We start from the raw sequence: 115,343 nt of genomic DNA on the forward strand, positions 1-115,343 counted from the left end.
CGGGTGAAACGGAACCTTAGACAGCTCCACCTCACCCGGAGGTCCTCGCCTATTTCAGGACTTCCGCAGCGTTACCAACGTCCGTGGCCAGTACATCTAGGCAGCCTGACGGTCGAAGATGATCCCGACGGCACCGTCGACGCCGCCGACCTCGCCGGTTCGGCCGCTCCGGGCGACGCCAAGCTCGGCCCGTCAGCCAACGAAGCCGCGAGGCCCTGACACAGTCCGTAACGTCCGGCCGCACCGTCGTGTGTCAGCGTGTTGTATCACCGCGGTCCGTTTATGGGCCGACGCGACGGGCAGACGCCCTGTATGGAGCCCATTGGAGACCCTGACGAGACGACCGGCGATTTCGCCGAGGAACACGAGTCGACCGAGGTCGAACAGGAGGAAGGGGACGACGGCGAGCCGGAGAGCCCGGGTCGCTTCACCGGCGGCCTGGACCACGAGGGGCCGCCGTGAATCCAGACCGAGGCCGCCCGGTCCCCGATGATGATCGGGAGCCGGGCGGCCTCGGTCGTCGCCACCGAGGTGGCTCAGCCGGTGAACCGGGCGACGAAGCCCTTCTTCACCTCACTCGCCCGCTGCTGCTCACCAGCCAGCGAGGTGACCACGATCAGCGCGCCGGTCAGCGCCGGGACGATCCACTGAAGCACGGACAGTTGTTTCTGCGCCTTGGACACGTCATCGGGTGTGCTGGCGGCGGGCTCGGTGCCGGCCAGCACCGGCACCGCGGGCTGCGCGGCGACCCTGCGGCCGAGCAACCGGCTGTACCCCGTAACGGCCAGCGCCGCCACGGTCAGGGCGGTCTTGGTCAACGCGGTCGATCCGGCGCCACGCTGGACGGCCAACCGGGACCGGTTGCCGACGAGTTCACCGACGCTGCCGGCCAGGTGCGCGCCGATCGCGGCGGCGTTGACGGGTGTCCACTTGTTCCAGCCGCTGTTGGCCACGCGACCGGAGCCGTTCGCGGTGTCCGCCTCCGCGGCAGCCGGATTCAGGGCGACGGCGTTGGCCAAGGTGCCGCCGAACCAGGCGGCCAGACCGACGTCGTGCAGGGAACGGGAGAGAGTATCTTTCGCCAAAGGGTCCTCCGAACTCGAGTTGCTGTCCACGCCCGGCTACCCCATCGCCGGGCGCCTACACGGATCGGTCCGGCATCCGAATCGGGCGGCAATCTGCTGTACGGTCCCGCCGTGCCCTTGGCCGTAGAAGGCCGATGATCGTCGCAAACCCGCCCGGAAAGCACCCAAACAATCGGCGTCCGTTCTCAGACCGTTTCCGCCGGCAGGCGGCCCGGACATGTCGAAGGATGTCGGCGAGGGGCACACTCCTGTGTCAGGGCGTTCCCCGGTGCATGACACGTCGGCGCAGGTCGCGTCCCGTGGCGACGGCCACGGCCGTGAGCACCAGCAGGACCACCGCACCGACCGGGAGCAGCACGGTCAACCGCGGCCGGCCGGGCAGTGGGAGATCCGGCGGGTACGGGCCGGCGAGCGGCAGGGCCCAGCCGGTGACCAGCCAAGCGATGGCCGCGACCAGCAGTCCGATCACTACGGCGACAGCGACGAGTGCCGGGTACGTCCAGAGCATCGCCTGTCCGGCCGGACCGGGACGCAGCCCCTGGGTCCGCAGCGCGGAGAGGTCCTCGCCCCGGCGGTGGCGGTCCACCGCTGCCGCCAGCACCAGTGCGCCCGCTCCCAGCAGTACGGCCAGAGCGCCGGCCAGCACGTGGAACCCGAGCGCCAGCGCCGGCCCCTGCTGTTCGAGACGGCGGCGTACCTGATCGGAGCGGACGTCGGCGATGACGGTGAGCCCCTGTGCCGAGACCCGGTCCAGGATGTCCGGCGGTGCCGCCGCGTTGAGCCAGATCTGTGGCGCGTTGCCGAGGCCGGCGTTCAGGGTTATCCGGTCCGCGTACTCGAGGTCGACCACGACGGCCCGGCGGCCCAGCTGGGGCACGACCGGCAGGGTCTCGGCGTTGGTCGTCAGCATGGGCTTGGCGTCCAGGCCGCTGATGACGTCGTCGGCGAGGCGGCCACCGGCCACGGCGATCGGGATCTGGGCCGGGGTGCTGGCCGGCTTGATCCAGACGAACGGGGAGTCGCCGACCGATTCGGCGAAGGTGAGCCGCAGGCCGTCCGGCGCCTGCGCCAGCCGCACCTCCGGGCCCGCCCGCCAGCCGTTCGGGTCGGCCAGCTGGGCCACCGGCAACGCTTCCCGGTCCGGGACGGTGGCGCGCAGCCCCTGGAGCACCACCTCCGCGGTGATGGGGAACGAGCCGGTCCGGGCGAACCCGATACCGTCGATCCGGCATCCTTCCTGGCAGACCGCGATCCTCTGCTTGTACGTGGCCGACCGGTTCTGCAACTCGCCGAGCTCGATCACCGCGTCACCGATCCCGTTCAGCGACGAGACCGACACCTGCAGCCGCAGGCCTTTCGTGCCCGGTACCAGGCCGGACGCCGACACGTCGACGGCGATGTCCGGGCCGGGGAACTCCGGTGGAGCCGGCAACTCCGGGCGCAACCGGCCGGCGACCTCGGCCGGGCCGGGTCCGTCGCTCGGCCACGCCGCGACAGCCGCCAGCCGGGTGGAGTCCACGGCCAGGCCGGGAGCCTCGTCGGCGGAGCCGCCCGGGGGCAGTCGGGTGACCGCCATGGCGAAGTCACCGTCCGGGTCGATCCGGCGCACCGCGGCCAGCAACTGCTGGGGTTGTGCCGTCTGCACGGTGAGGACCCGGTCCGCACCGGTGCCGAGGGTCGCCTCGACGGCGCGGCCGGCGGCGGCGGTGTCCACCGCGCAGGTCGCGTACCCGGCCACGGCCACGGTGGCCACCAGCAGTGCGAAGAGCCGGGCGGCGCCGGGTCGCCGGGCGAGCTGCAGACCGGCCAGGGCGACACCGACACGCCCGCGGTGCAGGGCGCGGACCGCGTACCGGCTGATCAGAGGGAGCAGGGCGCGGGCGGCGAGCAGACCGAGGGCGAGCATCAGGATGGCGGGTGCGAACAGGCCGACCCCGGTCAGCGAACCCTTGGAGAGTACGAGCTGGACCGAGGCGACGATGGCGAGGAGTACGGCGAGCGCCTCCGCCGCGATCGTCCACCGGCCGTTGGCGGTGGAGGGGTTTCGGCGCAGCAGTCCGGCGACCGAGCCGACGAACTGGCGGCGCTGGGCCACCATCACGGACAGCAGCGCTGCCCCCGCGGCCAGTGGGGCGAAGCGCAGGGAGCTCCAGCCGGAGGGGACGCCGCCGTCCGGGAAGACGATCGCCGCGACCGCGTCGACCAGCAGCTGCCCGATCAGGCAGCCGCACAGGGCGCCGGCCAGGACCGCGATGAGGCTCTCGCCGGCCGCCAGCCACCACCGCGTCCACCATCGCGAGCCACGCAGCGCGACGACCGCCAACTCGCTCTGCCGCCCCTCGAGGCCGTAGCCGACGGTGAGGAAGATGGTGAAGCAGGCAAGCAGGATCAGTGGCACGGCCAGCACCGGCACGAGCAGCCGGGTCGACGACTGTCCGATGTCGATACGGTCCAGCAGTGCCGTCATGCCGGTGTCGATCTGCACCGCCAGGCCGACGTCGGCGGTGGTCTGACCCAGCCTCTGCAGGTCGGCTCGGAGCTGGCCGAGACGGTCGGGGTGCAACGCGGCCGGGCCGGCCCGGCCGTCCATCGCCAGCGTGATCCGGCCGTGGTCCATCGTCTGCTGCGTCACCGCGGCGGTGAAGATCGGTTCGCCCGGGCCAGTCTCCGGGGTCGCGGTGAAGTAGGGGCGGGCACCCCAGAAGCTGGCGCTGGGCTCGGTCACCCGGTACGTGCCGGCGATCAGAAGACGCCGCGGTTTCCCGTCCGGTAGCCAGTCCTTCTTCCGCGGATCCGGGCTCGGCACGGCCGAGCGCAGCTCGATCGAGTCGCCTGCCTCGAGGTTCAGCCGCTGCGCCGTGTGCTCCCCGAGCAGTACGTCGCCCTCGGCGGCCAGGCAGCGGCCGGTCAGGATCCGCAGGTGGGCGCAGACGTCCTGGCGGTAGACGAAGCGCCCGGCGTTCGCCGGGTTCGGGTCGATGCCGATGACCCAGTACTCCGCCGAGTAGACGTAGGTGAAGCCGGGGAGGGCGACCAGCGCCGTGGCCACGTCGCCGAACTGCAACCCCTCCTGCTCCGCCTGGCTCGGGTCCGGGGCGTCATCCTCGGTGGCGACGCGCTCGTCCTTCACCACGCTCGCCATCAAGCCGAGCTCGTTCGGTGCGGCGGTGGCAATCTGCCCGACGGCGACCGCACGGTCGACCGCGATCAGATAGGCCGGCGCGGCGACCGCGGAGGTGACCGCCAGCAGGCCGAGCAGCGCCAGGGTGACGGCCTGTCCGCGGCGGTGCCTGAGCATGACGAAGACCAGCGAGATCATCGACCGTCCTCTTTCGGATCGGCTCCGCGACCGGCCGCGGTGCCGGCCGGCACGCCGCCGGCATGCCGGTCAGGCGGCGGCGCCGCGGACGGCGCCGAGCCGGGTGCTCGCAGGCTGCGAAGGAGAGGCAGCACCGACAGCCACCCGGTCACGCCGAGCATGACGAGGGCGACCAGCGCGGAGAGCGCGAGCACAGCGCCGCTGAGCGTGGCCGGCGGCGGCAGCACCGCCCAGCCGTCGGTGAACGGTGGCACGACGATCCGGGTGAGCGGCCCGACCAGCGAGGCGGCGAACACACCGACCGACAGACCGGCCAGCAGGAGAGCGGCCGTCCCGGCATAACCGGTGGTGACCGCGGCCGGGGCGGGTAGTCCCTGCAGGCGCAGCGCGTCGAGCTGCCCGCGCAGCATGGGCCGGTCGACGGCGACAGCGACGGCTGTCGTGGCCGCCGCGAGCAGCAGCGCCGCCACGCCGGCCAGCAACCCGAACCGCGCGACGGCCGCCGGTCCCTGGTGGCCGAGGACGACGGATCGTTCCGCGGCGCTGTCGTCCGTGATCACGATGAGCCCGGCCGCCATCAGGTCGGCCACCAGGCCCGGGCGGGCGCCCGCGGAGAGCCAGACCTGGAACTCCCCGGGCGGCTCGCTCTCCCCCGAGACGCGGCGGGTGGCGTCCAGGTCGACGAGGATCCCGGTCGTTCCCAGCCTGGGCAGGGCCCGCGCGGTGCCCGCGACCCGCGCCGGGACCCGGCCGAACGAGTTCAGCAGCGGATCGGTGAGCCGCCACTCGGCCGGAGCCTCGCCGGCCAGCACCACCGGCAGCGGCATCGCGGTGTCGGACGCCCAGACCTCGGTGCCACTCACCGGCACTCCCAGCTCGTTGCGGTCGGCGGACAGCCGCAGGCCGTCTCCGGTCGCGGCGATGTCGATGGCGACGCCCCCGACGGCGGGCCGCCACCAGCCGATGTCGCCGAACCGGACGGAGTCCAGGACCTCTGCCGCCGGGCCGTCCTGCCGCAGGCTCCGCAACGTCACCACGGTGTCCGGCGGGAGCGGGCTCGACTTGCTTGTCCAGCCCGGCGCGGTCAGCCCCCAGCGGACCAGGCGACAGCCGGGCGCGGCGGCGCATCCGGGCGCCGGTGCCGAGACCGTACCCTCCCCCGCGCCCAGGACACCGAAGTCGACCTGCACCGGCAGGCCGGTGCCCTCGTGCTGGAGCAGCAGCTCGACAGTGACCGGGGCGGCGCCCTCGCGCCGCGTCCGGAGGGTCAACCGGTCGCCGGTGACCACCGGCAGCGGCTTCACGCCGCCGGCCGCCGCTGCGTCCGGGAGCAGGCCGGCCGGCCCGAACTCGGGGCGCCACTCGGCGACCGCGGCGAGCCGCGTGGTGTCCACGGCCAGCACCGGCGGGATGGTCGTGGTGTCGGCGACCACAGCCATCGCCTCCCGGCCGCCCGGATCGGCCCGCCGGACCGCCGCGAGCAGGGCAGTACGGTTCGGCGCCTCCACCTTGAGCACCCGGGCGGCGCCCAGCTCCGCGGCGCTGCGTTCGGCCCGGACGGTACGGTCGGCGGCCAGCCCACCGGCCGCCGTGGCGAAGCTGGCGACCGCCACCACGATCAGGGCGAACACCCGGTCGGCGCCGCGTTGCCGGGAGACCTGGACGGCGGTGAGGCCGAGCCGGAGCCGCCCGCCACGCAACGCCGCGCCGCCGGCCCGGTCGGCGACGCGTACGAGCAGACGCGCGGCCAGCAGTGCCACGGCCAGCGCGGCGAGCGCGGGCGCGGCGGCCTTGAGGCCGTCCTCCTCCCCGCCGGAGCGGGCCTGGTAGACCGCGGCGGCAGCGACGGCGGCCAGCACCGTGTCCACCAGGGTGGAGCGCCAGTCGGCGCGTCCCGTCGCCGAGCGTTGCAGCAGCACCGCGACCGGCTGCCGAAGCACCAGCGCCTCGCCGAGGATCAGCACGAGCAGGCCGCCGAGCAGTACGGCGGCGACGGCGGCTCCGACGAGCAGCAGCGTGGCGCCCCGGTCGCCCGGGGGCACCGGCCCGGCCAGGGCACCGGCGAGCAGAAGCCCGGCGGGCGCACCGACCAGCACACCGAGCAGCAGCGGCACCAGGTGTTGTCCCCAGGCCAGCCGCAGGATTCCGCCCCGGCTCAAGCCGCGCAGTTTGAGCAGTGCCACATCGGTACGCCGGTCCCGGCCGGTGCAGCGCCCGGCGATCCCGATCGCGAACCAGGTGAGGATCAGCGTCTGCAGGCCCGCGGTCAGAACGCCGCGGCGCACCGTGTCCCGGTCCCCGGCGATGCGTTCCAGCACCGTTTCGACGCCGGTGATCATCCGCAGCCGGTCCAGGCTCAGCCGAGCCTCGGCATCGGCCAGCGCGACACCGAGGCGCTGCGCGCCGTCACCGCGGATCAGGTCAGGCGGGACCTGGACGTCATAGGTGAGCGTCGGCTCCGGGAACTGGTCGGAACCGAACGTCTCGACCGGCGTGAAGACCGGATCCAGTCCGGGGACCTCGGCCCGGAACAGCGGATTGCCCCAGTACGGGTCCGCGGGATCGCGCATCGAGTAACGGGCGACGACGATGAACTGGAACGGGGTGCTCGACCGGTCCAGCAGGGTCAGCTTGTCACCGGTCTCCAGCCCCAGGTTCTGGGCGGTGGCGTTGCTGACCGCGATCTGGAGGGGGGCGGACGGACAGGGCCCGTCGAGGCGGACGTGCTGACAGAGGTCGTCCCGGTAGGCGACCGCCATGTTCGCGTCTCCGCCGGGCCGGGTGACACTCACCCGCAGCCGGATCCCGCGCACCGGCTGGTCCAGGGACCTGGGCAGCCCACCGGCGGCGATGTCGGCGAACCGGCGGAGCGCGTCGGCCGCGTCACCTTGGGTATTGGTCTCGGTCTGGATCGAGATGTTGCGCTGGGCCGCCGATGCGGCGCTCAGCTGCGCCTCGGCGGCGCGGGTCGCGGACGCGTAGGCATACCAGGGACCGGCGGCGGCGACGGCGGCGGCCAGCGCGGTCAGCACAAAGATCGCCAGCACCTGCGCGGTTCGCGCCCGCACCGCGTCGAAAACGAGCGCGAACAAACTCCACCCTCCCCCGATCAACGGGCAGGCTACGCGATGGCCACAGCACATGGGGGCATTGTGGATCTGCGGCGAGCCTGGATGAACCATGACTTGGCCGGACGATCTGGTCACTACGTCCTGTCTCGTTCGGTGATCGCCGTTCTAACGGTCGTTTCAGGTTCGCTCGGTATGAAATGGGCATCGCCGGGCGACGCGGGTCTCGGCCCCGCCGGCACCGCCGGACGCGCCGCGCTCTACGGCGGCACGGTCGGCGCCGTCCGCTCGCCGGACGGCGACCGGACCGTACATCCGACCGTGAAAGGCGGAACCATTCATGATCTCTGTGCTCGTGGTGGACGCCCAGCCGCTGCAGCGCTTCGGGTTCCGCATGCTGCTGGAGAGCACGCCCGACACCGAGATCGTCGGCGAGGCCGAGAACGGCGCCGAGGCCGTCCGGCGCATCACCGAGCTGCGTCCCGACGTGGTGCTGATGGACATCCGCATGCCGGGCGTCGACGGAATCGAGGCCACCCGGCGCATCGTCGCAGCCGGTGGACGTTCGCGGATCCTGGTGCTGACGACGTTCGACGTGGAACGGTACGCGTTCGCCGCGCTGCGGGCCGGGGCCAGCGGTTTCCTGCTCAAGGACATCCGCCCGGAGGAGTTGCTCGCCGGTATCCGGGCCGTCGCCGCCGGGGACGCGGTGATCGCGCCGGCGCTGACCCGGCGGCTGCTCGACGCGTTCGCCGACCGGCTCGACGATGACCTTTGCGGCCCCGTGCGAAAGGATCCCCGGCTGAACTTCCTGACCGGCCGTGAGCGTGAGGTCCTGGTCGCCATCGGCCATGGCCTCACCAACGGCGAGATCGCGCAGCGGTTCACGCTGTCGGAGTCGACGGTGAAGACCCACGTCGGGCGGGTCCTCGCCAAGATCGGCGCGCGGGACCGGATCCAGGCCGTCATCCTCGCCTACGACCTGAGACTCACCCGGCCGGCTTAGCCACCTTTCGTAGTCGGGTCTGGCAGTCTGCGCTGGGGACAGGCCGGTCCAGAAGCTCTGCGGTCAGGGCGCGTGCCCGGTCAGCGGAATGTGGGTCACGGATTCGCGCGGTGGTCAGCCGGCTCAGAACGGCTCGCCCGCCCGGCGAGCCGCTCACCCGCGGGGCCCCGCGACGGTCGGCGCACACACAACGCCAGCGTGCGATCCGGTAGTCGCCAGGACGACAATCAACGACCACACATCGCCGGCGTGTGATTCCACCGCCGCTGCCACAGCGTCACGAGCACACCGACAACGCCACCGTGCGACCCCGACGACACGGCAACCCCGAAGCGACGACAACAGCACACCGAACCACTCTCCGCAGCATCCGCCGAAACCGCCGGTAAGGCACCCCGGCCACACCCCCATCGGAGGCTGCCAGCAAAGTGACCAGACAACGTCCGGAGCCGTATCTCACGCACCCTTCGGCAACGCGATTCCGTGACTGAAGTACGGCTGACCGGTTCTGACCCCGCCCCTGAAGCTGTTTCCGGCTCGCCGGGCTCAGGGAGCTCACACACGTCCGGCACTTGCTCAGGACTTGCGGCGGGAGACCGTCATGATGCCCGTACACATCTCGTCGCTGGTGCCGTCGCCCCACACCACGTAGCGAGGCGGCAGCTTCTTCAGCTGCGGCACCTGTCTGCGCAGCCCCGCGTCGTGCGTACACGTCACCCGCAGGGTGTCCCCCGGACCGACATCCACGGGCGACGGCAGCTTCATGAGCCGCTGGTTGTCGAAGTCGAACTGCGGCACGTCCAGGACGACCTCGGCATTCGGCGTGCCCGGGTTGAGCTCGACCTTCAAGGCCCGCCCCAGCATGTGCATGTGACCGAAACCGGCGAACAGCGTCATCGGCGCCTCCACCTCGTGGTCGCAGGTCTGGGTGTCACCGGGCTTCGGCACGCCGCGGCCGCACTCCTCCACCTGCCGGTCCGCCATTTCGCCGACCTCCGGCCCGAACCGCTTCGTCACGTCGGCGATCGAGGCCGCCCGGTCACAGAGCGGACCCGACTCGTCGGCGGCGCAGGGCAGATCGGTCGGAGCGTCGACCGACCACGTCTCGAGTTCCCGGGTCTGCGGCGTGCCGTCCGTCAGCCGCAGCCGCACCGCCGAGCGGTCCGAACCGGTCGGCTTGCCGTCGGTCGCGAGCAGGTTGTAATGGATCTGAAGGACGAGCAGGCTGCCCGGCTCCAGCTTGTAACCCGCGTCCTGGTCGAGCAGCGTCTCCGTGGCGCCCGGCGCCCAGGTGTCCACCCACGCCGCGTCGCCCTCTTCGACCTCGGCGCCGGGCACGCCGGTCCCGCCGAAACACTGCCACCCGAGACCGGGGGCCTTCGCGTCCTGCCTGCGCACCGCGGCAGCGCCGCCGGGCGGCACCGCGTACACGATGGCGTGGTGCGCGATGGCGACGTTCTCCGGTGCGAATTGGGTCCCGGTCAGGAACGCCGTCCTGGTCAGGCCCGGATCGATCACCTGGCACCGGTATTCGTCCGAGCCGCCGCCCGCCGGCGGCGCGGGCGTGTAGGCCTCGGCCATCCTCAGGTCGGCGAACCGCTCGCCGGCGCGCAGCGGCTGTGGTGGAGCCGACGGCCTGCCCGCGTGCGCGCTGTGCGGGCCGGTCGCGGCGGGCGCCGCACTGTTGTCGGTGTCCGACCCGCAGGCGGCGGCAGTGAACGCCGTCACCAGCACCATGGCGCCCGCCCCTAGTTTCCACCGTGGGCTGTCAGGTTTCGTCATGCCTCGAAAGCTAGGTCCGATTCCGTCCCGTCTCGTCGTACTGCGGTCGTCATTCTCGTGAGGGGTGCGGTACCGCGGTACCACTCTCCGGAGCGCCGTTCGGCACCCGCACCAAACCGTGGCCGGGAGCCGGGCTCGCAACTCCACGTGTACGCGGCTGGGCGCGCCGGCTGCAGAACACCCGGGCTGAGCACCGTCTTAACGGTCGTCTCAGATTCGCTCGGTACGAAGTCGGCCTCAGATCAGCGACGTAACCCGTACGCAGGAGGCAATTGATGGAATTCGACGCAGCGCCGTCCAGGCAAGCGCCGCCCGGTCGGCTGGCAGGCCGATGGGTGCCGTGGCTGGTGATCGGCCTATGGGTGGCGCTGGCGGCGGTCATGGTGCCGCTGAGCGGAAAGTTGAGCTCGGTCACCACCGACCGAGCCGTGGACACCCTGCCGGCCAGTGCCGAGTCCACCAAGGTGGCGGTCCTGGAGGACAGTCTCCCCGGCGGCGAGGACAACACCTTCGTCTTCGTGTACCACCGCGCCGGCGGCATGACCGGTGCCGACCGCACGGCGGTCGGGCGCCACTACGACACCCTCGCCAAGCGGTACCCGCCGAGGGCGGTGGCCGCCGAGGACGACGACGGTCCGCCGACGAGACTCTCCACCGACGGCGAGGCGATGATGTTCACCCTCGACGTGAGCACGACCTACGGCGGACCGGAGGCCATCGTCGGCCCGTTGCGTGACGCCGCGAAAGACCGTCCCGCCGGTCTGGAACTCGAGGTGACCGGCCCGGCCGCGGTCGACGGCGACATGGACGCCGTCTTCGACGGCATCGACCTGCAGGTCTTCCTCACCACCGTCATCGTCGTCACCGTCCTGCTCATCCTCACCTACCGCAGCCCGGTGCTGTGGTTCATCCCGCTCGTGGTCGTCGGCGCGGCCGCACTGACGGCGATGGCGACCGTCTACCTGCTCGTCAAGGGCTTCGGCATCGTGGTCAACGACCAGAACTCGGCGCTGCTGACGATCCTGGTGTTCGGCGTCGGCACGGACTACGCGCTGCTGCTCATCGCTCGATATCGGGAGACCCTGCACCACCACGAGAACGTCCGGGTCGCGATGGTCCACGCGCTCCGCGGCGCGGCGCCGGCGATCGTCGCGTCCGCGGCCACCGTCGCCGCCGGCCTGCTCTGCCTGCTGGTCGCGGACCTGAACAGCACCAGCGGGCTGGGTCCCATCGGTGCGGCCGGCATCCTGTGCGCGCTGCTGGCCATGCTGACCCTGTTCCCGGCGGTGCTCGTGGTGCTCGGCAGGCGGATCTTCTGGCCGGCCATCCCCCGGTTCAGTACGGCCGCGGCGGAGAAGCCGGGGCTGTGGGGACGGCTCGGCACCGCCATCAGCCGCCGCCGGTGGGTGGCGACGCTCGGCTCGCTCGGAGTCCTCGGCGTGCTCGCCATCGGTCTGACGGGTAACACCGGCGCCCTGCGGGAGCAGGACCAGTTCCTGTCCGCGCCGGAATCGGTCACCGGCTTCACCGTTCTCCGCCAGCACTTCCCGGAGCTCGGCGGACAGCCGATGACGGTCTTCACGCGGCCGGCGTACCAGGAGCGGGTGCTCGACATCGTCAAGGGCACCCCGGGTGTGGCCGTTGCCATCCCGGGTCAGACCGTCGGTGGCTGGACCGACATCTCCGTGTTCCCGACGGACGCGCCGGACACCGTAGCGGAGTACGAAACGATCAAGCGGGTACGCACCGCCGTGCACGCGGTGACCGGGGCGCAGGCGATCGTCGGCGGGCCGAGCGCGGAGAACCTCGACACCGAGGTCACCACCGGCCGCGACGAGAAGCTGGTGATCCCGCTGGTGCTCGTCGTCGTCCTGATCGTCCTCGGGCTGCTGCTGCGCGCGATCGTGGCCCCGCTGGTCCTGATGGCCACCGTGATCGTCTCCTTCGCCGCGGCCTTCGGCGGCAGCGTGTTCATCTTCGACACGATCCTCGGGTTCAAGGGCATCGACTATGCGGTCCCGCTGCTGGCATTCCTGTTCCTGGTGGCGCTCGGCGTCGACTACAACATCTTCCTGGCCAGCCGGGCGCGGGAGGAGACCGTGCGTCTCGGCACCGGACGGGGCATGCTCAAGGCCCTCTCCGCCACCGGCGGCGTCATCACCTCGGCCGGCGTGGTCCTGGCCGCCACGTTCGCGGTCCTCACCACACTTCCGCTGGTGATGCTGATCGAGGTCGGGTTCCTGGTCGCCTTCGGCGTGCTGCTCGACGCCCTGCTGGTGCGGTCGGTCCTGGTGCCCGCCCTCACCCTGCTGATCGGCCGGCGGATCTGGTGGCCGAGCCGGCTGTCCCGCCCGGACGCGGAGCCGCCGAACCGGCGACAGCCGCTCGCCGACGACGAGGAGCTCGCCCTGCAGCGGTGAGCGGGTCAGCGCATCGCGGTGTCCTCCCCTGCGGGGAGCCTCGCAGGGGTCGACACCGCGGCCGGGAGTTCGACCCGGAGCAGAGCGCCACCGCGTGCGGAGCGGGCGACGGTGGCCCGGCCGCCGTGGGCATGAACGACCCGCTGCACGATCGACAGCCCGAGACCGGATCCCGGCAACGCCCGGGCGCTGTCGGCACGGTAGAACCGGTCGAACACCCGCGGTACGTCGGCGGCGTCGATGCCCGGCCCGGCGTCGTCGACCTCGAGCACCACCGACGCGCCCTCGGCACCGAGCCGGACCTGGACCGGCTGGTCCGCGGGGGACCACTTGCCGGCGTTGTCGACGAGGTTGAGGACCGCTCGCTGGAGGGCGGCGGGACGCCCGCTCACCCACACGGAGGTCACGTCGAGCGCGACCTCGAGGTCGGGCACGCGGGAACGCGCCTGGGTCGCGGCGGCCACCACCACGTCGGCGAGGTCCACCAGCTCGGTGCTCTCGTCGCTTGTGTCACCGCGCGCCAGGTCGGTCAGTTCGGCGGCGAGGGTGCTCAACTCGGCCACCTGGGCGCCGAGATCGTTGAGCAGCCGGGTCCGGCTCTCCGCCGAGAGGGCGGTGTCGAGAGTGCCGCGCCGGTCGAGGCGTACCAGCAGCTCGATGTTGAGGCGCAGGCTGGTGAGCGGGGTCTTGAGTTCGTGGGCGGCGTCCTCGGCGAGCAGCCGCTGGGCCCGCCGGGAATCCCGGAGCGCGGCGAGCATGTCGTTGATCGCCTGGATCAGCCGCCGGATCTCCCCACCACCCTCGTCCGGGATGTCGGCGTCGAGATCCTGAGTGTTCGCGACACGTACCGCGGCGGCGGTCAGCCGGTCCATCGGCGCCAGTCCGGTCCGTGCCACGGTCCGCCCGACAAGGGCGCCGCCGAGCACGCAGAGCAGCCCGATCAGCAGCATGCCGAACCCGAACCGGTTGATCGGGCTGTCGTCGGCGAGATGGGCCACCTGCACCGCGCCGTCGCCCGCCCGCAGCGTGTAGATGCGGTAGCCGTCGTCGTCGCTGTCCTTCGACTCCATCAGGTCGGCTGACGCGCCACGCGCCACGCGTCCGGCGTGCTCACTGACCGGGGGCAGCTCGGGTTGGCCGGCCGGCGTCCGGGTCGAGGCGTCGGGCAGGATGATTCGCAAAAGCCGGCCGGATCCCGGGTACGGCGGAAGCTGAACCCGCGCCAGACCGGCGCGCTCCGCGTTCGCCGCCAGGACGCGGGAGTCGGCGCGCAGCTGATTCTCGGCGGTGTTCCGCAGCTCCCGGTCCAGTAGCTCGCTGGCCACCTGGAAGGCCGCGAACACGCTGACCGCGATGGCCGTCGCCGCGATCACCGTCATCCGGGTCCGCAGGGACCGCCGGCGCCACCATCGGGTCAAGCGGCGCGGGTCCCGGAGGGCGTGCCCGCTCACGGAGGAGTCTCCCGCAACGTGTATCCCAGGCCGCGCAGCGTGTAGATCAATCGCGGCTCGCCCTCGGCCTCCATCTTGCGGCGCAGGTAGCTCACGTACACCTGGAGGTTGTTGGCGGTGGTGCTCATGTCGAAACCCCAGATCGCCTCGAACAGCGCGTCACGCGTCAAGACCCGGGTCGCGTTGCGCAGGAGAACCTGCAGGAGGGAGAACTCGGTCCGGGTCAGGCGCAGCGGCCGCCCGCCACGCCACGCCTCGAACCTGTCGGGATCGAGCCGGACGTCGGCGTACGACAGGATCTGCGACTCCCCGTCGGGGCTCGTGCGCCGGCGCAGCAGGGCCCGGACCCGGGCCAGCAACTCCTCGGTGGCGAACGGCTTGGGCAGATAGTCGTCGGCGCCCGCGTCCAGCCCCGTGACCCGGTCGGAGACCTGATCACGGGCGGTCAGCATCAGCACCGGCAGATCCCGGCCCGCGGCCCGCAAACGCCGGCAGGTCTCCAACCCGCCGAGGCGGGGCATCATCACGTCGAGGATCAGCAGATCCAGCGTGTCACCGCCCACCCCATCGACCCCGTCGAGCACGGCGAGACCGTTGGCGACGGTGCTGGTGTCGTAACCCTCGACCTGAAGCACTCGCTCGAGCGACTCACGGATGGCCGCGTCATCATCCGCGATCAGGATCCGCACGGCGGCCCGCCCCCTTCCCGTCGATGCTTTTGCCGCTCATTCTCCCCGCCGAACCTGAAGCCAGGATTAGAGTCGTCGCCTCTGGTCCAGCAGCGGGGGCGTTGACCGCCGTCCAGCGCACCGACACTTCAGGGTTCTCATGGACCGCCCGGCACCCGCCGGCGGATCCCGGCGAGGACGTCCTCGTCGGCGATCGGCTCCGCGTGGGCGAAACCGACACGCCGCAACGCTCCTAGGCGCGCCTCCCTTCCGATCATCGCCACCTCCGCGGCGGAGCAGCCGTCGGTCATCGACGCGTAATACTCGTACCGGTCGGCCAGTACCTCCGTGCGCAGGTACATCGCGAACAGCTCGGTGCGGCCCGCGTGGTCGGGCAGTGGCACCTCGATGTGCAGGCCGAGGCGGCCGGGTCGCAGGATGGCCGGGTCGATGGCGTCCGGGTTGTTGGTCGCCCCGATTATCGAGACCTGGCCGAGGTCGACGAGCCCGTCCATCTCGGCGAGCAACTGGTTCACCACCCGGTCGGCGGCTCCCGAGTCGGCTGTACCCCCGCGCCGGCGGGCCACCGCCTCGATCTCGTCGAAGAAGACCACGCACGGCGCCACCGAGCGGGCCCGCTCGAAGAGGTCACGGACGGCCTGCTCGGACTCACCGAACCACTTGGTGAGCAACTCCGGGCCGCGGACCGCGATGACCCGCGCTCCGCACTCGTGGGCCACGGCCCGGGCCAGCAGTGTCTTGCCGGTTCCGGGCGGGCCGTACAGCAGGACCCCGCGCTCCATCCGGAGCCCCGCTTCCGCGAAGACCTGCGGCCGGGACAGTGGCAGGATCAGCCGCTCGGTCAGCTCGGTGGCTATCGAGCCGAGCCCGGCGATGTCCGCGAACGTGGTGGCCGGGACCTCGGAGACCACGCTGCCGATCGCCGACGGCGACACCAGGGTCAGCGCCTCCTCCCAGTCGTCCGGCTGGATCTGCAGGGCTGCCCGGGCGACCGGCCGCTCGGACTCCAGTTCCTCGGCGGGGAAGACCCGGCGCAGCGCGACCCGCCCGGCCTCGTCGCAGAGGGCCGCCAGGTCCGCACCGACGAAACCGGCGGTACGACGAGCCAGCCCGGTGATCAGCTCAGTGCGCTCCGGCTCCCCGCAGGAGAGCGCCAGATACCGGGTGTGCACGGTCAGCACGGCCCGCCGTTCCTCCTCGCTCGGCGCGGCCACCGGGACTTGATGCCCGATCCGGCCGAGTCGTCGGATGCCCGGATCGATGTGGTCCCGGCGGGTGGTCGTCGCGATCACCACCGGCCGGTTCGGCGCGTCGAGCAGCTGCAGCAACACGCTGAGCAGCGGTGACTGCGGGCCGGGAGCCGACCGGTCACCGGCGATCCAGTCGATGTCGTCGAGGATGACCAGGTGTGCCGGGCCGGTCTCGGCCGCGAACGCCGACCGCAGCGCGGCCTCCGCCTCGGGCGGTTGCTGCGCGGCCAGCGCCGGACCGCTCAGCAGGGTGACCCGGGCACCGCTGTTGGCGGCGACCGCACGGGCGAGCAGCGTCTTGCCGGTGCCGGGCGGACCGTAGATCAGCACGCCGGAGGGCGCGTTGACCCCGATGGCGGTCAGATCGGCGGGCCGGCGCAGCGGCAGTTCGACCTCGCGGCGCAGCAGGGCGATGACGTGCTCATGGCCGCCGATGTCGCCGTAGCCCGGGGCGTGCGGGGCCGACCCGGCCGGGCGGCGCACCGAGATCGCCAGGCCGTCACCGATCGACGCCACATCGACCGGTACGCCACCGGCCCGTACCGCCAGAACCACGAATTCCCCGCTGCTTTCGGTGCCCAGCGGGTGATAGACGAACCGCAGCCCGGGATGGAGCAGGTAGTGCCCGTTGCGGAGGAACTCGGTGAGCCCGGCCCGCTCGTCCAGGCTGGGCCCGGTCCAGCTGGCGAGCTCCAGCTCGACGGAATCGGCCACCGCCACCTGGGCCGTGTCGATCCGGTCCACCTCGACCCGGTCGCCGTCCGCGATGCCCAGGGCGGCGTACTGCCAACGGTCCAGCATCACCCGGTCCGGCTGGGTGAGCCGGTTGTTGAGGTCCCACGCGGCCCGGCAGAAGATCGCGGCGTTCCGCGACTCGATCCGCAGCGGGCTGCCCGCCGCCAGGCCGGGGATGCTCGCGAAACAGCTGCCGTAGATGGTGTCGGTCCCGGCACTCTGCACAGTGGCGGCGGTCATGCTGATTCCTCCGATTCCTCCGTGGCGATCTGGGGGCTGGGGAAGACGGTGTGCACACCGGAGGCGCTGACCAGCTCCCAGCGTCCGCCGTTGCCCTCCTCGACGACGGCGGCGGCGAGCCGGGCCGAGCCTTCCCAGCTGAGGGTGTCGGGGTCGGCCGGGGAAGCCTCGGCGACCGGACGACGACCGGTCATCCGCGGGCCTTCCACTGCCGCCTCGTCCTCGTCCGGGGCGGCCCACCACCCGATCCGGTCGAGGTCGGGGTCCGGCAGGTACGGGTCGATCACCACCGCCACCGCCGCCGGATCCAGCTGGGTCCAGGTGGCGAAGGTGGTCACGTCGGTCCCGGAGAGGAAGAGCCCGTGTCGCGGGTGGGTGTGTACCCAGCCGACGATCTTCTCGACCGGCCGCATCTCGTCGCCGTCGAAGGTGCTCGTCGCGTTCCGCAGGTACTCGATCGAGGAGACGTCGAACGCGCAGTGACCGGCCGCGTGGGCAAGTTGGGGCGGGAAGACCGCGAGCGCCACGTGGATCTTGGCACCGCCGCGGCGGCCGAGCAGCACCCCGCCCCGCTCCACCGGCTCCGGCTGACGGAGGAACTCGATCAGGATCCGCGCCAGTCCGGGAGCGAATTTGACGTGGTAGCGCTCAACGACGGTGGACATGGGACCTCCCGCGGGCCGGCTCCGCGATGTCGCCGAGCAGGATCACCGGCGCGGCGGTACCCGCGTCGTCGTACGCCGCGGCGAGTGCCGCCCGCAGCCGCGCCGCGGCCCCGGGATGGATCATCCCGGGTGCGGTGCTCATCGGCTGGATCTGCCGGCCGTCGCCGTCGAACACGCCGATCGCCTCGGGCAGCGCGTCCCGGCTGATGTCGATGACGATCGGGGTGAAGTCGGGGTCGAGACCACGCCACATCTGCGACGTGGCCACATCGGTGCCGGACAGGAACACTCCCAGCCGGGGGTGGGTGTGCACCCAGGTCACCTTGATCGTTCCGCGGACGACGCCGATGTCCGGACCGACCGTGTTGATCGCCTGGCGTACCCGGTCCACCTCGGCGGCCGGGAACTCGCAGGCCACGGCATTGGCGCGGCGCTGCGGCGGGAAGACGGCGCCGAGCACCAGCATGGTCGTCCCGGCTCGCGCGATCAGCGCGACACCGCCCTGTTCGTGAGACTCGGGGTCGAGGTTCCTGCGGGCGTCCGCCCAGAAACCGGCTTCCAGCGCCACCGCGAGACCGCTGCGCTCGAGCCGGTGTTCCCAGCCCGTGCTCAGCAGAGCCGGCGGCCTGCGCCGCAGGCGTTCCTTCACCCTGCCCCAGCGTCGCCGGCGCGGCCGTGACCCGGCGCGGTTCATGAGCCACCCGGCCACCGGGCTCGCGACGAGCGGTGGCACCAGCACCCAGGCGCCGGCCGGGTGCCGGGCCATGGTGAGACTCATCGACATGATGATCAGCAGGGTGGAGCCGAGCAGGACCAGCAGGTACGCCAGCCGCAACCCGGCCGGGTCCACCTGGGTCCAGGTCGCCGTCAGCGCCGGCAGACCGATGACGACGACGGCCACGGCGGCGGCCAGGCCCCAGGCTGCGGCCTGCTGGGTGCCCCGGTCGCCGCGGTAGCCGGCGACCAGGAACGTTGCGGCGAGTGCGAGGAAGTAGACGGACCAGACGAGGATGCCGACCGCTCGCGGCCAGGCGTGGCTATCGGGCTGGACTGACATGGTTCTCCGTATTGAGGAGTTGCTTGGCGTACTCCAGGGCGTTGCCGAGCGTCCGGTGTGACGGCGGCGCCTGCAGCCACCCCGACGAGAAGGTGTGCCAGCACAGGCTGGGCAGTCCGCCGCCGGCCCACGGACAGTGGCTCTGAGTGCCCGGCCAGATGTTGACGTGCCGGATGTCACGGTCGGCCGGGGAGCGCACCCAGGTGGGCGGGATGTCCCCGGCCAGGTTCGTGACGTCGAGGATGAGCAGGTACGAGCACCGGTCCAGCCGGTCCGGGCCACGTCCGCCCCGGATGCCGGTGAGGGTCAGGCGTACCGCCCTCACCGGTCCGGGCGGCTCTGCCGGGGCCCGGCCGTACCGCTGCGGCGGCGGGGTGACGCCACGGGCGATCACCCCGATGTCGGGAAACCCGCCCGCGGCGAGCCGCTGCACCGCCGCATCGGTGACTCCCATCTCATCGGGCCCGGCTGTTCGGATTGGCGTCCGCGAGAACCTGGCGGACCGCTTCCAGCAGGTTCGCCAGTCGCCGATGCGGGGCGGGGGTGTTGCGCCACGCGACGCCGGTGCTGCCCCAGCAGAGGGTCGGCAGCCGGCCGCCGGTGAACGGGCAGACCGCGCTGGGCGGGAAGACGTTCATGTGCCGGATCTGCCGGTTCTCGGGCAGCGCGATCCAGATCTCGGGCAGCTCGGTCGCCAGGCCGCGGACCGAGGCCAGGATCCGGTAGTTGACCGGAGCTCGGTCGTGCTTCGTCCCTCCGGAGATGCCGCCGATGGTCACCGCGATGGCGGTGATCTCGTTGCCCGCCGTCGCGAGCGGAACCAGGCTGGGGAACATGCCGGTGGCCCGGCGGAAGTCGTCGCTGCCTTGCAGGATGGTCATCTCGGCTCCTCGGCGGTCGTGTCCAGGAACAGGTGAGCGGGGCATTCGGCGGCATCCCGGCCCGCGGCGCGGTAACCGGTCAGGTCACCCTCGGCGCCGTCGAATGCGTGGAAACGCGCGACGGCCGCGGCGTTGCCGGTCAGCTCGGCGATCAGCGTCGCCGCCTGCACTCCGCCGACGATCGCTGCGCTGGTCACGATCGACGGGACCGGCGCCGGGCCGGTGGTGTCGGTGCACGACTGCCGCTTCGGATCCCGGGCGACCGCCCGGCCCAGCCAGCAGACCAGGCAGCGGCCGGAGTCACCGGGATCGCACACGTGCACCCGGCCGACGAAGCCGTCCACCGCACCGTTCACCAGCGGAATGCCGAGCCGTTCGGTGAGGTGGTTGAGCACCCAGCGGGTGCGCTGGTTGTCGGGACAGGAGAGCACCGCGTCGGCAGCCCTCAGCGCCGCGCCGAGCTCGTCGATCCGGGCACGCTGCGCGGCCACCGCCGGGTCGTCGCCGAGCATCACCTCGTCGCCGAGCAGCTGGTCCCGGCTGTGCACGTCGATCACCGTCTGGATCCCGCGCAGCTCGGCCGACGGATTGATCTCGGCCAGCCGTTCGACGGCCCGATGAGCCTTGGGCCGCCCGATGTCCGCGCCGGTGTAGAGCACCTGGCGGTTGAGGTTGTGCCGTTCGACCTCACCGTCCATGTCGACGACGCACAGGTCGAGCCCGTCGGCCGGGGTAGCGGCCAGGACCGCCCCGGCCCAGCCGCCGAGCGCACCGGCACCGCACATCACCACCCGGGACGCGGGCATCCGGTCCGGCACGGCGGCGCCGGACGCGGCGAACGGCGTCCATGTCAGCGGGCGCACCGGTGCACCGATCCGCCGGATCGGCCGGACGGTGGTGGCGGTGCCGGCCGGCGCCGGGCGGCGCGGCAGGCTGACCACCACGTTGTCGTCGTCGACGACCGTGGTGATCCGGGTCTCCACCGGCTCGCCGTCGTGCAGGATCCGGAAGTCCGGAGCGGCCAGGACACCACTCAGGACGGGCGCTTCCAGACGAGTGGCCCGCGCGTCGCGTCCGATACCGGGATGACGCAGCCAGAGCCGCTCCTCGATCCAGCCCGACAGCACGGCGGGGCCGGTGATCAGCGCACCCAGCCGGTTGAGGACGGCCTGCGCCAGCAGTCCGCCGCAGACACAGGCCAGCGCCGGAGTCAGCGCGTTGGCCGGCGCCGGTTCACCCGCCGCGGGAACTGGCCCGGGCCCGATCTCGACGGTGCTCGCACCGACTCGGCCCCAGATGTCGGCATTCCCGCTCGGCTCCCCCGCCGCGGGCACGGCCACGGTCAGGACACCGGGCGGTACGGCGTGATCCACCGAGATGTTCACCGCCGGGTCGATGTCGCCGACCCGGCGCACGAGGGCCGCACCGAGCGGCTCGTCCAGGTCCTCAGGCCGCAGGAGGAACTGTCCCGCCAGGTCGTCGTGCGTCGCCTTCCGGTCGGTCACCCGCAGGTGCAGGCGGCCGTGCCGGGTGGCCGTGCCGAGCATCGCCAGGCACTGCAGGAGGTACGTGACAGCCGGCCCGGTGCCGGTCACGGCTATCTCCGCATCGGCGAGCACGTCCTGGACGACGAGCCCCTGCTGCCGCATGTACCGCTCCACGCCGATCAGCCGCCGACGACGTCGTCGCCCTGGAGCCCGACCGAGAGGGTACGGCCGGCGAACTCGGTGGCGTCGCGGTTGTCGACGACCTGGCCGTCCTTGTCCCGGACGCTGAACCGGTTGCCGGCCGCGATGAGCCCACTGGCCTCCACCGCCTGCTGCACGGTCTGCCCGGGCTGGACCTCGACCTGCTGGTAGCTGTCGGTCAGGGCGTTGCGGAAGTTCACTGTGGTCATGGAGTCTCTCCGTCCTCACGGCCCGATCCTTTTCGGGTCGCCCTGTACTGACGGACAGGCCGCCAGGTGACCGCTTCCGGGTCCAGCCCGTGATGACGCAGCTCCCGCTCCAGCCGCGGAAGGGTGCCCCGCAGCGGCACCCCGACGATCCAGACCCCGTCGCCGTCGGCCATCACCTGCAGCGCGGGTCGTTCCGGCTCCAGGTCGAGGTAGGGCGCGTAGCGGCGGCGCCCGAGATCGGACTGGACGACCATGCGCTGGTTCGCCGAGCCGCGCCAGGCGAGCCGGGTCGGGCGAGCGGCCTCGTACCGGCCGGTGATCAGGACGTCCGCGTACGAGGCGGCCTCCCGCTGCCGATCGTCGAGTTCCTCCGGTGAGTAACCGGTGAACATCAGGATGTCCGGCTCGATCGGCGTCTCGCCGCGGGAGCGGTGCACGGCGTCGAGCAGCGCGACGAGCGGTTCGGGCTGGGTCAGCGGCTCGCCACCGCTGACGGTCAGCCCGGTGGCACCGCGGCGGGCGGCGTCGCGCCACCGTGCGGCCAACTCGTCCACGGGGACCGCGTGGCCGCCGGCCGGGTCCCAGGTGTCCAGGGACATGCAGCCCGGGCAGGCCAGCGGGCAACCCTGCAGCCAGATGCCCAGGCGGGTGCCGGGTCCCAGCGCGGTGACCGGGAAGTGGCTGCGGCTGACCCGCAGCACCGGGCCGGTCACGGCCGGGTCCGCAGGCCCCGGCGATGTTGGACGGCCTCGGTGAAGACCGGATCGCCGACGGTACGCGCGAGCGCCGCGAAGTACGCCTCCTCGGCCGCGGCGTACGCCTCGCGGATCGCGCGCTCCTGCGAGCCGTCCGGCTGCTCCACCCAGGCCGGATTCAGCCGGGTCGCGATCGTGCGCATGATCAGCTCGAACCTGTCACGGCGGGTACGGCTGCGGACGTACGCCTCCTGGAAGGGATGTCGCCTGGCCAGCCCGAGCATGAACGCCATCGCACCGACCACCAGCATCAGCGCCACGAACATCAGGACGACGGTGAGCGGGGTGACGTGCGCTTGCCCGGGCCGGCCCGCGCCGTCCTGCAGCACCTGGCCGCGGACCAGGCCGAACACGACGATCACGACGAGCCAGCTGGCGACGAGGACCGCGGCCGCGTACCAGCCGCGCCGCTCGCCACCGGTGGCGCCTCGGCTGCGCAGCAGGGTCCCGGAGAGGAACGGTCCGAGGACGACCACGGCGGAGGTGAGCACGGTCATCCAGCGGATCAGGCCGTTCCGGTCCGGGGTGCTGCCGAGAACCTCGACGAAGACGGCGTACTGCACGATCGCCTGGGCTGCCGTCAGCACCACCAGGATCAGCAGGCGCCAGGACAGGCGCAGCGGTGTGCTCTCGCCCTCCCAGGGCGTACGGTCGCCGTCGTCCGGCTGCTCGACCGGGTCGAGAACGTCGTCGTGGTCGGCGAGGGCCCGGGCCTCGGCGAGCGCGTCCCGGACCGCCAGCCCGGACATCCGGGTCCGGGCGTCGTCCATCTGGTTCTGGAACTCGTCACGCCGCTCACGGGCTTGCGCGATCCGGTCGTGGGTCTCGTTCTGGGCGGCGCGGAGCGACTCGATCGCCGCCTCGCGACGGTCGCGCAGCTGGCGTACGTACACGGGATCGTGTTTCTCCGCCCGTTCCTCGCCGGGGCCGCCGAACGACCACGCGCTGTACATCGACGCCTGCGCGTCCCGAACCCCGCGGGCGTCGGCCTCGGCGATCAGTTCGTCCGCCGGCAGCCCCGGGTCGACCTTGGGTGGCGGCAGCGGGGCGAGCCGCGTCACGTCGACCCCGCGGGCGATCGCCCACAGCGACCACCACCGCGCAAGCATGCGCTGGAGCAGGGACATCAGTCGCCCCTCCGGGAGTGGACGGTCACGGTGCCCTCGGCGTGCAGCGCGAACCGGACCCGGGTGTTGGACCGCAGCGGCGTGCGTTCGGAGGCCGGGAGTTCGCTGCCGTCGAGGAAGGTGCCGTTCGGGGTGGGTACCGGCTCGATCCAGGCGCGGCCGTCGGGGTCGGCGCCGACGACGGCATGACGCCGGGAGACGTTGGGGTACGCACGGAACAGGCCGACGTACCGGCCGGAGCGGCCGAGCTCGGCGCGCGTACCCCGGGCGACCTCGACCTGACCGTCCGCGAACCGGATGACCAGTGCCGGCGGGGTCAGGGGTCGGCGGCACGCCGGCTCGAGGCACTCCACGTTGCTGGGATGCGGCACCTCGGTGCCGCAGTTCCAGCAGCTCAGCGCAGTGTCTTCCGGCTCCGGCTCCGGCTCCGCCAGATCCGGCTCGGGCGGGCGGCCGGCATCAGCGCGCGCCGCCACGTACGGTTCCAGGGCGAGGATGTGTATTGGACACACCGCCTCGGTGTCGTCGTAGAGGGGCTCCAGGCCGCACCGCGGGCACACCTGGCTCACCGCGACCACCCCGGCGGCACCACGTTCGCCCGCACCGACGGTGCCGCGGCGTCGCTGCCCGGGTGCACCGCCGTGATCTCCACCGAGGAGCCGGGCGGCGCGTCCAGCTCGAACAGCGTACGGGCGAGTGGGTTGATCAGATTACTCTCGAGCCGGTTGCCGATGCCCCGGCCGCCGTTGGCGAGATCGGCGGTGCACGACGTGCGCAGCTGCGCAGTGGCCTCCGCGGTGAGGCTCAGCGACAGCTGCAGCTCCCGCTCGACCGCGCGGATGATGTTGGACAACTGCAGGGCGAAGATCCGGGCGGCCGCTTCCGGGCTGATGAAGTCGAAGACGACGATGTTGTCGCCGAGCCGGTTGAGCAGCTCGGGACGGCCCAGCGTGACTGTGAAGTGCTCGCGCACGGCCTCCTTCACGGTCGCCTCGAGATCCGGGTACGCCATGCCCGGATGGACCCGCTGCCGCCGCTCCCCGGTCACCGGGTCGGTGGTGACGATGCCGAGGTTCGACGTGAAGATCAGCACGCACTCGGAGAAGTGCGTGGTGATGCCCTGCCCGTCGGTGAGCCGGCCGTCCTCGAGGATCTGCAGGAACTTGTCCAGGACCGGCTTGCCGGCCTTCTCGATCTCGTCGAAGAGCACCACCTGGAACGGATTGCGCCGGACCGCGCCGGTGAGCTCGCCGCCCGCCTCGAAGCCGACGTAACCCGGCGGCGCACCGGTCAGCCGTTCCGCCGCGTGGTCGGCCTGGAACTCGCTCATGTCGAAACGCAGGTACGCGTCGACGTCACCGAACAACAGCTCGGCGATCTGCTTGGCCATCTCGGTCTTGCCGACACCGGTCGGCCCGGCGAAGAACAGCACGCCCTTGGGCCGCGACACCGTGCTCGTCGCCTGGGCGCCGGAGAGACCCAGCGCGGCGCGCTTGAGGATGTCGAGGGTCTTGCCGGTGGCCCGGTCCTGGCCGACGATCCGCCGGGCGATCACCCTCTCGCCCTCGGTGATGTGCTTCTTGACGCTGTCATGGCGCCACGGGTTGTCGGTGACGCCGAGTTTGTACGCCCGGACCGCGTCGGCCAATCGTTCCGCCGGGATGTCGCGGTCCCGGGCAAGCCGGACCACCTCGACCATCGCCCGCAGGGTCAGACCCTCGGTCAGCTTGGCGAACTCGGCCGGGATCCCGTCCGCGCCGGTGGCCGTGCCCGTCGGCAACGACGGGGTGATCACCTCGGCGAGACGCTCCCGATCACCCAGGGTCGGCATGCCGACGGCGATGGTCCGGATCGGGTCGACACCCGCGGTCAACCAGGCCGGCAGATCGCGTTCCCCGTCGACGAGCCAGATCACCGGGTTGAACCGCTCGCCCGGCACCGGCCCGGCCTCGAACGGCACCGCGGTGAACGCCAGTTTCTGGCAGTAGAGGAAGAAGTCGCGCTCATCCGGGTCGAGCTGGCCGGGCACCCGGGTGATCCGGGCCGCGTAGTCGATGACGAACGCGGCCCGGGCCGGTGGTTTCACCGTGGTGGCCCGTCGCGCCGGCGACGGCTGACGGGGATCCGGCCCGGTCTCCGCCCGCACGGCCGTGTCGGCGGTGCTCTCCAGGGGCGGCTGCTCCGGGGCGCCGACGACCTTCGCGAGGTGGGACCGCAGCCGGCTCAGTCCGGGACGACGGCCGATGACCCGGTGGCCCAGCAGCCGCTGAGCGGCCTCCGTGGCGGCCGGCTGATCCGGGTGGACGGTGACGCCGTCGACCGGGTCGTAGCAGATGAGACTCGAGTAACCGCGCGGAGCGAGTGCGGCCCACAGCAGCGACAGCATCGGCACCGGACGGGCCTTCGCCCCGGGCGGCTGCACCAGGAACAGGTCGCGCAGGTTGCCGTGCAGCACGAACTGCGAATGCACGGCGAGCGTACCGGCCATCTCCTCGGCGAACGCCGGGAATCCGGGCAGGATCGGTGCGGTCATCAGGCCTGCCTCCGGCGCTGGGTCTGGATACGAGTGGTGTCCGGAGCGGACCGGGCCCGCCGTTGCGGGCGGTGGTTCCGATCCACCGCCACCTCGGCGTGCAGGCGGTCACCCACCTCGGAGAGCGCGTCGTTGAATTCGTCGCAGCGGGCGCGGTCCCCGGCTTCCGCCTGATCGCCGTCGACGTCGTTCTCCCGGACGACCCGGCCGTTCAGCACACCGTCCTGATCGACCCAGACCTCGGCGGAATGCTCGTACCAGTCCTCGCGGGTCAGCCGGAGTCCCCCGGGTGCGGTGTCGACCGTGTACCCCTGCTGAGCCAGGCACTGGCTGACGGTCTCGCGCAGGTAGCTCGCCCGCACCACGGTCTCCGCCCAGCGGACCGCACCGGCGGCCTCGGTCAGCAGGTCCGGGGTGAGCTCCGCGTCGCCGGCGATCACCGCGCCGAGCCGGGCCGCGGTGCCGCTGTACGGCCCCGGCGGAGGGGTGGTGGCCACGATCGGGTCCTCCAGGGCGGCGCTCATCGTGGCGGCGAGCCGGCGGCCGGCCGCCCGGTCGTTGGCGGCGGCGACGTCGAGCCGGAGCTGACGGTCGTACATCCGGGCCTCACGGGGCTCGGCTCGCTCGGCGAGCACCGCCACGCGCAGCACGGCGATCCGGTCCTCCTCGTTGGCGTCCGGGTCGAGGGTGCGCAGGACGGCACTCACGTCCAGCGCCGCCGGACGCGGCAGCACCGGCGCGGTGTGCCTGCTGCGCAGCGTCTCCTGGAGCCGCTCGAGCGCGACCGCGGTGTCCGGCAGCCGGGTCACCGAGGCCGGCAGCAGCTCGGCGAGCCGTTCACCTTCCTTGGCGGCGCACCCCGCGGTGAGCGCCTCGTCGGCGAAGCGCAGCAGGCCGTCCGCCTGGGTGAGCCACGCGACGACCTCCTGCTCGGTACGGCCTGCCAGATCCAGTGGTGCCGGCAGCGTGACCGTGACCCCGGCCCGCCCGGCCCGTACGGACAGCATCCGGATCCGCGCGTTCCGCTCCACCGCCTCGGCCACGACCTGCGGCCAGCGCAGCGCCGCGATCGCCGCCTGCTCCTGCCGGGTGGCTTCCGCCTCGAACCCGTCACCGACCCGGCCCAGCGCGTTCAGCGCCGCCTCGGCGGCGCGGTTCGCGGCCCAGACGGTCAGGGCCGCGGCCGCGGCCGCCGTGAGCACCACCGCGGCTCCCGCAGCGAGCACCACTGCCACCGGCAGCATCACAATCCCACCAGAACTCATCGTCCCTCCTCACCGGAGACTGACGGACAGGGTCAGGCAGTACGGTTCGCGAGCAGCTCACTCGCCCCACGGTCGGCTTCGCCCCGCTCCCGTTCCTGATCGGAGCGCCAGCGCATGTACCGCGGAACGGCCCAGCCGATGATCCCCGCGGCGGCCGCCAGTGGGCTGACCACCGGCTGGTGGGCGGCCAACGCGACCGCCACCGCCACCAGCGCGAACACCGCCATGGCGAGTCCCCGGCCGGCGAGGGAGCGGGCCGCCCGGCCGAGTGCGGTGAACGCGGTGCCGAGCGTCGAGTAGGCCGGATGGAACCGGCCACCGATCTCCCACGCCAGCACCGCCTCCACGGTGAGCGCTGCCACGGCGGCGAAGGCGGTGGCCACCCAGGCGTCCAGGACAGCGGCGTCGGAGGCGATGCCGGTCAGGTCGCTGATGCCGGTCACCAGCGCGCACACGCTGACCATCAGGAAGACACCGGCCACCGCCCAGGAGAGCGCGACGGGCCGGTTCTGCCGCCGCGACCACTCCCGGAAGCGGCGGTTACGGCTCAGCCACGCCCGGCGCTGAGCCGCGACCATCTCCTGTTCGGCACGGGTCTCGGCGTGTTCGCGCAGGAGCAGAGCCAGCCACATGCCCTCCGGGTCCTGGGCGAGCCGGGTGAACCAGGACAGCCGGAAACGGCGGGCTTCGGACCGTACGGTTCTGCGCAGCTCCGCCACCGCCACGTCGTCCGCGGTCACCGCCGACAGGCTCAGCGCCCGGCGCCGCGCGGTCAACCGGGCCCGGACCGCCCGGTCGGTGCTCTCCAGCACCGCGCGCGCACCCGGATCGTCGATGCCGGCGGCCATCCGCGACCAGCGGGCGACTCGCTGCTGCCACTCGCGGTCCACCCGGTCGAGTCCGTCGCCGCCGGCCAGGCCCGGTGCCGCGGGGGCGGTGGCCAGCAGGGGCAGCAGCCGGTGCCGCCACAGGTCACGCACGATCCCCGGCAGGTTGCCGTCGTTCTCGACAGCGCCACGGGCCAGTTCGGGCAAGGTTCCCCGGGCGATGTTCACCCCGCGATGGATCGGCGGCAGCGTCGGTGCCATGGACCGCAGCAGGCGAAGCAGCCGTACGTCGGGTGGCTCCCCGGGATCGTCCGGATGCTCGCCGCCGGGGAACTGGCGCAGCCAGTCGCGCAGGGTCCGCAACGGTTCCGGGTCGGTGCCGTACAGCAGGCGTACGGTGTGCTCCCACCCCGCCGTCATCGCCGCCGCGAGCAGGGTCCGGTTCCGGTATGCGGTATCGGCGAAGGTGTAGGCGTTCTCGACCTCGGCCTCGGCCGCGCCGGGCGGGGCGGCGTACCCGGCGGGCACCTCCGGCGACTCACCGCCGAGCCAGCGGGTGACCTCGGCGGCGCCCCACCGTTCGTCCATCTGCTGGGCGAGCAGTCCGCGACACAGCAGCCGCAGTCTCGGGTCCACCACGCTCTGCGTACCGATCGGCCCGCCGGTGACCGCGATCCGCAGCATGGTGTCGTCGAGGCCCTCCAGGAACGGTGCCCCGGTGGCCAGTTCGAGGACGGTCATGCCGAGCGACCACCAGTCGAAGGCGGGCGACACCATCTGGCCGCTGATGTACTCGGGCGGCATGTACCGCACGGTTCCGGATCCGTCAGCGGCCGAGGTCTCTTCCGGCGCGTACATGACGAGGCCGAAGTCGATCAGCGCGACCTCGAGCGGCACCAGACGACGGACCAGGACGTTCGCCGGTTTCACGTCCCGGTGCACGAGGTGGCTCGCGTGCATCTCGGCGAGCCCCTCGGCGACCTGGCCGACCAGGCCGGTGAGCACCTCGGCCGTGAGTCCGGCGGGGTGGGCCCGGCGCAGCTCGGCCAGGCTGCCACCGGCCAGGTGTTCCTGGATCTCGTAGCCGCGGGCGCCGGTTGTCCCGGTCTCGAGCACGGTGACGATGTGCCGGCTCTCCCGGCCCGCCAGGAAGGTGCGCACCCGCTGATCGGCACCCGTCCCCCGGTAGAGCTTGAGCACCAGTTCGGCCCCGGTGGCCCGTTCCTGGACCAGGTGCAGATCGGCTTCGGCGCCGCCGCGGTCGAGTCTGCGCACGACGACGAACCGGGCATCGAGACCGGGTGGCAGTCCTTCCGGGAAGCCCGGCCCGCCACCGACCGGCCGGGTGCGCCCGGGGTCGAGCAGGGTGAGGTCGCCGTCCTCCGGCCGGGTGCGGCCGGGGTCCAGGACGGTGGCGGGCTCGTCGTGGGCCGGTTGGGTCATCAGGGGGTCAGCCGTCGCAGGTCAGCTTGACGACGACCGACCGGTTCCTGGCGGCCGCGCCGGGGATCAGCGTGCCGTCCGCGGTGGTGTCCCGCACCCGGCCCGGCCATTGCTCACCGGCTCCGGTCGCGGTGATCCGTGAGCCCTCCACTCCGAGGCCGATGAGCACCTTCTTGACCGCTGCGGCCCGGCGTTCAGAGAGGTCCTGGTTACTCGTGACGCTGCCCTCGCTGGACGTGGTCCCGGTCAGCTCGATCCGTTGCGACTGCCCGGCCACCTGCCGGGCCAGCAGCCGGAGCGTGTTCTCGGCGGCTTTCGGGTCACGGAACTCGGCCTCGTCGACGACGAACCCGACCGGGCTGCTGTTGGCCAGCACGGTGGTCCCGCACTCCCGGAACACCGGGGGCTTCGGCAGTGTCACCACGTCGACCGGTACCGAGGTCGGCACCGCGGTCCGCCCGGATGCCGCGCCCAACGTGTGCACGCACTCCGCGTCCGCCTCCTCGGCCAGTTCCGTCCACAGCGCGGTGACCTGTTTGTGGTAGTTCTCCGGGAGAACCGTCTGCGGATCCGCGGTGTCGCCCACCCCGGCCAGCACCACCGACAGGTCGGCGAGGTCCGGCATCAGCTTCTCCGAGCCGAGGAATTCGGTGACCTCCTCCGGCTCGGCGGCGAACATCTCCGAGTTCTTGTAGCTCAGCGGTCCGGTGGTCGGGATTCCGGAGTCCATCAGCACCACCGTCCCGCCCTTGGGGGTGCTGCGGCCGGCCAGGGTGAGCGCGGCGAGCACGTCGGCCTGCGGCTTCTTCGGCTGCAACTGGGTGACCAGACCGCTGACCTGCGTCACGAAGTTGGTGAGGTCCCCGTTGCGGATGGTGTCGTTGTTGCCGTTGGTCTTGAAGATGGCGGTCATCGCGACGGACGGCTCCCCGTCGACGCGTATCACCTGGACCTTCTGCCGCTGCTTGGCGGCCTCGCGAACAAGGCCCTCGATCTCGGCCGGCAGCTTGGGCGCCGGGCTGTTGGCCCGGGCGCCGACCACCAGTGTGACGGCCTTGCCGGACTCGGTCGGGCAGGCTATCGCCACCGGCTCCGGAGGGAATCCGTCGTCGTCCCCGCAGCTGAAGAGCGAGGTGGCAGCCATCGTTGAGGCCGCCAGCACGCGGCCGATCCGGTATCTCACTGTGCCTCCTCGGGTTCATCGGTGTCCGCACGCGGGGGCCGTGGCGGGCCGTCGGCCTCCCCCGGTGGCGGTGGGTTTTCGGGCTCTGCTTCGCGTGGCCGCGGCAGACCACCGGGGCCGGGCATGACCCTCTGCGTCGTCTCGCCGGGGTCGGGGGCGGCCGCCCCGTACAGCTGGCCGAGCGGGCGTGCCCGGCCGAGCGGGGCTGCCCGGGTCTGGGCGATGACCACCTGCGCCTCCGCCCGGAGCCGCCCGGCGGCCGCGTCCAACTGGCCGTTCATGTGCTCCATCGCCTCGTCGTGCCGATCCCGGGCTCGCTGGATGGCCTTCCACACCTGGTCGGCCTCGGCGTACGCCCGGTTGGAATGCGCATACTTCTCGGCGGCCGTGGATCGCAGCTCCACCGCACGGCCGTACTGACGGGCCGCCGGATCCTGCCGGAAGTAGCCGGCCAGCCCGGTGACCACGCCGGTAGCCAGGTAGAGGGCGAGGAAGAGCAGCGCGCCGAGGTACTCCCCCGACCCGGACGGGCCGCCGACGTTCTGCGCGGGTACACCGTCGATGACGATCTGGGAGGTACCCACGTCGTTCATGGCCGGTTCGAGGACCAGCCGGACGGCGAACGCGGTCACTCCCAGCACGAGCCAGGTGCCGCCGGCCAGCAGTGCCAGCGTTCTCGACCCGGTGATGTTGCGCGGGTTGATCGCCTGCCGCGCCTGCAGGCCGGTGTAGTGGGCCAGGGTGAGCGCCACCGCGGCGAACCCGGCCACGGCGACGATCACCAGCTCTTCCGGAACGTTCAGCACCAGGATCAGCACCTGGTAGAACGTGACCACGTCGACGCCCGCGGCCAGTGCCAGCACCAGCCAGAACAGGGCGTGCGACCAGGAACGGCCGGCGATCTGAGAGAGTTCGCCGTGGATGACGCGGCGGCTGAGCCGGGCGGCGCCGCCGGCGGGGTGGGTCATGGCCGTGGCTCCCTCGGCGGTTCGGGGTCTCGGGGGTCGTAGATCGGCGTCTCCGGGTCGCTGAGCTGGTCCAGCGCGTGGGTGACCGCGGCGTCCATGTGTGACAGGCGGTTGTGCCGGTCACGGGCGAGCGTGCCGGTCTCCTCCAGGTACGGCCGGACCATCACCTCGAGCCGGTCGAACCGGTCCTGGGCCGCCCGGTGCCGGATGCGCTGGCCGGTCCGCATCTCGTTCATCGAGTTCACGATGTAGTCCTCGACGGCCTCTCGCAGCTGATCGTCGCTCATGTCCCGGGCGTGCCGGGCGATCAGCTCCATCAGTGCCTGTTCAATGTGCTGCAGATCGACGGTCAAGTCGGTCCGGGACAGCTGCTCGAGCTCGCGCATGACCCTCCTGAGGGCGCCGGGCATCGGCCGCCTCCGCATCCACCTCGGGACCAGCGAGATCCTCACCGGGTCACCTCCATGGGCTCGGGCACCGTGATGACGCCGTCCTGGCAGGTCCCGTCGACCCACGGCGGCAGCCGCAGGGACACCGCCGGCAGCAGGGACGAGAGGCTGCGCCCGTCGGGGTGGGTCTGTACCACCGCGTCCCAGTAGGCGGCGATCCGCAGCACGTAGTAGTCGGCCAGCCGCCGCGCTCGCGCCTGTGTCTGGGCGAACTCCTGATCGATACGGGCATTCGCCGCGCTGATCGCCTGGCGGCGTTCGTCGGCCGCGGACCGCCGCCGGTCCAGCTCCTGCCGGGCGGCCGCGATCCGCTGCTCACGCATGGTGGCGCGACGCCCGTGCAGCGCCGGGGTCCCGGCGATCGGCAGCTCGTGCGGGCTGCGCGGCTGCAGCTCGTCCTCGGTGAGCGGGGCTTCAGCGGCGGTCAGGGCCTCCCTGCCCCGCTCGATCGACTCCAGGTCGGTGACGAGCGCGGCGCGGAGCCGGGCGACCTGGTCCCGCAACCCGTTCGCACGATCGACGAAGAGCCCATACTGCTCGCTGATCTCGTACGCGCCGGTGTGCGTCAGCTCGTCCTGGTACGGCGTGCTGATCCGCGCCGCCGCCTCCGCCTGCTCGGCCAGCGTGGTGAACGACGGGATCCGCTTGCGCCCGTCCCGCTGCCCGTGCCGGGTGTCGGCCCGGCGGTCCTCGGGCCGGTATGCGATCAGCTCCGTCCCGCTCCCGTTCCTCGTGCCCCTGCCCCACCTCATACCGCCGTCCCACCCTTCTGTCGCGCGCACCGTGCTCCCGCGTCGGTCAGCCATCCGAGCAGTTGCGCCTGGTGCACCTCGGCGATCTCACGCAGCAGTGCCGTGTGCCGTTCCATGTCGCGCCGGGTGGCTTCGCCCGGAACGCCGTCGTCCGGGATCGGCGTGTCGATGTGCGCGAGCGTGTGGACGGCGGCGACCAGCCCGCCGGCGTTCGCCTGTGCCTCACCGGCCTGCCGGGCCGTCTCGGCGTCGCGCAGCGAGTCGGCGAGCCGGCCCCGGATCTCCTCGTCGGCGACGCCGAGGGCGTCCGCCATCAGCACGATCAGTCCGGCCTGCCGGATCCGGCCCCGGACGGTGACCAGCAGGGCCCGGTACGCCTCGGCCAGCTCCGGCGTGGAGTCGAGGTCCGGAACCGGTCCTGAGGCGGGGCAGGGTACGGCGGTCTCCGGTACCGGGTCTCCGCGCAGGCTCGCAGCCGCACGCAGCTCATGCACGGCTGCCGCGACACGGTCACCGGGCCGGGCCTCAGCCCGTCCCTTGCCCAGGTACGGCCGGACCTCGTCGTCCACCCGCCTCGCCACCCGGTGCTGGTCGGCGAGGCTCATGGCGGAATCTCGCAGCACTTTCATCACCGGGGTGGGTCCGCCGTCCAGGCAGCGGGCCATCGCCGCCACCGACTCCTCGGCCAGCCGTCGGTGCAGCCGGCGTCGCCGCCGGACCGTCCAGAACGAAGCGACCACGACCGCGACGACGACACTGACCAGAATCGTCTCCCTCACGCTGTTCTCTGACGGACAGCCTCGAGGCGCCGTCCGCCAGACCCGGATATCCAGGCGTCACGACCGGAGGAGACCGCAATGACCACAGAGGCATCCGTCGTGCCACCATCGGGTCCGAGGGCGCACCATCGGTGGCTGAACCACGATTTCGCGACGGGGCCGTATCAGGGTCGGCCGGTCTCATGGATCTGACGCTCGAGCAGCGCGACCGGATCCGGCGACTCCTGGAGGACGAGCTGCGGGAGGCGTACCGCCATGCGATCGATCGTGGCGCGTCCCGGGCGGTGGTGGAACAGGACGCGGCCGGCCGTCGCCGGGCATTGGAGGCGCCGGCTCGCCGGATCGCCGCGGAGGATCGGGGCGACGAGGGCAGCGGATTCGGCCGGGAACGCTGACGGGTGGAGGCGCGATCACTCCCGTCCACAGGTACGCGAGAGTCTCCTCACCCGGCGTCCGTTCCGGGGTGTTCGTCGATGATCGACTGCACCGTGCGTACGATCCGCTCGACCCGTCGCTGGTCAGCGAGCGCTCCACTCACGCCCTCGAGCGGGTCGTGGGCGCCGTGCGGTGCCCGGTCGAGCGTACCGGTGGACAGGCCACCGAAGACCGTCCCGATCACCTCGACGACCGTGGGACCGGCCTCCTCACCGGCGGTGACCCGCAGGCCGATGGCACGGACCGCGGCCTGGGCCAGCCGGACCAGCTCCGCCTCCACGGGGTCGTCGGGGGCGCCGAGAACCAGCGGGTTGGCCGGTTCGCCGTACACGTTCGCCACCATCGGGGCCACCGGCGCCCGTTTGGTCCCCAGCGGCCGTTCCACGAACGACTCGTACCAGGACGGGCGGACCTGCATGGCGCGCAGCACCTGCGTGATCTCTCGCTCGACGGTGATCCGGTCGCTGCCCGGCCAGTCGCCGAGAATGCCGGCCCGCTCCTGCGCCCACGAGTCCAGCGGCCACACCTCGGCGCCGGCCGTGTCGGTGACCCCGACCCAGACCAGGATGTTCGTGGCCAGAGTCCGCAGCCACCGATCGTCGCCCAGCTCGTCGATCAGCCAGACCGGCAGCCGCGGGCGCTGCAGTGCTCCGCGGACACCACGCCGCCGCCGGTGCGCGTTCACCGTGGCCGCGCCGAGCCGGGTCGTCACCCAGGCATCCAGGTTCTGGATCGGCTTCCGGGCATGGACGAGGAGATCTTCGACCACGGCCTCGACGTCGTCGTGGAACCGGTCCAGGCACTCGTCGGCGAGCTCTGCCACCCCGGCGGCACAAGCGGCGTGTCCCCGCTGCTGTTCGAGGCGCCGGGTCAGGCGGTTGAACACGAGCGGCCACACCAGCTCGTAGGCCGCGCTGGTCAGCTGCTGCCGGTCATACCCGCGGGCGTCGGCGGCCGCCTGGGCGAGACGCCCTTCGGAAGCCAGCCGGCGCAGGCGCCCGGTCCCGGCCGTACCGTCCGGCCGGTTTCGGGCTGACCGCGACGCGTACAGGTTGCCGGGTGGACTGTTCGGGGTCCGCTGTACCCCGCTGACCTGGCCGATTTCCGAACGTATCGCTCGCCCTTGGGAAGCCCCCACCGACGGCTCCTTCCGATGTTCGAGTAGCGAACCGGTTCAGCGCTCGAAACGTCGGTGAAGGTGACCGGCGATCGATGGTTGAAGCTTGGCGTAAGCCGGGCCGGTGCTCCAGGCCGCATCGCGGGTTACACCGCTTCGTCTGTCCTTTGCGCACGAAGGTCGGAACATGTCGCGGACGATCGGCGCTCGTGGCCGGTCATGTCCGGTCAATCGAAGCGGGCCGATCGGTCAGTATCGACTGGTCCAAAATGGATGCCGGGCGCCCGGCGCCGCTCCTACGAACCCGGCGGACGGTTCCCGCTGATGAGCTCGATCACCGTGGCGGTGATCCGGTCCATCCGGTCCGGGTCGTCGATCAGGACGAGGACCTGGTCCGGCCCGGCCTCACCGGTGCCTGGCGCCACGTCCGCGCCGTACGCGGCCGGCACGTCTCCGAAGACCTTTCGAAGCACGTCAGCAACCACGACGGCGGGATCCTCACCCCGCGTGATGCGCTGCTCCATGACCTCTATCGCGCGGGCCGCCAACTGCCTCAGCAACCCGTCGATCCGCTCGTGTGGCGCAATCACCAGAGGATCCGGTTCGGCGTGAGTGCCGTCGGGATTACGGGACGGGAACCATACCGGCGCCCGCTTACGACCGAGCGGGCGTTCGACGTTCTTGTCGTACCAGGCGGGACGCCGTCGCATCGCGGTCAGGACGATCTCGATCTCACGGGCGACCACCGTCTCACCGGCCGTGTGGTCGCCGGTACGAGTGGCCCGGCGCGTGACCCAGGCGCTCAGCGGCCACAGCCAGGCCCCTGCCGTGGCGGTGTTGCCGGCCCACTCGAGAATCGCCGTGGCCAGCTCGACGCGCCAGGCGTCGTGGTCCAGCGCGCCGGCGAGCCAGACCGGCACCCGAGGTCGCTGGAGCGCCCCCGCCTCGCCCCGGCGGCGGCGATGGCCGTCCACGGTGGCCCGGCGCAGGCGTGTGGTGAGCCACCCTTCGAGGTTGTCGATGGGCTCGTCCGCGTAGGTGAACAGGTGGGTGAGGACCGCATCGAGGTCGTCGTGGAAGCGGTCCAGGCAATCAGGGGCCAGCTGACGCAGGCCGGCGGCGCACCGGTGGTGGCCGCGCTTGCGCTCGACGGGTCTGGTCAGCCGGAGAAAGAGCAGCGACCCGGCGATCTCTCCACCGCCCGCGCGCAACCAGCGCTGCCGGTCGGGCGCAGCGTTCCGGAACTCCTCCGCGAGCGATCCCTCGCTGGCCAGCCGGCGGACCTCGTCCGTCGCGGCGAACGGCCTGTTGTCGGCCACGGCATACTCCTGTCGATGTCGACGTTGCCGTCGGCGTACCGACCGGAGGCATGCGGGATCAGCGCGGCAGAGGCGCCGCGCCGTTCAAGGGGGTGTCACCGGTGCCAACCGGGTGCGGATCCGACTCTTCATCGATGATTTGGCATCGGCTGGTTTGCCGGAACGGTTCGCGGCGCCGGTACGGGAAAGTACGTACGCGGCGGCGCAGCGCCGCCGCGTACGTATCGACCGTCAGGACATCTGGCTGGGACGAGGGCCCTTGGTCAGGTCCAGCACCACGGCGGACGTCGCCGCGCCGTTGAGGAACACGATGACGCTGTGCCCGTCCGGGTCATAGAGGCTCAGCTCCACCGACGTGCCGTTGAGCATGGCTTCCCGGACCAGCCGGACGACGCCTTCCGCGTCCGCGTCAGCGATGCCCCACTCCTGGTCTCCGATGATGAGCTTCTTGGTCATGTCTTCTCTCCCTGTGTTGATGGGCCGTCAGGCCACGTCTTCGACCGTGAACGTGAAGGTGAAGTCCTGCGGGTGCCGCTCGTGGCGGCCGACCCCGAACTGCTCCTGAGCCAGCAGCGAAGTCCGGTAGAGCCCGATGCTCTGGCCCACCACTCCGGTGAGCAGTTCGTATGCCGTGTTCACCAGCACCGCGCCGGCGCCGGCGACGGCCACCGCGAGTGCGGCCTGCGGCGCGGTCAGGGCCAGTTGGGCCATCTGGGCCCCGGCGGCCTGCACCTCCGGGCTGGTGAACCTCTGCTCGAGCAGCGTGCTGAGCGCAAGGCTGCCGCTCGTGTCGCGGGAGACCCAGACGGCGATGTCGAGGAAGTCCACCGCGGGCCCGTGGTAGATCAGCGCGTTGTCCATCGGGAGCCGCTCGCCGTCGCGGACGTTGCTGAACCGCATCGTCTCGGCGCGGTAGACCGGCGAGTCACCGGCCCCACCGGTCAGCACCATCGCGTCCACCCGGATGTCGGCGCCGCCGAGCGCCCGGTTGCGGTGGACGATCAGCTCCGCGATGCGGACAGCGGCCCTGCCCGGCGCCACGCCGCGCGGCGACAGCAGTCTGATCGCCTGCTCGGGCCGGTCGTCCACCAGGAACCGGGGCTGCTCAGGGGTCGGTGGCCGGGTCGGGCTCACGGAGAAGTCGATCGGCTGGACGGCGTACCTGACTTTGCTGGGTGGGGCATCGCCAACCTCACGGCTGGCGCCGCAGGCGATCCGGGTGAGCAGGCTTTCCAGGTCCGACTCGCCGCCGCGCAGCCCGGTCACGGTACGCACGCCCTGCTGGCGCAGCACGCTGACGTCGACCGGCCCGTCGCTGATCAACGCGATCACCGTCTCCGGCCGCGCGACCGCGGTGTCGACCGTCTCGGGCCAGGTCACCGGGACGCCGCTCAGGAGCCGCCGATCCGCGTCCCACCCGTGTGTGTAGGTCGCACCCGCGGCGAGGCGGATGCCGCTCGGGTCGGCCTCGGTCAGCACCGCGATCCGGGACGAGATGCCGATGTCGAGGAGGGAGACGAACATCGCCTGGTCGCCACTGTTGTGCAGCCGGATGTAGATGCGTTCCTCGTCGTCGGCGAAGAGCATCGCTCCGGAGATCGGCAGTGGCTCCTCCCACCCGTCACGCACCCGGCCCCACTCGACCTCCACACCGTGCCGGAGCGGCCGCTGCGGATCGCCGCTCAGGCGCCGCAACGCGGTCGCCTGGGCTATCCGTTGAAGGTTGTCCATGATGGAGCTGATGCCGAGGGCCGTCGCGGGGTACGGCGCGTGCAGCGGACCGATTCCATCCCACACCACCAGCCCGCCCGAGGCATCCACGGCCACCCCGATGACGGCGTCGGCCTCGGGCCGCAGCAGCGGGCGCAGTGCGACGGCCCGAACCAGCTCCTCGACCACCGGGGTGTCCTCCGGAAGCCGCACCGGCAGCGCCGGCGCCGCCGTGCGGGTGAGGTGAGCGCGGGCGTCCGGCGGCACGGCGGATTCGTTCGTGACGGGTCCGCTGAGCCGCAGCCGGGCCGCCGCGGCGGTGGGCAGCAGCCGGTCCACCGTCGCTGTGCCGATCGATGGACCGTCCAGCGGTCCAGCCGCGCCGGCCGGCATGATCGTGAACTCGTCGCCCGGTTGGACGCCCAGCAAGGGAGCGCCGAGCACGTGCACCCGCTCGGGGCCGGCGACCGCGACCGGCAGCGTGCTCGCCGGTTCCAGGTCGGCCGTCTCGAACGGCGGGCGGCCGGACGGCCCCTCCGCCTCCGGCCGCTGCACAGGTTGAAGATCCTGCACGTCGCGCCGGACGGCGTCGAGCAGCGTCGCCCAGTTGATCCGTACGCCGTGCGCTTCACGCAACGCCCGGGTCAGCGCGTCGGTGAACAGCCCCATCTCCACCCCGTCGCGGTTGGAGCCCTCCCACGCCGACTCGGACGGCGAGCAGGCGACCACGCGGACCGCGTGCGGGTTGCTGATCAGAGCACGCTGGTCCACCGGCAGGCCCGCCTCGACCAGCCGGGCGACGTGACGCTCGACTGTGGCGTACGCCGGGAGAAAGGGCGCGGGCCGCAGCAGCGACTTGACTCGCAAGGCGGTCTGCCGGGACATGTGCGCGGCATGGCAGCAGTCGAGCACGACGGTGGTGTTGAGGGCGACCTTGGTGAGCCGTGCGAGCAGGATGGAGAGCTCGACGCCGGTGATGCCACGGAAGTCGTCCTCGCTGGAGTCGTGGTAGTCGTCCGGCACGAGGAACTGCTGGTCCGGTCCGGCCGGGTCCACGAATCGGCCGCCATGCCCGCTCCAGTAGACGACATACGCATCGTCCTGGCGGGCGTCCGCGATGAGTTTCTCGTACACGTCGAGGATGCCCGCCCGAGTGGCGTCCGGCGTGACCAGCCGGGTGACCTGGAACCCGCGGGGCTCCAGTGTCTGCGCCATCGCCTCGACGTCGTTGAGCACACCGGCGAGGCCGTTGGTCTGCGCACCGATCAGGAGAGCTTTTCGAGTCATGCCCACCTCTGACGGACGGCTATGACACCAGGCCCTCCCGGTAGGCCTTGGCGATCGCCTCGCCGACGCTCCGCACGTCCAGCTTCCGGTACACCCGGCCCAGCTGTGTCTCCACGGTCCGGCGCGTGACGCCGCGCGCCGACGCGATCCCGGCGGTGTCCTTCCCCTCGCACAGGTACCGCAGCGTCTCGAACTCGGCCGGCGTGAGGTCGTACGGCAGTTTCGCCGGCGCCGGACGATCGGCCAGGTCCAGGCCGATCCGTCCGGCCAGCAGTGCCACCGCGGCGCGTAAAGGCTCAGCGGCGAGCGCCTTCGCCGCCTGGTGGGCCTCCCTGGCCGGCTGCCGCGCTCCGTTCACGTCGTTCCTCGCGCAGGCCGCGACAGCCTGCCGCCATCGTGCGTAGGCGGCCTCGTACGGCCGGTCGAGGCGTGCCCAGCCGGTGGCGACCTCGCTCCAGTCCACGGCGGTGTCGGTGCCGCGCAGGCGTCGCCGCTCCGCCCGGCACAGAAGGACGAGCTGCGCCACCTCCCCCGCAGGCTGCGCGGCTTGCGCGTCCCAGCCTTCATTGGCGAGCCGGTCGCCGGCGGCGGTCGCACCGGCCAGGTCGCCGGCCACCGCCCGGTCGGCCGCGCAGCGCAGGCCCACCGCGCACAGACGCAGCAGCTCCAGGCGGTTCTCGCCGCCGCGGACCGCCGTCACCCCGCGCGCCACCTCCTCGCCGGCCCGGGTCATGTCGCCCTCGGCCAGAGCCAGCAGCGCGCGCACCGTGTGCAGTGGGCCGAGGAATCGGGGATCGTCGCCGTGCTCGACGTTCTCGATGGACGCGAGCAGTTCGTGTGCCTGGTCATACCGGCCGCGCGCCACTTTGACCTCGGCGAGCGTGAGCCGTGGGTAGAGGCTCTCCGCCGCGGGCCGGTCCAACAACACTTCAGTGATGATCTTCTCGGCGTCGTCCCACTCGCCGAGCAGCACGAACGCGGCGCTGGCATTGTTGGCCAGGATCATGGCCTGGACGGTGTTCACCAGATCGAGCTGCCGCGCGACCTGCAGGCCCTTCATGGTCAGCTCCGCGGCCTCCCGCAACCGTCCGCCGTTCTCCAAGATCAGACCCAGGTTCCCGTACGCCCGGAGAAGGTCCTCGATGTGGTTCTCCTGCTGGGCGATGTCGACCGCCCGGCGCAGACGATCGATGCCCTCGGGGTCGCCCAGCATGCCGAGCGCGAGACCGGAGATGTTCAGCGCCCGCCCCTCCTCGGCCCGTGCGCCGGCCTCGACGGCCGCTCTCAGGGCAGCGTCGGCAACGTCCCGGCCCTCCGCGTAACGGCCGGCGTGCAGGTGGGCGAGGGCGAGGCCGGCCAGGACGCGCGCCCTCGCCGCCGAAGCAGGCCGGCCGGTCAGCAGCGCCTCGGCCTCCCGGAAGGTCGTCACAGCTTCGACTCGGCGGCCCACCTCCCACAGGTAGGTGCCGAGCCGCTCCCTCAGCTCACCGGCACGGTCAGGGCCGGCCGTCGCGACGGCCTGGGTGATGTGATCCAAGGCCCGGTCGACGTCGCCTGACCAGCGCGCGGCCTCGGCCGCCCACACCAGCAGCTGCACCGGGGACACCCCGGAGAGTTCCCCGGGACCCTGGACGCGTTGCCACAGACGCAGCGCCCGGGTGAACTGAATCTCCGCCGAAGGGAAAGCGAGGGTACGCGCTGCGATCTCGCCGGCCCGTACAGCGGCGACGAGCGCCTGCGGCCAGCTTCCCGCCTGATACCAGTGGCTGGCCAGCTCGGCCGCAGCGGACCCCTCGCTCGAACTCAGCCCCGGATCGGCGGTGAGCGCCTCGGCCATCATCATATGCAGGTGGACCCGGCTGTCCCGGACCGTCGTCTGGTAGACCGCCTCGCGCAGCAGGGCGTGCCGGAACCGGTACACGTCTTCGTCGCGGCCGGTGACCAGCATCCGGCGGTCGAAACACTCCTGCACCGCATCACCCAGCGCCTCGCCGGACAGCTCGCTGACCCGGCGCAGCAGCAGGCGGCTCACCGCGCGGCCGGCGACCGCGGCGACCCGTAGCACCTTGAGCGCGTCGGCGCTCAGGCCGCTGAGCCGGGCGAGCACCACCGAACGGATGTCAGCGGGCAGCTGAACGTCTTCCGAGCTTTCGAGGGCACCGGCGGCGATCAGCTGCTCGGCGTAGAACGGGATACCGTCGGACCAGTCGAAACACCGCTCGACGAGTCTCGGGTCGACCCGGCGCCCGCGTTCGGCGCTGAGGAACTCGCGCAGTTCCGGCAGCGTGAGGGCGGGCAGCTCGATACGCTCGGTCCGGCGCCAGAACGTCGCGCCGGCCAACAGTTGCCACAACGGATCGTCGTGCCTGAGGTCACGAGAGCGGTAGCTGCACAACAGCAGGAGCCGGCGATCCTCCGGGCGGGCCTGCGCGAGATGGCGCACCAGGTCGAGGGTGGACAGGTCCGCCCAGTGCACATCCTCGATGATCAGCACGACCGGAGCGTCGGCGCCGATGTCCTGCAGCATCCGCCGCACGGCCAGGAAGACATGCTGCGGCCTCTTCATCTCGTCGCTGCCGGAGTCGAAGAAGTCGATCAACCGCTGGAAGGCCGGCCCGCCGAGCTTCCTGCCGTACTCCCGATCGAAGGCCTCGAGAACCTCCAACAATGGCCCGTACGGCATCGGGTCGCCGAAGTGCTCCTCGCACGACCCGCTCAGCACATGCGCGCCCGCCTGGCGGGCGGCCCCGGCGAACAGGCTCAGCAGCCGGCTCTTGCCGATGCCGGCATCCCCACCGACCAGCACGGTCCGGGACTGGCCCTGCCGCACCTCGTCGAGGCGCTGCGTGAGCAGCTCCATCTCGGCGGTACGTCCGACGAACGGCGCCTCAGCCACGACGGACGATCTCCAGGACCGCGGCGACCACCCGGTCCCGCTCACCCGCGTCGCGCAGCACCCGGTCGAGCCGGTCGTCGCAGGCCCGGCCGGCGGGGTCGTACGACTGGCCGGGATCGGTGTTGAAGAGAGCGCTCAGCACCTCGGCCACCACCGTCCGGGCCGGCTCGTGCCGCGCCAGCCGGCTCTCGATCATGCGGACAGCCGCCTCGGCCAGTCCGGTGAGCACACTGTCCTGCCCGGAGGCCGCGCCGGCCGGGGTCTGAGGCGGGATCTCGCCGCGCGGCCGCCGTGTCCGGGGTTCCGCTGATCGGAGCATGTGTCCACCTTGGCCGATCAGAATCCGCTGCCAGAACCGCCGGACAGCCGAGATGCCAGACCTCCCGGGCCGTGTGTTCCGGCAACGCGGTCCGCTAAGCGCGAGCCGACAGGCCGACGCGACTGGATGAATGGCGTAACCCGCAAGGGTGCCCCTCCGGTCCCGTACAGGTCGGCCTGCTCGCGTGCCGGACGGTTGTGCCGTCCGTCAGAGGCCGGTGTCCTGCCACTCAGCTTCGGGAGGAGCAGCGGATGACCGACGGGGTGCGTGCCGCGTGGACGGCGTACCGGGCCGCGACCAGCTCACGGGAGGCCGACGAGGCCGCTCGGATCCTCGTGGGATAACTGATCCGGCTGAATGCCCGTTCGGCGGCGGTGGCGCTGGCTGCTGAGCGCAGTGCGCGGCTGGGCGCCCGAGCGCGCCGGGCGCCGGGAGACGGCTGGGCCTGGCGGTACGCCGCGCTCGCCGCACTACTGCTGAACGAGGCCGCCGAAGGGTTCGCCGATCCGGAGTTCACCGCGCTCGCGGGACGGCACCTCGATGCCTGCCGGAGCGCCGCGCCGGAGCCGGACGTGTTTCTCGCGGCCGTCAAGGAGGCGGCGTCCCGGATCGAGCCGTTCCGTCTGCGATATCTGGCCCGGCGGGCCGACGCCGCCGGGCGGCCGGAGCAGGGCCGGACCCACCTGGAGGACGCGCTGCGGACGGCAGCCGGGGACACCTTCCTGGAGATCGTCCTGAATGCCGAGCTGGGCCGATTCGACGTCGCCTGCCGCATGCTCGATCGCTACGAGGCCGATCCACTCGTGCTGGCCGAGTTGAATCTCCGGGCGAGAAGACCCGCGCGTGCGCGCGAGCTGCTGGCCAGGGTGGATCCCGCGAACTACGGCGAACCGGCCTGGATCGAGCGGGGGCGCCGGGCCACGATCGCGCTCGCGCTGGACGAGACGGCCGAGGCCGCCCGCCTCGCGGCCGAGGGGATCGCCGTGTTCGAGGAGCTGTCATCCGGTCTGGGCCGCGACTACTACCGGGCGGTGGCGGCCGACCATCCGGGAGTGGCCGACGTCTACCACATCGGCCTGCTGGCCCGGCTCCGGATGGGTGATCCGGTCACCGCTTTCGGGCTCGCCGACCGCTGTCGCGCGCTGTCTCTGCGGCCACCCGCCCGGGACGGGGATCCCTCTGACATCCGCGCCTGGCAGGCGGCCGGCGCCGTGCTGGCCGGTGTCCACGAGAGACTCGCCGCGGATGCGCTGCGAGCCGATCCGCTGACGACGACCGGCGACGAGTCCGACGGGCTCGTCGCGATGCTGGCGGCCGAGGATGCGGTGACAGCGATCGAGCGGCGGCTCACGCGGGCAGACACGCCGTCGACGATCGAGCAGACCCTGCCCGAGGTGCAGCGGGCGCTGGCCGGCGACGCGGCCCTGCTGCTCTACCACTCGTTCGACCAGGAGCTGGTGATCTGGGCCGTACACCGTGACCGGGTGGTGGTCCACCACCGGACTCGCGATCACCGCGACCTGATCCGCTCCGTCCGGGAACTGCATGCCGCCAGCGCGAACTTCGGCGGCGACGGTGGCAGACCGGGCGAGCTCGCGGCCGAGCTGATCGAGCCCGTGGCCGGCGAGCTGGAGGGCGTCCGGCGCCTGTACGTCGTACCGGGGGGAAATCTGATGCCGCTACCCTTCGCGGTGCTGCCGCTGGACGGCGTACCGCTGGGCGAACGGTTCGTCCTCTCGGTGCTGCCCGCAGCGGCTTTGCTCACCCGGCCCGGCGCCGGCCGGCCGGTGCCCCACGACGTGCCCGCGCTGCTGGTCGGGGATCCGGCCTACCATCAGTTGCCGCGCCTGCCGGGCACCGGCGTGGAGGTGCGCGGCATCGCGCTGCCGAACCGTACGGTGCTGACCGATGAGCTGGCGACCGCGGCGGAGTTCGCCGGCCGGGCCCCCGAAGCCGGCATCGTGCACCTCGCCACCCACGGCTTCGTCGACGAGCTCCGCCCGCACCTGAGCTGGCTGGCGCTGGCCGGGGGCGACCGGGTCACCATGCCCGACCTGCTCCGTCTCGGGCTGCGCGCCGACCTGCTCGTGCTCTCCGCTTGCCACACCGGGCGGGGCCGGGCGACCGCCTCCGGCGACGTGCTCGGTCTGGCCCGCGCCGCGCTCGCCGCCGGAATCCGGCACCTGGTGGTGTCGCTGTGGCCGGTCAACGACGAGTCCGCCTGCCGGACCATGATCGCCATGTATGACCGGATCGCGGCCGGCGACGACGTCGCCACAGCGCTGCACCAGGCTCAGGCAGAGACCCGCAGCCTCGAGGAGTTCGGGGGCCGGACGCGAGACCTGGGCGAGGCGAGCGACGCGGCCGGCCGGATGAATCCGGTCGCGCACTGGGCGCCGTTCATTCACATCGGCGCCTGAGCTCGCCGGCCGCCACGAGTGGGTCAGCGCTGTTCGGCGACCCCGTCGCCCTCCCCCCGCTGGTCCACGACGTCCTGGACATCGTGCGAGGACTCAGGGTTGGATTCTTCAAGGGCGCGCCGGCGATCGGCGAGCAACTCGCCGACCGTCTTCGCGTCAGTACCTTCGAGTGCGGCGCGAACGGCGTCCCGCAGCTCCTCCTCGAGAAGCCGCTGGATTTCCTCCCGCTGCGCCGGAGTGAGTTCCATAGCTGCTACTCGGCGGCTCGGCGCGGCGGATCTGACATGATCATCACTCGATTGTGAACCCACGGGCCCTGTTTGCGCTGCCCTCGGAGACTGATCATCAGCAGGATCGTTCGTCGCACCATGTCTGGAACTGGCGGACAGGTCCAGCGGCGACGCCGGCCGGACGTCTGCGTCCGCACGGTGCTCCGGGCGCCGGCTGCCCTCGACTCCACGCCGCCGGCAGTCCTTTCCCGTCGTAGCCGGGCTGAGCAGGGAGACGTCGAGGATGTCCGGTGTGAATGGATAGGTACGCGCGTATGTGATCGACGATCATCCGTCCGAGAACTGGCTGAAAGTTCGAAATGGACGCCCGAAACGGTGCAACCCTCCGCGTGTGTTTCCTCCATGCTTTTCCGGCATGGCCGGTGGTCCGGGAGGACGGCCGGCCGACCACGTCGCCGAACGTGAAGGAGCGCAGGTGGGTTATGCGAACGGGCCGACCCGGCATTTGGACGCGGCTCGGGTGCGAGCGGCTCGACAGCGCACCCCCAACGGCCCGCCCTCGAGCGGCGGCCTTTCATCCACCGCTGGTCACCTACCCTCCGGGCCACAGTCCGGCAGCCCTCGGGCCGGTGGCATCCCGGCGCCGATCCGCGCGGTGGTGCCGGTTCCTCGGCTACGGCGCAGGCCCGACCGGGTACAGCGGCTGCGTGAACTCGCCGGTGCCGGCACCCTCGCCGGGGCGGCCGCGGCCGCCACTCCCGTCCAGCGCGCCGAGCTGACCGGCGCGGCCTACGAGGTGGTGTGGCCGATCGTCTACGCCCGGATCACCCGCAGGATGGAGCACCTGCGCGGCCACCCGGCGTGCGCCGTCAGCGTGGCGCAGCTGGCCGACGAGTGCCTCGACCGCTTCCACGACGACGTGGAAGCGGTCGTCGAGGACCTGCTCGCGCACGCTCGGCAGCCGGTGCTGCAGCTGGAGGCATGGATCACCCGGCGGCTCGTCGCGGCGACCGTCGACGGCCACCGGCGCCGCCGCGGCGCGCGGGGCGCCCTGCAGCGTCCCCGGCTGCCCGGCTGGGTCGCCGACGGCCTCGGCCACGACCGGTGGCTCACCACGCTCGCCCTGGAGATTCTCACCTGGGTCGGTGTCAGCGTCACCGCCGGAACCGAGGTGTGGCCGCTGGAGGCCTGGGCCGGTCACCGCGCCTCGATCACCCGTGACTGGGCCGGCAGCACTCCGTTCGTGGTGACCCGCGACGTCGACACCGTGCTGGCCGTGATGCGCCGTCGCCCGGATTGGTACCAGTCCTACGTGGAACGTCCCCTCGGCGCCAAGCAACCGCCGGTCGCGGCCGTCCCGCCCGGCGAGACCGTCACCCCCTTGGCGCTCGTCCACCCGGACGACCGGGTGGAGACCGAGCTGGAGCAGCTGGCCGCCGACGCGGTGGAGGCGATCGGTGTGCGGCTGGCCCGTGGCGAACGAGCCGATGAGATCGTGGCCGAGGTGATCCACACGGTGTTCGGCGGCGCGGTCGGCGGCACCCTCGACCGGGCGCCGCACACCGCCGCCGACCCGCTCGCCGATGTCTCCGGCGCCCTGGCCGACATGGCGACCGTGAACCGGATCGTGTCCACGGCGCTGTCCATCCTCAGCGGCCGTGGGTGACACCGGCGCGCGACGACGGGCTTCCGACGGCGCTATATGAGCGGAACCTCGGTGCGGATCTCGAAACGCTGCGTCGTCCAGTCCTCGCCGGCCGGAGGTCCCGCCTCGACCAGGTCCCGCACACCCCGTACCGCGCCGGAGACCGGCGGCAGAAGGTACGGCTCGGCCGTGAACGGCTGCTCCGCGGCCACCACCACCAGCCAGTCACTGATCGACCGTCCCGGTTCCGGCCGCTCGCCCGGCGGCAGGCTCACCCGGATTCGCCGGCCGGACAGTGCCGCCACCCTCCTTCCGGCACCGATCGGGGCGGGCGGGAACAACGTCGCGTTCACGGCGTACCGCGGGGTCAGGTTCAGCACCGTGACGTACAGCTGCCGGCCGGACGTGTTGTGCAGGTGGACGACGATCTCCGGCGCGGCCCAGCCGGACTCGGTCATCGCGTACCGCATGCGCCATCCGCCGTCCTCGGTGGTCTCGACCGTGTCGCCCGGCCCCGCCGGAAGCACCTCGACGTGGATCGGCTCGCCCAGCGCGGACACCGGGTTGCGCAGCTCGTCGCGCAGCCACAGCCAGCGGGCCATGTGCTCCAGCGCCGCCACCACCTGCCGTGGCGAATCGGCCACGTCGGTGTGCTGCCCGTGCCGGTCGGTGATCCGCACCCGGCCCGGCCCGGCCGTGACGGTCAGTGACACCGCCTCACCCGGTCCGGCCGCCCGCACGAACGGCGAGTCCGGCGGATCGAACCCGCCCACCGTTGCCAACGGCCGGGGCAGTGCCGTCACCACCACGCCGAACTGCCGCTCCCGGTCCGGCTGCCAGCCGTAGAGCGGGGTGACCCGGCTCAGCTCCGGGCGCACCTCGTCGACGCGCACCTCCTGCCGGGTCCCCGGCACCCCGAATGCCAGGCCCGCCGGGTCGGCCGGCAGCCCGTGCGCACGTCCCATGTCGACCTGCCAGCCGTGCCGCTCGTAGGACATCACGATCCCGGTGCCGGCCGTGCCCGCCTCGCCGCGCAGGAACCGCAGGCCGGCCAGCGCCGACGCGGCCGGGTGCAGCTGCGGCACCTGATGGAAGGCACGCTGCCGCGCCACCTCGCTGCGCGCGGCGGCCAGCAGGGACATGTACGTCGCCGACGGGCCGAGCCGCCGCAGCGCGCGCAGCAGTGACCACGTGAACAGGCCGTGCGGGACGCCGTCCAGCAGCCGCTCCTCGGCCTGCTGGTCACGACGGCACGCGGCTAGCGCCACATGCTCCGGCGCTTCCGCGTCCGGCCCGGCCATCCGGGCGAGCAGCTCCGGCAGCAGCAACCCGGTGTCACGGGCCGGGCCCGGCGGCACCGCCCGCCACCGGGAGCCGACCTCGCGGGTCCCTCCCTCGGAATGGCACGAGTCCAGAATCACCGCCACATGCCCGGCCCGCGCCGCCACGACGTCCAGCAGCACCGACAGCTCCTTGTCCCACAGATCCGGGACCCCATCGGTACGGCTGTCGTGGCACAGCAACGTCTGCAGCATGCCGGTGCCCTCGACCTTCCACGCGCCCGCCGGCGCCACCGCCTCCGAGCCGTGCCCGCTGAACCAGAACAGCGCGGTGTCGTCCGGCCCGGCCCGGGTGAGATGCGCCCGCAGCCCGGACACGACCGCTTCCAGCGTCGCCTGCTCGTCGTGCAGCACCACCGGATCCAGCTTCGTGCCGGGCCGGACCGTCGTCCGCAGCATGGCCAGCACGTCCACCACGTCGTTCACGCAGCCGCGCAGGTCCGGCACCACCGTGTCCGGTGCCGCGTACCGATTCACGCCGACCAGCAGGGCGTACACGGTGCTCACCGGCCGGCCTCCACCCACAGCCAGCACTGCTCCCGGAAGTCCTTGTCCGGCAGGTCCACGGTCATCGCGACCAGCTCGGCGGGCGGCGGTGGGCCGTCACCGTGCACCAGCACGTCGCGGTAGAGCATGTCCGGCACGCCCAGCACGTAGCCGGCACCGGTGTTCTCGGCCAGCGCGCGCCGCAGGCCGGGACTGTCCAGGATCCGGTGCACCGCGATCGGGGCGGTGCCGATCCAGCCGTTGCTGCCCTCCTTGATCAGGCCGCGATGCAGCGCCACCCGCAGCCGGAACCGGTCGGCGGGCGCGGCGCCGGTGTTGACCTCCCGAAGCCCTGCCGACAGCTCGGCCAGCAGCAGCGGGATCACCACCGACTCGTCCAGGCCGGCCGGCAGCACAGTGAACTGCCCGTCGCCGTTCGGTTGCGGCCGCACCTCGGCGTCGCCGATCCCGGCCACCCGCCGGGCCCTGGACAGCAGCTCCACGAGCCGTTCCTGGATCCGTTCGGTCTCGTCGTTGCGCCGCCGGCTGTACCCGGCCACGTCCGCGGCCATGCACAGCCGCACGGTGGCGCCACCCGGCTCGGGCCGCTGCTCGGGCGCCACCGGCTCGGTGAACGCCACCGCCTCACCCACCTCGCCGACCTGCCGTCCGCGCCCGCCCGACACCTCCGCCTGCACCGAGATCAGACCGGTCACCTCGGTCGTGCCGGCCGGCACCTCCAGCACCGCGTGCATGCCGAAGTTGCGGGGGACCAGCAGCTCACCGGCCGGGTCGTCGTACGCCCACCCGAACGTCGCGCTCTGCACACCGGTCACCCAGGCCCGGGGCGCGCCGGCCCGGCCGGTGAGCCGGCGCAGCCATCCGGGCCGGGCACGGACCGCCGCCACTGTGCGGACGGCGACCGCCGATGCCGCCTCCCCCTCGTAGGTGACGCCCAGCGAGTCGCCGTCCTCGTCGAGGCGTACCGCCCGCGACCCGGGACCGGTCAGCGTCACGTCGAACCGGGCCGCCGAGTAGTGCCGCCCTTCCGGCAGCGGATCCAGGTCGAACGCGAGCAGCACCCCGAGGTATCGGCAGCCGGCCACCCGCTGCCGGGCCGCCCACGGTCCCGGCAGGTCCGCGTCGGCCAGCGGATACACCAGCGGATGACCGCACCGCACGCCCGCCACCGGCACTGTGGGGCGGCCGTCGGGGTCCCGGCTGCCCACCGGGATCAGCGCCTGATGCCCCAGCACCTCGCCCGCGCCCAGTTCCTCGATCATCTCCAGCCCTCCTCCTGCCCTGCCGTCCTTCTCTGACGGACCGTCAGAAAGCCGGTCCGTCAGAAGTCAGAAGAGGGTCACGGGACCGATGCGGACGGAGGACCGGGTGAGCGACCAGGACGAGGTGATCGCGCGCTATGCCGCCATCGCGAGCGCGGTGGCCGGGCACGGCGACCTCGACGACGCCCTGAGCGAGTTCGAACGGCTCCCGGAGACGACACCCGGCCGGGCCCAGCTCGCCGCCGGCCTGGTCGAGGCCGTGTTCAAGACCGGGACCATCCCCGGCCCGCTCCGCGCCCGGGCACTGCCCGGCCTGCTCGCGGCCGCCGACGCCGACCCGCCGGAGGCTCCGGGGTGGCCGCGGACCCGTACCGGCGCCGAGGTCTTGATGATCGTGCAGGCCGCCGCCGAGTCACGGGTCGCCGACCCGCGTGCGAGTCTGGAACGCCTGGAGAAGCTGGCCGCCGAGAACCCCGGCGACCCGGGCCTGCATACCCTGTTCGCCTCCGCCCGCACGGCGCTGCGCTTGGCCGTCGCCGCCCAGCAGGGCGATATCGGCGCGGTGAACCGGATGCGCACCGAGGTCGCCGATTTCGTCGCCGGGCTGCCGCCGGAGCTGGCCCACCTGCCCGAGGCCGAGGCGCTGACCCGGATGACCGGCATGATCGCCGAGCAGCGGTACGACCCCGCCGCCATCCAGGACACGATCGCGAACCTGCCTCCGGGCGGCGCCGTGCGCGCGGCCTTCGACGAGGTGTCCGCCGACTTACCCGCGGTCGCCGCGCTGATGCGGGAGGACTCGCCACAGCTGACCGACGGCCAGCTGGCCGCGTTCGCCGCGCATGCCGAACAGCCCGGCCTGAGCCCCGGCTATCGAGCCCTGCTGCACAGCCAGGCCGGCCTGGCCGCACTCCGGGGAGGCCGCGAGACCGACGCCGGCCGGATCGCGCTCGGACTGGGCCACCTGCGGCAAGCGCTGAAGAACGCCGGACCGGACGACCCGCAGAGCGTCTTTCACCTGGGGGTGCTGGCCACCGCGCTGATACGCCGCTACGAAACCGGCGGCACCCGCGACGACCTGCGCGAGGCGGCCGGCCTGGTCAACGAGGCGCGCGAGCGGGCCGGCGGGCCGGACCACCCGGAATGGCAGCTCATCAGCGAGATGAGCGGGCAGATCGGTCAGCTTCTCGGTGACCGGCCCGACTCGTACCGGGAGGCGCTCGCCGGTCTGCGCGGCACGGTCTGGAAGGTGCTGGTGCAGCCGGACCTGGCCTCCGCCACGGTCGCCGTGCGCAGTGCCGGTGACGAGGCCATCGCGGTCGCCCGTCAGTGTCTCACCGCCGGCGACCCGGCCGCGGCCATCACCGCGCTCGACGCCGGCCGCGGCCTGGCGCTGTTCTCCGCGACCGCGGACGGATCGATCACCGACCGGCTCGCCGAGGCGGGCCAGACCGCGCTCGCCGAGCGCTGGCGCGCCGCCGCGGCCACCGGTGACCCGGCCGCGCTCTCCAGCGAGCTGCGGCGCGCCGTGATGACCGCGCTCACGACGTCGTCACTGCTCGATCCGCCGCACTATGCCGAGATCCAGCAGGCGCTCACCCACCTCGACGCCGACGCGCTCGTCTACCTCGTACCGGGAGAAAAGGTCCGGCCCGGCCACGCCGTCATCGCCCCGGCCTCCGGACCACCCAGCTACCTGACACTGACCTCGCTCAGCTTCGACGCGATCCCCCAGCTCGACGAATACCTCTCCGCCCTCGCCCAGCGCGACCTCGGCCCGGCCGACGAGCCCGCCGGCTCGGACGGCCTCACCGCGCGTCTCGCCGAGATCGGCCGCTGGGCCTGGGACGCCGGCATGCGCCAGCTCATCGAGACCTACCTCCCGCGGATGCCCGGCCGCACCGGTCGTCCACCCCGGATCGTGCTGATTCCGATGGGTGACCTGTCGCGCATCCCGTGGCAGGCCGCCCGTGGCCCGGACGGCCGGTACGCCGTCGAGTCCATTGCGATCTCGCAGGCCGCCTCCGCCCGGATGCTGGTCCGTTCGGCCACGCTGCCCGCCGTCCCGCTGACCCCGACCGGCTTGATCGTCGGCGATCCGGAGTCCCCGCCGCAGGCGGGGGCCGGTCCCCTGCCTGCGGCCCGGCTCGAGGCGTACGCGATCCGGCAGGTCTTCTACCCCGGCGCCCGCTACCTGGGCCGCCGCCCGGACGAGTCCGTCAGCCGCTCCGGCCGGGGCACCGCCGACGAGGTCCGCGCCTGGCTCACCACACCGGGCCCGCTCACCGGCGGCGTCCTGCACCTGGCGTGTCACGGCTTCGTGCGGACCGGCGGCGCCCGGGCCAGCGCCTACCTGCAACTGGCGGCCGGGAGCGCCGGCAACGACCAGGGCCTGCTCACCGCTGAAGAACTGGTGGCGCTGTTGTCCGGCGTACCGGAAAGGGGTCTGGGTCTCGTCGTCCTCGCCGCCTGCCAGACCGGGCTGTCGCTGAGCGGCTTCGACGAGGCCTACAGTCTCGGCACCGCCTTCCTGGCCGGCGGCGCCCGCACCGTGCTGTCCAGCCAGTGGAACGTCCCGGACAGCGCCACCTCGGCGCTGATGTTCATGGTGCACCGCAATCTGCGGGTGAACGGGCTTCCGTCGTGGGCCGCGCTGCGCGAGGCGCAGCTGTGGATGCTCGACCCGCATCGGGAGATCCCGGCGGACATGCCCGCCGCCCTGCGCGCCCGGCTGGACGGCGTCGATTTCGGCGTGGTGGCGGCCTGGGCGGCGTTCGTCCATGGAGGACAGTGATGAACGGTGGAGTCCGGTGACGGCCGACAACGAGGACCTGCGCTCGCTCATCGAGCGCGGCGCTGAGCTGACCAGCGGATATCTGCGGGCCGGGCCGGGTTCCACGGCCGGGCGACCGCTGCTGGACGAGGCGATCACGGTACTGGAGCGGGCCTACGGGCGCATCGAGCCGGGCGAGACGGTACGCGGTCAGGTCGCCGGTCAGATGGGCTGGCTGTACGGTGTGCGGCACCTCGCCCACGGCGGCGACCCGAAAGACCGCACCACCGCCATGCACCTGCTCGACGAGTCCCTGCTGTCCCCGAACCCGACGCCGGTGCTGGCCGCCGCATCCAAGATCATCCTCGGCCAGCTGCTCCTGGCCGGCGCGACCGCCGCGATGAGCTCGCCGGACGCCATGATGCGCATGATGCGGGGCGGGTCGCAGATCGACGTCAGCGCCGCCGACCGGGCCATCATCCTGTTCCGGGAGGTCGCCGACGGCCCGCCGATCAGCGCCGAGACGACCTCGTCGGCGCGCGCCATGCTCACGGTGGCGGAGGCGCTGCGGGGCATGCTCGGCGGCCCGGGCGGGATGGACCTGAGCAAGCTCGGGCAGGCATTGACCGCCATGCAGACCCTGCAGCAGCAGATGGGCGGGAGGGGAGCCGGTCCGGTCCCGCCGCCGATGCCCGACCTGTCAAGGCTGATCCCCCAGCAGACGGCCGGCCCCAGCCCGGCCTACGCCGAGCGCCCCGAACCCGACGTACGCTTCGACCCCGGCCTCGTCGCGGTGGTCGCCGGCCCGATACCCGGCGACGGTCCCCCGCCCCGTCCGCGCCCTGCGCCGATCCCGGCGCCCTCCGCCGCCGAGCTGCGCACCCACCTGGAAAGCCAGGACTCCCTCACCGTCGACGACCGCGTCGCCCTCGCCGCGGCAGCCGCCGAGGCCCCCGGCTCCCAACCCACCGACCACCTCGCCCTGGCCGCCGCGCTGATCGCCCGCCACCACGCCGACGGCGCCGGTGGCTGGACCGACGGCCCGGACGACCTGCAGACCGCCGCCGACCGCCTCGACCGGATCGCGCCGGACCTGCCGGACATGACCGCCGAGGAGGTGGCGCGGGCCCTGCACATCGCCGCACAACTGCCCGGCCAGGCCCACCTGGAGCAGGCGTTCGCCGAGGTGGCCACCGTGATGCGGGAGGCCGGCATAGCCACCCTCGTCTATCCGGGCGCGGCCCTGGACGCCGCCACCGGCCGCCTGGAACCGGTGTCCGCGGACGCCCGCTGGTCCGGCCGGATCGCCGCCGTCACCCCGGTGCGGGGCGACGCCGCGATCTCCCACGTCCGCTCCGCCGCCCAGCTGGTCGCGCTGATCCGCCGTGGCCGCCGCCCGATCACCGAGAAGGCCGTCTTCGTCGCCAACCCCCGGGGCGACCGGGAGACCGCCACGATGGACGCGCTGCGCCTGCGCCGGGCCTTCCATCCCCAGTCGACGGGCCTGGGCCGGACGGTCGAGCAGCACCACGGCGACGGCACCCCGGACGAGGTGAAGGCCTGCCTGAACGCCGGCCTGCTGCACCTGGGCTGCGGCATCACCGGCACGGGCGCCCTGGAGCTGGTCGGCCACACGACCCTGACCCCGGCCGAGATCGCCGAACCCTCGACGCCGGACACCCCCGGCGGCGTGGCGATCCTCCCACCCGACCCGGCGGCATTGACACTGCTCGCCGACGCCCTCCTGAACCGAGGATTCAGTGCGGTCATCGGCTTCGCCGTGCCGGTGCCCGACCGCCTGGCCTCCGTGATCTATTGGATGCTGCACACCGCACTGGTCGACGACGGAGCATCCCCGGCCGAGGCGGTGGCCGCGGTCCGCGCCTGGCTCCAAGACCCGCACCGCGAGCCCCCCGAACTCCTGTCCACCGAATACCGGGCCGTCACCGAGACGATCGACCCGGCGGCACCGGCCTATGCGGATGCCCTGACCTGTCGAGGCCTCTGACTCGCCCGCATGCATCCGCACGAAGCAGCATGAGCGGGGGCTATCAATCGGGGGACGACGGTCTAGAGTGGACGCGTGCTGGGAGTCGTCGCGACCGCGCTTGGCGGTCCTGAAGTGTTGCAGGTGACCGAGCTGCCGGAGCCCGAGGCGGGGCCCGGGCAGGTGGTCGTCCGGATCCGCGCGGTCTGCGTGCATCCGGCCGACGTCGCCGCCACGACCGGGGAGATTCCCCGCGGGCCGGTTCCGCCGCCGTTCTCCCCCGGGTGGGACATCTCCGGCGAGGTGGCCTCAGTCGGTGCCGGCACCACGGAGTTCGGGGTGGGTGACCGTGTCGTCGGGATGATCCCGTGGTATTTGACGCGCGGCAACCCCGGTGGCTACGCCGAGTTCGTGGCCGCCGACACCGACTGGCTGGTGCGGCTGCCGGACGAGCTCGACTTCGTGTCCGCGGCCACGGTGCCGCTCAACGCCCAGACTGCGCACCAGGGCCTGTCACTGGTGTCCCTGGCCATGCTGTCGGCCGGCAGCAGCATTCTCGTCACCGGTGCCAGCGGCGGTGTCGGCGGCTTCGCGGCCCAGCTCGCCCTCCAGGGCGGCTACCGCGTCCTCGCGCAGGCGAGTGACGGCGATGAGCAGTGGGTGCGCGATCTCGGCGTTCACGAGGTCGTCTCCCGGTCCACCGATCTGGCCAAGGTCGGACCGGTGGGCGCGGTGTTCGACGCGATCCCCCTCGGCGAGGCGGCGGCCGCCGCCGTCGAGGACCGGGGCATCGTGGTGGCGACCCGGCCCACGCCGGCCATCGTTCCGGCACGTGGTGTGCGCCAGGAGCTGCAGCTCATCCGGCACGACCGGGAGCTGTTGGCCGATCTGGTGGGACAGGTGGCGGCCGGACGACTGCGTACCCGCGTGGCGGTCACGATGCCGCTGACCGAAGCGGCCGACGCCCACCGGCGGGTCCTGGCCGGTGGGCTGAACGGAAAACTCGTCCTGACGGTGGGCTGACGGAGCGCGGTGGCGCCCGTCGGCTCGCGCGGTCACATGGCGGCGGAGGACTTCCGGTCCAGGTACGGGTCGGTTTCGGCCCGGACCGTGAGACAGTTCGTGGGGATCGTGTCGACCATCGTGCCGGGGCCGTTCTGGCCCCGGTAGCGGACCAGGGCCGCCCATTCGCAGGCGCCCTCGATCACTCCCGCACGACGGGCTCCACTGCGGTGCACCCACACCGGGTCGCCCGCCCGGTACGCCACTGCAGGTCCCGAAGCGGTCGGACCCGGCGGGGGCACAGGGCCGGCGGCCGGCTCGTACGTCTCGGTGTGGTCGCCGGCCTCGGTGGCCACGACCCAGGTGATGGCGGCCTTGTCGGTGGTGTTCGCGCGCCGCTTGGCGCTGAACATGGCCTGGTCCGCGCGGCGTAGCAGGTCGGAGAGGTCGCTGGACGGCCCCGCCGGTACGACGCCGATCGAGGCGGTGACGGTCAGGGTGTGGCCCAGCACGTTCATCGGGGGCGCGATCGCGGCGCTCAGCGAGCCTGCCACCTCGTGCAGCCACGTCTCCGGGACATCCGCACGCGGGGCGCGTGGCAGCGCGACGAACTCGTCACCACCCAGCCGGGCCACCAGATGGTCGCCGAGGCAGGCGGCCATGCGCCGGGCAACCACGCAGAGGACCTCATCGCCGGCATCGTGCCCGTAGGTGTCGTTGATCGGCTTGAAACCGTTGAGGTCGAGGATCAGGACGGCCGACGGACGATCGTCGCCGCGCAGCAGCTCCGGGGCGAGCGCGCGGAAACGGCGGCGGTTGGCGAGGCCGGTGAGCTCGTCGTGGCCGGCCATCCATCGGAGTGAGGCTCGCTCCTGCTCCAGCTGCTGGACGTGCGCCGCGAGTTGATCGATGCGGGCCTGGAGGCGGGCGGTTTCGGGCTCGGTCCGCAACTGATCGTCATTCGACAGTTCACCGCCCGTGTCGGCGGCGGCAGGATCGAGGATCCGCATCGGCCGTCCTCTCAAACTGTGGCGGACCAGCGCAAGTTATTGAGTCGACGCGAGGGATCGCCAAGCGCCACAGTGGAATCATGGCAGTCGGCCAGGGCGCGTGCAAGATTTCACGAGGACAACTATCGCGGTGACATGATGCGTCCAAAGCGAGTTTCGGCTACTCTAGGTACGTGCTCTTTCATCATGAAAGAGCAGCCATTGGACGTGAAATCCTGATTTTGCACTTCGGGCTAGCACTGAAGGGCCGCCTTCAGCCACTCGATCAGTGGCAGGTCGATTACCCACAGTGATCAGCTCCAGGAGGGGCACTGATGAGTAGCGAAACTGGCTGGATCATCTCCAGCAGGTCGACAGGCAACGGAGGCAGCTGCGTCGAGGCCCGCCGCCAGGACGGCCTCATCGAGGTCCGCAACAGCAAGGCACGCGAGGCCGGCACGGTGGTGTTCACGACCGAGGAGTGGGACTCGTTCCTCTTCGGAGCCAAGCGCGGCGAGTTCGACCAGCTCCTGACCGACTGATCACGCCGGCCTATTCAGGGCGGCCGTCAAGACGCATTCTCAGTTCGCCCATGGGAACTCTTCGACCGGCACGGAAACCTCAGTGATGAGGTCGAAAATCCGCCGGTACTCGTCAACCTCGACCTGCTCTTCCAGATAAAGGGCACCGACGTGGGATTCGAGGTAAACCACGTCGGGGTCGTCCGGGTCGTCGAACTCGAGGATCCGGAATGCACCGGCCATCGCCGCGTGCGCCCCGACCGAGAACGGCAGGACCCGGATATCGACCGTATCCTCCCGGGAAAGTCGTCGTAGATGCTCGATCTGCCCCTTCATCACCTGTTCGCCGCCGACCGGGCGGCTCAAGGTGCCCTCGCCGAGCACCGTCACGAGACGGATCGGCGGGTTGCGAGCGAAGAGCGTCCTCTGCCGCTGCATGCGGAGGTTGATGTGGCGCTCGGCGACCTCCACGTCGGCCGGCTGCTCGGCGCCGAAGACGGCTCGCGCGTACTCCGGGGTCTGCAGCTCGCCGGGAATGACCTCGCCCTCGTACCCGAACATCCGGGAGGCGGACGCCTCCAGCCCCACATACAGCTTGAACCACTCGGGGATCACCGGGCTGGCGTCCCACCACTCCTGCTGTGACGTGCCCAGCGCGAGGTCGGCCAGCGCGTCGGTGATGCTCTGGTCCGCACCGTAGAGCCAGCAGAGCGCGCGGACGTTGGCCCCGGTGACCGGCACCTTGCCCGTCTCGATGCGGTGCAGCGTCGGCTCAGAGATGCCCAGCCGCGATTCCACCACATCCCGCCGGCTCATCCCGGACGCCGTGCGCAGGCGCGTCAATCGCCGCCCCAACGCGCGCCGCACGACGCGTTGGCCTGTGACCGGCACGCCTTACCTCCGCCTTGCCAACCCATGTGGACGGTGACGCCGATTACCGTACCCGCAACACCGCGTTGTCAACAGCCGACCCGTCGTTGAACATCCAACGTGTTTCAGGAGCAGGGACGCTCGAATTCCAGGCCCGGTGCGTACGCCGCCCATTCCGCTGCCGTGAGGCCGCTGGTCTGCTCGCAGGCCGCGGGCAGCGGGTCCCTCAGCACCGCCCGGATCGGCACCAGATCCCAGAGCGCCACCCCGGCCGGATCGGCGGTGACGAGAAGCGGCTGCCGGGAGCTGAACGCCGATCCGGTGGTTCGCCCGCCGACCACCGCGAGCAGCACCGGATCACTGGCGAAGCCGACACTCCAGATCTCGGTGGATCCTCCCGAGGTGACCGCGAGCAGTGACCCGTCGGCGGACAGGGCGAGCGAGTCGGGCCGGCCGAAGTCGGTGCGCCGCGCGGTCCGTACCGACCGGTCCTTGCCGTCCCGGTTGTTCCAGACGGTCAGGTCCTGACCGACCGTGACGGTGAACGCCGCTCCCGCGACCAGCGCCGCGGGCCCGACGCTGTTCACCGCGAACGTCCCGGTCTTCGCCGGGATCGCGGGGTCGGCGAGGTCCCAGACGGTGACGTTGCTGCTGCCGCTCTGCTGCCCGGCACTGTCGGCGACGGCCAGGGTGCCGCCGGCGAGGCCGAACCGGGCGGTGAACACGTTCGCGGCCGGGATGGTGGCGACCAGCTGCGGCGCCTGCTCCCCCGCCAGCCGGTGGATCCGGATCTGCTCCTGCGGGGCGCTGACCAGGACCGCGACCAGCCCCCGGACCGGCTCGAGGTCGAGCACGAAACCCGCACCGAGATCCGGGAAGACGTTGCGCGGGCCGGCGCCGGTCAGCGAGTAGAGGCTGCCGCCGGTGTAGTAGAAGCTGGTGCCGTGGACCGCGTAGGTGCTGCTCACCGGCGGTTCACCGGCCGGCGGCACGAGTTTCGCGGTCCCTGCCGGCTTCGGATTTCCGGCGTCGATGACGTCCCAGTAGTCGAGGTGGCCGGCTGATCCGGCGGCGACCACGTCCTCGGCCGACACCGAGACCGTCCGGGACGGGATCACGGTGCCGCCCTTGAGCGTGGCACGGCGGCGCGGCGCGAACCCGTCGATCCGCCACAGCGTCGCCGCCTTGGTGAGGCGCGGTCCCGGCGTCAGGATCCGGGTGCCGTCCGGGCTGAAGTCGATCGAGGTGATCCACCCGCCGGTCCGGGTCATCGCCTTCGTCTGGACCGGGGAGTCCGGGTCAGCGACGTTCCACACCTCGACCGTGCCGTCGATCCGGCCGAGCGCGATGGCCGTACCAGAAGGATCGAATTCGGCCGTTGACAGTCGATCTCCGGAGACCGTGATGGTGCCGCGGCGCTGCGGTTCGGCAGGCTCGGTCAGGTCGTAGAAATGGATCGCCTTCTCGCCGTCCTGGACCGCCAGGACCCGGCCGTCCGCGCTGAGGGCGACCGGTGTGCCGGTCGAGACGCCGGTGACGATCCGGGACCCGGAGGTGCGCCAGACCGTCAGCCGCCCGTCGTCACCGGTGCCGGCGAACACGGCGCCGTCCGCGCTCATCACGGTCGGGATCGCGGTGGTGGAGCTGTTCCAGAGCGCGCGCGGCCGGCCCGGATCACGGACGTCCCAGAGTGTGGCCCGCGTCGCGACGGTGAACAGCCTGCGTCCGTCGGAGCTGAACCGCACGTCGGTGACGGCCGAGCCGCCGTCCCGCGTGGTGATCAGGCGTGGAGCGGACGGGTCGACGACGTTCCACACGGTGAGCCGGTCGGCGGCGACGGCGAGCGTGCGGCCGTCCGGGCTGAAGGCCAGCTCGTTCACATTTCCCAGACCGGAGGGCAATGCGGCGGTACGGGAGGAGCCCGCCCACAGCTCGGCAGTGCCCTCCCCGCCGATCGCGATCACCTTGCCGTCCGGCCGGAACGCGGCGCTGACGACCGGCGAATCCGTGGTCAGCTCCCCCGCATACCCGGTGGCCAGGGCCGCCATCACCGCCGCACCGCTGCGCGCCGACCGGTCCATCCCGTAGGCGCTGACCGCCAGCCGTGACGCCAGCCCCGGATCGGCGGTCAGGGCCGCCGCCGACCGGGCCAGCAGATCCTGCTGCACGAGCGTCCGCCCCTGCTGTTTCGCCTTGTCGGAGGCACGATCGGCATCGGCACGGGCCTGCACCGCGGCGAACCCGGCCCCGCCGAGCAGCACGGCCACGACGGCCGCGGTCAGCACCCGTCGCGGCCAGCGGCGCAGCCGGGAACGGGCCCGGGCCGCGAGGGCGGCCTCCCGCAGTTCCGGGGTGACGTTCGAGGACACGTCGGCGGTGCCCATGCTGAGCAGCGAGTCGAGCAGTTCCCGGGCGGTGGGACGACCCGCCGGGTCCTTCTCGAGGGTGGTGGCGACCAGATCGCGCAGCGAGTCCGGGATGCCGCTCAGATCGGGCGGCTGGGTGAGCATCCGGCCGATCGTCGCCATGGGAGAGTCACCGCGGAACGGGGTGCGGCCGGTCGCCGCGTAGCCGATGAGCACGCCCCAGGCGAAGACGTCGGCGGCCGGGCCGGCTTTCCCGGAGCCGTCCAGGCTCTCCGGGGCGACGTAGCCGATCGTGCCCATCACCTGATCAGGACCGGTCAGCTCGGCGCTGAGCTCGGCGCCGCGGGCGATCCCGAAGTCGATCACCTTGGGCAGGCCGACGGCGAGCAGGACGTTCGCCGGTTTCAGGTCGCGGTGCACGACTCCGGCGCTGTGGATGGCGACGAGCGCGGTGGCCACGCCGACGGCCAGGCCGTACACCTCGGAGGGTTTGAGGGGTCCCCGGTCGCTGACGACGCCTGCCAGGCTGGGCCCGTCGACGAACTCGACGACCAGATAGGGCGGATCGTGCTCGACGTCGGCGTCCAGGACCGCGGCCGTGCAGAACGGCGGAACCTCCCGCGCCCGCTTGACCTCGCTGCGGAAGCGCGCCAGGAAGGCGGGGTCGGCAGACCACTCGGGGCGGATGGCCTTGACCGCCACCCGCTGCCCGTCCGGGCCGGTGCCGAGAAAGACGGTGCCCATGCCGCCCGCGCCGAGCCGGCCCAGCAACTCGTACTGCCCGAGCCTTTCGGGATCACGAGAACGCAGCGGCGTCATGGTCACTGCGCTGCCACCCATCGAACTCGGCCGTTACGGATCTTCCGGCAAATATAGAGCATGCCGCGCGGCCCTCAAGATCACGAGCGCACACCGCGTTCTCAGGCCGCGACCGGTTCAGGCGCGACGGTGATGCTGAGCGCCCCGATGCGCTTGGCGCGTTTGGCCTCGTACATCGCCAGGTCGGCGCGGATGATCAGCCCGTCGGTCGTGTCACCGGGCACGGCGTGCGCGACTCCGGCGCTGACACCGATGCGCACGTCGCCTGCGCCGATCGGGACCGGCCGGGTCACCAGGTCACGGATGCGAGCGGCGATGGTGTCCACGTCGTCGCTGCCGCAGATGATGACGAACTCGTCGCCGCCCAGCCGGTACACCGTGTCCTCGCTGCGGATGTCCTCGCGCAGCCGCCGGGCGACGGCGACCAGCAGCGCGTCGCCGGCGGCGTGGCCGAGCCCGTCGTTGACGCTCTTGAACCCGTCCAGGTCGAGGAAGACGACGGCGGTCCCGGCCGGGTCGCCGGCCAGGGCGGTGGTCAGGTCGGCCAGGCAGGCGGCCCGGTTCGGCAGGCCGGTCAGGCCGTCGGTGGTGGCCAGGTGCCGCAGGCTCTTCTCGGCGGCGCGCCGTTGTGAGGCGAGGCGGGCGATGCGCAACATCACCAGCGGTACGATCCCGGCCGAGCCGAGGGCGACCAGGATGCCCGCGCTGGGTTCGCCGGCGATCATCCGGACGCCTCCGACGATCGGGATCAGGGCGATCATGGCACCGAGGAAGGTGAGCCGCAGCGGGGTCAGGTCGTCGGCCGGTGCGGTGCCCGGCTGGGTGACGGTGCTCGCGGAGGGGTGCAGGGCGGCGCAGGCGGTGCAGGCGTAGCCGACCAGGAACAGGGCGTTGGTCCAGTCCGGGCGCACCCCCGTCGCGGGGTCGGTGAAGAAGATCGACGCGAGATTGCCGCTCATGGCGCCGGCCATGGCCCAGGCCAGCAGGCGGACGGCCGGCAGCCGGGTGCCGGACGCCAGCGACACGCGGGCCAGGGCGCCCACGGTTCCGCACATCACGAACAGGCTGACGAACAGGGTTACCTGCCGTACGAGGGGTGTTCCCGCCGCGGTGAGGTGGGGCAGCACGGCGGCGTCCCACAACAGGCCGCCGAAGGCCAGAGCGGCGACCGCCGAGTCGATCACGCCGCCGACGTCACGGCGACCCCGGCGTACGACCACGATGAGCGCGCCGGCGAGGGAGCAGATGTTCGCCACCGCGAACAGCAGGTCAGCGACACCGCCGTCACCGGTGGCATGGTGGCGTACCTCGACGTCCCAGATCCACACGAGGTTGCCGGCGTTGAAGAAGCCCAGCATGGCCAGCATGAACCACCACGGTGACCGGGTTCCGGCCGGGCTGCGCCGGGCCCCGGACCACACCGCGGGAATCACGGAGAGGGTGAGCAGCATGAAGGGCAGGCCGCGCCACTGGGTGGGAACCGCCAGGAAGGTCAGGATGAGGCCCGCAGACCAGGCAGCGAACCAACGCAACCGCACATTCAGCACCATCGGCGTGGAACGGGGCGAACTTAGCGGGCCCGGGCGGGCGGGGCCGCCACCGGCCCCGCCATCCAGTCAGGACCCGGTCTTCGGGGCTACGCGCCACACCCGCACCTTGTCGTCCGCGGCGGCGGTGACCAGGCGTTTGCCGTTACGGCTGATCCGCAACGCCCAGACCGGCCCGTCATGCCCGGTCAGCGGCGCATCGGCGAGGCTTCCGGTTGCCGTGTCCCACAGCCGCACGGTGCCGTCGTCGCTTCCGGTGGCCAGCAGGTCCCCGCCCTGGCTGAACCGCATGGCACGGACCGGACCGGCATGGCCGGTGAGCGGTGCGGTGGCCTGCAGGCGTGTCGTGGTGTTCCACACCTGGACGGTGTTGTCCGCGCCGGAGGAGGTGGCCAGCAGCTTCTGTCCGAGACTGAACGTGAGGCCGTACACCGGTCCGGAACTCGCGGTGAGCGGCTCGCCGGCGGGTTCGCCGGTGGCGGGGTTCCAGAGCCGCACCAGGTTGCCACCACCGGAGGCGGCCAGAAGCCGGCCGTCCGGGCTGAAACTCGTCGCGTACACGGGGCCGGGGCTGACGGTGAGCGCCGCACCGATGGGCAGGCCTGTGGCGGCGCGCCACAGCCGCACCGTGTTGTCGGCCCCGGCGCTGGCGAGGCGTTTGCCGTCCCGGCTGAACACGACGTTGCGAACCGCGCCGACGTGCCCGATCAGCGTGTGCACCAGGCGCCCCGAGTCCGGATCCCACAACCGGACCGTGGCGTCGTCGCCTGCGGTGGCCATGAGCCGTCCGTCGGCGCTGAACGCCACCGACCGTACCGCCCCGGCATGGCCGGCCAGCGTGGCGACGGACCGCTGCCCGGTCACCGCGTCCCACAGTGACACCCCGCTGTCGCCGGCGACGGCCAGCCGTGAGCCGTCCGGGCCGTATTCGAGCGCATGGACGGCTCCGACGATGCCGGGCAACGCCGCTCCCACCGGACGCCCGGTCGTGGCGCTCCACTGCCGCACCGTCGCCTCGCTCACGGTGGCGAACACCTTGCCGTCGCGGCGCAACGTGACCCGCCCGTTGACCCCGGGCACCACGCCCCGCAGCCGGGCGTCCGCAGCGGCGCCGGGGGCGCGCGTGGTCCAGCGCTGCGCGACGAGTTCCGGCGTCTGGGCGAACGCGGGTTGCGGAACGGTGCCGGTGGTGAGCCCGAGCGCCCCGGCCACGGCGAAGACGGCGACCCTTCCGGTACGCCGGCGACCGGCCGCGCGGGTGGTTCGTACGCTTCTCTGCTTCCCATTGATAGTCACGTCTGCACCGTATACACACTGTATGGGCGGTTTTATGCTAATCGTCGCATTCCTCCGACCGAGTGTCAGCCCGGGCGCGAGACCGCGAGCATCCAGGCCGATCTAGGCATAGATAAACACCGATTGCGTGTACGATGGGAGCGCTCCCACATCTATCTGGAAGGAGGAACGTGTGAAGCGCTACGGCCTGCTTCTCGCCCTCTCAGCGATGACCGCGACTCTGTTCGCCGGCGCCGGGACGGCGAGCGCGACGAGCGGCTCGGCGTCTCGCGGATGCGCCCGGCCGGGCATCCTGTTCTGCGAGGATTTCGACCGGCTGCCGTCCGGCGGGGCCAGCAGCCTCGACTGGGGAATCGACACCCGCAACGGCACGCTCACCGTCGAACGGCGGAGCGGACGCGACAAGGTGCTGCACGTGAGCACCCGCGACAACGGCCGCGCCTTCCTGCGCGTCGACGACTTCGCGGCACCCGCGGACGGCTTCTACGGTCGCATGCGGCTGCGCGTCGACGCGTTCCCGACGGCGCCCGACTGGGCTCACTTCACGCTCGTCGAGGCGACCGGAACAGGCAGCACCGAGGTCGTACGGCCGGTCGGCGGACAGTACGTGCCCACCCTGCGGCGCAACCTCTGGGGCATCGGCGCGGACGGCGGCCCCACCGGCGACTGGACGGCGTGGACCGAGTCGGCGCCGGCCACCGAGGACACCTGGCAGTGCGTCGAGTGGCGGCTCGACCCGGCGACGAACACGGTGACCACCTGGATCGGACGGGACATCACCCTGCGCGCCTCGGAGCAGGAGCACGGCGGCAACCAGGTCCCGTTCGTCCTGCCCGCGGTGAACACCGTGAAGATCGGCTGGCAGCTGTACCAGGGCGGCACCACACCCACCGGCTTCGACCTGTGGATCGACGACATCGCCCTCTCGACCCGCCGCCTCGGCTGCTGAGCCGCCGCCCAGCCGGGGTCACCGCGCGTGATCCCGGCTCCAGTCCGGCGACTCCCGCAGTTCGAGCAGGTACGCGGCGGTGACCGCGACAGCCCGGTCCGGGTCCCGGGTCAGCTCCGCCAACGCCCGCGACGTCCTCTCCCCCGGAATACCGGCCAGCGCCTGCGTCAGCTGCCGGCGGGCCACCGGCTCCATGGTGGCCCACGTCAGGCGATCCACCAGCCCCGTCGCGATCCGCTCGGCCAGAGCCGGGTCGCCTGCCAGCACGCTGAGCGCATCGGCGGCGTCGACGTCGCGGCCCTCCACGGCGACCATGTCGATCAGCGCCGGGATGGCCTCGGCCGATCCGCGCGGCCCGAGCGCCAGCGCCGCGAACCGGCGTACGACGACGTCGGCGTTGGTGAGGGCGGCCTCGAGCAGCGCGGTCGCCGCTTCGCCCGGTAGCTCGGCGAGCGTCTGGACGGCGCGTTCCCGCACCTCGGGGACGGATGACCCGAGGCCCGCCGCCAGTTGCTCCACCCCTCCGCCCGAATGCGCCAGGGCCCAGCGCAGGGCCCCGGCGACGTTCGGATCGGACTCGTTCAGCGCCGCCTCGACCAGCGCGTCCACCGGGACCGCGCGTTCCCCGGCCGACGACAGCGCCGCACGCTGGCGCCTGCCGGGGCTGTCCGACCCCAGGGCCTGCAGCAGCGCGACGACCTGCAGCACATCCTCCCAGCCCGCCGGCTCCGCGGCGCCGACACGGCTGAGCTGGGTGAGCAGCCTCGTCTCGGCGGCGATGCGCTCACGCGTCCGCCGGCTCAGCTCGGCGATCAGCTCCGATGGCCGGAAACCGGGATCGTCCAGCGCCCGCCCGACCTCGCGCAGCGACAGGCCCAGCGCCCGCAGGCTCTCGATGTGCAGGATCCGCTCGATGTCCTCGCCGGAGTACTCCCGGTAGCCGGAGCCGGTACGCCCGACCTGCCCCAACAGGCCGAGCGAGTCATAGTGGCGCAGCATGCGAGCGCTGACCCCGGACCGCCGTGCCACCTCACCGATCAACACGGTCGACCATTCTCCTCCCGCAGGCTGGGGGCGGGAACACCGTCAGGCGGGCCCGAGAGCGACGATCCGCGTGGCCTCCCCGATCGCGAACTCGAAGCCCGCCTCGGGGTCACGTGACAGCTGCTCGGTGGCGAGCGCGTGCCGGCGTACTCCCGGGTCGGAATGCCGCATCGCAGCTTCCAAGACCGGCATCATCGCCTCGCCGAGCGCGATGAGTGCCCGGCTGAGACTCAGCTGCGTCTCACGTGCGCCGCGGCCGAGCTGCGTCGCCAGCACCCGCGCCAACGCGGGTTCCGCACCCGGCGGCACCAGCGCCACCGCAGCCCGCCAGGCGCTGCGGGCCACCTCCTCGTCGGCGTCGGCGAGGAGCGTCTCGGTGATCGCCGGGAAGGCCCGCCGGTCACCGATCTTGGACAGCGTGTGCAGCGCCTGGCTCCGTGCCTGCGTCCGCTGCGAGCCGAGTTCCGCGACGAGCCGCGGGACGGTCTCGGACGGCGGGTGGCGTGTCAGCGCCCAGGTGAGCATCTCCCGCACGGAGAACTCCGGCTCGACCGCGCACCTCTCGATGAGCTCGCCCACGAACTTCTTGTCCGGGTTCGTACCGACCGCCATCGTCGCCCGCAGCCGTACCGACGGGTTGTCGCTGTGCAATCCCTGTAGTGCCGCCTCCGGCATGGTCATCGTGACCACCTCCTCAGCCACAGTCAAAAGGTTGTCACTGTGTCAAGGTCAAGTGCCGGCGGCAGGCGCTGCGAGAACTGCACACCGGCATCGGGCCGGACCGGATAAACGTCGGCTTCTACCTGGATCACGATCCGCCCGTCGAGGAGGTCGTCCGGACGTGGGTCCGGTGGCGCTATGTGGGCTGGGGCTCGATTTGCTGACGATGGTCCGGGAGCTGGGTGATCCGGAGACCCTCGCCCGGGCCGGTGACGCGGCCGAGGCTGCCGGGGAACGGGTCAGGCCGCAGGGCTTCAACGCCCGGCCGCAGCGGCGTGCCGGGCGGTACGTGCTGGGCGCGCTCAGCGAGCACGCTCTCGGGCGGGCCGTGGACATCCGTCCCGGCACGAACCCGCAGATCACCGTGCCGGTCTGGCAGTACCTGCCGGACGTCACCGGGATGCGGGTGGACCGTTCGGAACAGCGGTGGCGTGACGATCCCGGTGGTCTGTTCGACGATCTGGCCGAGCTGGAACGCCGGTGGTTCGCGTTCCTGGCCGTCCGGCGGCCGGCCCGGCGGTTCGCCGACCGGCAGGCGGGTAGCCTCACCGGGCTTCCCACGGCGCCCGAGCCCGGCGACCGGTGGGGCCTGACCTTCGGGACCCCCGACATCCACCACTTCGAACTGCCCTAAGGCTTGATCCAGGTCGCCACGTGGCCGGTGCGGGAGCCGTCCGGGCCGGTCACCGTCGACCGCTCGGCGAGGGTGCTGCCGTCCAGCACCTCGAAGCGTGACTCGATCCGGAGGCGGGACGACGGTTTCACCATGGTCACCGACAGCACGATGATCGGTGGCCCGTCCGGGCTCCCGCGTTCCGCGCTCAGGCGGGCCTGCGACACCGCGTACCGCTCGGTGCCGTCCTCCGCACGAACCGACAGCGCGTCGCCGTCGCCGAACTCGATCGTCAGGCGGTAAGGCACGGTGCCGCTGACGAACTCACCGCTGATCCACTCGCCGGGGCGTACGGTGCGGCGCGGCGGGAACCACATGATCCGCTCCTCGCCGATCACCGAACCCGGGCCGGCACCCCGCATCATCTGGTCCTGGCCCCGCACCCGTTCGACGGCCTCCTCCTCACTGCGGCCGCCGTTGTGCTGGACCATCGTCAGGAAACCGCGGATGTTCGGTGCGTCCGGGAGCTTCGTCACCGGGTCCGGTTCGGTGATGTAGACGAAGAGCAGGACGCCGTCGTAGGGATTGGCCTCCCGGTAGGCGTCGATGGCGGCGCCCCGGGCCTCGATCTCTTCCCGGATCCGGTGCTGGATGCCCTGCTCGGCGATCCACTCCATGCCACGGCCGATCGCCTCGCCCAGCTGCTCGGCGGCGTCGTCGAGGCCGCGGCCGGAACCGCCGCCCCCGAAGCCCAGCGGGGTACGCGGCCGGAAGCCGCGCTCGGGGACCCTCCACGGGCTCGGCCGCCCACCGCCCGAGGGCTTGACCTTGACGGGCCTCGTCCGCGAAGGAGGTCCGGCGGCCACCGGAGGACCGGCGGTCAGTGGCTCGTGCTCGAAGTGCGGCGGAGGTGCTTCGGGAGCGGGCGGGAGCTGCGGCCGGTATTCGACGATGGTGTTGAAGGGCTCCTTGCGCCGGGCGGGCACGGGCGGCGCCGGAGTGGGCGCGGGGGCCGGGGGCCGTGGCGGATTCGGGCGTACGACCGGAGCCGGCACGACTGGTTCCTGCTTCGGTTTCCGCTCGTACGGTACCGGCGAGACGGTTTTCGGTGGTGCCACCACCTTGGGTTCACGGTCCTTACGAGACGCGGCGGCCGATGCCGACGGCTTCGCGGCTGCCGACGGTGGGGCGACCTTGTTCGACGAGGCGGAGTTCAGCGACATGCCATTTGGTTTCAGCTCCCGTTCCTCGAAGAGAAGCTTCTCGGCAGCGGTGTAGAAACGCGTGCCCTGAGAGTCGGAGTAGCTGAACGCGGCCGGCGGCAGCTTCTCCATCTCACGCAACGCCGCCTCGAGGTCGGCGATCCGTTTGAGGCCGACGCGGAGGAAGTTCTCGCCGGTGACCCGTTCCATCAGCCAGCGTTCGACCTTCGCGTTCTTGGCCTCCTGCTTGTGCGAGGTGAACCGGACCATGGCACCGGCCTCGCTCTCCAGGATCCTCACGTAGCCCGGCTCGCCGGTGACCGGGTCGTCCTTCTGGTTGCTGTGCAGTGCGTCCTCGTCGGAGCCCTTCGCCTCGATCATCACCAGGCGGCCCAGACGGTCCCGGAACACGAAGTCGGCGCGGCCGTTGAAGAGCACCGTGCCGTCTGCGGCCAGCACCTGGAAGGTGACCTGCTCGGCGACGGTGATCCCGACCCGGCCGAGCATGTCCCGGATCGCCGGCGTGACGATCGTGGTCTCGACACCGCCGGGCACCTTACCGGCGTGCTGAACGGCACCGGCCCGGCTCGGTGTGACCGTGACGGGACCGCCCGGGCCGAGGCTGATCCGGTCGGCCTCGTCCTCGTGCACCGGACCGGGCGCACCACCGCCGCCGGCGCGTTGCTGGGCCACGTGGACCAGCTCGTGGGCGAGCAGCCGGTCACCGGCCGGGGTGCCGGGGGCGTGCCGGCCCGGGGTGAGGACGATGTCGTTCCCGCTGGTCCGGGCCAGGGAGCCGGGCACCGGCGGGCCGGTGTGCACGCGTACGTCGCCGAGGTCCTGGCCGAGACGGGCCTCCATCGCCGCCCGCATCGCCGGGTGCAGCGGCACCCCGCCGGTGAGCAGGCCGGTGAACGCCGTGTTGCCGGCCGCCGACGGCAGCGGGTCGACGGTCCGGGACGGTGTCACGATGTCGTCGCCGGTCACCTCGGGGGAACGGTGGTCGCGGGCCCGCATCAGTCGTCCTGGTTCTCCAGGGCGGCCACCCGGTCGCGCAGGCCGGTCACCTCGGCGCGCAACTCGTTGACCGCTTCCAGCAACACGGCGCAGAGCCCGCTGAAGTCCACCGTCTTGATGCCGTCGTATTCCGATACCAGCTCGGGGAAGGCCTGTTCCAGTTCCTGCGCCACCACCCCGTACCGCTCCCGGTCGGTCTCGGCGGGGAGGCCCGGCCCGGGGCGCGGCCGGAAGCGGACCGCGCGCACCGCCTGCAGCTGCTCCGATGTCGGGCCGAGAGGCCGGATGTCGTCCTTGAGGGACTCGTCGCACCCCTTGTCCAGGTTGCCCAGGACGATGAGCGTCGAGATGGCCGGGACGATGGTGTTCCCGCCGGACGGGTTGAGGATCGTGGTGCCGTCCTCGGTGATGCGAAGGAACGGCACCCCGGCCTGGTCCGTACCGACATCGAAGGTGCTGAGGTTCCCGGTCAGGCCGGCCGAGCCCAGCACACGCCAGGTGATCTCACCACCGTTCGATCCCCGGGTCACCAGCGACATCGAGGTGTCCGCGGGAGTGACGTCGTCCGGCGGCACGTTCCGGATCGTCACCCCACCGTCCACGTCGACAGCGCGGGGCCGCAGCGTGAGTGTCGCCTGGATCTCGCTGAAGTCGGCGGTGGGCGCGGTGTTGTTCTGGAAGGCCAAACCGTTCTGCTCCAGCGACAGCCGCCACAGGCCGCCGATGTCCGGCGGCTGGGTCACGCTCGACAGGGACAGCGGAATGTCGCCGGCCACCGTGACCACACCGGGAAACGGCTGGGTGGTGCCGATGGCGACGGTACCGTCGACGCCGATGCGCATCCGCTCGGTGGCCGGTTCGCCGGTGAGGAACCGCACGGTGCCCTCGCCGGAGGACATCCGGGCCCAACCGGCCGCGGGCACCCCGTCGGACTCCAGGACGAGGCCGTCGACGGAGGCCTCGCCGAGGACGGTCCCGGCGCGGGGGCGGTCGGTGTTGTCGGGCCGGTCGGTGAGGGTGCCCTGGTCGAGGGAGAGGACGGCGAGCGGCACCCCGGCGGTGGGTGGTGGCGCGGGGTTGGGTGCGATCTCCTGCAGGACGAAACGGGGGACCTCGGTGACCCGGGTGAAGCCGGTGACCCCCGGGTCGGTGGCCTCGTCAGTCTCCACCTCGGCGAACTGGACCCAGAGCCGGGCGCTGGTCGGGCCGGTCGGCAGGACGATGTCGGCGGTACGGGCCAGCAGCACGATCTCGTTGCCGAGGTCGTCGACGGCTCCCCCGGCGTCGACGGTGACCGCGGAGTCCCCGGCGTCGCCGTTGACCACGAGGCCCTCGGTGATGCCCGAGGTGTGCATCTGTCGCAGGTGCCGGCGCCGCCGGTCCAGGTGGTAGTCCTGTTCGTCGGCGAAGTCCTGGGCACGCAGGAACTGCCGGTCGAACCAGTTCATCCGGCGGTCCAGGCGCTGGTTGCGGCTGACCACGCGGCACCCCCTCTCAGGTGGTGGAGCTCTTTCAGGTGGTGGAGCTCTCGAAGACCCAGGGATCGGACCAGAGCAGGGCGGTGCCGAGTTCCGGACCGTCCTCCAGCTGCGCGTACGTCTCCCCCGGCCGGGCGTCGGCCAGGGCCGGCGGTGCGAGCTGCATGGTCGTACCCCTGATGCGCAGCTGGTAGTTGGTGTGTGCGGGTTTCTCGTCGTCGAGCAGCAGCCGGCTGACCCGTTGCAGGACGTCCAGGCCGACCGGGTTGTGCAGCACCCGGACCGACGGGTCGGCGACCAGGTCGACCACGAAGAAGTGCGCCGGCCCCTCGCCGAGCACGGTGGACACGCCGAGGATCGACTCGCCGAGCTGGAAGACGGTGTCGACGTCGTTGTGCCGGCGGGTCAGGTCGGTGATCACCAGCGGCAGATCGGCCGGGATGTCGTCGCGCAGCCAGGCCCGCAGCAGGGTGTCCAGCCCGGTCAGCGTGCCGCGATCGGGTGCGACGGCGACGGTACGGGCGAACAGCTCCCGGTTCCAGGCGACGCTCTTCTCCGGGCGCAGGCGGATGCCGATCCAGTCGGCGAGGTACTGCAGGAACGCGAAGGCGTCACCGTCGGCGTGGGTGAGCGCGGCGGGCGGGGTGAGTGTGGGGTCGAGGAGGTCGGGTACGGCCGCGATCTGTGCCCGCAGCTGCTCGTAGACGTCCTCGAACGCGTGCAGGAACGGCCCGATGACGTCGTTGCCGCCATCGGCCGGCCGGAACACCCCGGGCAGCAGGCCGAAGAAGTCGACGCGGTTCATCCGTCCACCACCGTCACGTCCACCCGGGCCGTGGTCACCAGCGTCTCGGTCGGGTCCACGAACGGGTCCTCCAGATCGATCACGTCGGCTTCGGACCCTTCGACCAGCAGCCGCCGCACGTGGTCGACGCCGTCGAGGCGCTCCAGCACCTGGAACAGCTCGGACCGGAAGACCGGGCGCCCGAACTCCCAGCCGGTGCCGTCGTCGCCGCCGGTCAGCGGGTGCAGGAAGCGGGACAGGGCCTGCTCGGCGCGCCGCTGGACGGTGTCGCGGCGCAGCAGCCCGGCGAAGTCCCGCACCACGGTCGCCTCGACGGTCAGCGCCCGCAGCCGTGGTGGCGCGACCCGCACCCGCGTGGTGATCGGGGTGCGGGCCTTGAGCAGCGTGAACGCCAGGCGGCACAGGACCGGCCCGCCGGGCAGGACGAGCACCCGGACCATCCGTTCGCCGGCGGCGGTGTGTGCGAGCGCGGTGCTCCGGGCGATCGGGACGGCATTCACGTCGGTGCCGTCGACCGGGAAGCGCCCGCCGTGCCCGGCGTCGGCGACCAGGATCGCGTCGTCTCCGGCGTCGGCATCGCGGAGCAGGGTGGTGCCCAGGAGCGGGTCGCCGGCCCGCAGTGCGCGGGGCAGCACCGGATCGACCGCGAGGATGCCACTGCCGGCGAGGACCCGGGCGATGTCCGGGCCGGTCACCGCCCGGCCGGGGGTGCGGAGAGCCTCTACGGTACGGGCCAGCAGCCGCTCGACCGGCTCGTCGTCCGGGCCGGATCCGCCGGCGAGGGCCGCGAACCGGCGCAGGCTGCGTTCCGGGATCCGGTCGACCTGGTAGACGGCCGCCTCGGCCAGGAACGCGAACAGCTCCAGCAGGGTGATCCCGGGGTCGGACGGGTTGTGGTCGGTCCAGCCGGGCAGCGCGCCCGGGATCAGCGCCCGCACCTCGGCCAGCAGGTCGTCGAACGTCCGGTCGTCGAGGTTCGGAACGGGCAGCGGCACGGCGCCTCACCCGCCCACGAGGGTGATCCGGTGGCCCCCGGCGTACGGGAAGACCACGGTGTCGAGGTGGACCGTCGAGGTGACCGGGCGTACCGCCGAGATCTCCGCGGCGACCGGGTTGCGCCCGTCGAGGCCGGGCCCGAGCACGACCAGCGTCTGCGGGGTCAGGTCCGCGCAGGTCAGCCGGGTGACGGCGGATCCCTCGGCGGGTTCGGTGACGGTGATCCGGGCCGACTGATCGGTGCGGCCCAGCACGGTCCCGGCCGGGATGGCCAGCTCGGCGGGTTCGATCCATACGTCGAGGACCCCGTCGCCGGCGGCGATCACGTCGGTGACGGTGACCTCGGCGGGGTGGAAGACGCTGAGGATTGTCTCCTCCCCCGGTACCGGGTCCAGGCCGGTGACCATGATCCGGTCCTCGCGGATCGGGGACAGCAGGCGACCGGCCCGGCCGTCGAGCAACACCACCGGGCTGCCCGGCGGAGGTGTCGGGCCGTCGTGAGGCCGCAGCGGACGGAACCGCAGCGATCCGGGCTCGTCGCCCGGCCCGTCCACGAACACGTCGAGCACACAGGACAGACGGTCCCCCTCCGCGACCCCGCCGACGGTCAGCCGGTCGACGAGGGTTCCGGCGGGCACCGGCTCCAGGGTGCGGGCGCTCATGCTCAGATCGGGGGCGGCCAGCAGGGTTCCGGCCGGGGCTCCGGGCCCGGACAGCGGGGCGGTGGGCCGGGCGAACGCGACCTCACGACGTTGCGCGGCCGGATGCAGCCGCAGCGACCGGACGTGGCTGACGCCGGGCAGGCTCTCGATCAGCTCGGCGATCTCCGAGACGTGCACGTCGCGGCCCAGTTCCCAGCCGGTTGCGGCCGGACCGCCGTGCAGCGGGTGCAGGAAGCGGTCGAGCGCGTCGAGGACGGCCAGTTTCGCCGGCCCGGCCGTGGTCAGGTCCCGTGGTGCGACCTCGGCCTCGATGCCGACCCGCAGGTGGCCGGGGCCGATCACGGCGATCCGGTCGCCGGCCGGGCCGGTGAGCGCGACCGCGGCCCGTTCGGCCAGGTGACGCTGGACGGTGGCGATCAGCTGCGGGCCGGGGGTGGGGCGGGGCGCGTCACCGGCCGGGACGATCACGACGGTGACCCAGCCGGGCGTACGCCGCAGTCCGGGGTCGAGGTTCGGCAGGCAGACGCTGCGCGCGACCCGGGTTCCGGCGGCCTCGCGGGCCAGCCAGGCCAGGTCACCGGCGGCCACGGCCCGGTCACGGTGCCGCAGGACCTGCGGGCCACGCGCCGTCACCAGGGCGGTCGTCTCGGCGGGCGCCCCGTCCTCGGCCGGGACGGGGTTGGTGACCCGGTTGACGCCGGGGATCGTGGTGGCGAGCTGGTTGATCGTCCCAGCCGCCAGGCCGGGCCGCGAACCGCCGCCGACCCGGTAGGTCGCGCGGATGCCGCCGGTGCCGCGGGGTGGCGCCAGGCCACGGACCCCGTCACCGAAGGTGATCACACCGGTGGTGTGTTCCAGGGTGTAGTGGCGGCTGCGCGGGCCGGACCGGACCAGCGACGGCACCTCGTGCCAGCGCACCCAGGTGGTGTCCCGGCCGGTGACCGGGTCGATCTCGGTGGTGAGCGCGTCCGGACCCTCCTCGGCCTCGATCACGGCGCGTTCACCGGCCGGGGGCGGCTCGCCCTCGCGGACCCGCACGGCCGGGCCGGGCAGCACCGGGCTGCCGCTGAGGGCGAACCGCGGACCGGGACCGCCGAGGACCTCTCCGGCGACGGTGGCGGCCTGGATCGCGGGGACCGTGTTGAGGAACAGGCCGTGCAGCCTGCGGGTGTCGGTGGGCAGGGTCCGTGGTGCGCGCGCCCGCACCCACAGCGCCGGGCCGTCGCCGAACCGGTCGAGCGGGGCGAGCCCGGCCGGGACGAGCAGGGTGATCGTGCCGGAGGTACGCAGTTCGGCGGTCTCGTCCAGGACGGGCAGCGGCCGCCACGCGGCGCCGGTCCAGCACTCCCAGACCACCGGCGCGGTGTCGGTGGCCGTCGAGCGGAGGGCGGCGACGTGGTGGAGGGTGACCGGCAGGTCCGCGGTGAGAGTGTCGAAACCGAGGTACAGCGCCGGGTCCGGGGTGGCCAGCGCCGGGTCGTGCACGGCATCGGCGCCGGTGAACAGCGGCCGCGCCCGGCCGGTGACGTCCTCGTGCACCGGGCCGGTCTGGCGCACCACCACCGCCTCGCGGAAGGCCACACAGGTGAGCCGGATCGAGGTGAGCCGCGGCGGGTCCAGTGTGCCGTCCCGTTTCACCAATTTGCCGTCCACCACATCGAAACGGTCCGGTGTGCCGTAGTCGCCGGTGGCGATCCGGACCCGGATCCACCTGCTGGTGCGCTGGCCCAACCGGATGCGCGGAACCACGCCGGGCAGGGTGATCCGTGCCGTCTCGCGTTCCTGGGTGAGGGTGACAGCTCCCTCCACCTCCAAGGAGGTCCAGCCGTCGGCGCCGAGGAACTCCCAGGCCAGTTCCAGATCACCGAAGGGGGTTCCGGAGCGGGCCGTCACGGTGAGGTCGACGATGCCCGGGCCCTTGCCGAACACCTCGTCGCCGCCGATGTGGAAGACGTCGCCGGCCCGGGGCTGTTCGCCGAACGGCAGGAAGTCCCGCGTGACGTCGACCGGCACGGACCCGGCCAGCGCGGCGTCCGGCGGCCGGTCCAACGCCTCCACCAGGGTGCTGATCACCCGGCCCGTCAGTCCGGCGGCGAACGGCTCGACCGGCAGCGGCTCGCGCAGCCGCAGACCCAGCCACCGGTCTTCCAGCGGTCGCGGCAGGCCGGGCCCGGACAGCACCGACGCGTCCACGGCGCCGATCGTCAGACTCACCACCACCAGTCCGCCGAAGCCGGTCTCGACGTCGTCGGGCCGCACGACCCGGCGTACGCCCCCGGCGGTGTGGACGAACTCGGCCCGGCGGAAGAAGCGGTGCAGTTCCTCCGCCGGCGTGGCGCCGTCGAGGGCGAACTCCAGAACGAGCCGCAGGTCACGGCCGGTCTCCAGGAGTGGGCCGCAGCCGATCCAGAGCACGTGCTCCAGAGGTGTCTCACCGGTGAAGGGCGCGGTTCCGGTTCCGCTGCCGTCGGCGACCGGGTCGACCGTGTGGACGGCGATCAGCCGGGACGGCACCACGGTCAGCGCTGCGGTGGTCTCGAACCGCACGGCGGGCGAGCCCGCCCCCGCCGGCCGGTCCGCCGCCGTGCCGGCCGGAACGACCGTGGGTGCGGCGCCGGGTGCCAGCCCGAAGGTCAGCGGGACGGTCGCGGCAGCGGGCGGCAGCAGGCTCACCCCCATCGTGTCCAGGAACGTCAGCAGGTGCTTGTCCGGCGCCCGGTTGAGACGGGCCAGGGCCACCTCCATCAGGCGGGCGAACGCCAGCTGCAGCACGGTCCCCGGGTCACCGCTCTCCGGAGGCGTCCATCGCGGCAGGTGCACGGCCGCCCGCTCGCGCAGCAGCGCCAGCAGTTCGTCGGCGCCACGCCGGTCCAGCCGGGGTGCGCGCGGTGCCCGGTCGCCGGTCATGACTGCCCCCGGTCCAGGTAGAACGGGTAGACCAGGTTGAACATGGTGTCGGTGGCACGGACCCGGCAGCTCATCTCGACGACCAGCGAGCCCGGCCCCTCGGCCTCCATCCGCACGTCCACGCCGAGCACGTCGACCCGCGGCTCGAACCGCACCATCGCCTCCCGGACCTCGTGCCGCAGCATCGCCGCGGTCGCCGGGTTGAGCGGCGCGAAGACCAGCTCCCGCAGGCCGGCCCCGAAGTCCGGGCGCATCACCCGCTCGCCGGGGACGGTGGCCAGGATCAGCAGCATCGACTGCCGTACGTGCTCGTCGAGCGAGTGGGAGCGCAGCGCCCCGGACTCGTCGAGGACGAACGGGAACGCCGGCCCGGCCCCCAGGAAGTCCCGTCCGGTCTGGTCGCTCATCCGATCGTCACCGCCCCGGAGGCGGCGATCGTGCCGGCCGGCAGCGGCACCGGATCGTTGCAGGTCAGCACGGTGTCCCCGGACCGGGCCGCGGGCTTGCCGTTGATCCGTACGGTGGCGCTGCCGGCCGCGACGGTGCCGCTGTCGCGCGGCGGCACGGCGAACGTGCCCCCTGACGGCACGTGCCCCGGTGAGTTCGTCACGGTGCTGCCCACCACGGCCGCGGCCCTGCCCCCGATCCGCACGTCGGAGCTGAGGCCGCCGTCGAGACGGCCGGAGAACGGTGCCGGGGTGGGCACGGGCGGTCCACCCGACGACGGGATCACCAGGTGGGTGTCGGTGCCGGTCACCCTGTCGCCTTCCGTGGCCGCGGCGCTGCCCATCGCGAGCCCCTCTCAGTTGATGTCGACGGTGGAGCCGTTGATGGTCAGACCCGCGTCCGAGGTCAGGTCCAGGCCGGACACTCCGTGGAGGCTGGCCGTGTCGTCGGCGGTGACCTCGACGGACTTGGCGGCCAGCCGGATCGCGCCGTCGCGGGCGAGCAGCTCGATGTCGCCGGACGACTCGATCGTCACGGTTCCCCCGGCGGCGTCCACGGTCAGCCGCCCGGCGCCGCCCGCTCCGGCGATCTCGATCAGCTCGGCGTCCTCGGTGTCGTCGAGGCGGATCTCGTGACCGCTGCGCGACCGTAGGAGGCGCACCGCCTCGTTCTCGGCCGGCTGGCGGGCCCGGCCGTTCCAGAGGGCACCCACCACGACCGGGCTTCCGGCGTCCCCGTCCTCGAAAGCGACCAGCACCTCGTCGCCGACCTCGGGCAGGAACAGGCTGCCGCTGTCGTCACCGGCGGTCAGGGTCGCCACCCGGGCCCAGTGCTCGGTCCCCTCGTCCAGGCCGGGGATCGTCAGCCGCACCCGGCCCTGGCGGCCGTCGTCCTTGTTGGCGGTGACGATCCCGCAGAGCAGCCCCGGATGCCGGGCCGCCGGGGCGGGCGCGGGTGCCGCGGTGGTGCCGTTGACCTCGAACGACACCCGGTAACCGCCGGAACCGAGGGTGTGGGTGACCAGTGACGGGGTGTAGGTGCCGCTGAACCGGCCGAGCCCGGTCAGCCTCAGCGGGCTGCCGACCCGTACATCCGGATGGCCGACCGAGGTGCCCGAGCCGGTGACCAGGTTCTCCGACTGGTCGCGCAGGATCTGCTCGGCCAGCGTCCGGGCCTCGTCGGCGCTGGACACCGGCGCGTGCACGACCACCAGCTCGGACTTGCGCCCGGCGCCCCGGCCGACCTCCCGGCGGCCGCCCGTGCTGAGCCGCCGGCCGGCGGACCGGGTGGCGCGGGCGGAGAAGCTCTGCCGCTGGGCCGGGTTCCAGCCGCGTACCTCGACGCTCTCCACCACACCGGCGATCGACAGCCGCGGTGAGAAGCTCTCCAGGGTCTTGCCCCAGGCCAGCTCGATGGTGGAGCCGGCCGGGCGGTCGCGGCGGAAGTGCAGGGTGCGGTCCTCGACCCAGATCCGGAAGCCGTTGGCCGCGGCCAGCGCCTCCAGGAACTCCAGGTTGGTGACGTGCCGCTGGACCCGGGGACGGGCCAGCGGCAGGGTCGTCTCGACCGACTCGGCGGTGGTACGCAGGTCCAGTTCCTGGGCGATCACCTTGACGATGTCGCTGTCCGGCTGGCCGGTGCCCGCGGTCTCGCCCGGGAAGACCCGGTAGACGGTGCCGCGGGTCAGCTCGTGCAGCGCGTCGAAGCCCTCCACCCGCAGCGTCGGCGCGGCCCCGTCACCGAACTCGGCGGTCACCGCGGACACCTTTCCGCTGATCAGCCTGCGGGTGCGGCCCACATAGCCGAGGGCGACGGTGACCTCGTCGCCCTCGGTGACCGGGCCGGTGGCGGTGTCGTCGGTGAGCGACGGGTCGTAGAACTCGATGGTGAAGTCGTCGGGCGGGTTCAGGCGCTGCGTCACGCTGATCCGCAGCACCCGGCCGGCGACCTCGGGCGGCAGCGGGCGGCCACCGACGGTGATGGCGGCGGCCGGGGCGTACACGTCCGGGAAGTCGCTCACCGCTCCTCCCCCTCCGGCAGCGCGGGAACGACCAGGCGGTGGCCGGTCCGCAGGCTGAGCGGGTCGTCGAGGCCGCTGGCCCGGGCGATGGGCCGCCAGCGGCGCGGGTCGTCGTACTCGGCGGCGGCGATCGCCTGCAGTGTGTCGCCGTCCCGGACCATCCAGCTCTTGCTCCGGTCGGTCGACTCCAGCGGGATCCGGGCCAGAAGCTGTTCGAGCAGGTCGTCGCCGCGCAAGGTGACCGTCAGTTCGGCGCGCAGCGGCAGTCCGGCCGGGTTGAAGTGCACGAACCGTTGCGTGACGCTCTCCAGCACGCACGGAAAGACCAGCGAACCCCAGAGGAACAACAGCCTCGGCGGTACGTGTGTGGTCGCCCGGATCGTGGTCAGCCCCACCACCAGCTCGGTGAACGCCCGTACGTCCAGCCCGGTGTCGGTGGTGTCGAAGAACAGCGTCATGGTCAGCGTCTGCGCGCCGCCACGGACGAACTGGACCAGCGACGAGCCGAGTCCGGGGATGCCGATCTCGGCGTACTGGTTGGTGCGGGCCAGCTGGTACTCCGGTGGGTTGAACAGCACCGGGATCGCCATCCGGGGTGGCGGCTCGCGGACCACCAGCAGCGCCTTGTCCAGGGGCATGGCTACCGTCCCCGGCGTTCGCGGTCGAGCCGGTCACGGTGGGCCAGGCGGCGGGCCACCCGGTCGGTGAGCGCGTCGAGGTCGACCGGTTCCGGCCGGACCGCCGGGACGGCGGGTGGCGGTCCGGCGGCCACGGCGACGGGTTGCGGCCCGGCGTCCGGTTGCGGCCCGTCCGGCATCGGTGACACCTGCCGGAGATCGAGATCTTCGAAGAAGACCGGCGCGGTGGTTGCGGTGAGCCGGTCGGCCCACCGCGGCAAACCCTTTTCCGGTACGCCCGGAGCAGGCGCCGGAGATGCCGCGAACGGCGCGGGCGCCATGGTTCTCGGTGCCGCTCCCGCCGCGTTGGAAACTCGGGTCTCCGCCGGTGGGAAGGGGTACGGGGGCGGGGGGTCCACACGGGCCCGCGTCCGGGCGGGCGCGGGCGGAAGGTGCTCGTCCGGGCGACGCACACCGGCCGGCGGCCGTGGCGAACCCGCTTCGGCGGGTGCCCGGTACCCGTCGGGGTGCGGTCGCTCGGGGAAGGCCGGGAAGCCGGGGTGGACCGGGCGCGAGGGTCCGGTGGCCCCGGACACGATCCGCGGGGGCAGGGATGGTTCGGCCCGGGCCGGGGCCCGATGCCCGGGGTCGACGGCGGGTGAGGCCACGACAGAGGGGGGAACCGGATACGCGGGAGAAGCCGTGGGGTGCTCCGGCCGTACCGCAGCAGCAGTTGATCTTGATGTCCGGAAGACGGCTGCCGGACCGGAGGAAACCGCTGGTGAGGACGAGTCCGGCCGGCGGACCAGGTGCACGCGGGCGGCATCGGCGCGTTCCCGGGCCGACGCGGCGGCCCGGGCCATGCTCCACGGCAGACCGGCGGCGCGGCTGACCGGTGCGGTCCGGGCCAGCAGCGGACGCCACGCGAGCCGGTCGGCGACGGGCCCGTTCACGCCAGGTCCCGCGACGCCGGCAACGTGGTGAGGTGGTGCACCCAGCGCTGGCGCTCGGCGTGGTCGAGCGCCATCAACTCACCGTGTGACCAGTGGAAATGCAGGGCGAGCACGGCTACCTCCCGGTGGAGACGGTCGAGGGGGTAGCCGAGGATTCCCCCGGCGGTTCAGGCTCCACGTCGAACCCGCGCTCGCAGTACGGGCAGACCACCGCGAAAGCCGGCCCACCCCCGTTGATCCGGTTGTAGACCCCGTGCAGATGGGCCATGTCCGCCGCGAACAGTCCCTCCACCACATGCGGGTTGATCACTTCGAGGTCGCCGAGGCTGACGATGACCCGGGACAGCAGGATCACCGAGAGGTACGCCGGGTTCGCCTGCACCCGAGGGTCCTTGAGCGGCAGGATCTCGTCACCGGCCGTGGAGAGCCGCATCCGTCCCTCCCGGTGCACGGCACCGCCGGCGTCGACGTAACCGACCGGGAGGGTGAACGGGAACTCGGTGACGGGCGTGCTCACACCGGCTCCAGGCGCTCGCAGCTGAGCACCATCTCGTCGATGGCCACGTCACTGCCCTTGCCGTCGAGGGCCGCGTGCTGGAACCGCGACGGCCAGGCGAGGAAGAAGTTGTAGCGCAGCCGCTCCATGCCGTTCTCGCCGAGCAGCACGATCGAGCCGTTGCGCCGCACGACGGTCCCGTTGATCGCCTGCTGATGCCAGGTGTAGAGGAACCGGGTCTGCTCGCTGTCGCTGACACCCCAGCGCAGCGTGATGTCCGGGTAACTGATCCGGCCGGGCAGCTTCATCACCGCGGCGGGCAGTCCGCCCTCCCGGTACTCGAGCACCTCCATCTGCGAGCCGAAGCCACTGACCTGCGAGAACCGGGCCTCGGTCAGGCCGTCGATCTCGACCAGGTAGCGAAAGTTGGTGAGCGGGTATGTCACGGCACACTCCTAACCGCCGGTGAGCTGCTGGATGCGGAAGACCACGAACTCGGCCGGCTTCACCACGGCCACGCCGATCTCGGTGACCACCTGGCCGATCTCGCGGACGTCGGGCGGGTTGGTGCTCGCGTCGCAGCGGACGAAGAACGAGTCGCCGGCCTCCGCGCCGAGCAGGGCGCCGGCCCGCCACTGCCGGGTCAGGAAGTCGCCGGCGTTGCGGGTGATCCGCTGCCACAGGGCCGGGCTGTTCGGCTCGAACACCACCCAGCTCAGGCCCTCCGTCAGCGACTCACGCAGGAAGTTGGTGAACCGGCGGGTGCTGATGTACCGGAACTCCTCGGCTGTGTTGCTCGCCATGGTCCGGGCTCCCCAGACGGTGACCGCACCGTTGAAGACCCGCAGCACGTTGATGTTCTCCGGGTTGAGGCCGTCCTGCTGGGCCTGGCTGATCCGCTGGGTGACACCGAGCGCGCCGAGGATCACCTCGTTGGCCGGCGCCTTGTGCACACCGCGGGCGGCGTCGCTGCGGGCGTAGATCCCGGCGATGTGCCCGGACGGGGCCACCGTCGTCTCGTCGCCGGGTTTCAGCGGGTCGGCGACCTTGATGAACGGAAAGTACAGTGCCGCGTACGCGGCCTGCGTGCTCAGCCCAGCCGGGCGGATCGTGGCCACGACCGGCGGATCCGCGGCCGCCCCGTCGAGGATCGCGACCCGGTCCTGCAACCGGGAGCAGTGCGCGATCAGCGCGTCGTGCTGGGCCTTGGCGACCGCACCGGGGACCGCGACGATCGCGATCTCGTCGATCGCCTCCAGTGCGGCGAGGGTCTTGGTGGGATCGTCGATTCCGGCCTTGGCGGCCGCCCGGATCACCCAGCAGCGGCTGCCACCGTTGTTGAAGAAGCCGAACACGGCGTGCGCGAGAACGGCGTTGGCGCTCTGGAAGTCGCCGAACGCGGTCCGGAACTCCTCCCAGCTGGTCACCGGCACCGGGTCACCGGCCTTGGCGACGGTGTAGAAGTCGGCCGGCTCGACGGTCGTCCCGTCCGCCTTCAGGCCGGTCCGACCCGGGCGCAACGGCATCTTCACGTTGTCCGGGACCTCCCCGGCGAACGCGGCCGTGCTGGTGCCGACCCCGGCGATCGCCCGGGCCGCCGGTGGTGTCTCCTCGACGTGGACGCCGGGTGACAGATAGGTCGCCATCTTCTCCCCTTCACTCAGGTCAGGGTCACGTCGTAACCGTTGGCCGCGATCGCCGGAACCCGGATGCCGGTGTCGTTCTCCCGCGCTCCGGACGTGGTGTGCAGCCGGTAGTCGCCGGCCGGGACACCGCCGAACACGAACCGTCCCCGCCCGTCGGTCACCGCCGTGTGCCCGAGCGGTTCCAGCACCACCCGGGCCACCGCCACCGGCAGGCCGTCGGCCGCCCGCACCTCGCCCGCGATCGTGTAGATCGCCGCGGCCGGCGGGAAGGCCAGCGCGTGCGTGGTCACCGGCGGACCCTCGGGAACCTCGGCGTCCAGGTCGAACGCGACCGTCACACAGAGGTCGAGGGCGAGCCGCGGTGCGATGTGCAGCGACGCCCAGAACTCGTCGCGGCGGCCCTGTGCCGGATGGGCGACGAGCATCGGCGGCGCGTCCGGCTGCGTTCGCAGGCCGCCCTTGCGGTGCACGGCCGGGAGCGCCGGGAAACCTGCCAGCCAGCGCAGCGTCTCGCCGAGCAGCCGGTGCTCACCGGTCCACGCCAGGTCGACCGGGGTGTCCGGCGAGGCCCAGCCGGTGATGAGATAGCGACAGTCGGCGATGAACGGCGGCCGCCGCCGGACCATCTCACCACCCGCCCGCTCGATGATCATGCCGGCGTCGCGCAGCGCGCCGTTCTCGACCACGTCGGTCAGGAACAGGTTCAGGGTCTCCTGGGCCGGTGCGTAGTCACGGCCGGGCGTACGGAAGTCGACCTCGGCGTCCCGTACGGCCTCCGGCGCGGCCGTGTCGTCGAGCAGCGACTTCAGGCTCAGGTCCACGTCATCGAACATCGGCGGTCTCCGGCTCGGCCGGGAACATCCGGCCCAGCTTGCGGTACTCGCGGCGGGCCGCCCGCTCCAGATGCGCCGGTCCGACCGGCACGTCCTCGTCGGCGGCCGCGTACGCCGCGGTCAGCGCGATGTTACGGATCACGCCACCGCTCACCTTGAACAGCGCGGCCAGCGCGGGCAGGTCCACGTCGCCGGCGAGCGGGGTGGCGGGCGGGAACACCCCGGCCCAGATCAGTTCCCGGCCCGCCCGGTCCGGCAGCGGGAACCGCACCAGGAACGACAGGCGGCGGGCGAACGCGGTGTCGATGTTGTCGTGCAGGTTGGTGGCCAGGATCGCCAGACCGTCGTACGTCTCCATCTTCTGCAGCAGGTAGGCGACCTCGACGTTGGCGTACCGGTCGTGCGCGTCGTGCACCGCCGACCGCTTGCCGAACAGGGCGTCCGCCTCATCGAAGAAGAGAATCGCGTTGGAGTCCCGGGCCGCGGCGAAGACCCGGTCCAGGTTCTTCTCGGTGTCCCCGACATAGCGGCTGACCACCCGCGACAGGTCGATCTGGAACAGGTCCAGGCCCAGGTCGGCGGCGACCACCTCGGCCGCGAGGGTCTTGCCCACCCCGGACGGGCCGCTGAACAGCGCCGTCACACCGTTCCCGCGGCTGCCCACGGCTCCGAAGCCCCAGTCGGTGAGCACCCGCCTCCCCTGCCGGACCCGCCGGGCCAGCTCCCGGACCTGGTCCGACTCGTCCGCCGGGAGCACCAGATCGGTCCAGGTCGCGCAGGGCCTGATCCGGGTGGCCAGTGTGGCCAGTTCGTGACCGGTCTGGCCACGGGCCGCGGCTCGCATGATCTCGGCCGGGCCGTTCTCCGCCGGATCCGCTTCCAGACGGGCCGCGATCGCACCGGCCGCCACGGCGTCGGCGATCTGCGGGTCGCCCAGCCGGAAGCGGTCGGCGAGCTCGGCGACGACGTCCGTGGCAGCGGGCAGGCCGTGCGCGAGCAGGTGCCGGGTCCAGATCTCGCGCCGCCGGGCCGGTGCCGGATGGGGCACGTCGATCGTGGTCACCCCGACCGGGCCGCCGGGGGCGGGCTCCCACGGCGCGGTGCCGGTCAGCAGGGTCACCCCGGGGTGCCGGGCCAGTGCGGCCCAGGGCGTGTCCGGGTCGGCGGGCATACAGAGAACGGCCCCGTGGAGGCGGGCCGCGAGGAGGTCCCGGGAGAGCAGGATCGGACGGCCCGCGGCGTGGGCGGCGGCGGTCGCGGCGGCCCGGGCTCCGGGCCCGCGTAGATACAGGCAGAGAGGGCCGCCTTCGGCGATCAGTTCCGGGAGCGTACGGCGGACACGCTCCGGAATGTCCGCGAGCACCGGCTCGGCCGGCCCGGGAACGGTCTCGCCCAGCAGGAAACGCACGACCTGTTCGCTCGCCACCAGGGTGCGGGCGGGCAGGGGCCGATCGTGCTCGGGCGGCTCCCGCAGCAGGCCGCCGGCGAGCAGCGGGGCGTCCGGGGACAGGCGGGCCCGGGCGGCCAGGCGTTCCTCGGCCGTGCCGCAGAGCAGGTTGAACGCCAGATCGACGCTCGGCCGGCGCCGGGTCACATCGTCCTGCAGGTAGGCGTAGATCCGCTCGTAACGCAGGTCCACCTCGGGCGCCACCGCGATCGCGAGCAGATCCACCTCGAAGCCCGAGAGTCCGAGACCCCGGAGGAGCACGTCCTCCCCGCGACCCGGCCGGTCCCCGCCTGCCGGCGGCGGGAACAGCGGCTCGCCGGGTGACCGGGTGAGCAGCCGGGCGGCCTCGTCCGCGTCGATGTAGAGGCCCCGGAACCGGTCCACCGCCGAGGCCGGGCCGAACGCGGCAGGCGCGGCCCGCACCGCGTGGTCGAGCAGCGTGTCGAGGCGGCGCAAGGCGGCGGACAGCCCGGTGCTGTCGGACATCGCGCCTCACCCCACCTCGGCCGGAATCAGCGTCAAGTTATCCGGGCATCGTCGGCCCACCATGGCGGCCGCGTCACCGCGGCGTCACCGGGCTGTCACCACCCGGCCGGTCCCGGATGGCCCGCTGCGATGCTGGTGGCTCCCTCACGGCGGGAGAGTCGCTTGGACGACAGCGCGGAACGGCCCAGCGTCCTGATCCTGCGCGCGTGGCGGGAGGGCCCGGACGAGGTGCGGGTACGCGCCATCGCCGTCACCCCGCACGCCAGCCGAGAGGTCGCGACGGCCGCCAGCGTGAACGACGCGTGCGCCGTGGTGCGTCGCTGGCTGGAGGAACTCGGCGACGGATAGCGAGTGACCGCTCAGCGGCGGATCGCCACGAGCAGTTCCCTCAGGCGGGGTGAGGGCTCGATACCCAGCTCGTCGTGGAGGACCCGGCGGCAGCGGTTGTACTGCCGGATCGCCTCGGCCACGTTGCCCTCGGCCAGATGCGCCCGGACCAGGGCGCGATGGGCGCTCTCGCGTAACGGCTCCGCCCGTACCGCCACCAGGCCGATGTCGATCGCCTCGCCGTAGCGCCCGGACCTGGTGAGCAGCTCACACATCATGTCCAGGGCATGGAGGCGCAGCTGCCGGTAACGTTCCCGCTCGGCCAGCACCCACTCGTCCGACCAGTCCGGCAGCACGTCGGCGCTCAGGTCGTCACGGAGGTGGCCGGTGATCGTGTCGTCGGCCGGTGCGGGGTCGGCCAGCATCCGGCGGGCCTCACCGGCGGCCCGCCACACGTCGACCACGACGTCCGGGCGCAGCACCACCAGGCGCTCGCCGGCGTCGAGGAGTTCGGCGCAGCTCTGGCGCATCCGCCACAGCGAGGACCGCAGGTTGGCCGCGGCCCGGCGCTGCCCGCAGCCGGGCCACAGCACCTCGGCGAGCGGCTCACGCCGGACCGGCCGGTTGATCAGGGTGAGAAAGGCGACGAGCCGCTGCGCACTGTGGACCAGCGGAACCGTGCGGTGGTCAACGCTGAGGGCGAAGCCGCCGAGCAGCGCGACAGAGACCTCGGTGCCTGCCATCGCCTCACCGGTCTCCCCTCGCAGGGCGTGCCGTCGGGCAAATGCTAACGCCGATGGCACCGCGGTGACCCCCACGGGACAGCCATCTGTCACCAACGGGTGCCGTCACCCTGATCACGGCGTCGCCCCGGCCGGAATCCGGGCGCTCCGAGCTACAGGTGGGGATGACGCGCTGCGCAGCCACCCGGCGATAGTTCACCCGCTGCGGATGCAGCAGTACGTCCTCCGGGTGCCGAGCATCTTCTCCGGGTCGGTGTTGGTCGAAGCCGTATCGGTCACGTCGGTGATCGCCAGCACGGCCCCCGTCTCCTCCGCGTTGAAGAGCTGCACCATCAGGAAGCCGACCCGCTCGGCCGCATCCTGGCCACCGCCGAGTCCGGCACGGTGCGGCTGTGGGACGCCGGCGACGGCACCTTCCTCGCTGCCCTGTCCACCGGTGGCGCCACCACCTCGGCGCTCACCTTCCCCGCGCCCGGCCGCCTGCGCACGGTCACCGACGGCGCGGTCATGGAGTGGAACCTCGATCCTGACCAGGTCCTGACCACGATCTGCGCCGGCCCGATCGGCACGCTCACCGCCTCGGAGTGGCAGCGTTACACCGGCACCACCGAGGTCACCGCCTCGTGCCCCTGAGCCGGCGGAACGCTCAGCGGTTCGCCGCCACGACGCCGGCGGCCGGTGTCACCCGCTCGAACCGCACCTTGCTCAGGAATCCCGGGAGGTCGCTGAGCACGTACAACTCGCCGTGCACATCGACGCCGAAGGCGGTCGGCTGGGTGGGGAAGTTGCCGATCGTCGCGGACTCGTAACCGCCGCCGGCCTTGGGCCGCACGGCGAAGGCGAGAGTCGAGCAGTAGTCACTCGCGATGTACGTGCCCCGCGCCTCGGGGGTCCGGGAACCCCGGTACACCACGCCGCCGGTCACCGAGCAGCTCTCGGTCATGTAGTGCTCGTACTCGAAGACCGGATCGACGTACCGTACGCCGGGCTTGCACTGGTCCGGGTCGAACACCGGTGTGCCCTCCCTGCAGGACCAGCCGAGGTTTGACCCGCCCTGCCAGGGGCGGATGTGGTTGACCTCCTCGACCAGGCCCTGGCCGACGTCGCCGATCCACAGTGAGTTGTCGACGTCGACGGAGAACCGCCACGGGTTGCGCAGGCCGTAGAGCCAGATCTCGGGCCGGGCGCCCGGCTTGCGGACGAACGGGTTGCCGGCGGGCACGCAGTAGGGCTTCGCCCCGCAGGCGCGGTTGACGTCGATCCGTACGATCTTGCCGAGCAGGGTGCCGAGATCCTGACCGGACTTGAACGGGTCGTTGGCGTGACCGCCGTCGCCGGTCGACCAGTAGAGGTAGCCGTCACGGCCGAACGCCACCTGCCCGCCGTTGTGGTTGCCGTACTCGGCGTGCTCCTGGGTGAGCAGCACCTGCAGCCGATCCGGAGCGCCGATCGGCAGTCTCGCCAGGGTCAACGCGCCGGCCGGCAGGCTCGTATAGGAGACATAGAGCATCCCGGTGCGTACGAAGTCAGGCGCGGGTGTGATGCCGAGGAGACCGCGTTCGTTGTCCGACGTGTCGATCCGTGCCCTCAGGTCGAGTACCGGGTCGGCCGCCAGGCCGGTGTCGGGATGGTACGACCGGACGGTGCCGTCCTTCTCCGCGATCAGCATCCGTCCGTCCGGCAAACCGGTGATCGCGATCGGGCGCTGCAGGCCGTAAGCCACCTGCTCGGACACCACAGTCAGCTCGGTGAGTGGCACCGGGCGGGTGTCGGCTGCGGCGGTGCCCGCCGGCAGCAGTCCGGGCGAGACCACAGCGAGCAGACCGGCCAGCATGGCGGCCGTACGACGACGTCGCGACATGTTCGGCTCCTCAAGCAGAGTGACGGAAGCGGTCCGGGAGCGCTCCCACCATACATCGATCACAGCCGATGCAGAACCGCCTCAGCAGTCGCAGCCTCGCGGAACGCAGGCGTCACGAACCGCCCGTACCGCGCCGGTTCGCCTCCGGGGCGCAAGAGGCCCGTCACCCACCCCCGGCTTCTACGGCATCACGCGAGGAGCTTGGCCTTGGCCGCGGCGAACTCCTCGTCGGTGAGGAGGCCGGCGGTCTTCATCTCCCCCAGCCGGACGAGCTGTGCCATCAGGTCACCGCCGGTGGGGGCGGCCTCCAGCGCCGGTGCCGGAACCGCGGCCGGGACCGGGACCGGGCCCGGTTCGGGAGTGGCCACCACGGCCGGGACGACGACGTTGGTCGACACAGCGCCGGCGCGGCGCAGTTCGACGTTGCGCTGATAGTGATGCTGAGACCAATACTGACGAACGGCATTCGCCTGCCGGAGGATCAGGTCACGTACGGCGGCGGGATTCTCGATCGAGAAGAAGGTGAGCTCCTTCTGCCCGAATCTGCCTGCGTGGGCCGGATCCAGGCGGAGCGTGAGGTCGCCGACGCCGCGTACCCGCTGGGTGATGTGCTGGGTGATGTCAGCGTCGACGACCAGCCAGATCGGGATGATCTCCTCCCGGGTGGAGATGACACCGGAGGAGAACCGGATCGCGTCGTCGGTCACGCTGTAGGTGCCCGTCTGCACGCGGCCGCCGGTCGCCAGTGAGGTGAGGTCCTGAGAGGATCCCGACCACAGCTCGTTGACGCTCGAAGGGTTCATCTCGTTCAACCCCGTCATCGGTACCTCTTTCTCAAGCTCCGGCGGAAAGGCGAACATCACTCGCGCAAGGCACGATAGCGGGCCCGCGCAGCCCGGCCCTGACCCGGAGCGCGCCCGGGGAGGAGCGGCACGACGGAACAGCTCGTCGCCGGATGGATGCCGGTGGCACAATCCGGTTGCGTCAATAGCCCGCGGCGTCGCTTCACGCCCTGGTCATCGCCTCGGTCGTCGCTGCGATGACCGCGTCGTGCGCCCACGCCGACCCCCAACAGAACCGGTACGACCTGATCATCATGCCGGCCCTGTACCTGGCCCGGAACCATTCGCCAGGCGGTGCAGTGCCTGGGCCACGGCGTCAGTTCTCAGGTAGCCACCGGCGGTGTGGAAGTCGATGAGGTGGATGGCTGTCTCGACATTGTGGTCGACGCCGTTGAAGGAGTCGCGGACGCCTTGAGGCGGAACAGCCACGATGTCGCCTACGTCGGCGATGTTGGTCCACCGCTGAGTATTCGCCGGTCGACTTCCGCGAGGCGCTGGTGTCGGTGAAAGACGGTGGAAGACCGCGTGGGGCAGCGCGAGCGGCGACCCAAGGGTGATCAGGTGGTCCACCTTCAGCTGCGGATATGCGTGCAACGTCTCATATGTGACGACCGTTCCCAGCGAGTGCGCGACAACGGTGGTGCGGCCGCCGCGGTTGGCGGCAGCGATCGCTTCGGCAACCTCGGTACGTGCCTGGATCCGTGCCGGGGAGTCCGGGTCCAGATAGCGGGCGACTTCTCCGAACACCAATGTGACGGCACGCTCGAAGATCCACCGGTTGTGCCCGAGCCGAGTCGCGTAGCGGGCGATGTCTTGCCGCAGATTCCGGGTCAGCCTTCCCTGCGCTGCTGCTACGGCCGGATCGACCTGGTCGAGCCACAGGCTCACCAACTCCTGACCCAGCGGTGAGAGGTGTTCCAACTCCTCGTCACCGGCCTGTGCGCCCACGGGGCGTAGCCGGTGGGCATAGTAGGCACCGTGGACCACGGTCGCGTCCGGCAGCGGCCCGAACCGCCCTCCAAACAACGCATCCGACCACTCGTCGGCGAGATTTCGTGCGGCGGCCGAAGGGCTGAGGCCGCGCCGGTGGTTCCAGACGCCGTGCACGGCGACGATGTTGTTCATTCCTGCCCTTCGGGTTGGGGGGCGAAGACTGCCAGGTCCCATCCGGCGCCTGCGATCAAGCGGCGGCCGTCGGGGCTGAACGCGACCGCGGAGGCACCGTCCCACATCAGCCATCTGTCGATGCAGAAGCGGTCGCGCAGATCCCAGACGCTGACCGCGCCGCGGCGGGAACCGATTGCCGCAACGGGTCGGCCGTCCATAATCGCGGCAGCGACCGAGGTGGTTCCCCTGCCGGCGCGAAGGGGGTTGCCGAGCGGTTCGCCGGTGGCTAGATCCCACAGGTGGACGGCGCGATCGGTGCCGACGACGGCTACCGGAGCGCCGTCGACGTCGATCGCGGCCAAGGCCGTGACGCGATCGGTACCGCCAGACAGCGATACGCCGATCGGGTCGCCGGTGGCCAGATCCCACCCCCGCACAGCACCGTCGCGGATACCGGCGAAGACGGCGGGTCCCCCCGCCAGCTCGACTGCCAACAGTGCGGTCACCTGCCGTTTGAGACCGGCAGCGAGGCTGCCGAGTGGTTCGCCGGTGGCCAGATCCCATATCCGTACCGCCCGGTCGCCTGTGATCGCCACCGGTCGGCCCCGCAGTACCATGCACGCCACGGCGCCTACGCGCCGGGTGCCGCTGACCAGTGGGGCACCGATCGGGTCGCCGGTGGCCAGGTCCCAGACCTGTGCGGTGCCGTTGCGGGTGCCGACGACCACGATCGGCCGGCCGTCCAGCATTCCGCAGGCAACTGCTGTCACCCGCCCGGTACGGCGGAGCGGTGTTCCGATGGGATCGCCGGTGGCCAGGTCCCGGATCTGCACTGTGCCGTCCGAACTCCCGGAGAGCACCACCTGTTGCTCTCCCAGCAGGGTGCTGGTCACCGTCGTGACGGGCCGCGCGTGACCCTCGAGCGGGTTGCCGACCGATTCCGTCGCGGCCAGGTCCCACACGCGTACCGTGCCGTCCAGACCGCCGGTGACCGCGACCGGCCCGCTGTCCAGCACGGTGCATGCGACCGACTCCACCGGTGCGGAATGGGCGGCGAACGGGGCACGGACCCGATCGTCACCGGCCAGGTCCCATACCTGCACGATGCCGGCAGCTCTGCTGACGACCGCGACCGGCCGACCTTCAAGAATGGTGCACACCAACGTGGTGATCTGCCCGATGCCGATGTCAAGCGTGGCACCGACAGGCTCACCCGTGTCGAGTCTCCAAATCTTGAGCCAGCGGTTGCCGCAGCCCGTGATCGCGACGGGTACGGAATCAAGTACACAGCACGCCGCCGCGCTCACCAGGTCTCGGCCACCGGGTGGCTGTACCACTAACGACTCCCCGGCAGCCAGGTCCCACAGCGTCACCGAGCCGTCCGCGCCGCCGACGACCGCGACCGGGCGACCGTTCGTCGCGCCGCAGGCCATCGCGGTCACCCACCGTCTTGTGCGAACACCCCGGCGTACCTCTGCCGGCCGTAGTTGCAACGAGGATGCCACGGCTGTGCCGGTGCTCAGATCCCAGATCCGCAAGCGGTCATCAGCGCTGCCGACTACCGCGATCGGACGGCCTTCCAGCTCGGTGCACGCCACTGCGGTCACTCGCCGCTGCGTGTGGACGCTCCGGGGCACATCAGGAGGGCTGGTGACGAGGGGAGCACCGACCGGTTCGCCGGTCATCAGATCCCAGACCTGAACAGTGCCGTCGGCGTTACCGACGACTGCGGCCGGCCGGCCGGCCAGCATGACACATTCCAGCGCGGTGGTCCGCCCGGTCCCACTGCGGAGCGGCGGGCCGACGAACTCGCCGCTGGCGACGTCCCACACGCGAACGGTGCCGCCGATACCGCCCACAACCGCGATCGCTCGGCCATTGACCGTCGTGCAGGCTAGAACCCGCGCGGCTCCCGCACGGAGGGTGCGCTGCAGTGCCGGGTGCAGCTGGCTGCCGGTTACCCAGCGCGGCTGGAATATCCCCGCCCGACGCCGGGTCGGGGACATACGAGAACCGAGAGCCCCGTACCGCCGGGCGGCGAGGTCGATCAGCCGGTGCCGGGTCAAGGCGTCGGTGTTGAGGAGGTGGTGCACCGAGCGGTAGACGGCTGACCACAGCCGGCCCGCGGCGGACCGGCCATGATGCAGCTCGGCGAGCAGCGGTTCGGCATCCGCGTGGGAGAGAAAGTCCATATCGGTGAGGAGTTGGTCGACGATGCCGGCGTCGGTTGCATGCTGAACGGCGTGTCGGAGCAGGTAGTCCGGCGCGAATTCCCACGAACGGGATCCGTCGGCTGTGTCACGGGTGCGCAACAGCGCCGCAGCGACGGGGCCGACGAGGTCGTTGCGTTCAGCGGCACTGATCGGATGCACACGCAGGTAATCAGCCAGGCCCTGGTGATAGAGGCGCAGCAGGCTGACACCATCGGGTTCGCAGCTCGTTCGTAGATAAAGGCGAACCTCGTCGCCCAGGAACAGCTCCGGATCGGCCGGGCCGAGAGCGGCAGCGACCACACGCAGCAGCTCAGTCGGCATGCCGTCGCCCTTGGCGAACGCCAGCGCCGCAAGCGCGGCACGAAGGTGGTGCGGCCGGGGATGCGCGGCCAGCTCCATCTCGAGCACTTGCGGCAGGTCGATCGGCATCGCCGCGAGCAGCTCGGCGACCCCCTCTTTTTCACCGGGCGGATGGTCACGTATGTAGCCGGCGTAGCGAGCGGCGACCAGGAAGTGACCCCATCGGCTCGCGGCCGGCTCATGACGGCGTCGGTTGTAGTCGTCCGCAAGTCTCGTAGCGATCCCACCGGCGAGAATCTCCAGCTGCGGGATCCCCGACAACAGCTCAATCAGGTAGCGGCGAAGGTCCCGGTAGATCTCACGGCGGTCAAGCTGGTCAAGGTCCGAGAACTGCCCGGATTCCTGTGCGTGCTCCAGCAGCGGCGTGAAGCGGTCGCGCCATGGACGGGTACCCACCAACAAACGCACAGCCAAGCCGGACCCGTGCCGACGTGCCCGTGCCATGGGCATGAGAAGAACGGTCTGGACGGCATCGGCCTCGGGACACTCGTCGAGCGCATCGATGATCAGGGTGGGCGGGCTGTCCATGCCGGCCAACGCCGCGATCAGCGCGGCCGCTGTCCATCCCTGATCCGGCGGCTTCAGGCCGAGTTGACGGCCGATCGACGCCAGGATCTCGAGCAGGGTGCGCTGCCGGGCGTGTACCGCGACCAGCAAGGGGTTGACGGCGGGCGGATCGTCCATCTGCAGACGGACGTGCGCGGTCAGTTCTTGCAGCGCGGGATGTGCTGCACATACCAGGGCTCCGAGGATCGCTGACTTACCTGATCCCGCCGCGCCCGTCAGTACCCACAGACCCCCTGGCCCGGCTCCGTCGAGCCAGGGCACCACGCTGTCGAGTACTGCTCGCCTGCCGGTGAAGTACATGCCCGCGCGCGTCTGAAAATGGGCCGCGTCAGCGACGACGTCGGTGAGGAACGGTTGTATCGGCGCGTCGAACGTCGCGATCCGATCAGCGACCGGGTCCCGCTCGTAGCGGGGGTTCGGCAGGACCGGCAATGCGGCGTCGTAGTGCAGTGGTACCGGCGTCGTCCACAGCGACTGGCCGCTGAGGCCGTCGTTGATACGACGTGCGACCTCGCGCAATGACACATACCGCAGACGGGGGTCGGTGCCGAGCCCGTCCCGGGCGCAGTCCTCGAGCACCCTGACGGCAGCGCGGGTGAACGCGCCGTCGTACGCGAGTTCGTCACCGCGGGCACCGGCCAGCACCCACGCCATGACCTCATCCTGGCGAGGCTCGATGTTGAACTGCAACCTGGTCGCACGACCGGCACCGCACAGGTCGACCAGGAACAAGGTCGGCACCGGGTCGCTCTGTGCCCGCGAAACCCACTCCCGGACGTTGTTGCCTCGCCTGGCACAACGGCCGATCAGCTCGACACGGTCCGCCTGCTCATCAGGCCGTCCATGCGAGATCAGATGGATGATACGGGCGGCACAGGACGCGTCGTCGAGCAGTTCCTGCACCGCAGCGGCGATCTCGTCGCGGTCAGGGTCGTACAGGGCCCGAACATCGAATCCGCCGGTGCGGTAGCCGGTCAGGACGTCAGCGAGCCTCCCGGCTAGGCCTACGGCGAATGGGAGATCGTCGAACTCTGAGTCGGCCGGAAACGATCCGACTCCGATAACCAGTGCCCGCCGGCCAGAATCCGCATCCAATCGCCACCTCCGCCGGACGAATACCGTCATCCACCACCGGGCAGCGACCAACTTAGCCCAGGATCGCAGGACGACCGGCACGAACACGATCAAGGTGGACCGTACGGGAGTCCCGGCGAGGAGTGGACCATGCTTGCATCATGCTTACTGTCGCCCGCCGACCCGCTGCCGTGGGCATCGCCGTCCTGACCGTCGTCGCGCTGTCGACGGGATGCGCCGGCGCGGAGAACGAAGGCGCGGTGCGCACGTCGCCGAGCCCGGCGACCGCCGCCACCGTGGCGACTGCACCGGCAACTGATGACACCGCGCGCGCCTTCGACGGGCTGGAGCGACGATTCGACGCCCGGCTCGGCGTCTACGCACTGGACACCGCCACGGGCCGGACAGTCACCCACCGCGCCGACGAACGGTTCGCCCACGCCTCCACGTTCAAGGCGTTGCAGGCCGGCGCGGTGTTACGCCGCGCCACCGACGCCGACCTGCGCAAGGTGGTGAAGTACCGCCGGGCCGACCTCCTCGCGCACGCGCCGATCACCTCGAAGCACGTCGCCACCGGCATGAGCCTCGACGACCTGCTCGCCGCATCAGTGCGGTACAGCGACAACACCGCCGCCAACCTGCTGTTCGAGCATCTCGGCGGACCCGAGGCCCTGGAACGGGAACTGCGGGCGCTCGGCGACCGCACCACCAGCGTCGACCGCATCGAGCCGCACCTCAACGAGGCCGAACCGGGTGACACCCGCGACACCAGCACAGCCCGCGCGCTCGGCACCACCCTGCACACGCTGGTGCTCGGCGACGCCCTGCCCACCGCACGCCGTGAACGGCTGACCGCCTGGCTGCGGGGCAACACCACCGGGGACCCGTACATCCGTGCCGGGGTTCCGCCGGGCTGGCAGGTCGGCGACAAGACCGGCACCGGTGGTCACGGCACCCGCAACGACATCGCGATCGTCTGGCCGCCGGCCGGCGCTCCCCTGGTCATAGCGATCCTGTCCGACAAGGGTGAGCGCGACGCACGGCCCGCGGACACACTGATCGCCGAGGCCACCGAGACCGTCGTCGCGGCGCTGCGGTGATCAGAGGCAGGGCGGCGTGTACCGATCGATTCGCAGGCCGCGGAACTCCAGCTCGTTCGCCGTCTTCCCGACGAAGACGAAACCACGTGCCTCGGAGCGGGCGGTTGCGAAGGAGTGCGCCGGCTCCCCGAGCTCGGGCACGAAGGTCCAGGCCTGCGGCCGGAGGCTGAAGAACCTGGTCACCGTACGCCCACGGGTGGACGGGATCAGGGTGGCCCACTGCGCACCGCCGCTCCAGTGCGAGGCGGGCCGCAGCTGCACGTACAGGTCGTCGGTGGCGCTGTAGGTCAGCAGGAACCCTGCGGAACGTGACAGGTCGGCCTGCGCCTCGAACTGGTTGGCCAGCCACAGCACCGCCACGTGCCATTCGGCGTTGACGAACGAGATCCGCGCGGCGTACCTGGCGTGCCCCCGTACCGGCACCAGCATGCTGCCCGTCGCCGGCACCGTGGTGCCCTCCCCGCTGGCCAGCCACTGCTGGTAGCGGTTGATCGACGGGGTGGCGCACTCCCCGCGAGGGCCGGCGGCCGAGGCCGGGGAGGCCCCGAGAGAGACGGCCAGCACCACAGCGACGGCAAGTGACGACTTCCGCATGGACGAACCTCCGAACACCGATTCAGTAAGGCTTGTTAAGAGTCACCCATTCAATCAAGAACATCAATAGCCTGGGGTACGCCGGCGCGCGTCCCGAGGGGCGGGTGGCGCGATCCGCACCCGAACCGGCATAGTGGCCCGGCGGTGTCATCGACCGGTGTCGCCGCCGGTGGTGGCGAAGGTGGAGGAAAGTGACGACGCGCTCACGCAGTCGATGGGTCCGCGCCGCCGCCTGGGTGGGGCTGACCGGCGCCATGCTCGCGGTGCCGGCGGCACCCGTGACGGCGGCACCGGCCCCCATCCGCATCCTGAGCGTGTCGGCGGAGAACGTGGAACCCGGCGACAAGGTGCGGGTACGGTTCCGCGTCACCAACACCGGGAAGGCAGCCGAGAGCGCGATCGTGGTCGTGGGCGGCGGCCTGCGATGCACCACCGGATGCCGGGCCGAGCCGAACCTGGCGGCGGGCAGCAGCCGCGACTTCGAGGCCACCCTGGTAGCACCGGCGGCGAGCCCCGGCGAGGTGAGCGGGCTCAACATCTCGGTCGCCGTGCGCCTCGGCGGGCAGAACAGCTACGACTTCAAGATGGTGTACGTCCACGGCAAGGGCACTTCGCCCACCGGCACGGGCCAGGAGCCGGCCGCGGTGAAACGGGTCTCCGGCCGGGTTCGCGACTCCGGCGGCAAGGCCGTCGGCGGCGTGTCCCTGACCCTCCGGGACAAGGCAGGGCACGAATACCGTACGACCAGCGACCGCAGCGGCCGGTTCGCGGTCACGTCGACAGCCCGCAAGCCGATCGCCGCGGGCGCCATCACGGTAGTCGCGACGAAGGACGGCTACGACACCGCCCGCACCACGGCCCGAGGCTCCGCCGGTGACACCGTGAACGTCCGGCTGACCCTGCCCGCAAAGAGCGCGCCGCCCACGACATCACCCGCGCCCGAGGTGTCGGCGAGCCCTCTCGCGATCGCCGGCAATCCGCTGGCGGCGACTCCCCCGGCCCTCGAGACCGTCAGCGACGACAGCAGCGCGTCCCTGCCGTTCAAGCTCCTGGGCGGCCTGCTGGTCGCCGTGGGGCTCGGCGCGCTCGCCCTGATGGTGCTCCGCCGGAGAAACGCCGCGAAGGACCCGCTCAGCCGAGCGTGAGCCACCTGATGCCGAGCCGCTCCGCCCGCTCGGCATCAGCGGCCTCGAGCGGCTGCCATCAACGGTCAGATCCCACAAGGTCCGTCCGTGGACGCCCACCGTCGCCACCGCGACCACAGGGTCGCTCGCATCCGCTACGTGTGGCCCCACCGTCACAGCACCGGCCCCGCACCTTCAGGTGGATCAGGCCACGCTCTTCAACCCAGCCGGGGAACCCCACTACCATCCCCTGCCAGCCGGATTCCACGGCTGAGGCACACCCGGCGGACTCGCACTGACCGCGAATGCCCTCCAAAGGCGCGGCGAGCGGTCGCCTCACCACGCGATCACGCCGGGACGGGCACGCGTGGACGGCAACGTCCTACACCGACGGGTTCCGCCATTGGGCCCATTCCAACTCGGACGGACAGCCGACTACCGCGCTCCGACCGTTGCGACAGAATCCAGTGACCGCGCGACGGCGCATCCACAGGGAGCCGCCGTCACGTCACTTCCGGTACAGGCCAGGCCGGTGCATGATGGGCACAACACGTGTCGATACGTGATGGCGTTCCGGGCCCGACGACGGGAGGAAGATCGGTGGCGCAGGGTTCGATCAAGAAAAATCCTGCCACCGAACTGAGTGATGCGCTGATAACCCAGCTGACGGAGATGCCTTTCCTGAGCGCAAAGGCAGATCGACTTCTACTGCTTCAGCTAATCAAGCGCAATCTCGATGATTTTCCAGATATCCGTGACAACGACGTGATCAGGTCGCATTTCATCGAGATAATACTGGTCTGCCATCAGCAGCCCGGCGGGTTTCGGGCACTCACCGAAGCACTCACCACCATGGCGCCGCACCACCCCGGAGTGAAGAACGCGATCGCACTGGTCAAGGGTTCATCTGTCCAGGGACTCATTCCGGATCTTGAGATGCGTCGGATATTTGACTCGCTGCGAAGAGCCGAGGCCGAGATCGAACCCTCGGTTCCGATGTGGTGGTGGGACAGCCTCGGCAAGGCCTCGATGAGCGTGCCGGCCGACACGCCCACGCTCGCGGAGGCATTCGGCCGGCTCTGTGCCGGGCCTGCCCGCGAACCCGGGATACCGCCCGCTCTACGGCTGGTACGGCATGTCGCCGAGCTGGCTACCGGTCAGCTGAGGGCGGAACTCGATCAGTGGGCGCGCAGTCTGGCCGATCGGCTAGAAGTGGACTCCGTAAACCCGTCCGGGTCGACTCTCTTGTCGGCTGCCGTGACCCTGCCGACCGACGTCGGCACCAGCGTTGACCAGCCTGAACATCCACCTCACCAGCCCGATGATCACCAGGGTGACAAACGTGCTCAAACTGCTATCATCCCGGCGGACAGCGATAAGTCGGGCGATACTGGGGCGAACGGACTGATGAGGGCGGAGCACAACATTCCTCTCGAGGAGCGAACGGACCTTGTTGACAGCGACGCGAGTCCCCTAGGAGTAGCGATGCCCGCCGTCGCCCCGACGCAGATACCGGCGCCGCTCCCCAAAGTCTGGGGCGATATCCCTCAGAAGAATCCGAATTTCACCGGCCGGGAAGCACTTCTCGAAGAACTGCACGAGAAACTCTCCCGTACCCATCAGACCGCGGTTCTGCCACAGGCGCTCCACGGAATGGGCGGTGTCGGAAAATCACAGGTCGCCGTTGAATACGTCCACCGCAACAGCGCTTCTTACGATTTGATCTGGTGGATTCCGGCACAGCAGGAAAGCCAGATCCGGACCTCTCTCACCCAATTGGCGCTGCGGCTCGGCCTCGATGTCAGCCCCGAGGCGAGCATCGCGGTGCCCGCGGTGCGGGAGGCATTGAGCAACGGCAGCACCGGCTACCGCAACTGGCTGCTCGTCTTCGACAACGCCGAGACGCCGCAGGAGGTGTTGAAATACTTCCCCAGCGGTGGCGCCGGCAAGGTACTCGTCACCTCCCGGGATCTCGACTGGTCTCGGGTGACCCGCTCGATCGATGTCGACGTGTTCACCCGCGAGGAGAGCAAGACCTTCCTGCTCGGACGTAATCCTGAACTCACCGACGAGGCCGCCGACCGGCTGGCCGAAGCACTCGGCGACCTGCCACTGGCCATCGAGCAGGCGGCAGCGTGGCGGGCCGCCACCGGTATGCCGGTAGCGGATTATCTTGCACTGCTGGAACAGCGGCGTATCGAGATCCTCGAGGCATCGCCCTCACCGGACTACCCGGATTCCGTAGCGGCCGCCTTCCAGCTGTCGCTCGACAAGCTCAAGGCGGTCAACCCCGCAGCGTTGCAGATGCTGCAGGTCTGTTCGTTCTTCGCACCCGAGCCGATCTCGCGTGAATTCTTCGCCGGTTCCCCCGTCGCCCAGATCACCGATGAACTCGACGAGATGCTCAGCGACAGCCTGCCGCTCAGCCGCGCCATCCGCGACATCAACCGGTACGCCCTGGCCAAGATCGACCACCAGCGCGACACCTTGCAGATCCACCGCCTCGTGCAGGCCGTGCTCATCGGCCGGATGACCGCGGACGAGCGTCTCGTGATGCGCAAGGGCGCACACACGCTGCTCGCCAACAACAAGCCGAGCGGCCCGAACCGCCGCGCCGACTGGCCGCGCTATCAGGCTCTGCAGCCGCACGTCGTGGTGTCGCGAGCGGTGGAGTCTCCTGACCCGCGGGTGCAGCAACTGGTCGAGGGCATCGTGAAGTTCCTCTATTACTGGGGCGACCACGCGGGCAGCGAAGCGCTGGCCGAGGAAGCCCTGGAATGGTGGCGCAAACTGAACGGACCGGCCGCGCAACGGACGCTCGAAATGGCGCGCTGGCTGGCTTGGATGCGGCGCAAGAACGGCAAACACGCTGCCGCGCGAGACCTGAACAGCCATACTTTTGCCCTTTACCAGGAGCATTTCGGGGACCACGACGAAGGTACCCTCAATGCGAAGTACGCCGTCGCCATCGGTTTGCAGGACAGCGGCGAATTCACTGAAGCACACGAACTCGTCCAGCAGACACTCGACGTCGCCCGCGTCGAATTCACCGCCGATGATCCGACAACGCTGATCTTCGCTCACGCCCTGGGCGTGAGCCTGCGCCTGATCGGCGACTTCAAGGCCGCCCGGGTTCTGGACGAGGACACCCTGCAGCGTCGTGAGATCGTGCTCGGCAGCAATGACCCGGAAACCCTGAACACCCTCGCCGGCCTGCTCATCGATCTGCGCGAGGGCGGTGACTTCGTGGAGACGCTGCCCCGCTTCAACGACTACTACCGCCGGACGTTCGAGAGTTTCCACCAGGACGCGCCGCCCACCCTGCAGGCGGCCCGATATCTGGCCATCTCGCTGCGCAAGGCCGGTGACCACCCCGGCGCCCGGCGACTGGCCAGGGACACCCTGGACCGTTACCGGCGACGTTACGGCGACGACTTCCCGGAGACGATCGCGACGGCGGTCAACTATGCCATCGATCTACGGCAGGCCGGCGAATTGGAGGAGTCCAAGAGCCTGGCCACCGACACTCTCCGGCGATACCAGCAAATGTTCGGTCCGCGGCACTCGCACACCCTCAGTGCACGCACCAACCTCGCCATCGTCTATCGGCTGAGCGGTGAACCCGAGGTCGCGCACCAGCATGACCACGAGACTCTGGAAATCCTCACCGACACACTCGGCCCGGATCACCCGGTGACGCTCACGTGCGCCACCAACCTGGCAAGCGACGCGCACGCCCTGGGCCGCCTTCAGGAGGCGTACGAACGCGACACCGAGACCTTGACCCGGTCGGAGCGAGTACTCGGCCGCGACCATCCATCGACGCTCGCCGTCGGGGTCAACCTCGCGCTGGATCTCCGCGCCCTCGACCGGCCCGCCGAGGGCGACCGGATCCTCTCGGGCACGCTGACGTTGATGCGGGCCAAATTGGGCGAGCAGCACCCCGCCACCCTCAACGCGCTGCGCAGCATCCGGGCTGACTGCGACATCGACCCGATGCCGTCCTGACCGCCCCCGCGACAGCCCGGCCCGATGGGCGGTTCCGGTCAGTCGACACGTCCGGGTGGACCGTTCCCGCCGAGATTCGCGCGGGGGCGGTCGACCTGCCTCAGAAGGGTCTTCACCGAATCTGCCAGCACGGATTCATCGCATCGGTACAGCATCGCGAGAGAGAGCCTGGAAAGATCAATCAGATCGGTCTCGACATCGCCCGGAGAAAGATCCACTGAGCGATTCCTCCTTGCGCCCGGATGTCATTTACCTATCCACCAGCATCACTAAACCATACCGAAGGGGATGCGGTTCGGTAAATTTCCCCCTGTACTTCGTCATGATGGCATGCCACCCTGGCTGACGTGGCAGTTCCGCCGGGTGATGTTTCGCCGAATTCCGGTTCGCTCCGAGTAGATCCAGCTCAGGTCACCATCGGTGTCATCACCGCGATCAGCATAGAGACGCTCGCGATCGAAAAGGCCATGAAGGTCGCCCTCGCACGGTTTCCCGGTGACGACCGCCCGTACCGTGTGGGTCTCGTGCCCAGCAGCGAACAGTCCCGGCCCCACGTCGTGGCGGTCGCGCAGCAGACCTCGGACGGCACCCGTAACGCGGCCTGGCTCTGCGGCCACCTTCCGCACATCTTTCCCAACCTCCGCGCAATTCTGATGTGCGGCATAGCCGCCGGCGTCCCGTCGATCGAACCCGGCTGGGACATCGCCCTGGGCGACATCGTGGTGGCGACCGAAGTCATCGACTACCGCCACGAGCACCGGGTCGACGGACACGGGTCGATCCGCGGCACCGTCCGCCCGCCCGCCGCGCAATGGATGAACGTGGACCATCTGGTGGCCGCGCAGGAGATGGACGGCCGGCCGCCGTGGCTTCCCACACTCGAGGCCGCGGCCGCGGAGGAACCGTTCCGCCGGCCGGACGGACCGGGCGTACCCCGGGTCCATCGTGCCCGGGTCGGCAGCGCGGACCTGTTGCTGCGCGACGCGGTGCTCCGTGACGGCCTCGCCCGTGAGCACCGTCTGGCCGCCTTCGAGATGGAGGGCGCCGGGGTGGCGATCGGCGCCCACCTCGGTGACCGATCCTGGTACATGGTTCGCGGCGTCGCCGACCACGGCGACGATTCCAAGAACGACGACTGGCATCCGTACGCCTCCCTGGTCGCCGCGTGCTATCTGCAAGCGGTCCTCGCGCGGTGTCCCCCGTTCATTCCGCCCGGGGGATCGCGGGAACTGCCGGGCGCGGACCGGCTCGCGGTGATGACGGACGCTCTGGTCGCGCTCCGAGTCATGCGCAACGACCGGTACACGGTTCTGGAGCAGCTGCCCGGATGGATGCGTGAGCAGATCCGCGAGAACTCCCTTCCCCGGCTGCACGTGGTGGAGACGATCACCGCGCTCGAACGCCTCCCTGGTGGGCTCGACGCCCTGGTCGCAGCCCTACTGCGCACTTTGGGCGGCAGCTCACCGGACTTCGTGGAAGTCGAGCAGATCCTGCGCGCCAACTGGAAGCAGCAGTGACGGAACGTTGTCGCCCAGCGAGCGGGCCACGATGATCGGGTCGGCGTCCAGGCCGTCGGCGCGAAGCTCGGCGCACACCGCGTACACCCACTCCGGACGGGCCCGCAGCAGGCGGTCCGACGTGGTCAGACTCAGGCCTGACCACGAGTGCGGGTCGCCGGGTTCGGCCGCGACGCCGCGCCGGTAACTCTCGTACGCCGATCCACCGTCACCGGCCAGCAGCGCCGCCTCCGGGGTGACCGGGCCGGGGCCGCCGCCACGCCCGGCGACGTGCCGGCGGGCCGCCGCGGGCCAGGCCAGCGACCAGAAGTCCGCAGCCGCGCCGGGCACCACCGCGGTCCGCGGAGTGAACGCCGCCGGCGTCCCCGTCCGCCAGGCGCCGGCCAGCAGTTTCACCTGGCCGGCGTCGGGTCGCACGAAACGCAGTCGCCACTCGGCCCGGTGCGCCGCGCACACGAGGTTCGCGGCCTCCGAAGCCACCGGGTCCACCTCCTCGGCCGGCCAGTCCCGGGAACGGCTCGCGAGCCCTTCGACCAGCCTACGACCGACCGCGGTCAGGCTCGGCGACCCGCTCAGGGTTGTCAGAACCTCTTGAACCTGGGCCCAGGCGTACGCGAACTCGAAATCGACGATCCGCCGATACAGCCCTGACGAGACCCGTCGGCGCAGGCGCCAGAAGTCGGCGATGCCGAAGAACGCGTACAGCCCTTGAAGAAGGCCGGCCACCGGCCGGGGGTCGTCACGCCATGGTGCGTGGTGGACCGGGTCGCCGTCGTACTCCGTCAACGGCAGCAGGTGTAGCAGGCCGCCTAGTTTGATGTGCTGAAACTCGTGCACGAGCGACACTGCCAGGTCGACCTCGTCGGCCGGCGGCGAGACCAGCACACTGCCGAACGCCTCCCCGCTGGACGCGCTGCGGGTGATCCCGAACTCGTCCACGGGCAGCGGCACCAGACTGACGACCCCCTCGGCGATCGCCCGTGCTGTCACGGGGTGGTCACGGCACAGCAGCTGCCAGGCGCCCACCAGCAGATTCCGCCAGCGATCCACCGACTCGGCGTCCAGCCGGTCCGCACCGACCGGATCCGCCAGCTCCCGGAAGGGGTCGAGATCGTCCAGGAACACCGAGAAAGCCGGGCAGTCACGGCCGCCCGTCAACCGGCGCAGTGGTGACCACCCAGCGATCTCACGATCAAGATCGGTTTCGGCGGGTACGACCACCGCGCGGCCGCCGAGCCTCAACCTGATCTCCCCCGCGGCGCACTCGGCGTCGGCCACCGCCACACCGCCGTCGGCCAGGTGGGCCAGGCCCAGCATCGGCAGCATCACCGCACCGTCGCGAACCGGCACCGAGGTACGCCATGACCGGCCCGACCTGGCGTTGGCAACGAGAGCGAGCGTGTGCACGGCACCGGCATCCACCCACAACTCCGTACGGGCATCGGTCCGGCCCCGCTTACGGCGCAGCGCGTACGCCGCCCAGGAACCGACCTGCGGATGCAGCAGCAGAGGCGCGACCGCGGCCGGATCGGTCTCCTCGGCAGCCGCCCACGCCGACCAGGCGAGGGCCGCGGGTGGCAGTGGGCCCATGTCAGCGGGGTCGGACAGCGCACGCCGCACCGTGTCGAGCAGGAGCATCCGGCGGCTTCGCTGGCCCTCCCAGAGCGTCCGGACCGTCTCGGGCCCACCGCCGCCCGAACACAACTCGTCGAGCTGGTGGGCGGGAATCCGATGGTGGAAGAGGTCGAAGCCGTAGTCGGCGTCGTACGCCACAGAGCCTCCCTGGCAGACTCGCCGTGTCCGCATGGACACTCTTCGTTGAATCTAAGGGGTATGTAAAGGCGGAACCCATCGGCCGACTCGACTCCCCCGGCCGAGTCCGGTGGCGACCGTGAAAAAGCAGGCGCCCGCTGCGTTGAGGTAGACAGGAGGGCAGTGCCCGCTCAGCTCCAGTCGCTGGAGCTGGAGCGTCCATAGTGAGAGGTGCCCATCGGAATGGGTGTTTTCTTGCCGGACTCGGGGGCCGACGACCCCGCCCGGGTGGTGAGCGAGACCGATGTCGCTGACCGTTCGGACGAAGTCCCCGAGGCCCTCGTTGCCGGTCGTTGCCCCAGGCAACGGCGCGCCGCCGGCGAGGCGGTGCCAGCCAACCGCGTGCTCGATCACGCGGAACTCAACGACGACTTCGCCGTCTGGTTCTCCGACGCCGGATCCGATCTGCTGCTGAGATCGGCCCACAGCATCTGTGGGCGTCACCTCTATGAGGACATCGCCTTCGAGGCCGCCGGAAGCATCTACCGGCAGTGGGGCGATCCGCGTAAGCGGCACCTGTTCAAGAGCCAGTCCGGCTACGTCTTCCAGGTCGTCCGGAACACCTTCCTGAGCTACCGCCGGAAAGCGGCCAACCGCCCGGAGCTGCATCAGGAACTGCCCGGCGAGGAGGACGCCGCCTTCTGGAGCAAAGTCAGCGAGGACCCCGGGTGCGAGGTACGGCAAGCGTTGCTCCTGCTCGATCAGGAGATGGCCGAGATCGTCTTCCACCGGTACTTCCTCAACCTCACGCTGAGCGCGACGGCCCGCGAGATGGGGATCAAGCGCGGCGAGGCGGAGAAAATCCACAACAAGGCCCTGGACGCGCTTCGTCAGATCCTGGGGCCGGAGGAGGAGGCGGGTTGAGTGTCGAGAAGCGGCTGCTCGATCTTGCCGCTTCCTTCGCGGATGACGTCTCGCGCGGCACCGAGGCGAGTTTCCGGGAACGCGTGCTGGCCTCCCTGGAACTCGCCCCGCCGCGCGGGACTCCGCGAACCGCTCGGGGGGCCGGCCGGCAGGCCGGCACCCCGAGCCGGGAAGGGGCAACAGAACGGGCTGACATCCCGTAGTAACAGGATCCGGTCGGAGGGTCAGGTCGTGACCACGGACCGAATCGTGACAGGCCGGTGTCATCCAGCGGGGCAACCGGCACGGCAAAGGTGAACCAGGGCGGATTGAAGGGAGATCAAGCAACGGCACCCGGCGGCAAACGGGTGCCGTTGTCCTTTCTCCCCCACGACTACAGGAGAATGAAGGGAACACGTCCCATGAACACGCGCGAGCTGCCCCGGTGGGTATGGGCGGCACTCATCGCCCTGCTGGCCGTCATCGTCGGTATCGCGGCGGCGCTGCTCGACTACGCCAACGGATCAACCGTCCCGACCGCCGTCCTCCGGGGTGGCACCGCGTTCGCCGGCTTCACCGGCCTGCTTCTGGGCGTCGCCGTCTTTCTCATCGGCGACCGGCACCGGTAGGGACGGGCGACGCGCTAGCGCCAGGGGCTCGCCCGCCCGTCCGCCCCGGTTCATGCCTGCCTGGCAGGGCCGGATCGCGGCCCTGTTCGGCCGGGAGCGGTGAGAACTCAGCGAGTCAGCAACGCGCGGATCTCCCCGGCGACCAGGCCGGGGTCCTCCTCGGCCATGAAGTGACCACACCGGACCGGGACGTGACGCAGGTCCGGGGCCCACGCCTTCCACAGTCCGGCGGCGTCGAAGCCCAGCATCGAACCCCAGTCCTGCTGGAGCACGGTGACCGGCATGGTCAGGGTGCGGCCGGCGTCGCGATCGGCCCGGTCGTGGTCGATGTCGACGCCGGCCGAGGCGCGGTAATCGGCGACGATGGACGTGATGGCGTCGCGGGAGGCGTCCAGGTAGACACGGCGCACGTCGGCGGGGATGGCCCGCGGGTCGTTGGTCCACAGGTCGAGGAAATGGCCGAAGAACTCGTCGGACGCGCCGGCGATCATCTTCTCCGGCAGGCCGGGCGGCTGCGCCATCAGGTACAGATGGAAACCGACCTGGGCGCTGACCCCGTGCATGACGTCCCACATGTCCAGCGTCGGCAGCACGTCGAGCGAGGCCAGGTGCGTGACGTGCGCCGGGTGGTCGAGGCCGGTACGGATCGCGACCAGTGCTCCCCGGTCGTGCCCGGCCAGCGCGAACCGGTCGTGGCCCAGCGCCTTCGCGAGCGCCACGATGTCGGCGCCCATGGTGCGCTTGGCGTAGGTGTCCGGCCCGGCCTCGGCGGGCTTGTCACTGGCGCCGTACCCGCGCAGGTCCGGGCAGATCACGGTGTGGTCGGCGGCCAGGTCGGCGGCGACGTGCCGCCACATCAGGTGCGTCTGCGGGAAGCCGTGCAGCAGCACGACCGGACTGCCCGATCCGGCCACCGCGGTGTTGAGCTCGACGCCGTCGGCCACGCGGACGCGTACGTACTCGAAGGTCATGATTTTCGCCTTTCGTCGCTGTCGAGAACCACTCTCCGGGGTCCGGATGAGCGGCGAATGAGCGCCGGAGTAGCGTGGCGAGGTGATTCGGTTCGGCGTTCTCGGGCCGGTGGTCGCCGAGGACGGGCTGGGCAGGCCGGTCGCGCTCAAGGGCCCGATGCACCGGGCCGTGCTGGCCCGGTTGCTGGTGGCGCGCGGCCGGGTCGTCCTCGTCGGTGATCTCGTCGATGACCTGTGGGTGTCGCCGCCGGACGGCGCCGTGGCCGCGGTGCGGACCTTCGTCGCGGCGCTGCGCCGGGCCGTCGAGCCTGACCGGCCGGCGCGGGCACCGGCGTCGTTACTGGTCACGCAAGGTCTCGGATACGCGCTGCGGTGCACGACCGACCAGGTGGACGCCTGGCGGTTCGAACGGGCAGTCACCGAGGCCGGCGCGGAGGGCCCGGCCGCGGCTCTGACCCTGCTGGACGAGGCGCTCGGCTGGTGGCGCGGACCCGCCTACGCCGACTTCCCGGATGCCGGATGGCCGCGCGCCGACCGGTCCCGCCTGGCCGAGCTGCGTCTGCGGGCCGTCGAGCGGCGCGCCGAGGCACGGCTCGACCTGGGCCGCGCCGGCGAGGCCGTGCCCGACCTGGACGAGCACGTCACCGCGCATCCGTGGCGGGAGCAGGGCTGGCGGCTGCTGGCACTGGCCCTGTACCGCTCGGGCCGGCAGGGCGACGCGCTCGCCGTCCTGCGCCGGGCCCGTGAGCTGCTCGCCGGGCACCTCGGTCTGGAGCCCGGCCCCGCACTGCGCACGCTGGAGACCGACATCCTGCGGCAAGAGCCGAGCCTCGACGGCCCGGGCGCCCCGGATCTCGCCGGCGAGGTGCTGATGCGGGCCGCCTCCGCCTACGAACGGGTGGTACCCGGGGTACGGCTCGAGTCGGCGGTCGGCCTGCTGCGCAACCTCGCGGTCACGGGCGCGGCGGGCCTGACGGTGGCTCAGGAACAGCGTCTCGCCGCGGTGACCGCGGCCGAGCAACTCGGTGACCCCGAGCTGACCGCACGCGTGATCGGCGCCTACGACGTACCCGCGGTCTGGCCGCGGGCCGACGAGCCGGGCCTGGCGGCCGGCATCGTCGAGGCGGCCGGGCGCGCCCTCGCGGAGCTACCCGAGTCGGGCCACGATGCGGCCCGCGCCCGGCTGCTGGCCACCATCGCGATCGAGTCACGCGGCACCCGCGATCCACGACCGGGCGAGTGCGCCCGGCAGGCCGAGGCGATTGCCCGTGACATGAACGATCCCGCGCTGCTGGTGTTCGCGCTGAACGGCGTGTTCATGCAGAGCTGCCACCCGGCCGGTGGTGCGGTGCGCCGCGACCGGATCGGCGCGGAACTGGTGAGCCTGGCGAGCCGGCACGGCATGGCCAACGCCGAGGTGCTCGGCCATCTGATCCGCCTGCAGTCGAGCTGCGCAGTGGCGGCGTTCGGCCGGGCCGACGAGCACGCGCGGGCAGTCGACGAGCTGGCCGGGCGGCACGAGCGGCCTCTGGCCGGGGTCTTCACCCAGTGGTACCGGGCCCTGCGCGCCGATGTGGCCGAGCAGGTCCCCGCCGGGCGGGCCGAGACGCTGTACCGCGCGGCGGCGGCCCGGCTGGACGACGCCGGGATGCCCGGCATGCGTGACGGCCTGCTGCCGCTGGCGCTGCTCGGTCTGCGCCTGCGGCACGGCCTGCCGCTCGCGTCCGGCGACGACGCATGGGGGCCGTACGCGCCGTGGGTCCTTCCGCTGTTCGAACCGGGCCGCGTCGCACTCGCCGACGTGCCCGAGCCGCCCGCGGATCTGCTCGCCGAGGCGCTGTGGTGCCTGTACGGGCGGGCCGCGATCGCCACGGGCGACCGGGCCGCCATGGTCCGGGCGAGGCGGGCTCTGGCCCCGGCCGCCGCCGAGTGGGCCGGCGCGGCGAGCGGGGCCCTGACGGTCGGCCGGGTGGCCGATCACCTGGTGGCGCTGGACTCCGCCGCGACGGGATAGGACAGGTGCTGGTGGACCAGCTCCCACCGCCCGTCGGTGCGCCGGAAGATCCGGGTGCCCCGCGACCACGTCTCGGGAAGGCCGTCACCACGGACCCGGTCGAGGCCCCACGCCACCGCCAGGTCACCCTCGGCGAGCACCGTCATCTCCGGAACGGCCCAGGTCACCTCACCGGCTGACGCCTCCAGGCCGCGCCTGCAGACCTCGCGCACCTGCGCACGGCCGAGATACGCGAGGGGTCCCTCGTGCTCGTACGAGACGACGTCCTCCGCGATCGGGGCCGTCAGCGTGTCCAGGTCCTTCGCCGCGGTGGCGGCGAACCACGCGTCGTGCAGGTCGCGGATCTCCCGCTCGGACCGCGCGGCGGTGTCTTCGAGCGGGAACGAGTGGTGCTCGTGCGCGATCAGCCAGCGGCCGTCCTCCTTCCGCAGGCCCAACGTGATGCGCAGCCGGTGATCGGGCCGGCGGGCCAGGTCGGCCGGGGCGCCGCAGCGCAGGAGCAGGTGGGCGTACGCGATGTCGGCGCCCGCCGTGACCTCGGTGCGCACGAGCTCGAAGATGGCCCCGCCGCGGATCCACTCGAAGAACGGCGGCCAGGTGGCCCGGTACGCGTCGAGGCCGCGGGCACCGTCCTGCGGCGGCGGCACGTCGAACATCACGATGTCGTCGGTGTGGCCGGCCAGCACCCCGTCCAGATCCGCGGCCCGCACCGCGGCCACCCAGCGTTCGATCAGGTCGGTGATCGTCTTCTCGTCTGTCATATCCGTACAACCCGGAGGGCGACGGAGATCCATCGCGGTCAGGCGGACAATTTCGCGGGAAGCCCGAAAGTGGTGAGGTCGGCCTCCAGGAACGAGACGACCTCGGTGATGCCGTCACGGCTCAGACGCAACAGGTCGAGACCACCGGGCAGGTACGCCCCGGCGTCCTCGTTCCAGCGGTAGGTCCCGAACGCGAGCTGCCCGTTCGCGGCGGCCGGCCGGAAGCGCCACCGGAGGCCGAGCGGCCCGTCGAGCAGAAAACCACGGATCGCCGGCCGTCCGGTGTAGAGCAGCGGCAGCGGCGGCATCGAGTACCGGGCGTCGTCGGTGAGCATGCCGACGATCGCCTCGACGTCACCGGTCTCCCAGGCGTTCGCGTACCGGCGGGCCAGGTCACGGACGGCCGTCTCCCCCAGCCCGGCGAACAGAGCCTGCTGGGTGGGGCCGGAATTCGCCTGGTCGAGGGCCTTGCGGGCGCGCTGCATCGCGCTGTCGACGGCACCGACGCTGGAGTCGAGCTGCTCGGCCACCTCCCGCGAGCTGAAGCCGAGCACGTCACGCAGCAGCAGCACGGCTCGCTGACGGGCGGAGAGACGCTGCAGCGCCACGACGAACGAGAGTTCGATGCTCTCCCGGGCCACGGTGCGGGCCTCGGGTCCCAGGCGGTCGTCGGCGTACGGCTCCAGCCAGACCGCGTCGGTGCCGGTGGGCAGCTCCCGGCGGGCACGGCCGGTGAGCATGGTCAGGCACCGGTTGGTCGCGATCCGGAACAGCCACGGCCGCAAACCGCCCGGGTCGTCGAGCCGGTCGATCGCCCGCCAGGCCCGGACCAGGGTCTCCTGCAGCGCGTCGTCGGCGTCGTGGACCGACCCGAGCATCCGGTAGCAGTGCGCGTGCACCTCTGCCCGCAACGGGGCGACGAGGGCCGTGAAGGTATCGGAGTCCACCATGTCCGCCCGAGCCTACGTCGGCCACCGCACGATCAGATGGTGAAGCCACCGTCCACGTTGAGGGTCGCCCCGGTGATGTAGCGGGCGTCCGGACCGGCGAGGAAGCCGACCATGGCCGCCACGTCGGCCGGTACCGCATAGTGCCCGAGGGCGGTAAAGCCGTTGATCGTGCCGGCGTCCGGCCCGCCGGCCGGGTTGAGGTCGGTGTCCGTGGGGCCGGGATTCACCAGGTTCACCGTGATCCGGCGGCCCCCGAGTTCCCGGCCGAGCGCCTTGGTCAGGCCGATCAGGGCGGTCTTGCTCATCGCGTACAGCGCGAAGCCGGGGAACACCGCCCGCTCGGCCACGTTGCTGCCGATGTTGATGATCCGCCCGCCGGACGGCATGTGCCGGACGGCTGCCTGGCAGGCGACGAACGGTGCGCGGACGTTGACCGCGACGGTCTGCTCGAAATCGGTCAGGGTCAGTTCCTCCAGAGGTCCGAGCAGGAAGGCGCCGGCATTGTTGACCAGGATGTCCAGCCTGCCCAGTTCACCGTGCGCCCGGTCGACCGCGGCGATCACCGCTGCGGGGTCGGCGCTGTCGGCCCGGACGGCTACGGCCCGGCGGCCCGCGGCCGTGATCCGGTCGACGACGTCCTCGGCGCTGCTCCGGTCGTGCTGAAACGTGAGGGCGACGTCGGCGCCCAGCGAGGCCAGCCGAAGCGCTGCCGCCGCGCCGATACCCCGGCCGCCGCCGGTCACCAGGGCCACCTTGCCGTCAAGTGTGCTGTTCATGGACCTGAGCCTGGTCGATACCGGACGGCAGGTCTGGCGGTGATCGGACCACGCGTTCGGGCCGTCCGCCTGAACCCGCCCCGCAGCGTGGTGACCTGCGCCCACATACGCGCCACAAAGCACCACGCAACAATCCCAACCCCCGCGACGTGGTGACCTGCGCCCACATACGCGCCATACCCGCGGCCAGCCGACCGGCGCCCTGATGAGCCGTCCCCCGGAGCGCCTTTCTTGAACTTGGTGATCTGCGAGGTGAAGTCGGTCGCGCCGGCGGTGACATCGTGGCCGACGGCGATCCGATGCGGGTGCTCGCCGACCCGAAGGTCCGCGAGCTGTATCTCGGCAGCGGACCGGAGAGTGTGTCATGAGCCTTCTCTCGATCCAGGACCTCACCGTCCACCACGGGCAGTTGCGCGCTGTCGACGGGTTCAGCCTCGACCTGGACAAGGGCGAGGTGCTGGCCGTCATCGGCGCCAACGGCGCCGGCAAGTCGACGCTGCTGCGGGCGCTCGCCGGGCTCGACCGGCCCACCTCGGGCTGCATCCGCCTGCACGACCGCGACATCACCCGGATGCCGGCTCACCGGCGGCTGTCCGCCGGTGTCGCACTGGTTCCCGAGGGACGGCGGATGTTCCGGTCACTGACCGTGGAGGAGAACCTGCTGACCGGCGCGTACCGCAAACGGCCCGGCCCGTGGACGCTGGAGCGCGTCTACGAGCTGTTCGGCTGGATGGCCGACCGCCGCCGGCAGAACGCCTCCCAGCTCTCCGGCGGCGAGCAGCAGTCGGTGGCCATCGGCAGGGCCCTGCTGTCGAACCCGGACCTGCTGCTGATCGACGAGCTGTCGCTGGGGCTCGCGCCGGTGGTCGTACGCCGCATCTACGAGGTTCTGCCCGGCATCGTCGGCAGCGGGACCACCGCGCTGATCGTCGAGCAGGACGTCTCCCAGGCGATGCGCGTCGCCGACCGGGTGCACTGCCTCCTGGAAGGGCGGTCGGTGCTGCGGGGACGGCCGCGGGACCTCAGCGCCGAGCAGGTGGAGCACGCGTACTTCGGCATCGGCATCGGCGACGTCCGAGAGGGACAGGACTGACGTGGACTTTCTCAACGCCCTCATCCAGGGGCTTCTCATCGGCGGCCTCTACGCCCTGTTCGCCACCGGCCTGTCGCTGATGTTCGGTGTCATGCGGATCGTCAACCTGGCCCACGGCGACCTCGCGGTCGTGGCCTCGTTCCTGGCGCTGGCACTCATCAGCGGAACCGGCCTGCCGCTGTGGATCGTGCTGCTGGTGACGGTCCCGCTGTTCGCGCTGCTCGGCTACCTCACCCAGCGGGTGCTGCTGCAGAAGAGCCTGAGGTCGGGGCCGCCGGCCACCCTGCTGGTCACCTTCGGACTGTCGATCGTGCTGCAGAACGTGCTGCTGGAGACGTTCTCGGCCGACACCCGGACCCTGGACGGCGGCTCGTTCGCGACGGGCTCGTTCGAGATCACCGACAGCATCTCCATCGGCTACCTGTCGCTGACCACGTTCGTGCTGGCTGCGCTGGCGCTGACCGGCATCCAGCTGTTCCTGTCCCGTACCGGGCTCGGCCGGATGCTGCGGGCCTCGTCAGACGACCCGGAGACCGCGAACCTGGTCGGCGGCGACAGCCGGCACATCTACGGCATCGCCACGGCGATCGCGTTCGCGACCGTGGCGCTCGCCGGTCTGATGTTCGCGATGCGCTCGTCGTTCGACCCGTCGATCGGGCCGTCCCGGCTGATCTTCGCGTTCGAGGCGGTCGTCATCGGCGGCCTCGGCTCGCTGTGGGGCACCCTGCTGGGCGGCATGATCCTCGGCGTCACCCAGTCGATCGGTTCCGAGATCGACCCGGCGCTGACCCTGCTCGCGGGGCATCTGATCTTCCTCGCCGTGCTGGCCTTCCGGCCGCAGGGCCTGATCGCGGGACGGAAAGCATGAGCCTCACCAAGGCGCTGACCGAACGGGCCGCCGCCGCGGTCCACGTCGGCCGGGCCGCCCGGTCGTCGAACGTGTCCGCGCTGGTCATGGCGGTCCTGGCCGTCGTGCTCGGCGTCCTGCCGTTCCTGGTGTTCGCCGACGTCACCGACACCGGCTCGGCCGGCATCGACGTACGCCGCGCCAAGCTCCTGGTCTATCTGGTGTCGGCGGCCGGGTGCGGCGCGGCCGGTGGAGTCATCACGGTGAGTTCGCTGAGCGTGAACCCCGACGCCATCTTCAACGTGCAGTGGTCGGCGTACATGATCTTCATCGTCGTCATCGGCGGCATCGGGTTCATCGAGGGTCCGCTGCTGGGCGCGCTGGTGTTCTTCGCCCTGCAGCAGCTGCTCTCCGACTACGGCTCGTGGTACCTGATCCTGCTCGGCGCCATCGGCATGGCGGCCGCTCTGTGGATGCCGCGTGGCCTGTGGGGGCTCGTCCGCGACCGGACCGGACTGAGCCTGTTCCCGGTGGGGTACGTCGTGCGGATGGATGAGTCCGATGCCGGTTCCCGCTGACACCGCGGTCGCGGCCGCCACGGTCACCGCCGGCGAGGCACGGCGGCAGGCTGCCCGGCCCGGCCGTCCGCACGGGCCGCGCTGGTGCTGACCCGGCTCACCGCCCCGTTCAACGCCGCCGGGCTGCCCGCGCTGTCACTGCCGATCGCGCTCGCCGGCGGTCTGCCGGTCGGCCTGCAACTGGTCGGACCCGCCGGCGGTGACGACCTCGTACTGCATACGGCCCGGCTGGTAGAACGGCTGTGTCCCCCACTCGGACCCGTACCGCGCATGGATCACTGACCGAGAACCAGAGGAGAGGAGGCGCGCTGTGGGACTGCTAGACGGCGTCGACTGGCAAGGAAAGATCTTCAAGAACGGTGACTGGACGACCGGCCGGGGAGGTGACTACCCGATCGTCGAACCGGCGACCGGCGCCGAACTCGGCCGGATGGGCCTGGCGACCGCCGAGGACGTCGCCGAGGCCGGCGCCCACGCGGCCGAGGCCCAGAAGGGGTGGGCGGCCCTGCCCCACACCGCCCGGGCCGCCGTGCTGCGCAGGGCCGGTGACCTGTGGCAGCAGCACGCCGCGGAGATCAGCGGCTGGAACGTCCGCGAGGTCGGCGCGGTCCCCGGGATGGCCGGGTTCGCGCTGCACGTCGCCGCAGAGGAGTGCTACGAGGCGGCCTCACTGCCCAGCCGGCCGCACGGGGAGCTGCTGCCGTCCGAGCAGCCCCGGCTCTCCATGGCGCGCCGGATCCCCGCCGGGGTGGTCAGCGTCATCTCCCCGTTCAACGTGCCGATCATCCTGGGCATCCGGTCGGTGGCGCCCGCGCTGGCCCTGGGCAACGCGGTCATCCTCAAGCCGGACCCGCGTACGGCGGTCACCGGCGGCACCCTGATGGCGCGCGTCTTCGAGGAGGCCGGGCTGCCGCCGGGAGTGCTGCAGATGCTGCCGGGCGGACCCGACGTCGGTGAGGCGCTGATCACCGACCCGCACATCCGGGTCATCTCGTTCACCGGCTCCACCCC

97 protein-coding genes (1 of these 97 running past the window's edge) are annotated in these 115,343 nt (G+C 71.7%); 28 read left to right on the plus strand and 69 right to left on the minus strand.

What is annotated here, in order from left to right; translation table 11 throughout:
* Together CLV67_RS52825 and CLV67_RS52170 are read left to right on the plus strand one after the other, a co-directional pair.
* The coding region (locus tag CLV67_RS52825; RefSeq protein WP_211304166.1) for a hypothetical protein at nt 1-219 on the plus strand (219 nt) is incomplete at its 5' end.
* A 93-nt stretch (nt 220-312) separates the two neighbouring features.
* Nucleotides 313-462 carry a hypothetical protein gene (locus tag CLV67_RS52170; RefSeq protein WP_170154080.1) on the plus strand — a complete coding sequence of 50 codons (150 nt, stop codon included), beginning with the start codon at nt 313-315 and terminating at the stop codon, nt 460-462.
* Nucleotides 463-536: 74 nt separating this feature from the next.
* Here CLV67_RS52170 and CLV67_RS32460 read toward each other — a convergent pair whose 3' ends face one another.
* From CLV67_RS32460 to CLV67_RS32470, 3 genes are all read right to left on the minus strand, one after another.
* Nucleotides 537-1,085: a hypothetical protein gene (locus CLV67_RS32460; protein ID WP_106325271.1), complete on the minus strand. Its 549-nt coding sequence runs from the start codon at nt 1,083-1,085 to the stop codon at nt 537-539.
* Nucleotides 1,086-1,338: 253 nt separating this feature from the next.
* Nucleotides 1,339-4,404, minus strand: coding sequence for an FtsX-like permease family protein (locus tag CLV67_RS32465; protein WP_106325273.1), 3,066 nt, complete (start codon nt 4,402-4,404; stop codon nt 1,339-1,341).
* On the minus strand, nt 4,401-7,496 hold the full coding sequence (locus tag CLV67_RS32470; RefSeq protein WP_203737652.1) for an FtsX-like permease family protein: 3,096 nt from the start codon (nt 7,494-7,496) through the stop codon (nt 4,401-4,403). Before CLV67_RS32470 ends, CLV67_RS32465 begins: the two co-directional genes overlap by 4 nt.
* 316 nt (nt 7,497-7,812) lie before the next feature.
* Here CLV67_RS32470 and CLV67_RS32475 point away from each other — a divergent pair, with 316 nt between their 5' ends.
* Nucleotides 7,813-8,478 (plus strand): response regulator, encoded by a 666-nt coding sequence (locus CLV67_RS32475; RefSeq protein WP_106325275.1) that lies wholly within the window; start codon nt 7,813-7,815, stop codon nt 8,476-8,478.
* Nucleotides 8,479-9,054: 576 nt separating this feature from the next.
* Here the strand turns inward: CLV67_RS32475 and CLV67_RS32480 are convergent.
* A complete protein-coding gene (locus tag CLV67_RS32480; RefSeq protein ID WP_106325277.1) occupies nt 9,055-10,260 on the minus strand; it encodes a monooxygenase in 1,206 nt (401 codons plus the stop codon).
* 275 nt (nt 10,261-10,535) lie between these two features.
* On the opposite strand from CLV67_RS32480, the gene CLV67_RS32485 reads away from it, so the two are divergent.
* Entirely contained in the window at nt 10,536-12,680 is a 2,145-nt protein-coding gene (locus tag CLV67_RS32485) for an MMPL family transporter (RefSeq protein WP_106325279.1), read from the plus strand.
* A gap of 5 nt (nt 12,681-12,685) precedes the next feature.
* Here the strand turns inward: CLV67_RS32485 and CLV67_RS32490 are convergent, their stop codons facing one another.
* The 20 genes from CLV67_RS32490 to CLV67_RS32585 all read right to left on the minus strand — a co-directional run bounded on the left by CLV67_RS32490 (nt 12,686) and on the right by CLV67_RS32585 (nt 33,626).
* On the minus strand, nt 12,686-14,131 hold the full coding sequence (locus CLV67_RS32490; protein WP_106325281.1) for a HAMP domain-containing sensor histidine kinase: 1,446 nt from the start codon (nt 14,129-14,131) through the stop codon (nt 12,686-12,688).
* Entirely contained in the window at nt 14,128-14,820 is a 693-nt protein-coding gene (locus tag CLV67_RS32495; protein ID WP_106325283.1) for a response regulator transcription factor, read from the minus strand. Before CLV67_RS32495 ends, CLV67_RS32490 begins: the two co-directional genes overlap by 4 nt.
* Before the next feature lie 137 nt (nt 14,821-14,957).
* A complete protein-coding gene (locus tag CLV67_RS32500; RefSeq protein WP_106325285.1) occupies nt 14,958-17,045 on the minus strand; it encodes an AAA family ATPase in 2,088 nt (695 codons plus the stop codon).
* A complete protein-coding gene (locus CLV67_RS32505) occupies nt 17,042-17,710 on the minus strand; it encodes a Mov34/MPN/PAD-1 family protein (protein ID WP_106325287.1) in 669 nt (222 codons plus the stop codon). The genes CLV67_RS32500 and CLV67_RS32505 overlap by 4 nt, the downstream gene beginning before the upstream one ends.
* On the minus strand, nt 17,694-18,767 hold the full coding sequence (locus CLV67_RS32510; protein ID WP_106325289.1) for an MPN domain-containing protein: 1,074 nt from the start codon (nt 18,765-18,767) through the stop codon (nt 17,694-17,696). The genes CLV67_RS32505 and CLV67_RS32510 overlap by 17 nt, the downstream gene beginning before the upstream one ends.
* Nucleotides 18,748-19,221, minus strand: a complete 474-nt coding sequence (locus CLV67_RS32515; protein ID WP_106325291.1) for a hypothetical protein — start codon at nt 19,219-19,221, stop codon at nt 18,748-18,750. The genes CLV67_RS32510 and CLV67_RS32515 overlap by 20 nt, the downstream gene beginning before the upstream one ends.
* A 1-nt stretch (nt 19,222) precedes the next feature.
* Nucleotides 19,223-19,648 (minus strand): hypothetical protein, encoded by a 426-nt coding sequence (locus CLV67_RS32520; RefSeq protein WP_106325293.1) that lies wholly within the window; start codon nt 19,646-19,648, stop codon nt 19,223-19,225.
* The gene (locus CLV67_RS32525) at nt 19,645-21,297 is read right to left on the minus strand and encodes a ThiF family adenylyltransferase (protein ID WP_106325295.1); all 1,653 of its coding nucleotides are present in this window, start codon (nt 21,295-21,297) and stop codon (nt 19,645-19,647) included. The genes CLV67_RS32520 and CLV67_RS32525 overlap by 4 nt, the downstream gene beginning before the upstream one ends.
* Before the next feature lie 17 nt (nt 21,298-21,314).
* Entirely contained in the window at nt 21,315-21,545 is a 231-nt protein-coding gene (locus CLV67_RS32530; protein WP_106325297.1) for a hypothetical protein, read from the minus strand.
* Nucleotides 21,542-22,258, minus strand: a complete 717-nt coding sequence (locus tag CLV67_RS32535) for a 4Fe-4S single cluster domain-containing protein (protein ID WP_106325299.1) — start codon at nt 22,256-22,258, stop codon at nt 21,542-21,544. Before CLV67_RS32535 ends, CLV67_RS32530 begins: the two co-directional genes overlap by 4 nt.
* Entirely contained in the window at nt 22,255-23,427 is a 1,173-nt protein-coding gene (locus CLV67_RS32540; protein WP_106325301.1) for a hypothetical protein, read from the minus strand. The genes CLV67_RS32535 and CLV67_RS32540 overlap by 4 nt, the downstream gene beginning before the upstream one ends.
* Entirely contained in the window at nt 23,427-23,996 is a 570-nt protein-coding gene (locus tag CLV67_RS32545; RefSeq protein WP_170154081.1) for an FHA domain-containing protein, read from the minus strand. The genes CLV67_RS32540 and CLV67_RS32545 overlap by 1 nt, the downstream gene beginning before the upstream one ends.
* Nucleotides 23,993-25,960 carry an AAA family ATPase gene (locus CLV67_RS32550; protein ID WP_106325305.1) on the minus strand — a complete coding sequence of 656 codons (1,968 nt, stop codon included), beginning with the start codon at nt 25,958-25,960 and terminating at the stop codon, nt 23,993-23,995. Before CLV67_RS32550 ends, CLV67_RS32545 begins: the two co-directional genes overlap by 4 nt.
* Nucleotides 25,960-27,225 carry a hypothetical protein gene (locus tag CLV67_RS32555; RefSeq protein WP_146169371.1) on the minus strand — a complete coding sequence of 422 codons (1,266 nt, stop codon included), beginning with the start codon at nt 27,223-27,225 and terminating at the stop codon, nt 25,960-25,962. The genes CLV67_RS32550 and CLV67_RS32555 overlap by 1 nt, the downstream gene beginning before the upstream one ends.
* Nucleotides 27,226-27,257: 32 nt before the next feature.
* The gene (locus tag CLV67_RS32560; protein WP_106325309.1) at nt 27,258-29,495 is read right to left on the minus strand and encodes a serine/threonine-protein kinase; all 2,238 of its coding nucleotides are present in this window, start codon (nt 29,493-29,495) and stop codon (nt 27,258-27,260) included.
* Between the two features lie 7 nt (nt 29,496-29,502).
* Nucleotides 29,503-30,678 (minus strand): OmpA family protein, encoded by a 1,176-nt coding sequence (locus CLV67_RS52830; protein ID WP_106325311.1) that lies wholly within the window; start codon nt 30,676-30,678, stop codon nt 29,503-29,505.
* A complete protein-coding gene (locus CLV67_RS32570) occupies nt 30,675-31,646 on the minus strand; it encodes a hypothetical protein (RefSeq protein WP_106325313.1) in 972 nt (323 codons plus the stop codon). The genes CLV67_RS52830 and CLV67_RS32570 overlap by 4 nt, the downstream gene beginning before the upstream one ends.
* Nucleotides 31,643-32,032 (minus strand): hypothetical protein, encoded by a 390-nt coding sequence (locus tag CLV67_RS32575; RefSeq protein WP_106325315.1) that lies wholly within the window; start codon nt 32,030-32,032, stop codon nt 31,643-31,645. Before CLV67_RS32575 ends, CLV67_RS32570 begins: the two co-directional genes overlap by 4 nt.
* A gap of 62 nt (nt 32,033-32,094) precedes the next feature.
* Nucleotides 32,095-32,847, minus strand: a complete 753-nt coding sequence (locus CLV67_RS32580) for a hypothetical protein (protein ID WP_106325317.1) — start codon at nt 32,845-32,847, stop codon at nt 32,095-32,097.
* Nucleotides 32,844-33,626, minus strand: coding sequence for a hypothetical protein (locus tag CLV67_RS32585; RefSeq protein WP_106325319.1), 783 nt, complete (start codon nt 33,624-33,626; stop codon nt 32,844-32,846). Before CLV67_RS32585 ends, CLV67_RS32580 begins: the two co-directional genes overlap by 4 nt.
* Nucleotides 33,627-33,808: 182 nt before the next feature.
* Here CLV67_RS32585 and CLV67_RS32590 point away from each other — a divergent pair, with 182 nt between their 5' ends.
* A complete protein-coding gene (locus CLV67_RS32590) occupies nt 33,809-34,021 on the plus strand; it encodes a hypothetical protein (RefSeq protein ID WP_106325321.1) in 213 nt (70 codons plus the stop codon).
* 47 nt (nt 34,022-34,068) lie between these two features.
* On the opposite strand, the gene CLV67_RS32595 is transcribed toward CLV67_RS32590, so the two are convergent.
* From CLV67_RS32595 to CLV67_RS32620, 6 genes are all read right to left on the minus strand, one after another.
* Nucleotides 34,069-35,199, minus strand: coding sequence for a hypothetical protein (locus CLV67_RS32595; RefSeq protein ID WP_203737650.1), 1,131 nt, complete (start codon nt 35,197-35,199; stop codon nt 34,069-34,071).
* Between the two features lie 275 nt (nt 35,200-35,474).
* Nucleotides 35,475-36,497, minus strand: a complete 1,023-nt coding sequence (locus tag CLV67_RS32600; RefSeq protein WP_106325323.1) for a hypothetical protein — start codon at nt 36,495-36,497, stop codon at nt 35,475-35,477.
* 231 nt (nt 36,498-36,728) lie between these two features.
* Entirely contained in the window at nt 36,729-36,953 is a 225-nt protein-coding gene (locus CLV67_RS32605; RefSeq protein ID WP_106325325.1) for a hypothetical protein, read from the minus strand.
* A 27-nt stretch (nt 36,954-36,980) separates the two neighbouring features.
* A complete protein-coding gene (locus tag CLV67_RS32610; RefSeq protein WP_106325327.1) occupies nt 36,981-39,494 on the minus strand; it encodes a caspase family protein in 2,514 nt (837 codons plus the stop codon).
* A 19-nt stretch (nt 39,495-39,513) separates the two neighbouring features.
* Entirely contained in the window at nt 39,514-42,390 is a 2,877-nt protein-coding gene (locus CLV67_RS32615; protein ID WP_106325329.1) for an ATP-binding protein, read from the minus strand.
* Nucleotides 42,383-42,709, minus strand: coding sequence for a hypothetical protein (locus CLV67_RS32620; RefSeq protein ID WP_106325331.1), 327 nt, complete (start codon nt 42,707-42,709; stop codon nt 42,383-42,385). Before CLV67_RS32620 ends, CLV67_RS32615 begins: the two co-directional genes overlap by 8 nt.
* Nucleotides 42,710-43,083: 374 nt before the next feature.
* Between CLV67_RS32620 and CLV67_RS32625 the strand changes: the two genes are divergently transcribed.
* Nucleotides 43,084-45,129 carry a CHAT domain-containing protein gene (locus CLV67_RS32625; protein WP_106325333.1) on the plus strand — a complete coding sequence of 682 codons (2,046 nt, stop codon included), beginning with the start codon at nt 43,084-43,086 and terminating at the stop codon, nt 45,127-45,129.
* A gap of 23 nt (nt 45,130-45,152) precedes the next feature.
* On the opposite strand, the gene CLV67_RS32630 is transcribed toward CLV67_RS32625, so the two are convergent.
* A complete protein-coding gene (locus CLV67_RS32630; protein ID WP_106325334.1) occupies nt 45,153-45,377 on the minus strand; it encodes a hypothetical protein in 225 nt (74 codons plus the stop codon).
* 637 nt (nt 45,378-46,014) lie between these two features.
* On the opposite strand from CLV67_RS32630, the gene CLV67_RS32635 reads away from it, so the two are divergent.
* Nucleotides 46,015-47,025, plus strand: coding sequence for a hypothetical protein (locus CLV67_RS32635; protein ID WP_203737647.1), 1,011 nt, complete (start codon nt 46,015-46,017; stop codon nt 47,023-47,025).
* Between the two features lie 32 nt (nt 47,026-47,057).
* Here CLV67_RS32635 and CLV67_RS32640 read toward each other — a convergent pair whose 3' ends face one another.
* Together CLV67_RS32640 and CLV67_RS32645 are read right to left on the minus strand one after the other, a co-directional pair.
* Nucleotides 47,058-48,851, minus strand: coding sequence for a caspase family protein (locus CLV67_RS32640; protein ID WP_170154082.1), 1,794 nt, complete (start codon nt 48,849-48,851; stop codon nt 47,058-47,060).
* On the minus strand, nt 48,848-50,113 hold the full coding sequence (locus CLV67_RS32645; RefSeq protein WP_106325338.1) for a hypothetical protein: 1,266 nt from the start codon (nt 50,111-50,113) through the stop codon (nt 48,848-48,850). The genes CLV67_RS32640 and CLV67_RS32645 overlap by 4 nt, the downstream gene beginning before the upstream one ends.
* Before the next feature lie 106 nt (nt 50,114-50,219).
* On the opposite strand from CLV67_RS32645, the gene CLV67_RS32650 reads away from it, so the two are divergent.
* The 3 genes from CLV67_RS32650 to CLV67_RS32660 all read left to right on the plus strand — a co-directional run bounded on the left by CLV67_RS32650 (nt 50,220) and on the right by CLV67_RS32660 (nt 55,896).
* Nucleotides 50,220-52,907, plus strand: coding sequence for a CHAT domain-containing protein (locus CLV67_RS32650; protein ID WP_170154083.1), 2,688 nt, complete (start codon nt 50,220-50,222; stop codon nt 52,905-52,907).
* A 16-nt stretch (nt 52,908-52,923) separates the two neighbouring features.
* Nucleotides 52,924-54,894 carry a hypothetical protein gene (locus tag CLV67_RS54380; protein WP_106325342.1) on the plus strand — a complete coding sequence of 657 codons (1,971 nt, stop codon included), beginning with the start codon at nt 52,924-52,926 and terminating at the stop codon, nt 54,892-54,894.
* A 75-nt stretch (nt 54,895-54,969) separates the two neighbouring features.
* Nucleotides 54,970-55,896, plus strand: coding sequence for an NADP-dependent oxidoreductase (locus tag CLV67_RS32660; RefSeq protein ID WP_106325344.1), 927 nt, complete (start codon nt 54,970-54,972; stop codon nt 55,894-55,896).
* A gap of 32 nt (nt 55,897-55,928) precedes the next feature.
* Here CLV67_RS32660 and CLV67_RS32665 read toward each other — a convergent pair whose 3' ends face one another.
* Nucleotides 55,929-56,885 (minus strand): GGDEF domain-containing protein, encoded by a 957-nt coding sequence (locus tag CLV67_RS32665; RefSeq protein WP_106325346.1) that lies wholly within the window; start codon nt 56,883-56,885, stop codon nt 55,929-55,931.
* Nucleotides 56,886-57,199: 314 nt separating this feature from the next.
* On the opposite strand from CLV67_RS32665, the gene CLV67_RS32670 reads away from it, so the two are divergent.
* Complete coding sequence (locus CLV67_RS32670) at nt 57,200-57,406, plus strand: DUF397 domain-containing protein (protein ID WP_106325348.1); 207 nt, start codon at nt 57,200-57,202, stop codon at nt 57,404-57,406.
* Nucleotides 57,407-57,445: 39 nt separating this feature from the next.
* Here the strand turns inward: CLV67_RS32670 and CLV67_RS32675 are convergent, their stop codons facing one another.
* From CLV67_RS32675 to CLV67_RS32690, 4 genes are all read right to left on the minus strand, one after another.
* Complete coding sequence (locus tag CLV67_RS32675) at nt 57,446-58,276, minus strand: helix-turn-helix domain-containing protein (RefSeq protein WP_146169372.1); 831 nt, start codon at nt 58,274-58,276, stop codon at nt 57,446-57,448.
* A 104-nt stretch (nt 58,277-58,380) separates the two neighbouring features.
* Nucleotides 58,381-61,440: a WD40 repeat domain-containing serine/threonine protein kinase gene (locus CLV67_RS32680; RefSeq protein WP_106325672.1), complete on the minus strand. Its 3,060-nt coding sequence runs from the start codon at nt 61,438-61,440 to the stop codon at nt 58,381-58,383.
* A 101-nt stretch (nt 61,441-61,541) separates the two neighbouring features.
* Nucleotides 61,542-62,978, minus strand: a complete 1,437-nt coding sequence (locus tag CLV67_RS32685) for a GGDEF domain-containing protein (RefSeq protein WP_170154084.1) — start codon at nt 62,976-62,978, stop codon at nt 61,542-61,544.
* 78 nt (nt 62,979-63,056) lie between these two features.
* Nucleotides 63,057-64,283 (minus strand): WD40 repeat domain-containing protein, encoded by a 1,227-nt coding sequence (locus CLV67_RS32690; protein ID WP_239166808.1) that lies wholly within the window; start codon nt 64,281-64,283, stop codon nt 63,057-63,059.
* A 172-nt stretch (nt 64,284-64,455) separates the two neighbouring features.
* Here CLV67_RS32690 and CLV67_RS32695 point away from each other — a divergent pair, with 172 nt between their 5' ends.
* Complete coding sequence (locus CLV67_RS32695; protein ID WP_239166807.1) at nt 64,456-65,232, plus strand: hypothetical protein; 777 nt, start codon at nt 64,456-64,458, stop codon at nt 65,230-65,232.
* Nucleotides 65,233-65,250: 18 nt separating this feature from the next.
* On the opposite strand, the gene CLV67_RS32700 is transcribed toward CLV67_RS32695, so the two are convergent.
* Both CLV67_RS32700 and CLV67_RS32705 read right to left on the minus strand, forming a co-directional pair.
* Nucleotides 65,251-66,276, minus strand: coding sequence for a HEAT repeat domain-containing protein (locus CLV67_RS32700; protein WP_106325356.1), 1,026 nt, complete (start codon nt 66,274-66,276; stop codon nt 65,251-65,253).
* A 42-nt stretch (nt 66,277-66,318) separates the two neighbouring features.
* Complete coding sequence (locus CLV67_RS32705; RefSeq protein WP_106325676.1) at nt 66,319-66,957, minus strand: HEAT repeat domain-containing protein; 639 nt, start codon at nt 66,955-66,957, stop codon at nt 66,319-66,321.
* 205 nt (nt 66,958-67,162) lie between these two features.
* On the opposite strand from CLV67_RS32705, the gene CLV67_RS32710 reads away from it, so the two are divergent.
* The gene (locus CLV67_RS32710) at nt 67,163-67,630 is read left to right on the plus strand and encodes a hypothetical protein (protein ID WP_146169373.1); all 468 of its coding nucleotides are present in this window, start codon (nt 67,163-67,165) and stop codon (nt 67,628-67,630) included.
* Here the strand turns inward: CLV67_RS32710 and CLV67_RS32715 are convergent.
* From CLV67_RS32715 to CLV67_RS32785, 16 genes are read right to left on the minus strand one after another with little or no spacing between them, the layout of a single operon-like run.
* Nucleotides 67,627-69,828 carry an eCIS core domain-containing protein gene (locus tag CLV67_RS32715; protein WP_106325360.1) on the minus strand — a complete coding sequence of 734 codons (2,202 nt, stop codon included), beginning with the start codon at nt 69,826-69,828 and terminating at the stop codon, nt 67,627-67,629. The genes CLV67_RS32710 and CLV67_RS32715 overlap by 4 nt on opposite strands.
* Entirely contained in the window at nt 69,828-71,309 is a 1,482-nt protein-coding gene (locus CLV67_RS32720; RefSeq protein ID WP_106325362.1) for a tail fiber domain-containing protein, read from the minus strand. The genes CLV67_RS32715 and CLV67_RS32720 overlap by 1 nt, the downstream gene beginning before the upstream one ends.
* A 31-nt stretch (nt 71,310-71,340) precedes the next feature.
* Nucleotides 71,341-72,111: a hypothetical protein gene (locus tag CLV67_RS32725; protein WP_106325364.1), complete on the minus strand. Its 771-nt coding sequence runs from the start codon at nt 72,109-72,111 to the stop codon at nt 71,341-71,343.
* Nucleotides 72,108-73,106, minus strand: coding sequence for a baseplate J/gp47 family protein (locus tag CLV67_RS32730; RefSeq protein WP_106325366.1), 999 nt, complete (start codon nt 73,104-73,106; stop codon nt 72,108-72,110). The genes CLV67_RS32725 and CLV67_RS32730 overlap by 4 nt, the downstream gene beginning before the upstream one ends.
* 6 nt (nt 73,107-73,112) lie before the next feature.
* Entirely contained in the window at nt 73,113-76,676 is a 3,564-nt protein-coding gene (locus CLV67_RS32735; protein WP_106325368.1) for a putative baseplate assembly protein, read from the minus strand.
* Nucleotides 76,673-77,083, minus strand: coding sequence for a GPW/gp25 family protein (locus tag CLV67_RS32740; RefSeq protein ID WP_106325369.1), 411 nt, complete (start codon nt 77,081-77,083; stop codon nt 76,673-76,675). The genes CLV67_RS32735 and CLV67_RS32740 overlap by 4 nt, the downstream gene beginning before the upstream one ends.
* Complete coding sequence (locus tag CLV67_RS32745) at nt 77,080-77,466, minus strand: PAAR domain-containing protein (RefSeq protein WP_106325371.1); 387 nt, start codon at nt 77,464-77,466, stop codon at nt 77,080-77,082. Before CLV67_RS32745 ends, CLV67_RS32740 begins: the two co-directional genes overlap by 4 nt.
* A gap of 12 nt (nt 77,467-77,478) precedes the next feature.
* Entirely contained in the window at nt 77,479-79,143 is a 1,665-nt protein-coding gene (locus CLV67_RS32750; protein ID WP_106325373.1) for a phage baseplate assembly protein V, read from the minus strand.
* The gene (locus CLV67_RS32755) at nt 79,140-79,781 is read right to left on the minus strand and encodes a CIS tube protein (protein ID WP_203737645.1); all 642 of its coding nucleotides are present in this window, start codon (nt 79,779-79,781) and stop codon (nt 79,140-79,142) included. Before CLV67_RS32755 ends, CLV67_RS32750 begins: the two co-directional genes overlap by 4 nt.
* 2 nt (nt 79,782-79,783) lie before the next feature.
* A complete protein-coding gene (locus CLV67_RS51275) occupies nt 79,784-80,713 on the minus strand; it encodes a hypothetical protein (protein WP_146169375.1) in 930 nt (309 codons plus the stop codon).
* Nucleotides 80,710-80,826 carry a DUF6760 family protein gene (locus CLV67_RS54595; RefSeq protein WP_307833897.1) on the minus strand — a complete coding sequence of 39 codons (117 nt, stop codon included), beginning with the start codon at nt 80,824-80,826 and terminating at the stop codon, nt 80,710-80,712. Before CLV67_RS54595 ends, CLV67_RS51275 begins: the two co-directional genes overlap by 4 nt.
* Nucleotides 80,827-80,828: 2 nt before the next feature.
* Nucleotides 80,829-81,230, minus strand: a complete 402-nt coding sequence (locus CLV67_RS32765) for a hypothetical protein (protein WP_106325377.1) — start codon at nt 81,228-81,230, stop codon at nt 80,829-80,831.
* A complete protein-coding gene (locus CLV67_RS32770; protein WP_106325379.1) occupies nt 81,227-81,655 on the minus strand; it encodes a phage tail protein in 429 nt (142 codons plus the stop codon). Before CLV67_RS32770 ends, CLV67_RS32765 begins: the two co-directional genes overlap by 4 nt.
* A gap of 9 nt (nt 81,656-81,664) precedes the next feature.
* On the minus strand, nt 81,665-82,855 hold the full coding sequence (locus CLV67_RS32775) for a phage tail sheath family protein (protein WP_106325381.1): 1,191 nt from the start codon (nt 82,853-82,855) through the stop codon (nt 81,665-81,667).
* Between the two features lie 14 nt (nt 82,856-82,869).
* Nucleotides 82,870-83,688, minus strand: a complete 819-nt coding sequence (locus tag CLV67_RS32780; RefSeq protein WP_106325383.1) for a Pvc16 family protein — start codon at nt 83,686-83,688, stop codon at nt 82,870-82,872.
* Complete coding sequence (locus CLV67_RS32785) at nt 83,678-85,621, minus strand: ATP-binding protein (protein ID WP_106325385.1); 1,944 nt, start codon at nt 85,619-85,621, stop codon at nt 83,678-83,680. The genes CLV67_RS32780 and CLV67_RS32785 overlap by 11 nt, the downstream gene beginning before the upstream one ends.
* A gap of 162 nt (nt 85,622-85,783) precedes the next feature.
* Between CLV67_RS32785 and CLV67_RS32790 the strand changes: the two genes are divergently transcribed.
* On the plus strand, nt 85,784-85,969 hold the full coding sequence (locus tag CLV67_RS32790; RefSeq protein WP_106325388.1) for a hypothetical protein: 186 nt from the start codon (nt 85,784-85,786) through the stop codon (nt 85,967-85,969).
* Nucleotides 85,970-85,980: 11 nt separating this feature from the next.
* Here CLV67_RS32790 and CLV67_RS32795 read toward each other — a convergent pair whose 3' ends face one another.
* Both CLV67_RS32795 and CLV67_RS52175 read right to left on the minus strand, forming a co-directional pair.
* Complete coding sequence (locus CLV67_RS32795; protein WP_106325390.1) at nt 85,981-86,691, minus strand: AfsR/SARP family transcriptional regulator; 711 nt, start codon at nt 86,689-86,691, stop codon at nt 85,981-85,983.
* Nucleotides 86,692-86,886: 195 nt separating this feature from the next.
* Nucleotides 86,887-87,024 carry a hypothetical protein gene (locus CLV67_RS52175; RefSeq protein ID WP_170154085.1) on the minus strand — a complete coding sequence of 46 codons (138 nt, stop codon included), beginning with the start codon at nt 87,022-87,024 and terminating at the stop codon, nt 86,887-86,889.
* 51 nt (nt 87,025-87,075) lie between these two features.
* On the opposite strand from CLV67_RS52175, the gene CLV67_RS32800 reads away from it, so the two are divergent.
* Nucleotides 87,076-87,324 carry a hypothetical protein gene (locus CLV67_RS32800; protein WP_106325392.1) on the plus strand — a complete coding sequence of 83 codons (249 nt, stop codon included), beginning with the start codon at nt 87,076-87,078 and terminating at the stop codon, nt 87,322-87,324.
* Nucleotides 87,325-87,337: 13 nt separating this feature from the next.
* Here the strand turns inward: CLV67_RS32800 and CLV67_RS32805 are convergent, their stop codons facing one another.
* The 4 genes from CLV67_RS32805 to CLV67_RS32820 form a co-directional block, all read right to left on the minus strand.
* Nucleotides 87,338-88,552, minus strand: coding sequence for a PQQ-dependent sugar dehydrogenase (locus CLV67_RS32805; protein WP_106325394.1), 1,215 nt, complete (start codon nt 88,550-88,552; stop codon nt 87,338-87,340).
* A 188-nt stretch (nt 88,553-88,740) separates the two neighbouring features.
* On the minus strand, nt 88,741-89,373 hold the full coding sequence (locus CLV67_RS32810) for a PH domain-containing protein (protein ID WP_170154086.1): 633 nt from the start codon (nt 89,371-89,373) through the stop codon (nt 88,741-88,743).
* A gap of 273 nt (nt 89,374-89,646) precedes the next feature.
* Nucleotides 89,647-90,519 (minus strand): serine peptidase, encoded by an 873-nt coding sequence (locus CLV67_RS32815; RefSeq protein WP_106325398.1) that lies wholly within the window; start codon nt 90,517-90,519, stop codon nt 89,647-89,649.
* Nucleotides 90,516-94,766 (minus strand): hypothetical protein, encoded by a 4,251-nt coding sequence (locus tag CLV67_RS32820; RefSeq protein ID WP_146169376.1) that lies wholly within the window; start codon nt 94,764-94,766, stop codon nt 90,516-90,518. Before CLV67_RS32820 ends, CLV67_RS32815 begins: the two co-directional genes overlap by 4 nt.
* A gap of 107 nt (nt 94,767-94,873) precedes the next feature.
* Here CLV67_RS32820 and bla point away from each other — a divergent pair, with 107 nt between their 5' ends.
* Nucleotides 94,874-95,815 (plus strand): class A beta-lactamase, encoded by a 942-nt coding sequence (bla, locus tag CLV67_RS32825; protein ID WP_373873206.1) that lies wholly within the window; start codon nt 94,874-94,876, stop codon nt 95,813-95,815.
* On the opposite strand, the gene CLV67_RS32830 is transcribed toward bla, so the two are convergent.
* Complete coding sequence (locus CLV67_RS32830; RefSeq protein ID WP_203737643.1) at nt 95,816-96,409, minus strand: hypothetical protein; 594 nt, start codon at nt 96,407-96,409, stop codon at nt 95,816-95,818.
* A gap of 191 nt (nt 96,410-96,600) precedes the next feature.
* Here CLV67_RS32830 and CLV67_RS32835 point away from each other — a divergent pair, with 191 nt between their 5' ends.
* Nucleotides 96,601-97,554 (plus strand): carboxypeptidase-like regulatory domain-containing protein, encoded by a 954-nt coding sequence (locus CLV67_RS32835; RefSeq protein WP_106325404.1) that lies wholly within the window; start codon nt 96,601-96,603, stop codon nt 97,552-97,554.
* A 579-nt stretch (nt 97,555-98,133) separates the two neighbouring features.
* Nucleotides 98,134-101,541 (plus strand): FxSxx-COOH system tetratricopeptide repeat protein, encoded by a 3,408-nt coding sequence (fxsT, locus tag CLV67_RS32840; protein WP_106325406.1) that lies wholly within the window; start codon nt 98,134-98,136, stop codon nt 101,539-101,541.
* A 38-nt stretch (nt 101,542-101,579) separates the two neighbouring features.
* On the opposite strand, the gene CLV67_RS51280 is transcribed toward fxsT, so the two are convergent.
* Nucleotides 101,580-101,759 carry a hypothetical protein gene (locus CLV67_RS51280; protein WP_146169377.1) on the minus strand — a complete coding sequence of 60 codons (180 nt, stop codon included), beginning with the start codon at nt 101,757-101,759 and terminating at the stop codon, nt 101,580-101,582.
* A 249-nt stretch (nt 101,760-102,008) separates the two neighbouring features.
* Between CLV67_RS51280 and CLV67_RS32845 the strand changes: the two genes are divergently transcribed.
* Nucleotides 102,009-103,058: a phosphorylase family protein gene (locus tag CLV67_RS32845; RefSeq protein ID WP_106325408.1), complete on the plus strand. Its 1,050-nt coding sequence runs from the start codon at nt 102,009-102,011 to the stop codon at nt 103,056-103,058.
* On the opposite strand, the gene CLV67_RS32850 is transcribed toward CLV67_RS32845, so the two are convergent.
* Nucleotides 103,002-104,831: an HEXXH motif domain-containing protein gene (locus CLV67_RS32850; protein WP_170154087.1), complete on the minus strand. Its 1,830-nt coding sequence runs from the start codon at nt 104,829-104,831 to the stop codon at nt 103,002-103,004. The two genes, CLV67_RS32845 and CLV67_RS32850, sit on opposite strands and share 57 nt — an antisense overlap.
* Before the next feature lie 267 nt (nt 104,832-105,098).
* On the opposite strand from CLV67_RS32850, the gene CLV67_RS32855 reads away from it, so the two are divergent.
* The 3 genes from CLV67_RS32855 (at nt 105,099) to CLV67_RS32860 (ending at nt 106,342) form a co-directional block, all read left to right on the plus strand.
* Entirely contained in the window at nt 105,099-105,734 is a 636-nt protein-coding gene (locus CLV67_RS32855; RefSeq protein ID WP_170154088.1) for an RNA polymerase sigma factor, read from the plus strand.
* On the plus strand, nt 105,731-105,937 hold the full coding sequence (locus tag CLV67_RS51285) for a hypothetical protein (protein WP_146169378.1): 207 nt from the start codon (nt 105,731-105,733) through the stop codon (nt 105,935-105,937). Before CLV67_RS32855 ends, CLV67_RS51285 begins: the two co-directional genes overlap by 4 nt.
* A gap of 198 nt (nt 105,938-106,135) precedes the next feature.
* Nucleotides 106,136-106,342 carry a hypothetical protein gene (locus CLV67_RS32860; protein WP_106325414.1) on the plus strand — a complete coding sequence of 69 codons (207 nt, stop codon included), beginning with the start codon at nt 106,136-106,138 and terminating at the stop codon, nt 106,340-106,342.
* A 107-nt stretch (nt 106,343-106,449) separates the two neighbouring features.
* On the opposite strand, the gene CLV67_RS32865 is transcribed toward CLV67_RS32860, so the two are convergent.
* Nucleotides 106,450-107,313, minus strand: coding sequence for an alpha/beta fold hydrolase (locus CLV67_RS32865; protein ID WP_106325416.1), 864 nt, complete (start codon nt 107,311-107,313; stop codon nt 106,450-106,452).
* A gap of 82 nt (nt 107,314-107,395) precedes the next feature.
* Here CLV67_RS32865 and CLV67_RS32870 point away from each other — a divergent pair, with 82 nt between their 5' ends.
* Nucleotides 107,396-109,327, plus strand: a complete 1,932-nt coding sequence (locus CLV67_RS32870) for an AfsR/SARP family transcriptional regulator (protein WP_239166806.1) — start codon at nt 107,396-107,398, stop codon at nt 109,325-109,327.
* Here the strand turns inward: CLV67_RS32870 and CLV67_RS32875 are convergent.
* From CLV67_RS32875 to CLV67_RS32885, 3 genes are read right to left on the minus strand one after another with little or no spacing between them, the layout of a single operon-like run.
* Nucleotides 109,291-110,088: a YybH family protein gene (locus CLV67_RS32875; RefSeq protein WP_106325418.1), complete on the minus strand. Its 798-nt coding sequence runs from the start codon at nt 110,086-110,088 to the stop codon at nt 109,291-109,293. The two genes, CLV67_RS32870 and CLV67_RS32875, sit on opposite strands and share 37 nt — an antisense overlap.
* A gap of 38 nt (nt 110,089-110,126) precedes the next feature.
* Nucleotides 110,127-111,038: an RNA polymerase subunit sigma-70 gene (locus CLV67_RS32880; protein WP_106325420.1), complete on the minus strand. Its 912-nt coding sequence runs from the start codon at nt 111,036-111,038 to the stop codon at nt 110,127-110,129.
* Nucleotides 111,039-111,070: 32 nt separating this feature from the next.
* Nucleotides 111,071-111,814 carry an SDR family NAD(P)-dependent oxidoreductase gene (locus tag CLV67_RS32885; protein WP_106325422.1) on the minus strand — a complete coding sequence of 248 codons (744 nt, stop codon included), beginning with the start codon at nt 111,812-111,814 and terminating at the stop codon, nt 111,071-111,073.
* A 364-nt stretch (nt 111,815-112,178) separates the two neighbouring features.
* On the opposite strand from CLV67_RS32885, the gene CLV67_RS32895 reads away from it, so the two are divergent.
* The 5 genes from CLV67_RS32895 to CLV67_RS32915 form a co-directional block, all read left to right on the plus strand.
* The gene (locus CLV67_RS32895; protein WP_106325424.1) at nt 112,179-112,907 is read left to right on the plus strand and encodes an ABC transporter ATP-binding protein; all 729 of its coding nucleotides are present in this window, start codon (nt 112,179-112,181) and stop codon (nt 112,905-112,907) included.
* Nucleotide 112,908: 1 nt separating this feature from the next.
* Nucleotides 112,909-113,775: a branched-chain amino acid ABC transporter permease gene (locus CLV67_RS32900; protein WP_106325426.1), complete on the plus strand. Its 867-nt coding sequence runs from the start codon at nt 112,909-112,911 to the stop codon at nt 113,773-113,775.
* Nucleotides 113,772-114,332, plus strand: a complete 561-nt coding sequence (locus CLV67_RS32905; RefSeq protein WP_203737641.1) for an ABC transporter permease subunit — start codon at nt 113,772-113,774, stop codon at nt 114,330-114,332. Before CLV67_RS32900 ends, CLV67_RS32905 begins: the two co-directional genes overlap by 4 nt.
* An 84-nt stretch (nt 114,333-114,416) precedes the next feature.
* Complete coding sequence (locus tag CLV67_RS32910; protein ID WP_239166805.1) at nt 114,417-114,614, plus strand: amidase family protein; 198 nt, start codon at nt 114,417-114,419, stop codon at nt 114,612-114,614.
* A 28-nt stretch (nt 114,615-114,642) separates the two neighbouring features.
* A protein-coding gene (locus tag CLV67_RS32915) for a benzaldehyde dehydrogenase (protein WP_106325428.1) crosses the window boundary here: on the plus strand, nt 114,643-115,343 show its start. The gene runs 763 nt beyond the window's last position; only the first 701 of its 1,464 coding nucleotides appear in the window; its start codon is at nt 114,643-114,645; its stop codon lies beyond the right edge, outside the window.

Source organism: Actinoplanes italicus (genome assembly GCF_003001815.1).
Taxonomy (GTDB): domain Bacteria; phylum Actinomycetota; class Actinomycetes; order Mycobacteriales; family Micromonosporaceae; genus Actinoplanes; species Actinoplanes italicus.

Coding starts and splice junctions, on each gene's coding strand:
- CLV67_RS52170 (WP_170154080.1), top strand. CDS start 313: ATGGAGCCCATTGGAGACCCTGACGAGACGACCGGCGATTTCGCCGAG.
- CLV67_RS32465 (WP_106325273.1), bottom strand. CDS start 4,404: ATGATCTCGCTGGTCTTCGTCATGCTCAGGCACCGCCGCGGACAGGCC.
- CLV67_RS32475 (WP_106325275.1), top strand. CDS start 7,813: ATGATCTCTGTGCTCGTGGTGGACGCCCAGCCGCTGCAGCGCTTCGGG.
- CLV67_RS32480 (WP_106325277.1), bottom strand. CDS start 10,260: ATGACGAAACCTGACAGCCCACGGTGGAAACTAGGGGCGGGCGCCATG.
- CLV67_RS32485 (WP_106325279.1), top strand. CDS start 10,536: ATGGAATTCGACGCAGCGCCGTCCAGGCAAGCGCCGCCCGGTCGGCTG.
- CLV67_RS32500 (WP_106325285.1), bottom strand. CDS start 17,045: ATGACCGCCGCCACTGTGCAGAGTGCCGGGACCGACACCATCTACGGC.
- CLV67_RS32505 (WP_106325287.1), bottom strand. CDS start 17,710: ATGTCCACCGTCGTTGAGCGCTACCACGTCAAATTCGCTCCCGGACTG.
- CLV67_RS32510 (WP_106325289.1), bottom strand. CDS start 18,767: ATGTCAGTCCAGCCCGATAGCCACGCCTGGCCGCGAGCGGTCGGCATC.
- CLV67_RS32515 (WP_106325291.1), bottom strand. CDS start 19,221: ATGGGAGTCACCGATGCGGCGGTGCAGCGGCTCGCCGCGGGCGGGTTT.
- CLV67_RS32520 (WP_106325293.1), bottom strand. CDS start 19,648: ATGACCATCCTGCAAGGCAGCGACGACTTCCGCCGGGCCACCGGCATG.
- CLV67_RS32525 (WP_106325295.1), bottom strand. CDS start 21,297: ATGCGGCAGCAGGGGCTCGTCGTCCAGGACGTGCTCGCCGATGCGGAG.
- CLV67_RS32530 (WP_106325297.1), bottom strand. CDS start 21,545: ATGACCACAGTGAACTTCCGCAACGCCCTGACCGACAGCTACCAGCAG.
- CLV67_RS32540 (WP_106325301.1), bottom strand. CDS start 23,427: ATGTCCCTGCTCCAGCGCATGCTTGCGCGGTGGTGGTCGCTGTGGGCG.
- CLV67_RS32550 (WP_106325305.1), bottom strand. CDS start 25,960: ATGACCGCACCGATCCTGCCCGGATTCCCGGCGTTCGCCGAGGAGATG.
- CLV67_RS32555 (WP_146169371.1), bottom strand. CDS start 27,225: ATGAGTTCTGGTGGGATTGTGATGCTGCCGGTGGCAGTGGTGCTCGCT.
- CLV67_RS32560 (WP_106325309.1), bottom strand. CDS start 29,495: ATGACCCAACCGGCCCACGACGAGCCCGCCACCGTCCTGGACCCCGGC.
- CLV67_RS32570 (WP_106325313.1), bottom strand. CDS start 31,646: ATGACCCACCCCGCCGGCGGCGCCGCCCGGCTCAGCCGCCGCGTCATC.
- CLV67_RS32575 (WP_106325315.1), bottom strand. CDS start 32,032: ATGCGCGAGCTCGAGCAGCTGTCCCGGACCGACTTGACCGTCGATCTG.
- CLV67_RS32580 (WP_106325317.1), bottom strand. CDS start 32,847: ATGAGGTGGGGCAGGGGCACGAGGAACGGGAGCGGGACGGAGCTGATC.
- CLV67_RS32590 (WP_106325321.1), top strand. CDS start 33,809: ATGGATCTGACGCTCGAGCAGCGCGACCGGATCCGGCGACTCCTGGAG.
- CLV67_RS32605 (WP_106325325.1), bottom strand. CDS start 36,953: ATGACCAAGAAGCTCATCATCGGAGACCAGGAGTGGGGCATCGCTGAC.
- CLV67_RS32610 (WP_106325327.1), bottom strand. CDS start 39,494: ATGACTCGAAAAGCTCTCCTGATCGGTGCGCAGACCAACGGCCTCGCC.
- CLV67_RS32620 (WP_106325331.1), bottom strand. CDS start 42,709: ATGCTCCGATCAGCGGAACCCCGGACACGGCGGCCGCGCGGCGAGATC.
- CLV67_RS32630 (WP_106325334.1), bottom strand. CDS start 45,377: ATGGAACTCACTCCGGCGCAGCGGGAGGAAATCCAGCGGCTTCTCGAG.
- CLV67_RS32645 (WP_106325338.1), bottom strand. CDS start 50,113: ATGATCGAGGAACTGGGCGCGGGCGAGGTGCTGGGGCATCAGGCGCTG.
- CLV67_RS32665 (WP_106325346.1), bottom strand. CDS start 56,885: ATGCGGATCCTCGATCCTGCCGCCGCCGACACGGGCGGTGAACTGTCG.
- CLV67_RS32670 (WP_106325348.1), top strand. CDS start 57,200: ATGAGTAGCGAAACTGGCTGGATCATCTCCAGCAGGTCGACAGGCAAC.
- CLV67_RS32680 (WP_106325672.1), bottom strand. CDS start 61,440: ATGACGCCGCTGCGTTCTCGTGATCCCGAAAGGCTCGGGCAGTACGAG.
- CLV67_RS32705 (WP_106325676.1), bottom strand. CDS start 66,957: ATGACCATGCCGGAGGCGGCACTACAGGGATTGCACAGCGACAACCCG.
- CLV67_RS32710 (WP_146169373.1), top strand. CDS start 67,163: ATGGTCCGGGAGCTGGGTGATCCGGAGACCCTCGCCCGGGCCGGTGAC.
- CLV67_RS32715 (WP_106325360.1), bottom strand. CDS start 69,828: ATGCGGGCCCGCGACCACCGTTCCCCCGAGGTGACCGGCGACGACATC.
- CLV67_RS32725 (WP_106325364.1), bottom strand. CDS start 72,111: ATGAACCGCGTCGACTTCTTCGGCCTGCTGCCCGGGGTGTTCCGGCCG.
- CLV67_RS32735 (WP_106325368.1), bottom strand. CDS start 76,676: ATGACCGGCGACCGGGCACCGCGCGCACCCCGGCTGGACCGGCGTGGC.
- CLV67_RS32740 (WP_106325369.1), bottom strand. CDS start 77,083: ATGAGCGACCAGACCGGACGGGACTTCCTGGGGGCCGGGCCGGCGTTC.
- CLV67_RS32745 (WP_106325371.1), bottom strand. CDS start 77,466: ATGGGCAGCGCCGCGGCCACGGAAGGCGACAGGGTGACCGGCACCGAC.
- CLV67_RS32755 (WP_203737645.1), bottom strand. CDS start 79,781: ATGCCCCTGGACAAGGCGCTGCTGGTGGTCCGCGAGCCGCCACCCCGG.
- CLV67_RS32775 (WP_106325381.1), bottom strand. CDS start 82,855: ATGGCGACCTATCTGTCACCCGGCGTCCACGTCGAGGAGACACCACCG.
- CLV67_RS32780 (WP_106325383.1), bottom strand. CDS start 83,688: ATGTTCGATGACGTGGACCTGAGCCTGAAGTCGCTGCTCGACGACACG.
- CLV67_RS32785 (WP_106325385.1), bottom strand. CDS start 85,621: ATGTCCGACAGCACCGGGCTGTCCGCCGCCTTGCGCCGCCTCGACACG.
- CLV67_RS32795 (WP_106325390.1), bottom strand. CDS start 86,691: ATGGCAGGCACCGAGGTCTCTGTCGCGCTGCTCGGCGGCTTCGCCCTC.
- CLV67_RS52175 (WP_170154085.1), bottom strand. CDS start 87,024: ATGGTGCAGCTCTTCAACGCGGAGGAGACGGGGGCCGTGCTGGCGATC.
- CLV67_RS32805 (WP_106325394.1), bottom strand. CDS start 88,552: ATGTCGCGACGTCGTCGTACGGCCGCCATGCTGGCCGGTCTGCTCGCT.
- CLV67_RS32810 (WP_170154086.1), bottom strand. CDS start 89,373: ATGACGGGGTTGAACGAGATGAACCCTTCGAGCGTCAACGAGCTGTGG.
- CLV67_RS32815 (WP_106325398.1), bottom strand. CDS start 90,519: ATGAACAACATCGTCGCCGTGCACGGCGTCTGGAACCACCGGCGCGGC.
- CLV67_RS32820 (WP_146169376.1), bottom strand. CDS start 94,766: ATGACGGTATTCGTCCGGCGGAGGTGGCGATTGGATGCGGATTCTGGC.
- CLV67_RS32830 (WP_203737643.1), bottom strand. CDS start 96,409: ATGCGGAAGTCGTCACTTGCCGTCGCTGTGGTGCTGGCCGTCTCTCTC.
- CLV67_RS32845 (WP_106325408.1), top strand. CDS start 102,009: ATGAAGGTCGCCCTCGCACGGTTTCCCGGTGACGACCGCCCGTACCGT.
- CLV67_RS32860 (WP_106325414.1), top strand. CDS start 106,136: ATGAACACGCGCGAGCTGCCCCGGTGGGTATGGGCGGCACTCATCGCC.
- CLV67_RS32865 (WP_106325416.1), bottom strand. CDS start 107,313: ATGACCTTCGAGTACGTACGCGTCCGCGTGGCCGACGGCGTCGAGCTC.
- CLV67_RS32875 (WP_106325418.1), bottom strand. CDS start 110,088: ATGACAGACGAGAAGACGATCACCGACCTGATCGAACGCTGGGTGGCC.
- CLV67_RS32880 (WP_106325420.1), bottom strand. CDS start 111,038: ATGGTGGACTCCGATACCTTCACGGCCCTCGTCGCCCCGTTGCGGGCA.
- CLV67_RS32885 (WP_106325422.1), bottom strand. CDS start 111,814: ATGAACAGCACACTTGACGGCAAGGTGGCCCTGGTGACCGGCGGCGGC.
- CLV67_RS32895 (WP_106325424.1), top strand. CDS start 112,179: ATGAGCCTTCTCTCGATCCAGGACCTCACCGTCCACCACGGGCAGTTG.
- CLV67_RS32905 (WP_203737641.1), top strand. CDS start 113,772: ATGAGCCTCACCAAGGCGCTGACCGAACGGGCCGCCGCCGCGGTCCAC.